This is a genomic window from Mucilaginibacter sp. (assembly GCF_965201005.1).
Taxonomy (GTDB): Bacteria; Bacteroidota; Bacteroidia; order Sphingobacteriales; family Sphingobacteriaceae; genus Mucilaginibacter_A.
Genome location: NZ_OZ241747.1, coordinates 519,043 through 634,385 on the forward strand (window position 1 = coordinate 519,043; position 115,343 = coordinate 634,385).

General features: G+C 41.7%; 105 protein-coding genes and 1 pseudogene (1 of these 106 running past the window's edge). 52 read left to right on the forward strand and 54 right to left on the reverse strand.

Features of this window, described 5'->3' with window-relative positions; translation table 11 throughout:
* A protein-coding gene (locus tag ACOFKR_RS02260) for a glycosyltransferase family 2 protein (protein WP_419802411.1) crosses the window boundary here: on the forward strand, positions 1 to 819 show its 3' portion. Its footprint begins 105 nt before the window's first position; the window shows 819 of its 924 coding nt (coding positions 106-924); the start codon falls outside the window, past its left edge; it ends in the stop codon at positions 817 to 819.
* 107 nt (positions 820 to 926) lie between these two features.
* Here ACOFKR_RS02260 and ACOFKR_RS02265 read toward each other — a convergent pair whose 3' ends face one another.
* The 3 genes from ACOFKR_RS02265 to ACOFKR_RS02275 all read right to left on the reverse strand — a co-directional run bounded on the left by ACOFKR_RS02265 (position 927) and on the right by ACOFKR_RS02275 (position 4,304).
* On the reverse strand, positions 927 to 2,048 hold the full coding sequence (locus tag ACOFKR_RS02265) for a glycosyltransferase family 2 protein (protein ID WP_419802412.1): 1,122 nt from the start codon (positions 2,046 to 2,048) through the stop codon (positions 927 to 929).
* Positions 2,049 to 2,210: 162 nt separating this feature from the next.
* The gene (locus ACOFKR_RS02270) at positions 2,211 to 3,008 is read right to left on the reverse strand and encodes a glycosyltransferase family 2 protein (RefSeq protein WP_419802413.1); all 798 of its coding nucleotides are present in this window, start codon (positions 3,006 to 3,008) and stop codon (positions 2,211 to 2,213) included.
* A 207-nt stretch (positions 3,009 to 3,215) separates the two neighbouring features.
* The gene (locus ACOFKR_RS02275) at positions 3,216 to 4,304 is read right to left on the reverse strand and encodes an acyltransferase family protein (RefSeq protein WP_419802414.1); all 1,089 of its coding nucleotides are present in this window, start codon (positions 4,302 to 4,304) and stop codon (positions 3,216 to 3,218) included.
* Between the two features lie 143 nt (positions 4,305 to 4,447).
* Here ACOFKR_RS02275 and ACOFKR_RS02280 point away from each other — a divergent pair, with 143 nt between their 5' ends.
* Positions 4,448 to 5,701, forward strand: a complete 1,254-nt coding sequence (locus ACOFKR_RS02280; RefSeq protein ID WP_419802415.1) for a pyridoxal phosphate-dependent aminotransferase — start codon at positions 4,448 to 4,450, stop codon at positions 5,699 to 5,701.
* Between the two features lie 142 nt (positions 5,702 to 5,843).
* Here the strand turns inward: ACOFKR_RS02280 and ACOFKR_RS02285 are convergent, their stop codons facing one another.
* The gene (locus tag ACOFKR_RS02285) at positions 5,844 to 6,560 is read right to left on the reverse strand and encodes a hypothetical protein (RefSeq protein WP_419802416.1); all 717 of its coding nucleotides are present in this window, start codon (positions 6,558 to 6,560) and stop codon (positions 5,844 to 5,846) included.
* Between the two features lie 52 nt (positions 6,561 to 6,612).
* Between ACOFKR_RS02285 and ACOFKR_RS02290 the strand changes: the two genes are divergently transcribed.
* Both ACOFKR_RS02290 and ACOFKR_RS02295 read left to right on the forward strand, forming a co-directional pair.
* Entirely contained in the window at positions 6,613 to 7,323 is a 711-nt protein-coding gene (locus ACOFKR_RS02290; protein ID WP_419803605.1) for an SAM-dependent methyltransferase, read from the forward strand.
* A 3-nt stretch (positions 7,324 to 7,326) separates the two neighbouring features.
* Positions 7,327 to 8,952, forward strand: coding sequence for an FAD-dependent oxidoreductase (locus tag ACOFKR_RS02295; protein ID WP_419802417.1), 1,626 nt, complete (start codon positions 7,327 to 7,329; stop codon positions 8,950 to 8,952).
* Here the strand turns inward: ACOFKR_RS02295 and ACOFKR_RS02300 are convergent.
* From ACOFKR_RS02300 to ACOFKR_RS02335, 8 genes are all read right to left on the reverse strand, one after another.
* Complete coding sequence (locus ACOFKR_RS02300; RefSeq protein ID WP_419802418.1) at positions 8,949 to 9,548, reverse strand: tRNA-(ms[2]io[6]A)-hydroxylase; 600 nt, start codon at positions 9,546 to 9,548, stop codon at positions 8,949 to 8,951. The two genes, ACOFKR_RS02295 and ACOFKR_RS02300, sit on opposite strands and share 4 nt — an antisense overlap.
* Before the next feature lie 91 nt (positions 9,549 to 9,639).
* Complete coding sequence (locus tag ACOFKR_RS02305; RefSeq protein ID WP_419802419.1) at positions 9,640 to 9,957, reverse strand: type II toxin-antitoxin system RelE/ParE family toxin; 318 nt, start codon at positions 9,955 to 9,957, stop codon at positions 9,640 to 9,642.
* Positions 9,942 to 10,127: a hypothetical protein gene (locus ACOFKR_RS02310; RefSeq protein WP_419802420.1), complete on the reverse strand. Its 186-nt coding sequence runs from the start codon at positions 10,125 to 10,127 to the stop codon at positions 9,942 to 9,944. The genes ACOFKR_RS02305 and ACOFKR_RS02310 overlap by 16 nt, the downstream gene beginning before the upstream one ends.
* 70 nt (positions 10,128 to 10,197) lie before the next feature.
* Positions 10,198 to 10,497, reverse strand: coding sequence for a type II toxin-antitoxin system RelE/ParE family toxin (locus ACOFKR_RS02315; RefSeq protein ID WP_419802421.1), 300 nt, complete (start codon positions 10,495 to 10,497; stop codon positions 10,198 to 10,200).
* Complete coding sequence (locus ACOFKR_RS02320; protein WP_419802422.1) at positions 10,479 to 10,676, reverse strand: hypothetical protein; 198 nt, start codon at positions 10,674 to 10,676, stop codon at positions 10,479 to 10,481. The genes ACOFKR_RS02315 and ACOFKR_RS02320 overlap by 19 nt, the downstream gene beginning before the upstream one ends.
* Positions 10,677 to 10,690: 14 nt before the next feature.
* Positions 10,691 to 11,263 carry a nicotinate (nicotinamide) nucleotide adenylyltransferase gene (gene nadD / locus ACOFKR_RS02325; protein ID WP_419802423.1) on the reverse strand — a complete coding sequence of 191 codons (573 nt, stop codon included), beginning with the start codon at positions 11,261 to 11,263 and terminating at the stop codon, positions 10,691 to 10,693.
* Between the two features lie 20 nt (positions 11,264 to 11,283).
* On the reverse strand, positions 11,284 to 11,862 hold the full coding sequence (gene gmk, locus ACOFKR_RS02330; RefSeq protein ID WP_419802424.1) for a guanylate kinase: 579 nt from the start codon (positions 11,860 to 11,862) through the stop codon (positions 11,284 to 11,286).
* Between the two features lie 37 nt (positions 11,863 to 11,899).
* Positions 11,900 to 12,775 (reverse strand): YicC/YloC family endoribonuclease, encoded by an 876-nt coding sequence (locus ACOFKR_RS02335; protein ID WP_419802425.1) that lies wholly within the window; start codon positions 12,773 to 12,775, stop codon positions 11,900 to 11,902.
* 139 nt (positions 12,776 to 12,914) lie between these two features.
* Here ACOFKR_RS02335 and ACOFKR_RS02340 point away from each other — a divergent pair, with 139 nt between their 5' ends.
* Positions 12,915 to 13,649 (forward strand): hypothetical protein, encoded by a 735-nt coding sequence (locus ACOFKR_RS02340; RefSeq protein ID WP_419802426.1) that lies wholly within the window; start codon positions 12,915 to 12,917, stop codon positions 13,647 to 13,649.
* A 117-nt stretch (positions 13,650 to 13,766) separates the two neighbouring features.
* Here the strand turns inward: ACOFKR_RS02340 and rnc are convergent, their stop codons facing one another.
* The 3 genes from rnc to ACOFKR_RS02355 are packed head-to-tail and all read right to left on the reverse strand — an operon-like array spanning position 13,767 to position 16,007.
* Positions 13,767 to 14,492, reverse strand: a complete 726-nt coding sequence (gene rnc / locus ACOFKR_RS02345) for a ribonuclease III (RefSeq protein WP_419802427.1) — start codon at positions 14,490 to 14,492, stop codon at positions 13,767 to 13,769.
* 6 nt (positions 14,493 to 14,498) lie between these two features.
* Positions 14,499 to 15,752 carry a beta-ketoacyl-ACP synthase II gene (fabF, locus tag ACOFKR_RS02350; protein WP_419802428.1) on the reverse strand — a complete coding sequence of 418 codons (1,254 nt, stop codon included), beginning with the start codon at positions 15,750 to 15,752 and terminating at the stop codon, positions 14,499 to 14,501.
* Between the two features lie 18 nt (positions 15,753 to 15,770).
* A complete protein-coding gene (locus ACOFKR_RS02355) occupies positions 15,771 to 16,007 on the reverse strand; it encodes an acyl carrier protein (RefSeq protein ID WP_157565430.1) in 237 nt (78 codons plus the stop codon).
* Positions 16,008 to 16,394: 387 nt separating this feature from the next.
* Between ACOFKR_RS02355 and ACOFKR_RS02360 the strand changes: the two genes are divergently transcribed.
* Together ACOFKR_RS02360 and pyk are read left to right on the forward strand one after the other, a co-directional pair.
* Complete coding sequence (locus ACOFKR_RS02360) at positions 16,395 to 16,814, forward strand: IPExxxVDY family protein (protein WP_419802429.1); 420 nt, start codon at positions 16,395 to 16,397, stop codon at positions 16,812 to 16,814.
* An 81-nt stretch (positions 16,815 to 16,895) separates the two neighbouring features.
* Positions 16,896 to 18,329, forward strand: a complete 1,434-nt coding sequence (gene pyk, locus ACOFKR_RS02365) for a pyruvate kinase (RefSeq protein ID WP_419802430.1) — start codon at positions 16,896 to 16,898, stop codon at positions 18,327 to 18,329.
* A gap of 131 nt (positions 18,330 to 18,460) precedes the next feature.
* On the opposite strand, the gene ACOFKR_RS02370 is transcribed toward pyk, so the two are convergent.
* From ACOFKR_RS02370 to ACOFKR_RS02390, 5 genes are all read right to left on the reverse strand, one after another.
* Positions 18,461 to 18,859, reverse strand: coding sequence for a response regulator (locus ACOFKR_RS02370; protein WP_419802431.1), 399 nt, complete (start codon positions 18,857 to 18,859; stop codon positions 18,461 to 18,463).
* Position 18,860: 1 nt separating this feature from the next.
* A complete protein-coding gene (locus ACOFKR_RS02375; RefSeq protein WP_419802432.1) occupies positions 18,861 to 19,952 on the reverse strand; it encodes a hybrid sensor histidine kinase/response regulator in 1,092 nt (363 codons plus the stop codon).
* Positions 19,942 to 22,131 carry a 7TM diverse intracellular signaling domain-containing protein gene (locus ACOFKR_RS02380; RefSeq protein WP_419802433.1) on the reverse strand — a complete coding sequence of 730 codons (2,190 nt, stop codon included), beginning with the start codon at positions 22,129 to 22,131 and terminating at the stop codon, positions 19,942 to 19,944. The genes ACOFKR_RS02375 and ACOFKR_RS02380 overlap by 11 nt, the downstream gene beginning before the upstream one ends.
* A 394-nt stretch (positions 22,132 to 22,525) precedes the next feature.
* A complete protein-coding gene (locus ACOFKR_RS02385) occupies positions 22,526 to 23,608 on the reverse strand; it encodes a ThiF family adenylyltransferase (RefSeq protein WP_419802434.1) in 1,083 nt (360 codons plus the stop codon).
* 37 nt (positions 23,609 to 23,645) lie between these two features.
* A complete protein-coding gene (locus tag ACOFKR_RS02390) occupies positions 23,646 to 24,419 on the reverse strand; it encodes a hypothetical protein (protein ID WP_419802435.1) in 774 nt (257 codons plus the stop codon).
* Positions 24,420 to 24,623: 204 nt separating this feature from the next.
* On the opposite strand from ACOFKR_RS02390, the gene ACOFKR_RS02395 reads away from it, so the two are divergent.
* Both ACOFKR_RS02395 and ACOFKR_RS02400 read left to right on the forward strand, forming a co-directional pair.
* Positions 24,624 to 25,088 carry a response regulator gene (locus tag ACOFKR_RS02395; protein ID WP_419802436.1) on the forward strand — a complete coding sequence of 155 codons (465 nt, stop codon included), beginning with the start codon at positions 24,624 to 24,626 and terminating at the stop codon, positions 25,086 to 25,088.
* Between the two features lie 159 nt (positions 25,089 to 25,247).
* On the forward strand, positions 25,248 to 27,425 hold the full coding sequence (locus ACOFKR_RS02400; protein ID WP_419802437.1) for a S9 family peptidase: 2,178 nt from the start codon (positions 25,248 to 25,250) through the stop codon (positions 27,423 to 27,425).
* 96 nt (positions 27,426 to 27,521) lie between these two features.
* On the opposite strand, the gene mutY is transcribed toward ACOFKR_RS02400, so the two are convergent.
* Complete coding sequence (mutY, locus tag ACOFKR_RS02405) at positions 27,522 to 28,598, reverse strand: A/G-specific adenine glycosylase (protein WP_419802438.1); 1,077 nt, start codon at positions 28,596 to 28,598, stop codon at positions 27,522 to 27,524.
* Positions 28,599 to 28,754: 156 nt separating this feature from the next.
* Here mutY and ACOFKR_RS02410 point away from each other — a divergent pair, with 156 nt between their 5' ends.
* From ACOFKR_RS02410 to ACOFKR_RS02435, 6 genes are all read left to right on the forward strand, one after another.
* Positions 28,755 to 29,054: an HU family DNA-binding protein gene (locus ACOFKR_RS02410; RefSeq protein ID WP_419802439.1), complete on the forward strand. Its 300-nt coding sequence runs from the start codon at positions 28,755 to 28,757 to the stop codon at positions 29,052 to 29,054.
* 8 nt (positions 29,055 to 29,062) lie between these two features.
* The gene (locus ACOFKR_RS02415) at positions 29,063 to 29,923 is read left to right on the forward strand and encodes a tetratricopeptide repeat protein (protein ID WP_419802440.1); all 861 of its coding nucleotides are present in this window, start codon (positions 29,063 to 29,065) and stop codon (positions 29,921 to 29,923) included.
* Between the two features lie 228 nt (positions 29,924 to 30,151).
* A complete protein-coding gene (locus ACOFKR_RS02420; protein ID WP_419802441.1) occupies positions 30,152 to 31,702 on the forward strand; it encodes an Rne/Rng family ribonuclease in 1,551 nt (516 codons plus the stop codon).
* A 351-nt stretch (positions 31,703 to 32,053) separates the two neighbouring features.
* Positions 32,054 to 33,463 carry a DNA repair protein RadA gene (gene radA / locus ACOFKR_RS02425; protein WP_419802442.1) on the forward strand — a complete coding sequence of 470 codons (1,410 nt, stop codon included), beginning with the start codon at positions 32,054 to 32,056 and terminating at the stop codon, positions 33,461 to 33,463.
* A gap of 32 nt (positions 33,464 to 33,495) precedes the next feature.
* Complete coding sequence (locus tag ACOFKR_RS02430; RefSeq protein ID WP_419802443.1) at positions 33,496 to 34,104, forward strand: Uma2 family endonuclease; 609 nt, start codon at positions 33,496 to 33,498, stop codon at positions 34,102 to 34,104.
* A gap of 75 nt (positions 34,105 to 34,179) precedes the next feature.
* Positions 34,180 to 34,641 carry a DUF4920 domain-containing protein gene (locus ACOFKR_RS02435; protein WP_419802444.1) on the forward strand — a complete coding sequence of 154 codons (462 nt, stop codon included), beginning with the start codon at positions 34,180 to 34,182 and terminating at the stop codon, positions 34,639 to 34,641.
* Between the two features lie 79 nt (positions 34,642 to 34,720).
* Here ACOFKR_RS02435 and carB read toward each other — a convergent pair whose 3' ends face one another.
* Positions 34,721 to 37,537 carry a carbamoyl-phosphate synthase large subunit gene (carB, locus tag ACOFKR_RS02440; protein WP_419802445.1) on the reverse strand — a complete coding sequence of 939 codons (2,817 nt, stop codon included), beginning with the start codon at positions 37,535 to 37,537 and terminating at the stop codon, positions 34,721 to 34,723.
* A gap of 141 nt (positions 37,538 to 37,678) precedes the next feature.
* The gene (locus ACOFKR_RS02445; RefSeq protein ID WP_419802446.1) at positions 37,679 to 38,644 is read right to left on the reverse strand and encodes an energy transducer TonB; all 966 of its coding nucleotides are present in this window, start codon (positions 38,642 to 38,644) and stop codon (positions 37,679 to 37,681) included.
* Positions 38,645 to 38,790: 146 nt separating this feature from the next.
* Between ACOFKR_RS02445 and ACOFKR_RS02450 the strand changes: the two genes are divergently transcribed.
* The 3 genes from ACOFKR_RS02450 (at position 38,791) to ACOFKR_RS02460 (ending at position 42,182) form a co-directional block, all read left to right on the forward strand.
* Positions 38,791 to 40,824, forward strand: a complete 2,034-nt coding sequence (locus tag ACOFKR_RS02450) for a M13 family metallopeptidase (protein WP_419802447.1) — start codon at positions 38,791 to 38,793, stop codon at positions 40,822 to 40,824.
* A 78-nt stretch (positions 40,825 to 40,902) separates the two neighbouring features.
* On the forward strand, positions 40,903 to 41,502 hold the full coding sequence (gene pnuC / locus ACOFKR_RS02455; protein WP_419802448.1) for a nicotinamide riboside transporter PnuC: 600 nt from the start codon (positions 40,903 to 40,905) through the stop codon (positions 41,500 to 41,502).
* A 149-nt stretch (positions 41,503 to 41,651) separates the two neighbouring features.
* A complete protein-coding gene (locus ACOFKR_RS02460; protein WP_419802449.1) occupies positions 41,652 to 42,182 on the forward strand; it encodes an AAA family ATPase in 531 nt (176 codons plus the stop codon).
* Here the strand turns inward: ACOFKR_RS02460 and ACOFKR_RS02465 are convergent.
* Positions 42,179 to 42,394: a hypothetical protein gene (locus tag ACOFKR_RS02465; protein ID WP_419802450.1), complete on the reverse strand. Its 216-nt coding sequence runs from the start codon at positions 42,392 to 42,394 to the stop codon at positions 42,179 to 42,181. The two genes, ACOFKR_RS02460 and ACOFKR_RS02465, sit on opposite strands and share 4 nt — an antisense overlap.
* Positions 42,395 to 42,417: 23 nt before the next feature.
* On the opposite strand from ACOFKR_RS02465, the gene ACOFKR_RS02470 reads away from it, so the two are divergent.
* Positions 42,418 to 42,609 (forward strand): hypothetical protein, encoded by a 192-nt coding sequence (locus ACOFKR_RS02470; protein ID WP_419802451.1) that lies wholly within the window; start codon positions 42,418 to 42,420, stop codon positions 42,607 to 42,609.
* A gap of 72 nt (positions 42,610 to 42,681) precedes the next feature.
* Here ACOFKR_RS02470 and ACOFKR_RS02475 read toward each other — a convergent pair whose 3' ends face one another.
* The 10 genes from ACOFKR_RS02475 to ACOFKR_RS02520 form a co-directional block, all read right to left on the reverse strand.
* Positions 42,682 to 44,127: a TolC family protein gene (locus ACOFKR_RS02475; RefSeq protein WP_419802452.1), complete on the reverse strand. Its 1,446-nt coding sequence runs from the start codon at positions 44,125 to 44,127 to the stop codon at positions 42,682 to 42,684.
* Positions 44,128 to 44,131: 4 nt separating this feature from the next.
* Complete coding sequence (locus ACOFKR_RS02480; RefSeq protein ID WP_419802453.1) at positions 44,132 to 47,287, reverse strand: efflux RND transporter permease subunit; 3,156 nt, start codon at positions 47,285 to 47,287, stop codon at positions 44,132 to 44,134.
* A 73-nt stretch (positions 47,288 to 47,360) separates the two neighbouring features.
* On the reverse strand, positions 47,361 to 48,494 hold the full coding sequence (locus tag ACOFKR_RS02485; RefSeq protein ID WP_419802454.1) for an efflux RND transporter periplasmic adaptor subunit: 1,134 nt from the start codon (positions 48,492 to 48,494) through the stop codon (positions 47,361 to 47,363).
* 119 nt (positions 48,495 to 48,613) lie between these two features.
* Positions 48,614 to 48,997, reverse strand: coding sequence for a hypothetical protein (locus tag ACOFKR_RS02490; RefSeq protein ID WP_419802455.1), 384 nt, complete (start codon positions 48,995 to 48,997; stop codon positions 48,614 to 48,616).
* Between the two features lie 123 nt (positions 48,998 to 49,120).
* The gene (locus tag ACOFKR_RS02495; RefSeq protein ID WP_419802456.1) at positions 49,121 to 49,615 is read right to left on the reverse strand and encodes a TlpA family protein disulfide reductase; all 495 of its coding nucleotides are present in this window, start codon (positions 49,613 to 49,615) and stop codon (positions 49,121 to 49,123) included.
* A 34-nt stretch (positions 49,616 to 49,649) separates the two neighbouring features.
* Complete coding sequence (locus tag ACOFKR_RS02500; protein WP_419802457.1) at positions 49,650 to 50,669, reverse strand: Gfo/Idh/MocA family protein; 1,020 nt, start codon at positions 50,667 to 50,669, stop codon at positions 49,650 to 49,652.
* A gap of 16 nt (positions 50,670 to 50,685) precedes the next feature.
* Positions 50,686 to 51,477 carry an SDR family oxidoreductase gene (locus tag ACOFKR_RS02505; RefSeq protein ID WP_419802458.1) on the reverse strand — a complete coding sequence of 264 codons (792 nt, stop codon included), beginning with the start codon at positions 51,475 to 51,477 and terminating at the stop codon, positions 50,686 to 50,688.
* A 49-nt stretch (positions 51,478 to 51,526) separates the two neighbouring features.
* Entirely contained in the window at positions 51,527 to 52,213 is a 687-nt protein-coding gene (locus ACOFKR_RS02510; protein WP_419802459.1) for a DUF1345 domain-containing protein, read from the reverse strand.
* Between the two features lie 47 nt (positions 52,214 to 52,260).
* A complete protein-coding gene (locus ACOFKR_RS02515; RefSeq protein ID WP_419802460.1) occupies positions 52,261 to 53,448 on the reverse strand; it encodes an AI-2E family transporter in 1,188 nt (395 codons plus the stop codon).
* A 52-nt stretch (positions 53,449 to 53,500) separates the two neighbouring features.
* The gene (locus tag ACOFKR_RS02520; protein WP_419802461.1) at positions 53,501 to 53,782 is read right to left on the reverse strand and encodes an ATP-dependent Clp protease adaptor ClpS; all 282 of its coding nucleotides are present in this window, start codon (positions 53,780 to 53,782) and stop codon (positions 53,501 to 53,503) included.
* A 103-nt stretch (positions 53,783 to 53,885) separates the two neighbouring features.
* On the opposite strand from ACOFKR_RS02520, the gene ACOFKR_RS02525 reads away from it, so the two are divergent.
* Complete coding sequence (locus tag ACOFKR_RS02525) at positions 53,886 to 54,710, forward strand: hypothetical protein (RefSeq protein WP_419802462.1); 825 nt, start codon at positions 53,886 to 53,888, stop codon at positions 54,708 to 54,710.
* A gap of 15 nt (positions 54,711 to 54,725) precedes the next feature.
* Positions 54,726 to 54,875, forward strand: a pseudogene (locus tag ACOFKR_RS02530) (low affinity iron permease family protein); the annotation flags it as partial.
* An 87-nt stretch (positions 54,876 to 54,962) separates the two neighbouring features.
* Here the strand turns inward: ACOFKR_RS02530 and ACOFKR_RS02535 are convergent.
* Together ACOFKR_RS02535 and dcd are read right to left on the reverse strand one after the other, a co-directional pair.
* Positions 54,963 to 57,677, reverse strand: a complete 2,715-nt coding sequence (locus ACOFKR_RS02535; RefSeq protein ID WP_419802463.1) for a TonB-dependent receptor plug domain-containing protein — start codon at positions 57,675 to 57,677, stop codon at positions 54,963 to 54,965.
* Positions 57,678 to 57,758: 81 nt separating this feature from the next.
* On the reverse strand, positions 57,759 to 58,295 hold the full coding sequence (dcd, locus tag ACOFKR_RS02540) for a dCTP deaminase (RefSeq protein WP_419802464.1): 537 nt from the start codon (positions 58,293 to 58,295) through the stop codon (positions 57,759 to 57,761).
* 71 nt (positions 58,296 to 58,366) lie between these two features.
* Here dcd and ACOFKR_RS02545 point away from each other — a divergent pair, with 71 nt between their 5' ends.
* The 10 genes from ACOFKR_RS02545 to ACOFKR_RS02590 all read left to right on the forward strand — a co-directional run bounded on the left by ACOFKR_RS02545 (position 58,367) and on the right by ACOFKR_RS02590 (position 70,244).
* A complete protein-coding gene (locus ACOFKR_RS02545; RefSeq protein ID WP_419802465.1) occupies positions 58,367 to 59,008 on the forward strand; it encodes a 4'-phosphopantetheinyl transferase family protein in 642 nt (213 codons plus the stop codon).
* Between the two features lie 114 nt (positions 59,009 to 59,122).
* Positions 59,123 to 59,845, forward strand: coding sequence for a lipoyl(octanoyl) transferase LipB (lipB, locus tag ACOFKR_RS02550; protein ID WP_419802466.1), 723 nt, complete (start codon positions 59,123 to 59,125; stop codon positions 59,843 to 59,845).
* Between the two features lie 106 nt (positions 59,846 to 59,951).
* Positions 59,952 to 61,301 carry a sigma-54-dependent transcriptional regulator gene (locus ACOFKR_RS02555; RefSeq protein WP_419802467.1) on the forward strand — a complete coding sequence of 450 codons (1,350 nt, stop codon included), beginning with the start codon at positions 59,952 to 59,954 and terminating at the stop codon, positions 61,299 to 61,301.
* Between the two features lie 247 nt (positions 61,302 to 61,548).
* Positions 61,549 to 61,626: a potassium-transporting ATPase subunit F gene (locus ACOFKR_RS02560; RefSeq protein ID WP_419803606.1), complete on the forward strand. Its 78-nt coding sequence runs from the start codon at positions 61,549 to 61,551 to the stop codon at positions 61,624 to 61,626.
* 10 nt (positions 61,627 to 61,636) lie between these two features.
* Positions 61,637 to 63,355, forward strand: a complete 1,719-nt coding sequence (gene kdpA / locus ACOFKR_RS02565; protein ID WP_419802468.1) for a potassium-transporting ATPase subunit KdpA — start codon at positions 61,637 to 61,639, stop codon at positions 63,353 to 63,355.
* A gap of 30 nt (positions 63,356 to 63,385) precedes the next feature.
* Complete coding sequence (gene kdpB / locus ACOFKR_RS02570) at positions 63,386 to 65,419, forward strand: potassium-transporting ATPase subunit KdpB (protein ID WP_419802469.1); 2,034 nt, start codon at positions 63,386 to 63,388, stop codon at positions 65,417 to 65,419.
* A 37-nt stretch (positions 65,420 to 65,456) separates the two neighbouring features.
* Positions 65,457 to 66,023 carry a K(+)-transporting ATPase subunit C gene (locus tag ACOFKR_RS02575; RefSeq protein ID WP_419802470.1) on the forward strand — a complete coding sequence of 189 codons (567 nt, stop codon included), beginning with the start codon at positions 65,457 to 65,459 and terminating at the stop codon, positions 66,021 to 66,023.
* Positions 66,024 to 66,078: 55 nt separating this feature from the next.
* On the forward strand, positions 66,079 to 67,164 hold the full coding sequence (locus ACOFKR_RS02580) for a porin (RefSeq protein WP_419802471.1): 1,086 nt from the start codon (positions 66,079 to 66,081) through the stop codon (positions 67,162 to 67,164).
* A 183-nt stretch (positions 67,165 to 67,347) separates the two neighbouring features.
* Positions 67,348 to 68,490: a sensor protein KdpD gene (locus tag ACOFKR_RS02585; protein WP_419802472.1), complete on the forward strand. Its 1,143-nt coding sequence runs from the start codon at positions 67,348 to 67,350 to the stop codon at positions 68,488 to 68,490.
* Positions 68,487 to 70,244 (forward strand): ATP-binding protein, encoded by a 1,758-nt coding sequence (locus ACOFKR_RS02590; RefSeq protein ID WP_419802473.1) that lies wholly within the window; start codon positions 68,487 to 68,489, stop codon positions 70,242 to 70,244. The genes ACOFKR_RS02585 and ACOFKR_RS02590 overlap by 4 nt, the downstream gene beginning before the upstream one ends.
* Positions 70,245 to 70,303: 59 nt before the next feature.
* Here ACOFKR_RS02590 and ACOFKR_RS02595 read toward each other — a convergent pair whose 3' ends face one another.
* Positions 70,304 to 71,731, reverse strand: a complete 1,428-nt coding sequence (locus tag ACOFKR_RS02595) for an L-serine ammonia-lyase (RefSeq protein WP_419802474.1) — start codon at positions 71,729 to 71,731, stop codon at positions 70,304 to 70,306.
* Here ACOFKR_RS02595 and ACOFKR_RS02600 point away from each other — a divergent pair.
* Positions 71,730 to 71,858, forward strand: coding sequence for a hypothetical protein (locus ACOFKR_RS02600; RefSeq protein WP_419802475.1), 129 nt, complete (start codon positions 71,730 to 71,732; stop codon positions 71,856 to 71,858). The genes ACOFKR_RS02595 and ACOFKR_RS02600 overlap by 2 nt on opposite strands.
* 582 nt (positions 71,859 to 72,440) lie before the next feature.
* Here the strand turns inward: ACOFKR_RS02600 and groL are convergent.
* The 7 genes from groL to miaB form a co-directional block, all read right to left on the reverse strand.
* Complete coding sequence (gene groL, locus ACOFKR_RS02605; RefSeq protein ID WP_419802476.1) at positions 72,441 to 74,081, reverse strand: chaperonin GroEL; 1,641 nt, start codon at positions 74,079 to 74,081, stop codon at positions 72,441 to 72,443.
* A 62-nt stretch (positions 74,082 to 74,143) separates the two neighbouring features.
* Positions 74,144 to 74,419 carry a co-chaperone GroES gene (locus ACOFKR_RS02610; protein WP_419802477.1) on the reverse strand — a complete coding sequence of 92 codons (276 nt, stop codon included), beginning with the start codon at positions 74,417 to 74,419 and terminating at the stop codon, positions 74,144 to 74,146.
* Between the two features lie 236 nt (positions 74,420 to 74,655).
* On the reverse strand, positions 74,656 to 75,000 hold the full coding sequence (gene secG, locus ACOFKR_RS02615; RefSeq protein ID WP_419802478.1) for a preprotein translocase subunit SecG: 345 nt from the start codon (positions 74,998 to 75,000) through the stop codon (positions 74,656 to 74,658).
* Positions 75,001 to 75,006: 6 nt separating this feature from the next.
* Positions 75,007 to 76,782 (reverse strand): hypothetical protein, encoded by a 1,776-nt coding sequence (locus ACOFKR_RS02620; protein ID WP_419802479.1) that lies wholly within the window; start codon positions 76,780 to 76,782, stop codon positions 75,007 to 75,009.
* Positions 76,783 to 76,802: 20 nt separating this feature from the next.
* The gene (locus ACOFKR_RS02625; protein WP_419802480.1) at positions 76,803 to 77,330 is read right to left on the reverse strand and encodes an LptE family protein; all 528 of its coding nucleotides are present in this window, start codon (positions 77,328 to 77,330) and stop codon (positions 76,803 to 76,805) included.
* A gap of 10 nt (positions 77,331 to 77,340) precedes the next feature.
* Positions 77,341 to 78,597 (reverse strand): sigma 54-interacting transcriptional regulator, encoded by a 1,257-nt coding sequence (locus tag ACOFKR_RS02630; RefSeq protein WP_419802481.1) that lies wholly within the window; start codon positions 78,595 to 78,597, stop codon positions 77,341 to 77,343.
* A 7-nt stretch (positions 78,598 to 78,604) separates the two neighbouring features.
* Positions 78,605 to 80,023, reverse strand: a complete 1,419-nt coding sequence (miaB, locus tag ACOFKR_RS02635; RefSeq protein ID WP_419802482.1) for a tRNA (N6-isopentenyl adenosine(37)-C2)-methylthiotransferase MiaB — start codon at positions 80,021 to 80,023, stop codon at positions 78,605 to 78,607.
* A 151-nt stretch (positions 80,024 to 80,174) separates the two neighbouring features.
* Between miaB and ACOFKR_RS02640 the strand changes: the two genes are divergently transcribed.
* Positions 80,175 to 82,061, forward strand: coding sequence for a hypothetical protein (locus ACOFKR_RS02640; protein ID WP_419802483.1), 1,887 nt, complete (start codon positions 80,175 to 80,177; stop codon positions 82,059 to 82,061).
* Between the two features lie 172 nt (positions 82,062 to 82,233).
* Here the strand turns inward: ACOFKR_RS02640 and ACOFKR_RS02645 are convergent, their stop codons facing one another.
* Positions 82,234 to 83,301, reverse strand: coding sequence for a branched-chain amino acid aminotransferase (locus ACOFKR_RS02645; protein ID WP_419802484.1), 1,068 nt, complete (start codon positions 83,299 to 83,301; stop codon positions 82,234 to 82,236).
* Between the two features lie 241 nt (positions 83,302 to 83,542).
* Between ACOFKR_RS02645 and ACOFKR_RS02650 the strand changes: the two genes are divergently transcribed.
* Complete coding sequence (locus ACOFKR_RS02650; RefSeq protein WP_419802485.1) at positions 83,543 to 85,921, forward strand: ABC transporter permease; 2,379 nt, start codon at positions 83,543 to 83,545, stop codon at positions 85,919 to 85,921.
* 239 nt (positions 85,922 to 86,160) lie between these two features.
* Positions 86,161 to 86,634: a universal stress protein gene (locus ACOFKR_RS02655; protein WP_419802486.1), complete on the forward strand. Its 474-nt coding sequence runs from the start codon at positions 86,161 to 86,163 to the stop codon at positions 86,632 to 86,634.
* A 393-nt stretch (positions 86,635 to 87,027) separates the two neighbouring features.
* On the opposite strand, the gene ACOFKR_RS02660 is transcribed toward ACOFKR_RS02655, so the two are convergent.
* Together ACOFKR_RS02660 and ACOFKR_RS02665 are read right to left on the reverse strand one after the other, a co-directional pair.
* Positions 87,028 to 88,317 carry an HAD-IB family phosphatase gene (locus ACOFKR_RS02660; RefSeq protein ID WP_419802487.1) on the reverse strand — a complete coding sequence of 430 codons (1,290 nt, stop codon included), beginning with the start codon at positions 88,315 to 88,317 and terminating at the stop codon, positions 87,028 to 87,030.
* An 86-nt stretch (positions 88,318 to 88,403) separates the two neighbouring features.
* Complete coding sequence (locus ACOFKR_RS02665; protein ID WP_419802488.1) at positions 88,404 to 88,787, reverse strand: acyl-CoA thioesterase; 384 nt, start codon at positions 88,785 to 88,787, stop codon at positions 88,404 to 88,406.
* A gap of 639 nt (positions 88,788 to 89,426) precedes the next feature.
* On the opposite strand from ACOFKR_RS02665, the gene ACOFKR_RS02670 reads away from it, so the two are divergent.
* The 8 genes from ACOFKR_RS02670 (at position 89,427) to ACOFKR_RS02705 (ending at position 97,318) form a co-directional block, all read left to right on the forward strand.
* On the forward strand, positions 89,427 to 90,449 hold the full coding sequence (locus ACOFKR_RS02670) for a glycosyltransferase family 2 protein (protein WP_419802489.1): 1,023 nt from the start codon (positions 89,427 to 89,429) through the stop codon (positions 90,447 to 90,449).
* Positions 90,443 to 91,450: a glycosyltransferase family 2 protein gene (locus ACOFKR_RS02675; protein ID WP_419802490.1), complete on the forward strand. Its 1,008-nt coding sequence runs from the start codon at positions 90,443 to 90,445 to the stop codon at positions 91,448 to 91,450. The genes ACOFKR_RS02670 and ACOFKR_RS02675 overlap by 7 nt, the downstream gene beginning before the upstream one ends.
* A gap of 6 nt (positions 91,451 to 91,456) precedes the next feature.
* Positions 91,457 to 92,740 carry an ABC transporter ATP-binding protein gene (locus ACOFKR_RS02680; RefSeq protein WP_419802491.1) on the forward strand — a complete coding sequence of 428 codons (1,284 nt, stop codon included), beginning with the start codon at positions 91,457 to 91,459 and terminating at the stop codon, positions 92,738 to 92,740.
* A 42-nt stretch (positions 92,741 to 92,782) separates the two neighbouring features.
* The gene (locus tag ACOFKR_RS02685; protein ID WP_419802492.1) at positions 92,783 to 93,805 is read left to right on the forward strand and encodes a glycosyltransferase family 2 protein; all 1,023 of its coding nucleotides are present in this window, start codon (positions 92,783 to 92,785) and stop codon (positions 93,803 to 93,805) included.
* Positions 93,806 to 93,919: 114 nt separating this feature from the next.
* On the forward strand, positions 93,920 to 94,093 hold the full coding sequence (locus ACOFKR_RS02690) for a hypothetical protein (protein ID WP_419802493.1): 174 nt from the start codon (positions 93,920 to 93,922) through the stop codon (positions 94,091 to 94,093).
* A gap of 23 nt (positions 94,094 to 94,116) precedes the next feature.
* Positions 94,117 to 95,163, forward strand: coding sequence for a glycosyltransferase family 2 protein (locus tag ACOFKR_RS02695; protein WP_419802494.1), 1,047 nt, complete (start codon positions 94,117 to 94,119; stop codon positions 95,161 to 95,163).
* Complete coding sequence (locus ACOFKR_RS02700) at positions 95,135 to 96,409, forward strand: glycosyltransferase family 2 protein (RefSeq protein ID WP_419802495.1); 1,275 nt, start codon at positions 95,135 to 95,137, stop codon at positions 96,407 to 96,409. Before ACOFKR_RS02695 ends, ACOFKR_RS02700 begins: the two co-directional genes overlap by 29 nt.
* 9 nt (positions 96,410 to 96,418) lie before the next feature.
* A complete protein-coding gene (locus ACOFKR_RS02705) occupies positions 96,419 to 97,318 on the forward strand; it encodes a glycosyltransferase family 2 protein (protein WP_419802496.1) in 900 nt (299 codons plus the stop codon).
* A 193-nt stretch (positions 97,319 to 97,511) separates the two neighbouring features.
* Here the strand turns inward: ACOFKR_RS02705 and ACOFKR_RS02710 are convergent, their stop codons facing one another.
* Positions 97,512 to 98,474: an NAD-dependent epimerase/dehydratase family protein gene (locus ACOFKR_RS02710; protein WP_419802497.1), complete on the reverse strand. Its 963-nt coding sequence runs from the start codon at positions 98,472 to 98,474 to the stop codon at positions 97,512 to 97,514.
* A gap of 188 nt (positions 98,475 to 98,662) precedes the next feature.
* On the opposite strand from ACOFKR_RS02710, the gene ACOFKR_RS02715 reads away from it, so the two are divergent.
* The 5 genes from ACOFKR_RS02715 (at position 98,663) to ACOFKR_RS02735 (ending at position 103,635) form a co-directional block, all read left to right on the forward strand.
* Entirely contained in the window at positions 98,663 to 98,962 is a 300-nt protein-coding gene (locus ACOFKR_RS02715) for a hypothetical protein (RefSeq protein WP_419802498.1), read from the forward strand.
* Positions 98,963 to 99,190: 228 nt separating this feature from the next.
* The gene (locus ACOFKR_RS02720; RefSeq protein WP_419802499.1) at positions 99,191 to 99,559 is read left to right on the forward strand and encodes a BlaI/MecI/CopY family transcriptional regulator; all 369 of its coding nucleotides are present in this window, start codon (positions 99,191 to 99,193) and stop codon (positions 99,557 to 99,559) included.
* The gene (locus ACOFKR_RS02725; RefSeq protein WP_419802500.1) at positions 99,556 to 101,208 is read left to right on the forward strand and encodes a M56 family metallopeptidase; all 1,653 of its coding nucleotides are present in this window, start codon (positions 99,556 to 99,558) and stop codon (positions 101,206 to 101,208) included. Before ACOFKR_RS02720 ends, ACOFKR_RS02725 begins: the two co-directional genes overlap by 4 nt.
* Positions 101,209 to 101,291: 83 nt before the next feature.
* The gene (locus ACOFKR_RS02730; protein ID WP_419802501.1) at positions 101,292 to 102,476 is read left to right on the forward strand and encodes a formimidoylglutamase; all 1,185 of its coding nucleotides are present in this window, start codon (positions 101,292 to 101,294) and stop codon (positions 102,474 to 102,476) included.
* Between the two features lie 43 nt (positions 102,477 to 102,519).
* On the forward strand, positions 102,520 to 103,635 hold the full coding sequence (locus tag ACOFKR_RS02735) for a redoxin domain-containing protein (RefSeq protein WP_419802502.1): 1,116 nt from the start codon (positions 102,520 to 102,522) through the stop codon (positions 103,633 to 103,635).
* A 61-nt stretch (positions 103,636 to 103,696) separates the two neighbouring features.
* On the opposite strand, the gene ACOFKR_RS02740 is transcribed toward ACOFKR_RS02735, so the two are convergent.
* Positions 103,697 to 104,191 (reverse strand): DinB family protein, encoded by a 495-nt coding sequence (locus ACOFKR_RS02740; RefSeq protein WP_419802503.1) that lies wholly within the window; start codon positions 104,189 to 104,191, stop codon positions 103,697 to 103,699.
* A gap of 72 nt (positions 104,192 to 104,263) precedes the next feature.
* Complete coding sequence (purD, locus tag ACOFKR_RS02745; RefSeq protein ID WP_419802504.1) at positions 104,264 to 105,538, reverse strand: phosphoribosylamine--glycine ligase; 1,275 nt, start codon at positions 105,536 to 105,538, stop codon at positions 104,264 to 104,266.
* 145 nt (positions 105,539 to 105,683) lie between these two features.
* Between purD and secA the strand changes: the two genes are divergently transcribed.
* Genes secA through ACOFKR_RS02760 form a run of 3 tightly spaced genes read left to right on the forward strand, consistent with a single transcriptional unit; the run spans position 105,684 to position 110,647 of the window.
* Positions 105,684 to 108,992, forward strand: coding sequence for a preprotein translocase subunit SecA (gene secA, locus ACOFKR_RS02750; RefSeq protein ID WP_419803607.1), 3,309 nt, complete (start codon positions 105,684 to 105,686; stop codon positions 108,990 to 108,992).
* A 10-nt stretch (positions 108,993 to 109,002) separates the two neighbouring features.
* On the forward strand, positions 109,003 to 109,476 hold the full coding sequence (locus ACOFKR_RS02755) for an SPOR domain-containing protein (protein ID WP_419802505.1): 474 nt from the start codon (positions 109,003 to 109,005) through the stop codon (positions 109,474 to 109,476).
* Complete coding sequence (locus ACOFKR_RS02760; RefSeq protein ID WP_419802506.1) at positions 109,463 to 110,647, forward strand: M20 metallopeptidase family protein; 1,185 nt, start codon at positions 109,463 to 109,465, stop codon at positions 110,645 to 110,647. The genes ACOFKR_RS02755 and ACOFKR_RS02760 overlap by 14 nt, the downstream gene beginning before the upstream one ends.
* A 129-nt stretch (positions 110,648 to 110,776) precedes the next feature.
* Here the strand turns inward: ACOFKR_RS02760 and ACOFKR_RS02765 are convergent, their stop codons facing one another.
* Entirely contained in the window at positions 110,777 to 111,205 is a 429-nt protein-coding gene (locus ACOFKR_RS02765; protein ID WP_419802507.1) for a hypothetical protein, read from the reverse strand.
* Between the two features lie 268 nt (positions 111,206 to 111,473).
* Positions 111,474 to 111,761, reverse strand: coding sequence for a hypothetical protein (locus ACOFKR_RS02770; RefSeq protein WP_419802508.1), 288 nt, complete (start codon positions 111,759 to 111,761; stop codon positions 111,474 to 111,476).
* Between the two features lie 234 nt (positions 111,762 to 111,995).
* Between ACOFKR_RS02770 and ACOFKR_RS02775 the strand changes: the two genes are divergently transcribed.
* Positions 111,996 to 112,940 carry a hypothetical protein gene (locus tag ACOFKR_RS02775; RefSeq protein ID WP_419802509.1) on the forward strand — a complete coding sequence of 315 codons (945 nt, stop codon included), beginning with the start codon at positions 111,996 to 111,998 and terminating at the stop codon, positions 112,938 to 112,940.
* 4 nt (positions 112,941 to 112,944) lie between these two features.
* Here the strand turns inward: ACOFKR_RS02775 and ACOFKR_RS02780 are convergent, their stop codons facing one another.
* Positions 112,945 to 113,463 (reverse strand): GNAT family N-acetyltransferase, encoded by a 519-nt coding sequence (locus ACOFKR_RS02780; protein ID WP_419802510.1) that lies wholly within the window; start codon positions 113,461 to 113,463, stop codon positions 112,945 to 112,947.
* A gap of 139 nt (positions 113,464 to 113,602) precedes the next feature.
* On the reverse strand, positions 113,603 to 115,051 hold the full coding sequence (gene asnS, locus ACOFKR_RS02785) for an asparagine--tRNA ligase (protein WP_419802511.1): 1,449 nt from the start codon (positions 115,049 to 115,051) through the stop codon (positions 113,603 to 113,605).
* Positions 115,052 to 115,343: the final 292 nt, after the last annotated feature.

Here is a 115,343-nt window from a genome sequence, read left to right on the forward strand (position 1 = left end):
ATTTTAGATGATTGTTCTGCAGACAACAGCAAAGAGGTAATAGAACAATACGCCGAAAATCCAAAGATCAGTCATATTATATTTAATAGTGCAAATAGCGGAAGCCCTTTTTTGCAGTGGAAAAAAGGCATTGCCCTTGCCAAAGGAAAGTATGTTTGGATTGCCGAAAGTGATGATTGGTGCGAACCGTCGCTTTTAGAAACCCTTGTTGAAGGTATCAAAAAGGACGATCAATCTGTGATCAGTTATTGCCAGATGTCCTGTATCAACGAGCACAATGATATTATATGGCAGTCTAACCATCGTTGTTTGTCTGAAGTGATAGAAAGTAAAGCCTTTATCCAAGATTACCTGGCTGTAAAGGTGTCTATCTACAATGCAAGTATGGCTATTTTTAAAAGAGAAAAATTCAAGTATGTATCACCAGAATTTACAACATACAAATTTTCCGGCGATCGTCTTTTTTGGATTCAAATTGCAAGGCAAGGCAAAACTCATATCAGTGGAAAAGTGTTGAACTATTTCAGGAAACATGACAAAGATGTAAGTGGTAAGGCGTATAAAAGCGGGTTAAATTTTATAGAAGAACTGCAAATTATCAATTGGATGTACAGGGAAGAATTAATTGATGATGATATCTATAAAAGGGCATTTAAAAAGCAATATAAAGAATATTGGCTGGTAAGAAATTCTATTGACCGTAATAATAAAAATACAATCATTCCTCTGTTTGATCGCCCTCTTTCAAAACAAGCCAATACTATAAATTTTCTGCCTTCGGCAATTTGGAACGCCTACAAAAAGAAAGATAAACAGTAAAAAAACTTGTTATCATTTGTACCATAGTTAAACTCAAAAAAAGAAAAAATAATTGGGAATATACAGACACACCATCAACAACAGGTCTGTAATGTATCTCAATGGTTTTAATCAGGTTTAAACCTGATTAAAAGATAGATAAGTACTGGGTATAAAACCCATTTAACAATTTTATAACTGTTGGCACGATAGAACCGCGTTTTTTTGAAGCTGCCATCATCATTAAAACGCAGACCAATAGCGGTTATTCTAATGTAGGACAGGTTTTGAAATAACAGCCCAAATTGGTAAGATAACCGCAACAGCATTAAATAAAACACGATCAATAAATTTAAACCTGATTTTCTTTTTAACGATTGTATGATATTCGCTATAAATTCTATTATTAATAAACCGACGGTAAATAATAAAACTGACGCAACAGAAATTTTAGGTATTATAGCACTGATCAATAAAACTGTCAGTATTATAAATAAGATTTCGGCCGTATTTAAAAAGTCATAATAAGTATATGCCGGTTTTTTTTTGTAAAGCACACCGCTTCCCCTTCCATACCTAAATGATCTTTTAAAATCTGGCTTGCCCAAACCCCACCATGGATGTGTAACAGCTGCTTGCGGTAAACTAAGGTAGTTTTTAAACTGGTTTTGCTGCCGCACGGTTAAAAAGAAATCTATATCCTCAGCACCTCCATTTTTAGGAAAAATTTTGTCGAAGCGGATAAGGCCCATGGCGGCCCGGTTTACAATCATATTTGCAGTTGCCCCCCATGCAAAGGACGGTCTACGGGCAGCAACGCTAAAAATATCTATCGAACCACTGGCCTGAACCGCCTTATCAAAACTGTTTTCAGGCTCATTAAAGTTTACCAAACCTATAAAACCAATTTCAGTTGAGTGTTTAAGTATTGCATCGCGATAAACACTGAGCAGGTTAGGTTCAATTACAATGTCATCGTCTAAAAATAATATCCAGTCGCTTTTACCTGCGTTGATACCCGCATTACGAGTTGATGCTGCGCCAATGTTTTGTTCATTAACGATCAAAAAGATAACTTCATTATCAACTACGGATAGAATATTCGGAGGGATTGTAACATTTGGATTATCAATTACTAAATAAAACTTTACGACAGCGTTGTCGGGCACATTTAATTGAAGTATCGGCAATAAATATTGCTCATCAACACGATAAGAAGGAATAACAACATCAATACTTACAGAGATCAACAGTAATAAATTTTAAAAGATGAATTTGTATTATTTTATAACGATCACGGAAACTAAATAATATTTTTGGATAATGAAGCTAAATCTAAGTTTTTCTGGCTTAACAGGTATAAAACCATAAGCTGCTACTTTATACCGCCATAATCATATCGCGGCTGTTTTTTAAACTTCTTGATAACCGCTGCTACAGTAAGTAAGCTTCTCTGCTATTGTCCGGCGATAGATCAACTCGTTAGGTAAAAAGTTTTCGCGATGATGTATTGGATGAAAGATATGGTAACTGATGGCGGCCATTTTTAAGCGTTTTTTCAGGATACCAGCGTTTATTAGTCGGGCGGCAAACTCGTAATCTTCCCAGCCCCAGCCTTCAAAATCATTATAATAACCATTCACCCGGATATAATCATCACGCCAGAAAGCCAGGTTACATGCTTTTATATTCCATGAACTTTGCGGATCAGGATTGAAGAATACAGACAATAAAGGTAATCGGATAGCATTAAACCTGCCTGATAAGCCTTTAGACAGCGAATGAAAGTTGATTTGTCCGGTTTTTAATATCTCTTGGGTTTTGGCCTCGGTAAGCATCGCACGGCTGCCTTGTACAAAATATCCATTGCGTGCCGCTTGTTCATGATCAGAAATAAATTTACGATTTACAATAATATCACCATCAATCTCAATGATATAATCTGCTTCTGCTAATTTAACAGCTTTGTTCAATATCAGGCATTTTCTAAACCCTTTGTCCTCCTGCCAGGCATGTTTTAACGGAACAGGAAACAAACTTCGATAATGATCTATCAATGCTTTGGTGTCTGCCCCGGAGCCATCGTCGGCAATTAGTATTTCATCAGGCAAACGGGTTTGTTTTAATAAACTCTGCAGTACCAACCCTAAGGCTTCGGGCCAGTTGTAGGTAGAAATCAGTATTGCTATCGTTAACTTGTCCACGTTCATCTAAATAGGGCCTGTTTAAATTTTGTCCAATTTATTTCCATGCTTCTTTTATCACACAAAAAATAGCAACATGTGGTTTTTGGTTTATTTAAATTGATGCAAACACCAATTTTTGTACGATAAAAGAAGCATTGCCAGTTTTACTTGTATAAATTTGAACAGGCTACTAAAATGCCATTCTATATATTTCCAAACATCCAATAACCACTACTGGCCTACAACCCATTTCATCTTAGTTTTACCGATACCTACCGTCAAAAAGAAGCTTAGTAAATAAACTATTACAAATCGTACAAGTGTTAAAATAATATTGCTGCTTGCATTAAGCAGGGTTGGGTTTATTTTTAAAGGTGTAAAAATTAACGGCAGTACATTGACAATCAATACCTGGTGAATTAAGTATATCCCAAAAGTTGTGTGCCTTGGGTTTAATTTGTTTTGGATAAAATCTATACCTCCTATTTTTAACAAAGCAGCAAACATGCTTAAAGAATAAAGAATATTTGTAAACTTTAATGTATCAAATGAATCTCCTGAACCTAACCGATTTAAGTAAATTCCTTCTACTACGCTTAGAATAAAAAATATTATGTTTATCAGGATCAGCTTGTTCCAAGTTGTTTTATTGATAAAGGCTATTGCTTTTTGAAAATGTTTATTCAGCATTACACCCAACCATAGATAAAATACAAATCCGAACAAAGCAGTAGAATGCTCTGTAGGAACCCAATTTCCATATAAATTTACACTATAAAAAACAGACAACATTCCTAAAAATATGCCAAACCAAATATTGTACAGATACTTCCTAAAAATCAGGAGCAATGCAATGCAAATCAAAAAGTTGGGTATAAACCAATAAGATGTATAAAATAAAATGTGCCCTGTTTCCTCAATCAGATACTTGGGCAAATTATCAGAAGCATCACTGCTGCCAAAGCGTAAAGAAATAATTACCTGGCCAATTATATCTAAAACAAAAAACACACCAACCCAAAATAACCAGGGTTTAACGGTGTTTTTAAACCTGTTTTTTAAATATTGTACGGCAGTGTATTCATTAAATTTATGATTGATCAAAAACCCGCCGATTAAAAAAAACGCAATAGTGGAAAATTTTAAAACCTGCATTACCGCTGTTTCAATTATCGTTTCCGAAAAGCTTGTATATTTTACGCCCCAAAAAACAGAACAGTGTAAAAACACAATGCCAATCATTGAAATACAACGGATCGTATCAACAAAACTATAGTTTATACTCCCGGAAGGCTTTTTAGCATGAACAGATTGATCCATATTTTTTAACTAAACCATTTACAATGCTATAATATATATTCTAACTATGAGAGCCTGTTCAAATTTCATTCAATTTTTTTATATGCTTCTTTTATCACCTGAAAACCCAAACCCTTATCTTTGCCGGTGCTAAAATAATAAAAATGCAGGTTTCCAAACTCGCTCAAAGCCTTCACGGTTCTGAGATTATCAAAATTGCCGGCGAAATCAATGAACTGAAAAAGAAAGGCGAGCAGATTGCCAACTTGACTATTGGCGATTTTGACCCCAATATTTTCCCAATCCCGGATGGTTTGAAGGAACTCATCGTTTCGGCTTATCATCAAAACCAAACCAATTATCCGCCTGCCGATGGTGTTTTGGCTTTGCGGGAAAGTGTTTCCGGTTTTCTGAAATCACGCTTAGGTTTAGATTACGGCACAAACGAAATCATTATTTCCGGCGGTTCGCGGCCACTCATTTACGCTATTTTTCTAACGTTGGTTGATGAAGGTGATAAAGTTATTTTCCCAGCCCCGTCCTGGAACAATAACCATTATTGCGATTTGCTGGAAGCTGATGCCATCATCGTTCCAACCAAACCCGAAAATAATTTTATGCCAACGGCAAAGGAGATTCGTCCGCACGTAAAAGGTGCCGCGATGTTATCGCTTTGTTCTCCCTTAAACCCAACCGGAACCATGTTTTCCAAGGAAGCTTTGGAACAAATCTGCGATTTAGTGATTGAGGAAAACAAAACCCGCGGCGAAGATGAAAAACCGTTGTACATTTTGTACGATCAGATTTATTCGCAGTTGACCTTTGGCGGCCATGAACATTTTAACCCGGTTTCTTTGCGCCCGGAACTGAAAGATTACGTGGTTTTTGTGGATGGTGGTTCCAAATGTTTTGCGGCAACCGGTGTGCGTGTTGGCTGGGGGTTTGGCCCGGCAGCCATCATCAATTACATGAAAGCCGTGATTGGCCACATGGGTGCGTGGTCTCCCAAAGCAGAGCAGGTGGCCATGGCACAATACTTAAAAACGGATGATGTAAACGTTTACCTCGGCAATTTTAAACAGCGCATGAAAACTTCGCTGGATACGTTGTACAAAGGTTTTATCAGCCTGAAAGAAAAAGGTTTTGCCGTAGATGCGATTGAACCGATGGGTGCCATTTACCTCACCTTAAAGGTAGATTATGCCGGTAAAACCACGCCCGAAGGCAAATTATTAGAAACTTCCGCGGACATCAATTTTTACCTCATAAAAGAAGCAAAGGTTGCTTTGGTGCCGTTTTCCGCTTTTGGTACAGATGATAAAGTAAACTGGTTCCGGGCTTCGCTGGGCGCAAGTACGGCACAGGAAATTGAGGGCATGATCCCTAAAATTGAAGCGGCACTTGTTAAATTAAAATAGTCTTCAATTTCTTTTTGTCATCTCGACCAAAGGGAAAAATCCCGCAGCATTCGATGAAGATTTCTCCATTCGGCCGAAATGATGGTACACCAAAATTTACCCGATAAAAGAAGCATTTAGCTCCGCCCAAACCAGCAACCGGTCAAGCCGCTTTACTAATATGTTTTACCAAACTGCGCTTGGCAACCGGCAGCAGTGTTTGTTCCAGCGGGAAATTAATATCGCAGGCAACTTGGTAAACGGCAGGGTTTGGCAGCTGTTTCCGGCTGCTGATCAGGTCTGTTTTGATAGATTCCGGTGTGTGCACAAAACTCAGGCTGTAATTGGCAATATAAGAAGTGTTGATGCCACGGAATTTATCATCTTTTCCCTCAAAAACCGTGATGCCATATTCGTAAACATGCAGGGCTTTTTCATCGCCGTTGCGGATGAACAAATAACCAAAATCCGGCACAAGCGGCAAAACGCCAATAGGGTCAATCAGCAAACGCGTTTCCACAAAATCATAAATTTCTTTGCCTTGCTGCAACGCCGGGTTCATTTTTTCCAACGAAAACGTGATAATCTGCTCAATTTCCTGCATCACGCAATCATCTTTCACTATTTTTTCATACGTTAATTTCAGCGCATCAAAATCAGCTTTTGTCAGCCGCTGCGGAAAATTTTGCTGCATCAGCACTTTGGTGTTTTTAAAATGGAGCAGGTTGTTGTAATGAAAAATCAGGTCGCCCAGGTCCGGATATAGCTGGCTGCTGCGGAAATGTTTGTTGATGTTTTGCAGATAAGCCAGCAATACATACTTTTTATGTTCAAAATCGATCGAACCTTCTATAAACCAATTGATACCTAACGCTTTCATTTGTTGCCCCTTTCAAAATTGAATTTAAATAAAAAATCACACTTTTGTAATGATGACCAAAGGAACCTTGTTTTTAATTCCCGTGCCGCTTGCCGAGGAAACCGGCCTGAAAGCTTTTACGCCTTTTTTGCGCGAAAAGATTAACCAGATCAGCGAATATATTGTGGAGAACGAAAAAACCGCCCGAAAATTTTTAAAAGAAGCCGGTTTAAAAACATCGCAGGCAGATTTAACACTGCACGATTATGGCAAACACCAGCGCGGCGGCAGTTTATCGTATTTTTTTGGCGGGCTGGAAGCCGGAAAAGATGTTGGTTTGATGAGCGAAGCCGGCTGCCCCGGTGTTGCCGATCCCGGTGCGGATTTGGTGGCCGAAGCACATCGCCGCGGCATAAAAGTAGTGCCGCTGGTTGGGCCGAGTGCTATTTTGCTGGCATTGATGGCTTCAGGTTTTGATGGGCAGCGGTTTGCTTTCCACGGTTATCTGCCGATCGATAAAGCCGAACGTTCGCGCAAAATCAAAGAATTGGAATCGCTTTCAGAACGCTATCAGCAAACGCAGATTTTTATGGAAACGCCTTTCCGCAACAATCAGCTTTTGGAAGAAGTGCTGAAAAGCGGACATTTAAAAACGATGTTGTGCATCGCCTGCAACATTACCGCTGAAGATGAAATGATCGCCACCAAAACCATTGCCGATTGGAAAAAGCAGGAACCTGATCTGCACAAAAAGCCAACAATTTTTCTGCTGTACCGTTCCTGATAAATGCTTGCTCCAGAAGGCCATTTTCCGGTTTTGATTGTTGGCGCCGGGCCTTCCGGGCTGATGATGGCCGCGCAACTGTTGCGTTATGGCGTGCAGCCGCTGATCATCGACCGTAAAAAAGGGCCAACAGATCAATCCCGTGCGCTGGCCGTGCAGGCCCGATCTATGGAGATTTACCGGCAAATGGGTTTGGCCGACAGGGCTTTGCAGGAAGGTATCCAGGCAGAAAGTGTTTCTATCCAAAACGATGAAAAAGAACTTGTAAAACTTTCCTTAAAAAACCTCGGTAAAAACAGTACGCTTTTTCCGTTTGTGCATCTTTTAGAGCAAAGCAAAAACGAGCGTTTGCTGCTGGGTTTCCTCACCCAAAAATGTTGCCCGGTTTACTGGGACACTGCTTTGGAGGAAGTAATCCAGGAAGAAAATCAAATCAAAGCACACCTAAAAAGTACCGGTAAAAACAGCATCGTTTCTGCCAATTGGCTGATTGGGGCAGATGGCGCGCACAGTGCGGTAAGGCAGTTTTTGCAAATTGATTTTAAAGGAGATGCGTATGCCAATAAGTTTATGCTGGCCGATGTGGAATTTGAACAGGTTTTTGCAGAGCATCAAATAGTGTTAAAACTGGGCAATGCTTCTTTTACCGGTATTTTTCCGATGAAAGGAAACCGTTTTCGGGTGATTGCCACGTTGCCATCTGATTTAAAAAATCGACAGAATATTGATTTTGAGGAAGTTGAAGCTGATTTTGCGAAAATGCTCCCGCAAAACCTCTGTATAAAAAATTGCAATGCGTTTTCGGTTTACAAGCTGCACCATCGCATGGCCGAAAAATTCAGGTATAAAAACAGCTTTTTAATTGGTGATGCGGCGCATATCCACTCGCCGGCCGGAGGGCAGGGCATGAACACCGGTTTGCAGGATGCGTATAACCTGGCCTGGAAGCTGGCAGGCGTGATCAATCAAAATTATCAGCCTCAGATTTTAGAAAGTTATGCGGAAGAACGGATGCCTGTTGCTCGGAAACTGCTGCGGACGACTGATCGGGCTTTTAATTTTATCAACTCCAAAAACCTGGTCAGCCGGGTTCTTAAACAGCTGATTTTACCGCCCTTTTTGCGTTTTTTCCGGAAGCAGGAAAACTTGCGGGAATTTGGTTTTGAAACGATTTCAGAGATCGGGATCAGTTATCGCGATAGCAAACTCAACCTCAACTTTAGCCAAACCAAAACTGTTAAAGCGGGCGACCGGCTGCCTTATGTAAAAGTTTTTGATGAAAAAAAGCAGCAGGAAACCGATTTGCACGCTTGGTGCTTTAAACCGGGTTTTACGTTTATGGCTTTGGGGAAATTGGGCGGACATGATTTGTTTGCTCTGGCGAGGTGGATCAGCCTGAACTATCCGCAGCTGAACTTTTTTTACCTACCGTTTTCTGCCAGGAACAAGGCCGTTTTTGATTGTTTTGAAATGAGCGAAAATCAGCGGAAAGCCATTATTGTGCGGCCGGACATGTACATTGGCTACTTAAACGATGCGGTACATGTGGAGTTAATTGCAGATTATCTGGAAAAAATTGCAGGTTTTGCCGGCACAACAAAAAAGCAGGGTAAAAGAAGCATTGGTTAGCCGTGTATCGTTTCGCTTCTGCCATAATTTTGCACCACCTGCGCTTCGTATTCCAGGAAAGTTTTCCAGCGGTTTTCTACATCTATGGTAACCGCGTATTTTTTGGCCAAGCGGATGAACATCGAATAATGCATGGCTTCGCTCACCATTAATTTGTGATAAAAAGCAGCAAGTTCCGGATCGTTGATATGATCTGACATTACTTTAAAACGCTCACAACTGCGCGCTTCAATCATCGCCGAAAACAACAAACGGTCAATCAGTTGCGCTTCGCGGCCGCCGCCTTTGATAATGAATCTGGCCAGTTCGTTTACATAATTATCTTTTCGTTCGCGGCCTAAAACAAAACCGCGCTGCAAAATCAAATCGTGCACACGCTTAAAATGATCGAGTTCTTCCTGCGCCAGCATCACCATTTCCTGCACCAAATCTGATAAGTTTGGGTTTTGCACGATCAGTGTAATCGCGTTGCTTGCCGCTTTCTGCTCACAAAACGCATGATCGGTCAAAATTTCTTCGATATTGCTTTGCACTACGTTGGTAACCCATTGCGGGTCGGTAGGAAGTTGTAGCTTTAAGATGGTTTTTTCGCTCACAAAGCAAAGATAGTGAAATAGAAGAAGGGTTTATGGTTCATAGTGAAGCTACCTATGAACTATCAACCATTATCTATTAACTCTCGGCTCCTTAATCCTCATCGTTTAAAGCCGGGTTATTGGCCAAAAGCCGGGCTTGATGATGGATGGTCAGGATTTCAATTTGTTTATGGTCTGACGAAATATTGTAAATTATCCGGTAATTCTTATAAACTAATTCTCTTGTTAATTCATCCTCTTTTTCATAAAACCGATGTCCTAAATACAAGTTTAATTTGAGAACTTTAATTTTCTGCCGTATTTCGTTTACTTCCTTTTGGGCAAAGCGTAAGGAATTTTTGCCAATGAAATCAAATATTTCCTGTAAATCAATTCTGGCTATTTTTGAATAAATTATTGTTGTAGCCATGAATCTATTTCTCTGTCTATTTCTTCTTCTGTGTAAAACTCGCCGTTTTTAATCTGTTGCTGTGCCTGTTCAATTTTTTGCAGCAAAATCACTTTTTCTACCAAATCATCAATAGAAAACGTTTCTGGCATGTGGTTTACCAGTTCCTGTACTTTTTCTTTAGTCAGCATAAATTCTTCTTTTGATAAAGATAACGAAATTAGCGGTACAAGTTTTTGCTGTCAATAAAACCTTAACAATTTAAGTTGTAGGAAGCGATCTGGAATGGTGATGAATAGTAAGCACTTCTATCAAATGCTCGGTTTTAAAACGATAAATAATCAAGTAATTTCTGAAACTTAATTTTTTAACTTCTATATATTTATAAGTAAAAGAAGTACCCAAATCAGGATAATTATACAGATTTTCAATAGCTTGAATAATCAACTGCTGTTCAATCCGAGCATATTTAACAGAATCTTTTGCAATGTATTGGTAAATATCTTTCAGATCAGCTTTTGCAGTCGGAAGAATTTGAATAGTTAACTTTCGCTTAGCCATTCTTTTTTAAAGTCTTCCCAATTCTGGCCTAAATTATTTTCAGATTCATTTAGTGCCTGATCGATTTTAGCAGTAAGCTTTATTTGATCAACTATTTCATCAACCTCAATCTCATTAGGCATTTGATGTAACAAATCAAGTATTTTTTCTTTTGCAATCAGCATGAAATTTTCTTTCAATAAAGATAACGAAATTAGCGGTACAAGTTTTTGCTGTCGATAAATTCAAGCACCTTATCCGGCAAAAAATACTGCACGTTTTTATTTTGGGCGATAGATTTTCGGATAAAAGTAGAAGAAATCTCGATCAGCGGCGTATCCGTAACCGTTACCGAAAAATGTGTGCTAAAAACAGTATCTTCAAATCCCGGCCGCGGATAAACGTAAATGTGATAATCGCGCAGCAAAATTTCATGGTTTTTCCATTTATGCAGCGAGTTCAGGTTGTCCGAACCCATAATCAGCACAAACTGATGCTGCGGAAAAATTTCGTGCAAATGCGTTAACGTATCAATGGTATAAGAAGGGCGCGGCAATTTGAGTTCGATATCGCTCACTTCAATTTTGTCGGAAGTTTCGGTGGCGAGCTTGGCCATTTCCAGCCGGTCATAAGTATTAATTAAGTCTGAAGCTTTTTTGAGCGGATTATGCGGCGAAACCACCAGCCATATTTTATCCAGATCGGTATAGTGCGCCATATAGCTTGCAATGAGCAGGTGGCCGGTATGGATAGGGTTGAACGAACCAAAAAACAAACCGATTTTCATGCAGATGCTGTTTTTATCACCTAAAATTTGGGATTGATAAACCCGGAAACCAGTGTTTTTGCTTCTTCACAGGCAACATCCAGATCATAATTTTTTAAAATTACGTCAAACTGCGGTGCATAAGCCAATTCCTTTTCTGCTTTGGCATAGCGTTCCTGCAGCTTTGCTTCACTATCGGTCCCGCGGCCACTCAAACGGTCAATCAAAACTTCCAAAGATGGCGGCTGCACAAAAATAGCCAGTGCTTTTCCGTCATATTTTCTTTTTAAATGCAAACCACCAACCACATCAATATCAAAAATTACGTGTTTGCCATCAGCCCAGATCCGATCGATTTCTGCCCGTAACGTGCCGTAAAATGTGCCCGAATAAACTTCCTCAAACTCTACAAATTCTTTTTGGGCAATGCGGTGCAAAAACTCTTTCTGGGAGATAAAATAGTAATCTTTGCCATCCTGTTCATCGCCGCGCGGTTCGCGGGTTGTGGCCGAAATAGAAAACGCCAGATCCGGAAATTTACTCAGTAAATGATGCACAATTGTGGTTTTGCCAGCTCCCGAAGGTGCAGAAAATATGATGAGTTTGCCCGATTGGTCCATAATTGTAAGCTGATGGCTAATGGCTGATAGCTTTCAGCTACAGCACATTCAGCAGTTGTTCTTTAATTTTTTCCAGTTCTTCTTTCATACCAACCACAAATTTCTGGATAGCGGCATTATTGGCTTTAGAACCCAGCGTGTTTACCTCGCGGCCAATTTCCTGTGCAATAAAACCCAGCTTTTTACCATTGGCATCGGCACTTTTTAAGGTTTCCAAAAAGTAATCACAATGCGTTTTTAAGCGGATTTTTTCTTCCGTAATATCCAGTTTATCAATGTAATAGATCAATTCCTGTTCAAAACGGTTTTGGTCGATGTTATCTTTGCCAACTGCTTCGGCCAAAAAATTATTCAAGCGGTCTTTTATGGTAATGATCCTGGCCGGTTCTTCTGCAACTACTTTTTCCAGGTTTTGCAGGATGATGCCGATGCGCAGTTTCAAATCGTTTTCCAGTACGTTCCCTTCATCCAACCGAAACTGCTGGAAAGCTTCAATGGTTTTTTTAACCAGTTGCGACACGGTTTTCCACTCATCTTCGGATGCTTTTTCTTCCTGATATTTCATCACATCGGGCAAACCCAAAGCCAGCTGCAAAAGGTTATTTGTAGATTGATTGGTTTTTTCTGATACTTCTTTTAGCTGCTCTAAATATTGCTGCAACAAATCAATATCAATGCCCAAAGCGGCGGTTTTGGCTTCATTTTGTTCGATGTTAATGCTGAGGTTTACCTTGCCGCGCTCGATGGTCCGGCTGCATTCGTTGCGCAGTTCAAACTCTTTATCAGCAAAAACACGCGGGATTTTTACAGACAGCTCCAGGAATTTGCTGTTGAGGGATTTGATTTCAACGGTGTATTTTACGTTGCCCAGATCCTGGCTGATCAAGCCAAAACCAGTCATGGATTTAATCATCTGCAAAGATAAAAATTTAAAAGTACCGCTAAAGTTTTAAACAGCTTTGCATAAGGCCGATGCTGTTTTTACCTGCCTAAAATCGGCAATTAACAAATTTTAACTTTATAGTGATTTTGCTTTTTGTAGGTTTGTGTTGATGCCAAAACCGATTTTTTATGCTTTTTTGCTGATGCTTGCTTTTCAAACCTGGAACCCGCTTTCCGTATTTGCACAGCAAGGTTTTATGCTGAAAGGTGTTGTTTTTTTAAGGCAAAGCGATTTCCGTATTTCCAGCGCACTCATCCTCAACCTGAAAAACAAACAAACGGTTGGCACGGATTATACAGGTGCATTTGCGGTAAAAGCCAATTTGGGCGATACTTTAAAAATTACTAAAAAAGATTATGCGGATAACTATTATGTAGTTGAAAGCCAGAAAGATGCCGTGATCCAGCTTTCGCAAAATATCCAGCTAAACGAAGTACGGATTGTTGGCCAAAGCAAAAAGCAGGAACTGGACGATGCAATGCGGCAATACCGCGGCCAGGGAAGTTTTTACAATGGAAAACCACCGCTTTTGGCCGCAATAGCTTCACCGATAACGGGTTTGTATGAACTGTTTGGTAAAACGCCCGGACAGGCAAGGCGTTTTCAGGCGTTTACCAAAGCAGAAACCGAACAGATCAACATTGATAAACGGTTTAACAAAGACGTAGTAAAGCAGAATACGGATTTGACGGATGCACAAATTGATGTGTTTATGGATACTTTCCGCCCATCGTATGATCAGCTTATACGTTGGAACGATTATGATCTGATCAATTATGTTAAAACTTCTGCCAAGCAATTAAAAGACGGAAAAGCACCGCCGCCACTCAAAAAACTGTATTAAAAGAAGTATATGCTTTGCCAGGCTGGGTTTATCGGCACCTTTATCAAACAACCCAATTTTATACCGATAAAAGAAGCATTTGAGTTTAAATGAAGGTTTCTCCCGTTGGCCGAAAAGTTAAATGCCCAAAGCTTCACAGGCTTTTTCTGCGGCTAATTTTTCGGCAGTTTTTTTGTTGAATTCTTTTCCGCTGCCCAAAACTTCGCCATCAATATTGGCTTGTACGGTAAACAATTTAGAATTTTCGCCCTGCTGGTTGGTCGTGAGTTCAAAAGTAACATCTTTGCCATGCCGCTGGCACCATTCAATTAGTTTACTTTTAAAATTGGTTTCCGTTTTTTCCAGCGTATGGATATCAATATGCGATTTGATGATGCGGTTGACCAGAAAATTTTTGGTAAAATCATAGCCTTTGTCCAGATATATAGCTCCAACCAAAGCTTCAAAAGCATCGCCCAGCAAAGAACTTTGACGACTGGTATTGATTACGCGGGTATCAAACTCTACCAATTGTTCAAAACCTAATTTCCGGCCTAAAGCGTTCAGATTGAGGCGGCTTACCATTTTAGACCTGAGTTCTGTTAAAAAACCTTCATCTTCGTAAGGGTACATTTTGAAAAGTACATCGGCCACTACCGAACCAAGTACGGCATCTCCCAAAAACTCCAGTCTTTCGTTGCTGTTTTTAATGCCCTTTTTTACAACTTGTGCTACAGATTTGTGCCTGAAAGCCAAACGGTAGAGCATTAAATTGCCCGGTACAAAGCCTAACAAGTTTTTTAATAGTTTTACGTAATTTCTGTCGGGAGATAGATAAAGCTTATAAAACTTTAAAACCTGCATGCAGTGTTATTCTTCGTATTTTTTGAAAATAACAGAAGCGTTATGACCACCAAAACCAAAGGTGTTGCTTTGCGCAGTACGTACCAAGCGTTTTTGGGCTTGATTGAAAGTGAAGTTTAACTGCGGGTCAAACTCCGGATCATCCGTAAAATGGTTGATGGTTGGCGGGACAATATCATTTTTTACGGCCAGCACAGAAGCAATAGCTTCAATAGCACCGGCAGCGCCAAGTAAATGGCCCGTCATGGATTTGGTAGAACTGATGTTCAATTTATAAGCATCGTCCCCAAATAAACTTACGATAGCTTTGGTTTCACTAATGTCACCTAACTGTGTAGAAGTACCGTGAACGTTGATATAATCGATGTCGCCGGTGTTTAGATTGGCATCACGAAGTGCATTTGTCATTACCAAACGTGCGCCTAAACCTTCCGGGTGCGGTGCAGTTATGTGGTTGGCATCGGCACTCATGCCGCCGCCGATCATTTCGGCATAAATTTTTGCACCACGTGCTTTGGCGTGTTCCAGGCTTTCTAAAATAAGGGCACCAGAACCTTCCCCGGCAACAAAACCGTCACGATCTTTGTCAAACGGCCGGGATGCTGTTTTTGGGTCATCGTTTCTGGTAGAAAGCGCGTGCATGGCATTAAACCCACCTATTCCGGCTTCATTGATAATGGCTTCGGAACCACCGGAAATCAAAACATCTGCTGTGCCCAAACGGATGTAATTGAAAGAATCGATCAGCGCGTTTGTGCCGGAAGCACAAGCAGAAACCGTAGAAAAATTTGGGCCTCGCAAACCATATTTGATAGAGATATGGCCCGGGGCAATGTCCAAAATCATTTTCGGGATAAAATAAGGATTGTAACGCGGTGTCCCGTCGCCTCTGGCAAAGCTGGAAACTTCATCTAAAAAAGTTTTTAAACCACCGATTCCTGCACCCCAGATCACCCCGATACGGTTGGTGTCCAGATTCGGAAAATCCAAATTTGCATCGCGTACGGCTTCATCCACTGCAAACATGGCGAAGTGCACAAAAGGATCCATTTTGCGTGCTTCTTTTTTACCGAAAATTTCTTCGGCAGAAAAGTTTTTTACCTCGCAGGCAAACTTGGTCTTGAATTTGGTGGTGTCGAAACTTTTAATGAAATCGGCACCGCTTACCCCGGCAAGCAAAGCGTTCCAATAATCCGGAACGTTATTGCCAATCGGAGTAAGTGCGCCAAGCCCGGTTACAACTACTCTTTTTAACTCCATTTAAATGTAAAAGCGCTACTATTTAACGTTTTTTTCCAGGTAAGCGATAGCCTGGCCTACCGTGCCGATGTTTTCTGCCTGATCATCAGGGATGGCCACATTAAATTCTTTTTCAAATTCCATGATCAGTTCTACAGTATCCAAAGAATCTGCACCTAAATCATTGGTGAAACTTGCTTCTGGTGTAACTTCGTTCTCGTCAACACCTAATTTTTCTACGATAATTGCTTTTACTCTGGAAGCGATATCAGACATAGTCTTAATTTTTATGGGTTAAATAAATCTGTGCAAAGAAAAATAAATTAAATCAATTATCAAATCTAACAAAAACTTTTACCGTGCTTAAATAAGCAACCGTAAAAATGCTGTTTTTACCAGTGTTTTTTTGTACCAAAAATTAAAATTATTAGTAAAAGTGTAATACCGTAAAGCTATTTATAGTTTCATTTGCAGTATAACGCCTGTTTAAATTTATGTAGAAAAAATCACCATGCTTCTTTTATACCTATAAAACTTGTTTTTTTAATTTTAGGCCGATAAAAGAAGCATGTAAATTTCCGTTTTTTATAGGATAAAAGAAGCATTGAAAACAAATCGGATAAAATTTAAACAGGCTTATAAACTATTTCATAAATTAAAGTATTGAACAGAAGAATATTAAGTTTTGAGTTGGATCTGGATTTTATTTTAATTGCCATCACCTCGCAGTTAAAAGATTACCGGCTTTGCTATTACATCAACAAAGAATTTAATATTGATTTCAGGAAAGTTGGTGATTACGAACTGAACCTGTTTGTAGGCAACGAGCCAATGCAGTTTTCCCAGTATTTTTATCAGATTATCGCATCCGAAACAGCGTTTTACATTATTGCCAACCGTGGCGCGGCCGGTTTTTTGATCCCGGAAATGGCCAATGTTGATTATTTTATGCTGATCAAAAACCACTTTGACGACGAAGATCTGCACAACATGGTTTGCCGTTTGAAACGCATCGAAAACATTAAAAAAATCAGTAAAGTTGATCCGGGAAAAATCAAATCCAACGAAAACCTCTTATTTTAAACAAATTCATCCTTAGTATAGAAATTACACTAATTTTACCCACATAAAAGAAGCACGATAAATTTAACTTTATTTAGATACATGAAAATTTCGCATAAAAGAACTAAAATAGTTGCCACGCTTGGGCCGGTTTCCTCGCAAAAAGAGATGCTGTTGTCTTTGATCCGGGCTGGCGTAAATGTTTGCCGGCTTAATTTTTCGCACGGAAAACAGGCAGACCATCAGGTGGCAATTGATAATATCCGCGAAATTAACGAACAATATAAGCTGAACGTTGGCATTCTGGCAGATTTGCAAGGGCCGAAAATCAGGATTGGCATGGTAAAAGAAGGCGGTGTCCAGCTGATTAACGGAACCACCATCAACATAACGACCAAGGAATGTGTAGGGGACGAAAAACAAATTTACATTACTTATGAAAGCTTCCCGAAGGATGTGACCGAAGGCGAAATTATTTTACTGGACGACGGCAAGCTGCAAATGAAAGTAAAAGAAACCAACAACCGTGATACCGTGGTTTGCGAAGTGGTTCATGGTGGTATTTTAACTTCCCGCAAAGGTGTCAACCTGCCAAACACCAAAGTTTCTATCCCAAGTTTAACAGAAGAAGATTTGTTTAACCTGGATTTTGCTTTAAAAAACGACGTAGAGTGGATTGGTTTGTCTTTTGTGCGGAACGAGGAAGATATTGTTGACTTAAAACGCATCATCAGCCGGAGCGGAAAAGTTGCCAGGGTAATTGCCAAAATTGAAAAACCGGAAGCAATTGATCATATCGATGCTATTATTGAAGCAACAGATGGCGTGATGGTTGCCCGCGGTGATTTAGGCGTGGAAATGCCGATGGAGCAGGTTCCGCTGCTGCAAAAAATGATCGCGCGTAAATGCCGTGCGGCTTCAAAACCGGTGATTGTGGCCACACAAATGCTGGAAAGTATGATTACCACGCCGCGCCCAACCCGTGCAGAAGTTAACGATGTGGCCAATTCTGTTTTAGATGGTGCCGATGCGGTGATGCTGAGCGGAGAAACTTCTGTAGGTGAATTTCCGGTAATTGTGATTGAGACCATGCAGAAGATCATCAAAAATGTAGAGGAATTTGGTTATCCATTTTATACACCAAAGCCGGTAAATGAGCAATCGCTGACCAAATTATCAGATGCGGTCTGCAGTTCGGCTGTTTATCTGTCAGAGCACACCAACGCTGCCGGTATCGTAACCATGACATCTTCCGGATATACTGCTTTTGAAATTTCAAGCCATCGGCCAAAAGCCAACACTTTTATTTTTACCAGGAACCGCCATTTGCTCAGAACGTTGAGTTTACTTTGGGGCGTAAGGGGTTTTTATTACGATAAATTCGATACCAATTCTACCGATGGCAGCATTGGGGAAATCAACGCCATCTTAAAAGCCCAGAATCTGGTTGAAGATGGTGATGTAGTGATCAATACCGCTGCCATCCCAATGGAGAAAAAAGGAAGGACCAACATGATTAAAGTCAGCACCATTTAAAACCTGGTTTTACATTGATAAAAGAAGCATCTTTAAGTTTTTAACAATGCTTCTTTTATCAATGTTTTTTATAACTGGTGCTTCTTTTACCACACCAAATTTATAGTGCTAAAAGAAGCATCAAGGTTGTTTTAACTTTCGATAAGTTGCAGCAGGCTTTCAGTTTTTATCGGTTTTTCTAAAAATGATTTTACGGATTTATAGCTGATGATCCTTTCCATGTTATTTTTGCTGATGGAAGAAGTTAAAGCGCAAATGGTAAAGCATTCCTGCACGTTGGCTGGCAGGTTTTCAAACTCTTCAACAAATTCAAAACCATTCATCAAAGGCATATAAATATCAAGGATAATAATGTTTTTTGCTACGTCAAGTTTATTTAAACTGATGTCTTTGATAAAGTTGTAAGCTTCCTTGGCACCTAAAAAAGAAAAAACCTTTACTTCCGGGTTAAGTGCTTTCAATCTTTTCTCGATCAAATAACAATCTTCTTTGCTATCATCTATAATCAGCACATTGATTGGTTGCGGCATATTATCTTGTAGGTATTTTAATGTAAAAAGTTGTACCCTCATCAAAAACAGAAGTTACTTTTATTTCTCCGGCCAATTTTGCTACCGCATCCTTAACGTTGTACAATCCAATCCCGGAGCCAACTTCTTCTGCAGTTGCCCTGAAAAACATGTTAAATATATCATCTAAGTGTTTTTCTGAAATACCTATGCCATTATCGGACAGCGTGATGGTTGCCAGCCCTTTTTTTACATTGATGTCTAAATCTACCCGTTTGTCGGGATTGTTTTTCCGCTGATATTTAAACGCATTGGACAGCAGGTTATTAAGTATAATTTTAAGTGTTACTACGTCCGTCCGGAAAGGCTCGCTATGCGTTATAGTTGTAGTAAAAGTAATGTTTTTTATGTTTGTGGTCACCTTGTAAGCGTCCGCCAAATCCTTAACAAGGGGTTCAAATTTAATTTCAGAAATTTGAAGTTCGCCTTGTTTTAAACTATAGTAATCATGGATGTTGAGTATAAAGGCATCTAATTTTTTAACAGATTTCTCCATCAGCCGCAGCATTTCCTTTATTTCTTCAATATCATCAATGTATTGGGCTACATCTGTTGCGCCTAAAATGCTTAACAACGGGCCCCGGATATCGTGCGTTACGCTATAAGCAAATTTTTCCAGCTCATTATAAGCTTTTTGTAACTCAACGTTTTTTAATGAAAGCATTGAGTTGACCGTGTAGTATTTATTGGCCTGATCAATGCTGGAAATAACTTCTTCGGTAATCCAGGGTTTTTTTATATATCTGAAAATGTTGCCCCGGTTGATCGATTCAATTACCGATTCAACATCTGCATATCCGGTCAGCAAAATACGGATCGGCAGCGGATAGATATTTCTGATCTCTTCAAAAAATTCAACGCCTGTTTTATCTGGCATTCGCTGATCACAAAAAATAACGCGTATATCTTCATGTTTGTCCAACTGCTGATAGGCTTCGGCACAATTATTAGCTATCAGGACGTTATAATCTAATCTAAACGATGCTTTAAAACCAACAAGATTGTTCATCTCATCGTCTAAATATAAAATTTTGATCCTATCCTTATTGTCCACTTTGATGATCTTCTATTGGTGCTGTAAATACCAAATTTAATTGCATAATAAACTCTGTACCAACCCCTTCTGTAGAGTTTAAATAAATTTCGGCATTATGTTTTTTGATTGTGTTGTAAACGATAGACATCCCGAGGCCGGTGCCTACACCAACATTTTTTGTAGTAAAAAAGGGTTCAAATATTTTATTTTTGGTGGCTTCGCTCATACCTGTACCGTTGTCTTCAATTTTAATAAACAGGTACGTTTCATCATAAGTGGTAGTTATTTTTAAAATTCCACCGGGCTGATTGTCAAACTTTTCCTGAATTGCGAACACGGCGTTAGAAATAATATTTAAAAATACCTGGTTCAGCTTTCCGGGATAACACTCAATTACCGGGATATTCCCTAAATCTCTGATCACCTGGATTTTATTGCCGATCAAGTTATTGGCAATTGTTAAGGTTGAAATTATCCCTTCATTAATATCCGCTTTTTTCAGATCATCTTCATCTAATCGCGAAAAAATCTTTAACCCTTTTACAATATCAGCAGTTCTGGTAGCACCTTCATGTATGCCGTTTAGCAAATGGTTAATTTCTATTTTTACATAATCCAGGTCTATTTCTTCTTTATAATCTTCAATTTGCTGCTGCTTTTCAGCATCAGCAGCATCGGATAAACCTAACGATTCTATGTTAAAAATAGCATCAACCAAAATATCAACATCACGCCTTAATGGGGCCACATTAGAAGTAACAAAATTGATCGGGTTATTAATTTCGTGCGCAATACCGGCGGTGAGCTGCCCTAAAGAAGCCATTTTTTCTGCTTCCACTAATTGTGTTTGCGCTTCTTTCAAGTCGGTTAGGGTTTTGTTTAGGTTTTTATTTGTGGCTACGAGTTCACTGGTTCGTTCTTTTACATTACGTTCTAAAGTAACATTTTGTTCGCTAATAATTCGCTTATTTTCTTGTAAAACAAATAATTCGGTTGCTTGAGAGATTTCTTTTTCTTGTTTGTAGATGTTTATTTTATCTGCGAGGGCGAAGGAGAGAAGGAGAGCTTCCATTGCAGATCCAAACTGCAAAGAATGGATGGTTAGATTATTGTATGGTAAAATACCGTAATCTTTCATCACATATAAAAATATAGCAATTATAAAAATAGTCCAACCTACAAGAAAAAACTTTGCTTGCTTGTTTCCTTTTAATACGAGTAATAAACCAGTTAGTAAAATTATTATTGCACCAATTCCAGCATTTAAATCTATAATATGATAACTTAAAATCTTATATCCCAATACCAAAATAAAAAGAGCAATAATGTCAATTATAATTAGTATATATAGTGCTGTGTGAAATTTCGGTAGATTTTTTTTAGTATTTAAAAATTTAACTGTAAATAAACAAGTAACTATTCCTGAAATGCCACCTACTAATGTTACAGCATTTGTAGTTAACCAAATTATATTAGGCCAAATAAATTTGTTTGAATAACCTAATATTGTTAGTTGTGTTATTGTAACACCTGCAATATAAATAACATAGAAAAAATAATCATTATCTTTTGTTGTAAAAGAAATAAATAGATTATATAAAAGCATTGCACACATTATTCCAATATAGATACCAGAAATTAGATCTATAGTAATAATTTTTTGTACCGTACTTTCTATACTATCAATAGTTATTGGAACCAATATTGGCTTATAGCTAAACAATCTCATGTAACAAGTAACTTGTTCGTTTTGCTTAAGCCTTAATGGAAATATATAAAATTGATTGTTAAATAATCTTTTTGATTTTTTGAAACTTTCGTAAAGTTTTATACTGTCTATGCTATTATCTTGATGTACAATGTATAGTATAACTTCGTCTATAATCGGGTATTCAACTTTTAAAAGTACATTTCTTTCTTTTGCATTATTATAAATTTTAAAGTTTAACCAATTATAATAATTATTCAGACCTAAATTAATAACGTTTGAATTACATTTTTGAAATAAATTCTTACTTTTTTGTATATCACTAAAAGTTAATTTTTTAGATGTGTCTTGAAAAATACTAACTTGCTTTCCTATGAAATCTGTTGAAATGTTTTTATTGATAACAATTATATTTTCAGCAGAACTATTGTTAATGCTAACTATAAATATTAATAGAAGATTATAGAAATAATTAATAGAGAAGTTCATTTATTATATAAACTTAATTAAATCTTAGATTCTGTTATTTTTATTTCCATTAGTTACACTTTTTTGTTATACAAAACCAGTTATTCTTAGAAGTAATTTAGATTTTATCTAAGGACATTCAGGGCTTCTTTTATCATCTGGTATCAAATAATTTTTAATAGTACAAATACAATAACAAATTTTTAGGCACAAGAATGATTATAAACAAAAACTTGAAAAAAGTCCCTTATATACTTTTGTTTTAATACTGCAATAATCTTTAATTATATCTTAAATTAATTAATATGAATTTACCTTAAATAAATCTAAGTCTATTATTGTTATACTACTTTTACATTTAAAAGGTTACTACTTACAAATTATTTACTTTAACGAAAAACGTTTTAAATGAGTGTTAAGTTGAGAGTATCTCATCAAAATCAACATAGTAACGACCGGAAGCAGTATGATTACCTAACAATATTTTTCTAGAAATATCAGTTGTTACTGCTCCACCTAAAAATGTTGATGATGCCAATTGTGGCCAAGTATTTATAGATTTACCAATTTCAGGAATTGAAAATTTCAATTTACTGGAAATCTTATCGACATCAATAATTTTATAGATTAAATCTAATTTTTCATTTGGAGCCATATTTTGTGTGTTAATAATAGAATTTCCGAGTCGTCCATGCAATATTGCTCGGTTTGGTTCAAGATCAAATCTTTCAACATCTAACATTCCTCTGTCATTGGTATCCATTACTACAGGAATTTTTAATTCTCTGGCCTTATAACGACTTTGTATTTTAATATCAAGCCCATCACACACTTCAACAAATAAGTCTAAATTACCTCCTTCAGTAAAAAAAGTATCTATATTGTCACTGTTCAAACCGTCATTATAAACTTTAACACTAATAAAAGGATCTATTTCTAAAATTTCTCTAGCAGCAATGACTGTTTTTTTTAATCCTAAACTATGTAAAGGTGCACGCAACCGGTTTAGATTGCTTAATTCTACAGTATCAAAATCAGCTAATCTCAGTTCTCCGCAGGTTCGCTCAATTGCCATTGTTAGTGCTATCGACTGGCCAACTGATAAACCAACAATTCCAATCTTTTTAGTATTTAATAATTGTTGCTCATTATTAGTGATTTTATATTGATTTCTATTTGTTCTAACTTTGATAAATTCTTCTTTGTCTAAAAGATGTATTAGTTTATTATTCCAAGGGTAATATACCCAAACGCCGTAATTGTTAATATTTTGTTCTTGTAAATGTTTAGAGATATATTCTGCATATTCTTCTGATTGTATATTAACTGATGGGTTTTGACATTTTATCAATTCTTGTAGTTGATTATAAATACAATCATAGACAAGAACACTATTATTTTTAATTAGATCATTATATAAGCTTATATCTAAAGAATTATTTAATCTTAAAATTTTTGGCAAATATATTTCATTTGCTTGTGTAAAATTAATGTCCATTTTTTTTATATTTTTGTACTATAATTAGATGCGAAGTTTATCGGAAAATAGCATTATTTGCATTACTAATACTTTCCATTAAATCCCATTTTTCTAAATGTGGTATCTCTAAATCATAATGTATTGCTATTTTTTTCATTCTTAATTCCTCAATTCTATTGACCTTTGGCTTTTTTCTTATACTTATGATTGCGGCTTTATCTTCTTCGGATGCTTTGCTTAAAGTAGGTACGTCTTTAAGTATCATAGCTGTTGCAATAAGATCTAATTTTGGATAATAAAAAGTTCCGTTATTACCAACACTCGTTTCAAATTCCATTCCCACACTTTCTCCAGGTTTAATTGTATAAGGAGCGCATAATGCAAACAAAGATTGTATGCCTATAGTATTTGATATAGCAACTGCTGCACGAATTAAAAATATACTACCAATGCCATAACTCATTATCTCTCTCGAGTGCCACAATCCGCATAGTTCCCCAGTCCCACTTTTATTATATTCCAAAACAAGTTTATATATCTTTGAATCTAACATTCCTACAGCTTGTTCAATTGGTAAAGGTTGTGTGCCACCTGCAACATGAACACGTGCACCGCCGTACACAATCTTACCATTAAGAGATTCTACAGTTAAAACAAACACGGATGGATTTATTGTCCATTCATTTTTTGATGAGCTTACTTTAGTTACACCAATACTTGTTAAAACATATTCATGTCCTTTTACAAACAATTCACAAGTTTTAGGTTCATCTATAGCTCTAAACGCTCTTAGTTTTACTGCTGGATTTTCTTTACTTACTTCTTCCATTGTAAATAATAAAACTTGAAAATATAATCAATACAGCGTTTGTTATAATTAAAATGATAATAAAAGTAAAGTAAGAAATATGTATTAAAAATATATGTTCATAAATAAATTTATTTAAATAATAAAACTTTAGAAAACAATAATATCTTTTCCATTTCTATTTTCTACCTTGTAACTTCTTACAAGGTATCAATCTTTTCAGTCATGCAAGAAAAAAAAATTAATATTCTTTTCATCGATGATGAAGAAAATAATTTGATCTCTTTCAGAGCGGTTTTTCGGTTAAAATATGAGGTGCTGACCGCCATAAATGCTGCCGATGCACTGCATATTTTAGAGACGCAGCCTGTCGAGATCATCGTCACTGATCAGCGTATGCCAAACATGACGGGAAGTGAGTTTCTGGAAATTGTACTCGAAAAATATCCTGATCCGATGCGTATTTTATTAACCGGTTACTCGGACATAAGTGCTGTAATTGAAGCAGTTAACAAAGGAAAAGTTTTTCATTATTTAACCAAACCCTGGAACGAAGAAGAGCTGGACAATACCATCAAAAAGGCTTTTGACAAGTACCAGGAAGATCAAAATGTTAAGGAAATGAATGATAAACTGGCTGTTTCAAATGGGCAGTTGGAGTTCCTGCTCCGGCAAAAATTATTGTCCTGAAACAAAACAGAAATAAAATCATTTTTTAACTTTTAATTAAAATAATTTCCTATTCTTTTGCTCTAAAATTGTAATTTACATTTGCACAAACGTCTTTACTTTAAAAATTCTTCTTATTTGTCTTACTTTTTGAAAATAAAATTCTTAAATACTTCTTTTATGCCACAAAATTTGCGCGCTTTTACCTTCCTGCTCTTTTCAGTTTTAAACGTTTTTTTTGTTTCAGAATCAAAAGCACAATTTGGTTCGGGCACCAAATGGACGAAAGACGGCAACAATTACATGCAGGTGCAAAACGGTTCGATTGTACAAACCGCCATTAATGATCCTTCTAAACAAATCACTTTAGTAAACGCGCAATTCCTCACCCCAAAAGGTAAAACAGAACCGATTGCGGTCAGAAGTTTTAGTTTTTCTGAAGATGGCAAAAAAGTATTGATCTATACAAACACTAAAAAAGTTTGGCGTTATGATACGCGCGGCGATTACTGGGTGGCAGATTTATCGGCCAAAACCTTAAAACAAATTGGTGTTGCACGTCCGGTTTCTTCGCTGATGTTTGCCAAGTTTTCCCCGGATGGTACAAAAGTGGCTTACGTGAGCGAACATAATCTGTTTTTGGAGGACTTGGCTTCCGGAAAAGTTTCTAAGCTTACTTCGGACGGAACCAGAAAGCTGATCAACGGCACTTTTGATTGGGTTTACGAAGAAGAACTGGAGTGCAGGGACGGTTTCCGCTGGTCGCCGGACGGAAAGTCCATCGCTTACTGGCAGTTGGACGCCAGTAAAATCCCGAATTATTTAATGCTGAACACCACCGATTCACTTTATCCATTTACTGTTTCGGTAGAATATCCGGTGGTTGGCGAAAACCCGAGCCGCTGCCGTATCGGTGTGATCAACCTGAATACCGGTAAAAATAGTTGGATGAAAGTGCCGGGCGATGACGTGCAGCATTATATCCCGCGGATGGAATGGGCCGCCAACTCATCAGAACTGATCATCCAGCAGTTAAACCGCCGCCAAAACGAAAGCAAAATTATGCTTTGTGATGCCAAAAATGGTATGGTAAAAACAGTATCAGCAGAAACAGACAAAGCCTGGATTGATGCCAAGCCGGAAGCCATCGGCTGGGACTGGATCAATCAGGGCAAAAGTTTTTTGTGGCTGAGTGAGAAAGATGGCTGGCGGCATATTTACAACATCAACAGAAACGGTGCGGAAAAACTGCTGACCAAAGGTGATTTTGATGTCATCAGCCTGGAAAAAATAGATGAAAAAGATGGTTTGATTTACTTTATGGCTTCGCCCGAAAACGCCACGCAGCAATATCTGTATAAAGTTAATTTAAACGGAAGCGGAAAAGCCGAACGCGTAACACCAAATGATGAGCCGGGCACGCATAGTTATGATATTTCGCCAAACGGAAAAGTGGCTTTGCATTATTTTTCCAATAGTACAACGTATCCAACTTCGGATGTGGTTTCTTTGCCCGATCATCAAAAAATTGGTAGCAATACCGTGCCCCGCCGAAGTACAACACCTATCAATAAGCCCGAATTTTTCAGGGTAAAAACAGTAGATGGCGTAACGATGGACGGCTGGATGGTAAAACCGCTCAACTTTGATTCGACTAAAAAATACCCGATTGTGTTTTATGTTTACGGCGAACCGGCCAGCCAAACCGTAAAAGATACGTACGGCACGGGCATGAACCGTTTATACCTCGGCAGCATGGCCGGTGATGGCTACATTTATGCGTCGGTAGAAAACCGTGGTTCGCCGGCACCAAAAGGCCGCGAGTGGCGCAAATCCATCTACCATAATATAGGTGTGATCAACATCCGCGATCAGGCGATGGCGGCCAAAGAAATTTTAAAACGGCCTTATATCGATACCAGCCGCGTTGCCGTTTGGGGCTGGAGCGGCGGCGGGTCATCAACCTTAAACCTGATGTTCCAGTATCCGGAGATTTATAAAACCGGGATTTCTATCGCCGCGGTGGATAATCAGCTTAATTATGACAACATTTATCAGGAGCGCTACATGGGTTTGCTGCCCGAAGACAGGCATTATTTTGTAGATGGATCGCCATTGGCACATGCCAAAAACCTGCGTGGCCATTTGCTGCTTATCCACGGAACAGGCGATGATAATGTGCATTATAATAACGCCGAGCAGATGATTAACGAGCTGATCAAAAACGATAAAGTTTTCCAGTTGATGAGCTATCCAAACCGTACGCATGCTATTTCTGAAGGTGCAGGCACAAGCCGACATTTGGCCAGCACGTACACTCAGTTTTTAAAGGAAAACTGTCCGCCTGGAGCACGCTGATTTTTAGGTGGTAAAAGAAGCATTGCCTTTACTCCCTCTCCTTCGGAGAGGGTTGGAGTGAGGCTAACAATGCTTCTTTTATCGCCTAAAAATTCATCAAAACAATAGTTCGGTCTGCACTTGTTTCAGGTGGAAAAAATCGTGCAGAAACTGATCGATGATTTTGGGCAAAGCCAGTTTTTCCAGTTCTTCCAATTCTGCAAAAAACCAGTTCGGTTGCATGTTGATTTCCTGCGGATCAACTTGCAGATGAATAAAATGGGCAAAAACACGTTGATGCGTGAGGATATGCTTGCGGATTGGTGAAGCAGAAATAATGGTTGCTTGTTTAAAATAAGCTGCAAATTCCGGTAAAAAAGTCAAGGTTTCTGTCGGCGTGTAAACCGGCGTTTCAATCAGCGGCAAATCATACATGTTTGCCCAGATATCGTTCATGCTTCTTTTACATAGTAAAATTTGGTTTTGGTGCGAAATCAGGAAATAATTAAAATATCGTTCGCGGATTTTTACGGTTTTCAATTTCACCGGTAAGCTATTGATCCGGTTGGTTTGATAAGCGTTGCAGGCTTCGCGAACGGGGCAAATCCGGCAATCCGGATTTTTGGGTCTGCACAGCATCGCCCCAAATTCCATCATGGCCTGGTTGTGCCGGCCGGGATGTTTTCGGTCTAAAACTTCATCTGCCAAAACCTGAAAAAGTTTTTTACCAGCCGGGGAATTGATCGGTTCTTCCGCGCCAAACCATCGCGCCAAAACGCGGTAAACATTGCCGTCAACCACAGCTTTTACTTCATCAGCAGCAAAAGATGAAATTGCGGCTGCCGTATATTCGCCAATTCCTTTTAGTTTAATCAGTTCTTCATAAGCTGTCGGGAAGATTCCGTTGTTGTTGTCTGAAATCTGTCGTGCTGTAAAAAGCATATTCCTCCCGCGCGAATAATAGCCCAAACCCTGCCAGAGCTTTAAAATTTCATCTTCGGAAGCACCGGCAAAAGCGGTTACCGTTGGATATTTTTCCAGGAAACGATAAAAATACGGCATACCTTGTTCTACGCGTGTTTGCTGCAATATCACTTCCGAAAGCCAGATGGTATAAGCGTCGGTGGTGTTGCGCCAGGGCAGGCTGCGTTTATGTTGCAGGTACCAGTTTTGTATTTCTTCGCTCCAATTCATGCTGCAAAAATAGGCAGTCAAAACCTTAACCAAATCATTGTTAGGCAGATGTGTAAATAAAAAAAACTGTTTTTTTTTCGCTGTTTCGTTTTAAAGCAATACTTTTGCAACCCCAAAACAACTAAAGTATTACAATAAAATTAGAACAGAGAGCAGATGACTAAAGCAGAGATTATATCTGAAATTTCTACCAAAACCGGGATAGAAAAAGTAGATGTACAAGAAACAGTTGAGGCCTTTTTTAAGGTGGTAAAAGGAGCAATGGTTGGCGGAGAGAACGTTTACGTGCGTGGCTTTGGTAGTTTTGTGGTGAAAAAAAGGGCTAAAAAAACTGCCCGCAACATTTCTAAAAATACAGCGATCATCATCCCGGAACATTTTATCCCCAGCTTTAAACCTGCAAAAACTTTTGTAGAAAAAGTGCGCACCGGCAACAAAACCAAAACAGGTAAATAATTTCCGGCATGAAAAAGAAGCAAATAGGTGTAGTTGTAATTGTTGTTGCAATGATGGCCTATTTAATTTCTTTACCTGTTAAAGGTTTGATCAGGCCAAAAGAAGCACGTACCAAACCCGGTACTTCGTCTTCTGCCGAGCCCGTGCAGGAAGCTTCTTCTGCTATTAACGAGGAATATGTTTCTACCGCGGCAAAAAAGTTGCTGACTTCACAAATGCAGGCCGAGATTGCGGCCAAAGAAGCACAGTTGCAAAAATCGACGGTTGATGCGGAAAGGCTTCCTTTAGAAAAAGACCTGGCCAAAACCTGGGATGATTTGAACGTGCCTGCCCCGGCAGCTTTCTATTATCTGTCTGCAGCCCGAAAAGACAATAACCTGCAGAATTGGTTAAACGCCGGTGATCGTTTTAACGATGCTTACAAGCTTACGCAGGATACGTTTGCTAAGCCTGCTTTTTTGGTCAATGCGGTAGAATCATTTAAAAAAGCGATGCAAATTGCCCCTGATAACCTGGATGCACAAACCGGTTTGGGCATTGCAGATGTAAACGGCGGCGCACCAAGTCCGATGACAGGGATTTCCCTGCTTTTGGGTGTGGTTGCCAAAGACCCGAAAAATGTAAAAGCTAATTTAAACCTGGGTTTATTTTCGATGAAATCCGGTCAGTTTGAAAAAGCCGTTACACGGTTTAAAACGGTGGTAGAGCAAAAACCGGAGTTAGAACCGTATTTCTATCTGGCAGAAAGCTACAAACAATTAGGAATGAAACCGGAAGCAATCACAGCTTACCAAAAGTGTAAAGAAATGGCAGGCGACCCGGCTTTCAACCAAAAAATGGACGAGTACATTAAAGAGTTAAAAAATTAAATAATCTAATTAAAAGAAGTTATGCCAAGCGGTAAAAAAAGAAAACGTCATAAAATGGCCACCCATAAACGCAAAAAACGTTTGAGAAAAAACAGACATAAAAAGAAGTAAGCTACTCCTTTTTTTAAGATTGGGGCACTTTGTACAAGCAAAGCGCCTTTTCTTATTTTTATGATAATTCACCTGAAATTTTAATACAACGGTTTTCCGTTGATAAGGAGCAAGTCGTTGATAAAAGAATTAGTTATCGATGCTTCCCCGGCTGGTGCAACTATTGCCTTACTGCAAAACAAGCAGCTGGTAGAGCTTCATAAAGATCAGATCAACAATAATTATACGGTCGGCGATATTTACCTTGGGCGGATCAAGAAGATCATGCCCAGTTTAAATGCGGCCTTTGTTGATGTAGGCTATGAAAAAGATGCTTTCCTGCATTACCTTGATCTGGGTTCGCAGGTACAGTCTTTACTAAAACTGGCAAAAACAGTTCGCGGCGGAAGCTATAAATCAAAATTGCTGGATCATTTTACGTTGGAACAGGATATTGCCAAATCCGGTAAAATCTCTGATATCCTGAGTAAAAACCAGTTGATCCCGGTTCAAATTGCAAAAGAACCGATTTCTACCAAAGGGCCACGGCTTAGTTCTGATCTGTCTATCGCAGGCCGGTATGTAGTCCTGGTGCCTTTTTCGGATGTTATTTCCATCTCCAAAAAAATAAAAAGCAATACCGAACGTACACGGTTGCGCAAAATTGTAGAAAGCATCAAACCCAAAAACTTTGGGGTAATTATCCGTACGGTTTCTGAAGATAAAGGTGTAGAAGAACTGCAAAAAGACCTGCTGGATTTAATTGCCAAATGGGAAAACTTTATGACGCGCCTGCCGGCCACCGAACCGGCCAAAAAGATTTTAGGGGAAATTGACCGTACATCAACGCTTTTGCGCGATTTGCTGAACAACGATTTTCAAAGCATCACCGTTAATGATCAATCGATTTTTGAAGAAATCCGTTCTTACGTCCAGGATATTTCCCCTGAGCTGGAAAAAATTGTAAAACTGCATAAAAACAGCGTTCCGATTTTTGAGCATTTCGGTATCGAAAAGCAAATTAAATCCGCTTTTGGCAAAACAGTCAACCTTCCGGGCGGTGCTTATCTGGTGATCGAACATACCGAAGCTTTACATGTAATCGATGTAAACAGCGGCAACCGTACGGCCAACAAAGAAAACCAGGAAGAAAACGCTTTTATGGTGAACAAAGAAGCGGCAAAGGAAATTGCGCGGCAGCTGCGTTTGCGCGATATGGGCGGCATTGTGGTGATCGATTTTATCGACATGCACAATCCGGCCAACCGTAAAGATTTGTTTGAGTTTATGCGCGATGAAATGCGGCTGGATCGGGCAAAACACACGGTGTTGCCGCCATCCAAGTTTGGTTTGATCCAACTGACCAGGCAGCGTGTGCGGCCGGAAATGAACATTGTTACTTCCGAAATTTGCCCAACCTGCCACGGCACCGGCACTGTCCGGCCAAGTGTTTTATTGCTGGACGATATCGAAAACAACCTCAACTACGTGTTGCAGGAACAAAATGAAAAAGGTATTACCCTTTGCGTGCATCCGTTTATTGAGGCTTACATCAAAAGAGGCATTTACAACCGGCAAATGAAATGGTATTTCCATTATCATCAGTGGATCAAGGTGAAAAGTATGCTTAATTACACCATGAACGAGTTTCATTTTTTATCTTCCAAAGAAGAAGAAATAAAGCTTTAGAGCTGCAAATTTCTATTTTCAGGCTTAGCAGTTTCGCTGTGTTAACGCAGTGTAAAATGCTAAGCCTGAACTTTTACATGCTGTTTTTACCGGTGTTTTTTTGGTGGGAAAACCGTAAATTGTAAACTGATTTTAGGGTTAAATTAAGACCATGTTTACATTTTTGCCGCTAATTTCTGTAATGCTTCTTTTACCACCTAAATTTTACTTTTACACTTATTGCTGATAGAAAAATCAAAAACCACCAAATTTTAGGTGATAAAAGAAGTACAGAAAAACTTAGGGCGAAGTTTAAACGGATTAAGTCTTTGATCCTGAAATCAATATAAAAATCCTTTAATCAACATCAAATTGGCTAAAACTAAAAGTGCCTATTTTTGCCAGAGTTGCGGTTTTGAAACACCGAAATGGCTGGGCAAATGTCCGGCCTGCGGGCAGTGGAACACGTTTGTGGAAGAAGTGATCGAAAAAGCAAACCTGGCCGTGCCCGAGTGGAAGCCGGCAACCAGCAGTTTGCAGCGGGCTAACAAACCGGTCCCTGTTTCAGAAATTGTTTTTTCTGAAGAAGACCGGTTAATTACGCCGGACAAAGAACTGAACCGTGTTCTGGGCGGAGGGATTGTTGGCGGATCTTTGGTATTGATCGGCGGCGAACCGGGCATTGGTAAATCAACTTTAATGCTGCAGCTGGCTTTGATCATGCCGGGCATCAAAGTGCTTTACGTTTCTGGCGAGGAAAGCGACCGCCAAATTAAAATGCGTTCGGAACGGATCAGTGCTTCTTTTACCGGTAAAATTAACAACCCGTATATTCTGGTAGAAACTTCAACCCAAAACATTTTTAAGCAAATAGAAATAGTACAGCCCGATCTGGTTATTATTGATTCCATCCAAACGCTGCATTCGGCACACATTGAATCTACGCCCGGAAGCGTTTCGCAAGTGCGCGAATGTACTGCCGAACTGATGCGTTTTGCCAAAGAAACGGCCACGCCGGTTTTCCTGATCGGCCATATTACAAAAGATGGGGCGATTGCCGGACCGAAAATTTTGGAGCACATGGTGGACACGGTTTTGCAGTTTGAGGGCGACCGGCATCACGTTTACCGGATTTTGCGCACCATTAAAAACCGTTTCGGATCTTCCTCAGAATTAGGGATTTACGAGATGCAGGGCGAAGGTTTACGGGAAGTTTCCAATCCTTCCGAAATATTATTATCACAGCGTGACGAAGCTTTAAGCGGAATCACCATTTCGGCAACTTTAGAAGGTTTGCGCCCGATGCTGATCGAAACGCAGGCTTTGGTAAGTGCATCGCCCTATGGAACGCCACAACGATCGGCCACCGGTTTTGATAATAAGCGGATGAATATGCTGCTGGCCGTGCTGGAAAAGCGTTGCGGTTTTAGATTGAGTGCCAAAGATGTTTTCCTGAATATTACCGGCGGGATCCGGGTTGAGGATCCGGCGATAGATTTGGGTTTGGCGGCCGCCATTATTTCTTCGCATGAAGATATTCCGGTTTCTTTTAAAACCTGTTTTGCCGGCGAACTGGGTTTGTCCGGGGAAATCCGCGCTGTAAACCGAATTGAACAGCGCATTACAGAAGCACAAAAGTTGGGTTTCGAGCAGATCATCATCTCGAAATACAACCTTCCCGCAGGCGGAAAAAACAAAAAAGGGCTGGATTTTTCGAGATATAATATTGAAGTTAAAGCCGTTAGCCGAATTGAAGAAGTTTTTCAGTTGCTTTTTGGCTAAGGAATGTCGAAATTTAGAGGGATAAAAACAGTATGTCTATGGAAACCCAGGAAATTATGCAGTTATCGGATCTCGATCTTTCAAAAACTTATACTTATGCTGATTACCTGCAATGGAAGTTTGCTGAGCGGATTGAACTGATCAAAGGCAAAATCTTTAGAATGAGCCCGGCACCGAGTTCTGCTCATCAACGTATATCCAGAAAAATTTTAGTTGCTATAGATGTTTTTTTATCCGGAAAGCCTTGTGAAGTATTCTGTGCTCCTTTTGATGTGCGGTTAACTAAAAGGTCAAAAGATAATCATGAAGTAAAAACCGTTGTACAACCCGATATTTGTGTGATTTGTGACCGCAGCAAAATTGATAAAGCAGGCTGTATCGGTGCACCGGATATTGTTGTTGAAATAATTTCCCCGGGCAACAATAAAACAGAGTTGCAGAATAAGTTTGAGATTTATGAGGAAAATGGCGTACAGGAATATTGGATTGTTTCTCCTCAAGATAAAACCTTTTTAAAATATACGCTAAACCAGGAAGGAATTTACATAGGTTCAAAATTATTACCATCCAACGCAGAAGTAACTACGCCAATTTTACCGGGTTTTGTGTTGAACCTGGAAGAGGTTTTTGCGGACGATTAAATCACCTGCTTTTTCTTAATCAAAACCATCTGTTTTTTTGGCGGTTATGCTTGCGTAAACTGATCTCAAAAACCCATGAAAAAAACAATCTTTTCCATAGCCGTTATTTTTAGCGCGTTAACTGTTTCTGCCCAAACCACCACAAAACCACAACCCGGTGCGCAAAGCATCGCCCCAAAAGGTAAAATTTATGGCGAAAAAGTAGATGTAAAAACAGCACATCCAATCGGCGATCTGGCCAGATACATGGCCACGCGGCCATCAATTACCACAACCATATCTGCAAAAGTAACGGATGTGATGAAAAACGGCGAATCACTGACCGTAAAAGACAATACCGGAAAAACCGTGCCCGTGCATTTTGCAAAAATCGGATATAAATTTCCGCAAAGTCTGGTTGGTAAAACTATTTTGATCGATGGCGTAATATCTAAACAAATGACCTCTACCGAAAGCACGCCGCAAGGCAACAATAAAGGCAGCAACACGGCCGGCGGTTATGCCATTGCCGCAAAAGGTGTACAGTTAATGAACTAAACTGATGCTTCTTTTATCAGGTAAAAATTCGCGTTTAAATTAATAAACGCGGATTTTTTATGTGCTAAAAACAGTATTGTTACCTGCTTAAATACATCGATTTTTCTTTATAAAGATGACGGAAATACGGGTCTTCCAGATCGCGGATAAAACGGATTGCCTCGCCGGTCGATTTCATTTCCGGGCCTAATTCTTTTTCTATTTCGGGAAATTTATCAAAAGAAAAAACCGGTTCTTTGATCGCGTAGCCTTTCAGCTTTCTTTCAATCGTAAAATCCTTTAACATATTTGCTTCAAGCATAATTTTCGCCGCAATATTGATGTAAGGCACATCATAAGCTTTGGCGATAAACGGAACTGTGCGTGATGCACGTGGATTGGCTTCGATCACATAAACTTCTTCATTTTTTATGGCGAACTGAATGTTTAGCAAACCAATCACATTCAATGCTTTAGAGATTTTTATGGTATGTTCTTCCATCTGTTTGATCACGTTTTCAGATAGGTTGAACGGCGGTAAAACCGCGCTCGAATCCCCGGAATGGATGCCCGCAGGTTCAATATGTTCCATCAAACCAATGATGTGCACCTCTTCGCCATCACCGATAGAATCAGATTCCGCTTCTTCTGCCCGATCCAGAAAATGGTCAATCAAAACACGGTTTCCGGGCAGGTTTTTAAGGAGATTAACCACCGCTTTTTCCAAGTCCTCATCATTGATCACAATGCTCATGCCTTGCCCGCCTAAAACATAACTCGGCCGAACCAACACTGGATAACCAACTTCGTGTGCCACAACCAACGCTTCTTCCGCACTTTCGGCAACACCGTATTTTGGATAAGGAATGCCCAATTCTTTCAGCAAATCCGAAAAACGGCCGCGGTCTTCCGCAATGTCCATGTTGTTATAACTGGTGCCGATGATTTTGATGCCCTGCTCGTGCAGTTTTTCGGCCATTTTTAAAGCCGTTTGTCCGCCCAACTGAACGATCACGCCCTCCGGTTTTTCTAAGTCGATGATCTCGCGGACATGTTCCCAGAAAACAGGTTCGAAGTATAATTTATCGGCCATGTTAAAATCTGTGGAAACCGTTTCCGGGTTGCAATTGATCATAATCGATTCAAAACCACATTCTTTTGCGGCCAGCAAACCGTGCACACAACTGTAATCAAACTCAATTCCCTGGCCAATCCGGTTTGGACCAGAACCTAAAACGATGATTTTTTTCTTATCAGAAACAATAGATTCGTTTTCGCCTTCGTAAGTTGAGTAATAATAAGGTGTTTTGGCCGGGAATTCTGCCGCGCAAGTATCTACCATTTTATAAACGCGGCGGATGCCCAATTCTTTGCGCCGCTGATAAACGTCTTCTTCCGTTACATGCTGCAAAACGTAGGCAATCTGTGCATCAGAAAAACCTTTTTGTTTTAGGGTGAAAAAGAAATCTTTCGGGATATTGTTAAGCGAATAACGGCGCAGTTCAACCTCCAAATTCACCACATCCTGTATCTGGTTTAAAAACCATCGGTCAATTTTGGTTACTTTACGTACGGATTCTATCGGCACGCCTAAGCTCAAAGCATCATAAACATGGAATAACCTGTCCCAGCTCGGGTGCTCCAAACTGTGCATAATTTCTTCCAGATTTCGGCTTTGACGGCCATCGGCACCCAAACCGGCGCGGCCAATTTCCAAACTCTGACATGCTTTTTGCAAGGCTTCAATAAAGCTGCGGCCAATGCCCATGACTTCGCCAACAGATTTCATTTGCAAACCCAACTCTTTGTTGGCACCTTTAAATTTATCAAAGTTCCAGCGCGGGATTTTAACAATGACATAATCCAACGTCGGCTCAAAATAAGCAGAAGTTGTTTTAGTGATCTGATTTTGGAGTTCGTCCAGGTTAAAACCAATCGCTAATTTGGCCGCAATCTTAGCAATCGGATAACCGGTTGCTTTAGATGCCAGGGCAGATGAACGCGAAACACGCGGGTTGATTTCAATTGCGATAATATCATCGTTTGCGGGATTTACCGAAAACTGCACGTTGCAACCGCCCGCAAAGTTGCCAATGGCGCGCATCATTTTGATTGCCTGGTCGCGCATGGATTGATAAGCGCGGTCGCTCAGCGTCATGGCCGGTGCAACCGTGATCGAATCGCCGGTATGGATTCCCATCGGGTCAAAGTTCTCAATCGAACAAATGATGATGACGTTATCGTTGTTATCGCGCAGCAATTCCAGTTCAAATTCTTTCCAGCCGATCACGGCCTGTTCCACCAAAACTTCATGTGTTGGCGAAGCTTGCAAACCACGGCTTAAAGCGGCATCAAAATCTTCTTTTTTATGTACGAAACCACCACCGCTTCCGCCTAAAGTATAACTTGGACGGATCACGAGCGGAAAGCCGATTTTTTGTGCCGCTTCTTTTCCTTCTAAAAACGAGTTGGCAATTTGCGAAGGTGCCACGCCGATACCGATCTCCACCATTAATTTCCGAAACTCTTCCCGGTTTTCGGTTTTTTCGATGGCGGCAATGTCAACACCAATTATTGCTACGCCATATTTTTGCCAGATGCCGCGTTCTTCGGCTTCTTTGCACAGGTTTAAAGCCGTTTGTCCGCCCATAGTTGGCAGTACGGCATCAATTTTTCGTTCCTGTAAAATCTGCTTTAAACTATCGCAATTCAGTGGCAGCAAATACACATGATCGGCAATAACCTTATCCGTCATGATCGTGGCCGGGTTGCTGTTGATAATGGAAACTTCGATACCTTCTTCTTTGAGGGAAAGTGAAGCTTGCGAACCGGCATAATCAAATTCGCAGGCCTGGCCGATCACAATTGGGCCGGAGCCGATAATCAATACCGAATTGAGGGAAGTGTTTTTAGGCATAGGGCTTTTCTACAGGTAAAAAATGTAAGCACTAAGCCAGAATTTTCCTTGCTGATGGATAGGAAAATCCCGACTTGTTTGTCGGGATGCAAAGGTAGGTTTTTTAAGGGTTTTTGAAGAAGAAAGATGTTATTAATAAGTTCATTTGGATACTATGTTTATGGGCATAGTATAATTTACCTTAACAGGGGTGCCATGCTGTGTGGCCGGATGAAACCTTGGCATACGCTTTAAAGTGCTTAATACTTTGCCGTCTAAAGACTGAGTAATTGATTTCAATATTTTTAAGTCCGAAAAACTTCCGTTGGTGTCAATAGTAAATTGGATGATCATTATTCCTTGCAAATCTTTTCCTAATCCGGGGTAACCTAATGTTCCCATTGAAGTGCTGCCTGACATAGAGAAAATACTAAATCTGGGTAAAGCTTCTTCTACCTTGTAGGTTTTGATGTCGCCACCTGGACTGTACCTTCGGCCACGGGCAAATTTTCCTTTAGCAAACTCTTCTTGATATAGTATCTTCCCATCGGCAGCGAAGCCTGTCCAAACACTGTCCCGTTTGCCATTTTTTACTTTCCCTTCCTCTAAAATTCGGGTAAAATCATCATCATAAACACGATAGTAACCATTGCCAGACAACGCGGTGGACACTCCAGCAGAATCATATATCGCAACAATTTTCTCTGAAGAAATGAAGTGAAACACCGAAGGTGCGGAAAATTTTTCGGCAAGACTGTAAAATCGGTATAGTTTTCCGTTGGGATAATAATCATAACAATCACCTGTTGGATTACCTTTGATATAATTGGCAATTTGTTTTCTAGTTTTGTTCGGATAAAAACTTAAAACCGTTCCTTCCAAAACTACAGGTTCAATGACTGCCGATTTGCCAATCATTTTCATGTTTCCATTAGGATAATATTCCATCACATTATACAAAACCGAACCCGAATCCGGTTCCCGAACGATACGGACAAAATCGGCACTGTCTTTCAGGTCAACATATCGCCCGTCATTCTTCAAAAAGTAAACGTTTTGTTTTTGTGCGAAACCGTTCAACACCAAAAAACAGGCGATAAAAGAAGCATAGTAAAACTTAGGTTTCATATTCAGGGTTTGGGTTAAAAATACATACTGTTTTTAGCCGGTCAAAATTTTCCTCCGATTATTAAAACATAAATTTTACATGCTAAAAACAGCATCGGCCTCCGCAAAAAAGCTTATGTTTGAAGGGACAGAACTCAGCAAAAACCATGAATTTTAAACTTTTTATTTGTTTTTCCTTCGGGATGACCGCGTTGGCGTGGCGGCCGGTTTCGGCACAAATTAAAATTGCCAATGATCCGGTTTACAAAAACCTCGACACAACGGTAAAACCCGGCGACAATTTTTTTATGTATGCCAACGGCGGCTGGATCAAAAAAAACCCGATCCCGGCGGCATATTCCAGTTGGGGGATCGGCAATGTGGTGAGCGAGGATTTGCGCGACCGGCTCAAAAAACTCAACGAAGATGCCGAAAAAGCAAATGCCGCAAAAGGCACAAGTACACAAAAAATTGGTGATTTTTATTACAGCGGATTGGACACGGTTACGATAGAAAAACTCGGCATCAATGCGATAAAAGTTCCGCTAAACCGCATCGACCAGATCAAAACCAAACAGGATGTGCTGGATGTTGCCGCTTATTTAAACACGGTTGGCGTACGCAGTTTCATTGGTTTGGGCGTTGGCCAGGATGCTAAAAACAGCGTTAAAATGATGCTGCACCTGCGCCAGGCGGGTTTGGGTTTGCCCAATCGCGATTATTATTTTAAAACAGATGCGCGCACCACCAAAGTCCGCAATGATTATGCGCAAACGCATCTGCCAGCCATGCTCAAGCTTTCCGGTTTGAGTGATCCTGCTTTGGCCGATGCTGTTTTTAGCATAGAAAAATCATTGGCCGATAGCAGCCGCACGCTGGTTGCCCTGCGCGATCAGTATAAAAACTATCATAAAATGCCGGTTGCGCAGCTGAACAAGTTAACGCCGCACATCAACTGGACAAACCTTTTCCAGAAAGCGGGTTTTGAAAAAGCCGATACCGTAATTGTTGGTCAGCCGGAGTATTATACAGAAGTGGACAAAGCTTTAACGCAATATCCGGTGGCCGATTGGAAAGCTTATCTCCGCTGGAAACTGGTTTCGGCTTACGCCCCTTACCTCAGCAAAGATTTTGAGCAGGAAAATTTCCGTTTTTCCGGAACGGTTTTATCGGGAAGAAAAGAACAATTGCCGCGCTGGAAACGGGTTTTAGATACCGAAAACGGTTTAATGGGCGAGTTGCTGGGGCAGCTTTTTGTGAAAGAATACTTCCCGCCGGCCAGCAAAAAACGCTATGTGGATATGGTGGAAGCCATCCGCACGGCTTACCGCGAACATATTGAAAAGCTGGATTGGATGAGCCCGGAAACGAAGCAAAAAGCCTTGTTAAAACTCAAAACCATTAACCCAAAAGTTGGTTTCCCGGACAAATGGCGCGATTTTTCAAACCTGCAGATCAGCCGCGTTTCTTATGCGCAAAACGTGATGAACGGCCGCAACTGGCAATACCTGGAAAACATCCACAAACTGGGCATGCCGGTAGATCATACGGAATGGAACATGACGCCGCAAACGTATAACGCCAATTACAGTCCGTCTAACAACGAAATCACGTTGCCCGCTGCGCAGTTCATGATTCCCGGGATTAAGGATGCCAATGTGGACGATGCCGTGGCTTATGGTTATGTGGCCGCTTCTACCATCGGGCACGAAATTACGCACGGTTTTGACGATCAGGGCCGCCAGTATGATGCCAAAGGAAACCTGAAAGCCTGGTGGACGCCACAAGATTCGGCCAGGTTTACGCGGCGCGCGCAAAAATTGGTAGATCAATTTAACGGCTACAAAGTTTTGGATAGTTTACACGTAAACGGAAAAGCTACATTAGGCGAAAACATTGCCGATCTGGGCGGGATTGTGCTGGGTTTGGATGCTTTCAAAAAAACGGCTCAATATAAAGCAGGCAAGACCATCAACGGTTTAACGCCCGTGCAGCGCTTCTTTTTAGGCTATTCTTTGGGATGGCTGGGCCACGAACGCGACGAAGCCCTGGCGAATCAGGTAATGACCGACGTGCATTCGCCCGGTTATCTGCGTGTAAATGCCCCGTTTTCTGATGTGGACGAATTTTACACCGCTTTTGGCATTAAAAAAGGTGACCCGATGTGGATCGACCCGGACAAAAGGGTGCGGATTTGGTAATACTTCTTTTATAGGGTAAAATTTAAAGCGGTGTTAGTTCATCGCTTTTTTTATGCCTATAAATTTATCTTTGATGCGATGCTACTAAATGCTTTTACCGAATGGGTTCGCGCGCAAAACCCGCTGGAAGTTACCGGCGTAATTACCGGCATTTTGTGCGTTTACCTCGCCGCTAAAAATATCATCTGGAACTGGCCTTTTGCCATCATTAGCGTTAGCATCTACATTATAATCTTTTTTGAAGCAAAGCTGTATGCCGATATGGGCTTGCAGTTTTACTTTCTGGCGATGAACAGTTACGGCTGGTATTTTTGGGGCAGGAAACCGAAAACGGAAGGAAAAGTGCCGGTCATCCGTATTACTTCCAAAGAAATCATCCTTTCCATCATCGGCATAATTGCTTTTACAACCATTTTAGGGTTTTTGCTAAAACAGAAAACAGATGCCGCTTTCCCGTTTATTGATAGTTTTTGTACGGCATGCAGTTTAATTGCGCAGATTTTTTTAGCCCGAAAAGTGTTGGAAAACTGGCTGATCTGGGTTTTTGTTGATGTGATTTATGTGGTTGTTTACACGGCCAAACATTTGCATTTAACCGCGGGCATGTATGCTTTGTATTTGCTTATTGCGGCTTTAGGCTACCGCGATTGGCGGCGAGATTACCAGTTGCAGGCATAGAAACGAAGTTTGGAAAGACTGAATGTCAGGAAGATGGTTATTCCAACTATAGGGAAAATCTTCACCAAATTTAGGTCTGTAAAAGAAGCATCAAACTTGCACTTTAATGAAGATTCCCTACGGACGAGTGTACAGGACAAATCAAAAAAATGAACTCAAACATTATCAAAATAGCCATCGTCGGGCCGGAATCTACCGGAAAATCTACCATGGCCAAGTGGCTGGCCAAGCATTACCACACGATTTGGGTGCCCGAATTTGCGCGCGGTTACTGCGAAAATTTAACGGCTGACTGTACTTGGCAGGATGAAATCAACATGTTTCACGGGCAATTGGCACTGGAAAAAGAACTTGCGCCCCAAGCCAACAAACTGCTGATTTGCGATACTACTTTTATCACCGTAAAAATTTGGAGCGAAGCACTTTTTGGCAGTGCGCCGCAGGAAGTGCTGGACGAGTTGCCCAAGCAGCAGTACGATTTGTATCTGTTGCTGAATATCGATATGCCCTGGCAGGATGATCCGTTGCGCAATTTTCCAACCCGACGCGCGCATTTTATGCAGGTTTGGCATCAGGAATTACAGACTTTAAACGCAAATTATGTAGTTGTTTCCGGGATGGGCGAGGAGCGTTATCAAAATGCGGTAAAAGCGATTGATGCTTTTACCGCATCGGTTTAGTGGCCGGTTGTGCTGGTATCGCTGCCGGATGAAGGCATTGTCCCGCTGGCACTGGTGCCCATCGGGCTGCCTTTTGCGGCCGTATCAATAGCACCGGAACTGCCGTGCGAACCGGAATCTGCAACGGCGTTGCCTGTTTTTGCAGTATTACTGTTGCAGGCTGATAATGCCAAACCGGCAATCATCAGGGCTGCCAAACTTAATTTTTTCATGATGGGGTTTTTTATTTAGAAGCGTGTTTCAAGCGGTTTTGTTTAGGGCGAATATTGCCAATGCTTCTTTTACCGGTGTTTTTTTGGTGTGTTTCCGTTTGCAGATAGTTTACGTTTTGCCGCGTGAGGGATTGCAGTGGAAAGCCCGCAGCGCAGCGAGGACTTGGAACGGAAAGCCCGACCCGAAGGGGCACGCCCAAAACCTAAATCTTTGATGCTTCTTTTACCACCTAAAAATGGGTATTGTTCAGCAGTTAAGGGTTGGATGGACAGAAGCAGGTTTGGGCTTATCGCCAGCCACCGCCAACGGCCCGGTATAGATTAATGGCGTTGATAAAAATATTTTTTTTGGTGTTGGCCAGTTCCAGTTTGGCATCCAGCACGTTGCGTTGTGCGGTAATCACTTCCAGGTAATTTGCCCTGCCTACCAAATACAGATCATTGGCCACGCTTACGGCATTGTTCAAAGCCTGTACTTCATCCTGCTTTTGTTTATAAAACTGGGTGTAGTTTTCTATCCCTTTCAGGCTGTTGGAAACTTCCTGGAAACTGGTCAAAATTACCCTTTGATAATTGTAAACCGCTGTACGGCTTTGTGCCAATGCCAGGTTAAAGGCCCTGTTTACCAATCTTTTGTTAAAAAGGGGCGAAGTTAAGCCACCCAAAACACCATAGGTAAGCGAAGCCGGATCAAACAAAACCGAAGGTTTAAATGCGTTGTAACCAATGTATGGCGATAACATTAACGACGGGAAAAAGGCCGCACGGGCAGCTTTAATATCGGCTTTTAAGGCGGTTAGTTCAAATTCTGCTTCTTTGATGTCCGGCCGGTTAAGCAGCAATTGCGAAGGCACACCGGCAGCAAGCAAACGCGGCAGTTTAAGTGTGTTGATAGAAGTGTCCCGCGGGATGCTTTGCGCAAACTTGCCGGTTAAAAAGTTAAGCTGGTTTTCGGTTTCGGTAATTTGCTGCAAAACCTGGTATTCCAAACCTTTTGTCCGTTTCAACTGCGCCAGAAACTGCTGCACGGCCAGCTCGGTTGCGCGGCCGCCCAGCTTTTGGATTTTAACTATTTCGAGCGCGTTGCTTTGCAGTACAAGGTTTTCGCGGATGGTTTTCAGTTCGTTGTCTAAAGCCAGCAACTGATAATAAGCCGTGGCAATTTGCGCAGTAAGCGAAGTGATCACCATTTTATAACCGCTTTGCGAAGCTAAAAAACGGTTGAAAGCTGCTTTTTTACGATTGCGGAGTTTGCCCCATAAATCCACTTCCCAGGAACTTTTGAAACCCAGAAAATAATCGGGCGTTGGGTTAGGGATGCGTTGTTTATCATTGATATTTGGTGATAAATTGGTATCGTAATTACCAACACCGTTTTGGGTATAATCGCCGTATTTATCCAAACCAGCGCGTGCTTCCGCATCAACAGCAGGCAAAAGCTGCAAACGGTTGTATCTTAAATTGGCGTTTGCAATTTCTACACGCTGCAAGGCAGAAAGCACATCCGGATTGGCGGTAACAGCAGTATCAATCAGCCTTAACAAATTCGGATCTGTAAAAAAAGAAGAAACAGGCAGATCGGCGATCGTGGTAGAATCTGTGTTGCCATCGTAGGATGACGGCAAACGGTTTTCTGCGTTGATGCTAACGTTCTTAAAATTACGGCAACCGGCAACTGACAGAAAAAACAGGGCTAAAAGAAGCTTATATAGATGGTTTTGTGGTTTATACATGAGGTTATACTATTGTAGATTCCTGAAGTTCAGGAGTAGTTTTGACAGAGGTTTTTTGCTTCTTTTTGGATAATCCAGAAAAAATAACGTACAAACCGGGGATAACAATCAAGCCCAAAATGGTGCCCAAAAGCATGCCGCCGGCGGCTGCCGTACCGATAGAGCGGTTGCCCATGGCACCGGCACCGCTGGCAATGCATAGCGGGATCAATCCGGCAATAAAAGCAAAGGAGGTCATCAGGATTGGCCGTAAACGTGAAACCGCACCTTCAACTGCCGCATTTAAGGTAGAAATCCCTTCTTTTTCGCGCTGTACGGCAAATTCTACAATCAAAATGGCGTTTTTACCCAGCAGGCCGATCAGCATAACCAAAGCTACCTGCGCATAAATGTTGTTTTCGAGCCCGGTGATTTTCAGGAACAAAAACGCGCCCAGAATTCCGGTAGGCAGCGATAAAATAACGGCCAGCGGCAGCAGCAAACTTTCATATTGTGCGGCCAGCAGCAGGTAAACAAACACCAAACAAATGATAAAAATATAAATGGCCTGGTTGCCGGAAAGGATTTGTTCGCGCGTCATCCCAGACCATTCAAAAGAGTAACCTTTCGGCAGTTTTTCGGCAGCAATTTTATTGATTGCGTTGATGGCATCACCGCTGCTGTAACCTGCCGAGGCATCACCGTTGATCATGGCCGATGTGTACATGTTGTAACGCGTTAACTGTTCGGGGCCGTAAACCCGCTGCATTTTGATAAAGGTGGAAAACGGTACCATTTCGCCCTGCCCGTTTTTTACGTATAAACGAAGCACGTCTTCCGGTTTGGTGCGATATTCCGGCGAAGCCTGAACCATTACTTTATACATCTGCCCGAAACGGATAAAGTTGGAAGCATAATAACTGCCCATCAGCGTTTGCAGCGTAGTCATGGCCTTATCGATGGTAATGCCTTTTTTAGCGGCCATTTGCTGATCTACCGTGATGAGATATTGCGGGAAGTTTGGGTCGAAGCTGGAAAACGCGTTGGAAATTTCGGGCGAATTGTTCAGCGCGTTGATAAAGGTTTTAGAAATATCGCCGGTTTTTTGCAGATCGCCTTTTCCGGTGCGGTCTAATAACCGGATTTCAAAACCGCTGGAATTACCAAAACCCGGCACCGTTGGCGGCGGGAAATACTGGATAGAAGCATCACCAATATTTTTGGTTTTTTGCTGAAGTTGGGCGATCACATCATCCAGCGATTCTTTGCGGTCGTCCCAGCCTTTCAGGTTAATCATGGCCATACCGTAAGATGCACCAGCGATCTCATTGACCAAACTATAGCCAGACAAGGTAGAAACAGATTCTATCGCATCAATCGTTTTGGCTTTCTGCTCAATTTCGGTCAAAACTTCTTCCGTCCGTTCCACCGTTGCACCGGCCGGCGTGGTTACGTTTACATAAAGCATTCCCTGATCTTCCGTTGGGATAAAACCTGTCGGTAAAATGGCACTAAAGCCCCAGGTAGCCACAAAAAACACCACTAAAAGAAGTATTGTGATTAATCGCTTGCCTGCAAAATAGGTGATAAAAGAAGCATATCTGCCCGAAAAAGCGTTGTACCTGCGGTTAAACCCTCCAAAGAAACGGTTTAATAAACCGGTTTTCTTTTCGGGCGAATGTTTCAACAAAATCGCACACAAAGCAGGCGTTAAGGTTACGGCATTGATGCCGGAAATAACAATAGATATGGCCATTGTAAGGGAAAACTGCCTGTAAAAAACACCAACCGGGCCAGACATGAACGCCACTGGCACAAACACAGCCGACATAACCAGCGTAATGGCCACAATTGCACTGCTGATTTCTTTCATGGCACTAATGGTGGCATCCATCGGGTTTAAATGTTCTTCGGCCATTTTTACGTGCACGGCCTCAACCACTACAATGGCGTTATCTACCACAATACCAATGGAAAGTACCAGCGCAAAAAGGGTCAAAAGATTGATGGAGAAACCCATCTGCTGCATAAAAAACAGTGCGCCGATCAATGCGACCGGTACGGCCAGAGCAGGGATTAAGGTTGACCTGAAATCCTGCAAAAAGATAAACACCACAATAAAAACCAGGATAAAAGCTTCAACCAATGTGCGTAAAACTTCGTGGATTGAGGCATCCAGAAAGCGCGATACATCATAATTGACGTTAAAAGTCATCCCCGAAGGAAAAGATTCGTCTTTTAGTTCGGCCATACGTTTTTTAATATTGGCGATCACCTCGCGCGCATTAGAGCCCGGCCGCTGTTTAATCATGATGGAAGCAGAAGGCTGGCCGTCGGTTTTAGAAACCATGCCGTAAGTTAAAGAGCCAAACTCTACATCGGCAACTTCCTTTAGCTTGAGTACGGTGCCGGTTTCATTTGCCCGGATCACAATATTTTCGTATTGCTTCGGCTCAAAAAACTTGCCCGGATAGCGTAACACATATTGCAGCATTTGGGGCGATCTATCAGAGCTTTGTCCGGTTTTTCCCGGTGCAGCTTCTACATTTTGATTGCGGATGGCATTGATCACATCATCAGAAGAAACTTTGTAAGCTTCCATCCGGTCGGGTTTCAGCCAAACACGCATAGAATATTCTTTGGCGCCCATAATTTCTGCACGGCCTACGCCATCAATCCGTTTGAGTTCCTGCAATACATTGATGTCTGTAAAATTGTAGATGAACTTCTCGTCCAGCGTACTGTCCTGGCTCATAATATTCAGGTACATCAGCATACTGTTGACCTCTTTTTCTGTGGTCACACCGGCTTTGATTACTTCTTCCGGCAGCTCATCTATAATAGTTGCCACGCGGTTTTGCACGTTAACTGCCGCTTGGTCCGGGTTGATGCCCACGTTAAAATAAATCTGGATAACGGTAAGCCCGTCATTACTGCACACGGTGGACATATAGGTCATCCCCGGTACGCCGTTGATGGCTCTTTCCAGCGGTGTGGCTACGGCTTTTGCGCAAACTTCTGCGTTGGCGCCTGTGTAATTTGCGGTAACCGTAACAGAAGGCGGCACAATGTCCGGAAACTGCGTAACCGGTAAAGTTACCAGCGACAAAACACCCAACAAGGTAATAATCAAAGAGATAACGAGCGATAAAATCGGCCGCCTGATAAATATATTAAACATAAAGTTTTGAACAAGAGTAAACAGGTGTAATACTGATTGTTATAAAACAGCATTATCAACCTTAGCTAAACTATTATTTTTTGAGGGCCAGGGTTTGGGCCTGCGTAACGGTTTCCGGTTTGATTGTCATACCATCGCGGGCGTTTTGCGCACCTTCAAACAGTATTTTATCGCCTCTTTTCAAGCCGCTTTTAACAATATAATAATCAGAAAAACGCGTTAAAGGGGTAAAGCTTTTCATGTGCAGTTTGTTTTGCCCGTCAACCAGATACACATAGCTTTTATCTTGGATCTCGAAAACCGACTTTTGAGGGACCATTACCGCATGGTCTATTTTGGTTGGGATATAAACCTTGCCGCTTGCTCCGTGGCGCAATAATTTATGCGGATTAGGGAATTTTGCGCGTAAATCGATAGAGCCGGTTGCCTGCTCTATCTCGCCTTCAATGGTTTCAATATTTCCGCTGTAGGCATAATGGCTGCCATCAGAAAGGACTAATTTAACCTCGTTATTGCCTTCCTGGTTCAACTTGTTTTTTGCGCGCTGATATTGTAAATATTCATTTTCCGGGAAGCTGAAATAAGCATAAACCGAACTGTTATCAGATATGCTGGTCAGCAAGGTCCCTTCATCAACCAAACTGCCGGCTTTAAGCGGGATCCGGTCAATAATCCCATCAAAAGGTGCCCTGATGCTGGTATAGGCGATATGGTGTTGGGCACTTTGTACGTTTGCAATGGCCTCGTCTATTGTTGCTTGGTCTGCACTTAGTTTGGATTTGGCCACTTCCAGTTCCGAAGCAGAAATCACATTTTTATTGATCAGCATCTGCACACGGCCAACTTCCAGATGTGTGGCCACAGCATCGGCCTTGGCATTGCTTAATGCTGCTTTTGCCCTGGATAAGGCAACCTGGTATTCTTCATCGTTCACTTTAAACAAAAGCTGGCCTTTTTTAACGGGCATACCTTCATCCACATAAATTTTCTCCAGGAAACCTTTTAAGCGCACCCTTATCTCTACGTTTCGTAAGGCCTGGATATCAGCAACATACGGTGTTTGCAGTACAGTGTCTTTTTCACTTAAGGTCAATACGGGGAGTTGCAAAATTTCTTCTGCTTTTTTAGTGCCGTTGGAAGTACAGCCTGCTATTAATAAAGCAACAGCTAAACACAACGTATAAATTATACGGTTTTTTTTGATCATGTTTTTTCAGGAAATATTCTTTTTTGAAATCCGACTTTGGCAATACAAATTGCAAAGAAGGTTTACACACGATAAGGTTTTATCGCCCGTAAATAAATTATTGCAGGTAAGAATATTTGCTAAAAAGGGCTTAGCCGGAAAAGGAAATTGTAATAAGACGGCAGCAACGCTATACCGATCAGATAGGGGCTGATGCTTTTTTTAACTATCTTTTTTGAGTAATTATATGGCTGATAAAAAAAATGCCTGACAGCCAGATAGTTGTTTAGCCTGTGGGCATTGGCGTTTACATAACGGTGGTGGTATTTGGTATGGTTTTGTTTGTCCGGAGAAAGATCATCGTCGGCAATACTTTGCAGGAAAAAATCTGTCCAGCTGTCTGCTTCTAATTCAGTACTGTTTGTACATTGACGGCCGGTTTGCGGGATACTATTGATCTGCGGATAGGTGATCGAGTTGATCAACAAAACCGACAAGAAAATATATAGCCACTGTTTAACCATAACTTGTTGCAAAAGTACAAAACCAGTTGGTTTAGAAAAACCGGGTTTTAAAAAAACTCCCGCAAATTAATTTACGGGAGTTTTTTCAGAAGCTATTGTGATGCTTCTTTTATCGTACTAAATTTACTCTTTAACGGCTTTAATCAACTCTTTTACATCAGGGATTTTGGCAAAAGTTTCTACCAGTTTATGGGTTTTATCGTAAATGGCTTCGTAAGGCGTGGTGCTTACCTGGTAAAAACGCTGCACTAAATACGTGTAACCTTCTGTGCCTACTTTAATGTTCGGGTATTTTTTAAGCCCGTAATCCTGTACAAATTTGGTCATCGCTTTAAACTGACGGTTCGGATCAACAAACGTGATCATCACAATTTGCGTGTTGCCAAACTCTTTTATGTGCTTGGTCAGTTCCATCGTTAAGTGCTGGCAGTGCGGGCAATCCGGTGCAAAATAAACAATCATCACCGGCACGTTTTTTTTGAGGTTGGCCGGCGTTTCATACGCACTGTCTGAAGTTAAAATGCGGTACGGCGGAATATCTTTGTTCGGCGGTGCGTTTTGCGAACAGGCCGTTAACGTGGTCCCGAGAAAGAAAAGCAAAAAATACATTGATTTCATTTGAAATAATTTAAGCTGATGCTGTTTTTAGCACCTATTTTTCTTCAATAATTGATAACTGCAGCAACACGTCCTCTTCCAAAACCGGGAAAGGTTTGCGCTCGCGGATGCTATGGTAAACGGCATCAAAAATATCCATAAAATCCCCTTTTAACGAAGGCACAAATGTGGTTTCCATTTTTTCGGTTTCCGGGTTGATGCAAGTCAATTCGCCCTGCATCCCGTCTTCCTCCACCCCAAAACCAACGGCTAAAGGAGACATGCCCTGATCCAGTTGCGCTTCCTGCGTATCAGATCGTTTTTTAATAAACGTGCCGCGCGAACCATTTACCACAAAACCCGGCAGCGGATTGGCCACCAACATGCTGGCATATAAAAACACGTTCAAATCTTCGGGATATTTTAAGTGGATGAAAAAATAATCAGGCACTTCGGTTTTATGCCGAAATCTGCCCAGCGTTTTGGTGTACGAAAGCGGTTTCCCAAATAAAACAATTGCCTGGTCCAGCAAATGCGGGCCTAAATCATACAGTAACCCGCTGGCCGGCATCGGCGTTTCTTTAAAAATCTTCGGCCCGATTTCCGGCCGCCATCGGTCATACCGAAAATGCGCTTCTACTATTTTGCCCAGTTCGCCGGTATCCAAAACCTGTTTTACGGCTTTCACATCACTGTCCCAGCGGCGGTTCTGGTAAATTAAAACTTCGCGGTTTACCTGTCTGCCCAAATCAAATAATTCTTTGGCTTCTGCGGAAGTTGCGGCAATCGGCTTTTCGATCAGCACGTGTTTGCCGGCCAGCAATGCTGCTTTTGCCAGGTCAAAATGGGTGAAATTTGGCGTGTTCACCACAATCAGTTCCAAATCCGGGTGGTTGATCACTTCCTCCAAAGTATCATAACTTTTTAGGTTTGGGTAGATTTTTGCCGCTTTTTTGGTATTGCGCTCGGCTATGGCATCTAGACTAAAACCTGGGTTTGCATTTAAAAACGGGGCGTGAAATATGCGGCCAGACATGCCGAAAGCCAGTAAACCGGTTTTGATAGGTTGGTTCATGTTGATAAAATTATTGCTAAAAAATGCTCCTCGTTACGCCGCCATCAACCTGGATGGTGGTGCCGGTAATGTACGAAGCTTTTTCGGAAGCTAAAAAAGTGATCATTGCGGCCAGTTCTTCCGGCTGGCCAATACGGCGCATCGGGATGTTTTTGGCTTTTTCTGCCTCAGCTTGTTCCTCCGTCATTCCGGCAGCAAGTTCTTTTTTGATGGCCGAACCGCGGACACGATCGGTTAAAAACAAACCCGGACACACATTATTGACCGTAATTTGATCCGGGCCAACTTCATCTGCCAGCAGTTTAGAAAAACCGATAACGCCCATGCGGATGCTGGTAGAAAGCACCGAACCTTCAAGCACCGACTTAACCGAGGTTCCTACAATATTAATGATTCGGCCGCTGCCGTTTTTTTTAAGATGCGGCAAAACCAACCTCGTTAGCCGCACGGTGCTCAGCAAATTCAGTTCAAAAGCGGCTTGCCAGTCGGTTTCGGTAAAACTTTCTACTGCGCCAAAAGGTGGCCCGCCGGCATTGTTCACCAAAATATCAATCCGCCCGAAAGCAGATGCTGTTTTTAGCACAAAATTTTCCACCTGCGCGGCATCGGTCACATCAACCGGAATGGCAATTACCTGATTGCCGGTTTTCAGGCTGATTTCCTGCGCGGTTTTTTCCAGTTCCTGCAGGTTTCTGGAGCCGATAATCACCCGGGCACCTTCCGCAGAAAGTGCTTCTGCCGTGGCCCGGCCCAAGCCTTTACTTGCGGCCAAAACAACGGCTACTTTATTTTCAATCCTCAGGTCCATGAAATTTATATCGATAAAAGAAGCATAACCAATGGTAACAAGGCTTGTTTTAGTTTGAGAAAAGTCCCGAAATGATATTGATGCTCAGTGCCACGATCACGGTGTTAAAAACGAAAGATAAAATGCTGTGGACCCAGGCCAGTCTGCGGATTTTGCGCGAACTGATCTCTACATCGGAAACCTGGAAAGTCATCCCGATCACGAAAGAAAAATACACAAAATCCAAATAATCAGGTTCCGGTTCACTCGGGAAATCCAAACCTGCGCCGTATTTTTCTTTTCCGTTTTTGGTTGAGTAAAAAAGATGCGCATACCTCAGCGTAAAAACCGTATGTGTAAGCCACCAGGAAACGCCCACCGAACCGATGGAAAGCAAAACGTGTTTGGTGGTTTCTGCAGGAGGCAGGTTTTTGATGGAGTGCAGTAAAACAAACACGGCAAACAGGCTGGCAAACGCAGAAGCCACGATGAAAAGAAAGATAAACGTAACGCTCGAATCTTCCAGTTTGGCCAGTTTGGCCACATCTTTTGGGTGAAGGGAAAGAATGGAAATCCAGCTGATGGTTAAAATACTGAACGCGTAGCCCAGCCAGGTAAGCATAATGTTTACCGGCAGCGAGAACCTGCGGGTAAAAAAATAGGTAATTAGCGCAACACCGAGCGCAATAAACTGGCGGTGATGGGCATCTAAATAAGTGGAAGTTTTTTCGGACAGGGAATTATTTTTTTCTGACATGACAATGCTGTTTTTAGCAGGTAAATTTTAGGCAGGTAAAAGAAGCATCAGGACGTTAAAGTTTTTTTTCTGCGGCGGCGCAGCCAAATTTGCGGCATCATTTGGGTTGGGATCTCATCGCCCAAAAGTTTGCCCCAGGGTTTTAAATCATCAATCCGATCAAAAATAATTTTTAAAACCGCTACCATCGGGATGGAAAGGAACATGCCCGAAACGCCCCACAAAGCCGCGCCCAGCAATACAATCACGATAGAAACCAGCGCATTAATCTGTACTTTGGAGGATACGATCCTGGGCACCAAAATATTATTGTCAATAAACTGGATGACGGCATAAGCCACTATAATCCCCAATTGCGTGCTGTAACCGTCTTTGGTAACGGTGGCCATCAAAACCGGCAGCGCAATGGCGATAATGCCGCCGATGTAAGGCAGCATGTTCAGCAGCGCACCAATCACGCCGATCAGCAGCGCATACTTCAGCCCTAAAATAAACAAAGCGGTAGAATTTAAAATGGCCACAATCAGGGCTTCAATCAGCAAACCAACAATATAACTTTGAATGGCGGCTTTGGTCTGCGTTAAAATTTCGGCAACGTTTTGAGTGTTTTCTTCGGAGAAAATTTCATACAAAAAATTGAGGATCAGTTCTTTATAAAACAAAAGCAAAAAAATATAAACCGGCAGCAAAAACAGCACACTGAACAGGCCAAACAAACTGCCGATGGTTTGGCCCACTAAAGCTTTATTATTGTTGGCGGCATCGTTCAGCAGTTCCATTTGTTTTTCAACGGTCAGGCCAAAGGTTTTATCTACCCATAGTTCGGCCTCGGTCAAAATCTGTCCGCCTTTGGCTTTAAGGGCCGGCAAAGTATCACCAAACTGGATAATCTGGGAAGATAAAAAATACAAAACCGCCGCTACAAAAACGATGAGGGTAAGCAACGTGAGCACAATGGCCAGCACTTTTGGGATTTTAAAAGTTTTGAGTTTGCTGTAAAACGGATTGAGCAAAATGGCCAGCAAAATGGCAAACGCCAGCGGCACCAATAAATCCGCGAGCAGATAAAGCATCATCACCAGCAGCGAAATGCCAAAAAGGATAGTGGTGGCTTTAAGGTAAAACGGATATTGTTTGATGAGCATCCAGGCAGGTTTTTTGTATAAAAATGCTTCTTTTACGGTATAAAATCGGGCAGGTTCAAGCAGGGGCAGGTTCAAGCAGTCGGAAAGCATAACCGTTTATCCGGCACAAGGTTTATTTTATGCCGATAAAAGAAGCACCACTTTAATCCACAGAAACGGTCAGTCCTTCCTGCTGCAAAATTTTGCGGTAAACTTCCACCTCGGTAAAAGAACCTTCCAAAATGGCGCATTTGCCTTTGGTGTGCACTTCCCAGGCAATTTTTTCGGCCTGGGCATCGTTGTAGTCCAAATATTTAACCAGGCAATAAATCACATGCTCAAAAGAGTTGACCTCGTCGTTCCACAAAATCAGGCGGTGGCTTTCTTTCAAACCGGCCAGCAACTCCTCCAGCGTGAAGCTTTCCTCTTTAACCTCTGTTGACATAGCGCAAATTTAATAAAAATTAAAACCTGATATTTAGCAAAAATCAGATAAACCCCGGTTGTTTAAAATTGTCTCTAAACTGAAAAATTATATTTAACAAAAAATGAAAACTGCTTCTGTTTTATGGTTGATGGCCGGCTGTTTCGGCAGTGTTTTTACGGCCGGTGCACAATCAAAATCCATTAAAAACCTCAAAAAGTCAAACCAAAATATTGTGGTTGACGGCCAGTTGAAAGATTGGGGCGATAGTCTGGATTATTATAACCCGGGAAAAAAGCTGCATTACGGGCTGGCCGAAAACCAGGAGAACCTGTATTTTGCGATCCGGATAGAAGACCGCGGGCAGCAGGAGCAGGCCATGCGCAACGGCATTACGCTGGCTTTTAACCCCGAAGGAAAAAAGAAGGAAACGTACAGTTTAACTTTTCCTTCGCCCGATCAGGACGAGAACAGCCTGTTTATCATGCCAAAAGCCGATCATGCCATTACCGAACAGCAATTAAAGCAGGAAGACCTGGAAGAGCACCGCAAAGCCGATTTGCTGAAACTGCGCGATATCCGGGTTAAAGGTTTCCCCGATGTGGAAACAGACCACATCACCACCGCCAATACTTATGGCATAAAAACAGTATTGCAGTTTGATGATGGCGGCGCACTGGTGTATGAAGCGGCGATTCCGGTAAAAATGCTGCACTCGGATCTTACCAGCAAACCCTGGGTTTTTGATATCAGGATCAACAGTTTTAATCCCAATAGTAACAAAGACGGCTTAAAACCACCCGGTGAAAATGGCGGCATGAACGGCGGCGGAATGCGTGGCGGCGGTATGCGCGGCGGCCGGGGCGGGATAGGCAATATCGGAAACCCTTCCGATGGGCAGGGCAATGCCGGTAAAGCAGTGGAGATCAGGGATAAATTTGTGTGGTAAAAGAAGCATCAGCTTAAACTTGACGAAATTATTTTTGCGCTCGAAAAAGGCAATAATAAAAGGCTTGGAATAGAAAAATTAACTGAAGAAGAGCTTGATGTGCTAAAAGAAGAATATAATCTGGAGGAAGAATTTGAAAATACTTGTAGTAAGCAAGTTACATGAACTGATCGTATTGAACCAAGCAGCAAAAAGCCGTTTCATCATCACTTGAAACGGCTTTTTGCTGATGCTTCTTTTACCACCTAAAAATCACTCTACTTTATAGTGATAAACCTCCCGCGCCAAATTTCCTTCATCATCAATGCCTTCAATTACAACGCGGTACGTGGCTTTGCTGTCCGCATTAAAAAAGCTGAAACTGGCTTTTCCGGCTGCATCGGTAATTAAATTTGGTTTCCAATAAATTGTGGTGCGCAAATCGGCCACCACTTTATTGGTTTTCGGATCGTCGTACTGCGGCGAATAAAATTCTTTGGTATTGGTAAACCCTTTTGGGCTATACGTTACAATTCCGGGCGTGTAAATCTGGCTGACATAACTCGGGTCGTTGCCGCGCCGGGTAGTAATCAGCAAAACGCCGCCGCCGCCGCGGCCACCATAAATAGCCGTATAACCGCCGGAGCGCAACACTTCAATCGTGGCTACATCTGTCGGCGGGATAGATTGCAGGTAATTAGAATCTACATAAACGCCGTCTAAAATTATCTGCATCGGCTGGTTAAAACTGCGGGTAGAATAAGGGATTCCTCCCCGGAAAATCACGCCCAGCAATCGGCCTTGCAAGCACTGATCTATCGTGGCACAACCCATTTGCCTGAAAATATCGCCGTTCACAATCTGATCGGCATTGCCCGAACCGTTTAAGTTTGCTGAGTTTTTTACCGGTTCTTTTTTCTCCGAAATCGTTACTTCTTTCAAAATGATCGTCCGGTTTACCAAGCCGTATTTGCGCAAATCATCGTATTGTATTTTGCTGTTGCGCAGGTAACCGGCCAGTTCTGTATCCAGGTTAACGGAAACATCCGGTGCATTTTTGTTTTTGGTGACAAATTGTGGCGGAACATTGTCCAGCGTTACTTCCACATTTTTTCGTCCGCTGGCACCGCGCGCCTGGATCACAAAGCGGATGCTGTCGGGGAAAATCAGATTATCAAACTTAAACCGGCCATTGGCATCGGTTACCGTATCCAGCAAAAACGCACCTTTTGTGGTGGTAAACAGGGTAACCTTGCTTTTGGCCAGTGGTTTGCCGCCTAAAGTTTTTACAAAACCCGAAATCTCCATTGATTTTTCAGGCTGAAAAGTAATTGGCGGGAAACTATTGCCCATCAGCAGCGACCAGGCAAAACGACGATAACCCTGCGTCAGCATCAGCACATCCAGATCGGCCTGGGTTTTTTCGGTTGGATGAGCAAAATAATAATTTGGCTGCTCAATGTACCCTTTGATATCCGAAGTTAAAAGCAAATCAGACAAGATCGTGTTTTCCTTGTTTTCATCCACCGGCATCTTCGTTTCATCCGTAACCGCTACCGAAAAACTGCCCACAACCGGTGCTTTTGCTTTGTTTAGCACGGTAAAATTAAGGTCAACTTTTTGCCGGGGCGACGTGGTTTCGGGTGAGGAAACGGCCACATTTAACTGATCAGGATTTTGTATGAAGATGATGCGTTCGTTCATCGGCTGGCCTTCCTGCGTAAACAGCGTAAACTGTGCAATCCCCGAAGGAAACCTGTTTTTTGGGATTTTGGCCGAAAACGACTGACTTAGTAACTGACTTTTGGCCGTATAATAAACATCGCCGCCGGATTGGCCGATCACCATAATTTCTGTGCCTTGTTTTTGTTTGAAGGTTTCGTTGCTCACATTGATGCGGATGTTGATAAACTCCGGATCGCTGTTTAAAGCCAGCACAAAACCCTGATCGGAAGCTTTTGGCAGTTCCAGTGTTTTTGCAGAACCATCCGGAAAAGTGATTTTGGCCGAATAACTTTTGCCGCTTTCCGGGAAAAGCGAAAACGCGCCCATGCCCAAATGCTGCGTACTGATTTTGGCAACTTTAACATTAGCATTGCTAACAACGCTGCCTGTAATATCCACGCCCAAACCATCGGCACCAACCGCTTTAAACGCCACTTTGCTGCGGATACCGTTGACCAGATTACCGCTTTCCGGAAAAAACTGCACATCCACATCGCTGGAAGTGGCCTTGATCGGTACTGTTTTTACCACTGTTTTTTTAGGATCGGTGGTTAATGTGGTGATGATTTGCCCGGATTTTAAATTTCCCGGCTGCGGGTTACTAAAATTTAAACTGAGGTTTCCGCTGGCATCTGTGGTCCCTTTTCCTTTTAAAACCGTTTTAAAATCCAGCTGCACGCGGTAAGTTACCGGTTTATCTGCATAAGGTTTATTTTCGAGATCGGCATAATGGATCACCGCGTTGATCCTCTGCAAACCGTTTTCTGCAATAAATTTGTAATTTACCGTGGTAAAAACAGTATTGGAAATAGAATTGCCAACGCTAATGGTTTTATCAAAAAAATAATCTTCGCTGAAATTACGCATCCATTGCGTGTATGCACGGATGCGGTAATTGCCTTCCTGCAACGTATCGGTAAGCGGGAAACTGCCCCAGCTGATGCCGGCCGTAAGCGGCAAACGCAGCGATTGTTTAATAGAATCTTTATCATTGATCAGTTCGACATACAGAATCTTGCTTAAACCCGAAGGCCGGTGTTTGCCGCCAATGGTGGTGTAAGCTTTAAAATAAATCTGATCACCGATGGCATAATAAGGTTTATCCAACTGGATATGAACCTTTTCTATCGGATAATTATCGGTAAATTTTTGCAGCTGCGTCAGTATTTTTTTTAGCGGGTCATCATCCTGCCGAACCGCAAAACCGGCAAATAGGATTGCAAAGAGCAGCAGCGCAACTGTTAAAAATTTCTTTGATTTCATGGTTTCAACAAAAAGAAAATCGGGATAAAATAGTAAACATGTTTTTCCTGTAAATGTTGCTGCACGCCAATCAGATCAGCGTTAAAAAATATTTTTCCACATCATGCTTTCTACCGGCCTGGTGGTTGGTTTACTGTATTTTGCGTTGGCTTTTGTGTTGTACATCGTTTCAATTTCGCCTTCTACCACAAAGTAAATCAGCTGTCCGATCGGCATCCCCGGATAAATTTTCACCGGCTGCGTTACCGAAATTTCCAGCGTCCAGGTATTGCAAAAACCCACATCGCCTTTGCCCGCCGTGGCGTGGATATCAATGCCCAAACGGCCGGTACTGCTTTTACCCTCTAAAAAAGGCACATGGCGGTGGGTTTCGGTATATTCCACTGTTACGCCGAGATATAAAGTGTTGGGCTGAAGCAAAAAACCTTCTTTCGGGATTTCAAAATGATCGATTTCGTTATGTTGTTTGGCATCCAGCACACGGTTGCGGTACGTGGCCAGGTATTTTCCCAAATGCACATCATAAGAATTTGTGCCGAGGCAGGCCGAGTCAAAAGGTTCAATAATAATCGTCCCTTTTTCTATTTCCTGTAAAATAAGTTTGTCTGATAAGATCATAGCTGCAAAAATGCGGAACCGAAATTAAAGTATTTTAAAGGATATTGCCATCCTTTTCGCAACTTTACTTTATGGGGATTGCATACCGGAAAAAGGTGGACGACAACACCGAATTTGCCCTTTGGAAAATTGAAGAAAATGCCGAAGAACTTTACAAACAATTACAGCTGGACGCGGCCGAAAAAGCATTTGCCCAGCAACTGAGCAGCAGCAAACGCTATCTGCACTGGCTGGGCACGCGCGTGCTGCTGCGCAAACTGCTAAACACCGAAGAATATATTGATTGCCAGGTTGATGCACACGGAAAACCTTATTTAACCTCGCTGCCGTATCATATTTCGCTGAGCCATTCTTATGATTATGCGGCGGTGATGATCAGCAAAAACAAAGCGGTTGGCATCGATATAGAAAAAATCGAACAGAAAGTGGAGCGCATCGCCCGCAAATTTATACGTCCCGAAGAAATGGCTTTTATCAGCCCGGACGATAAAATCAACCAGTTGTATGCCTGCTGGTGCGCCAAAGAAGCAGTTTACAAATGTTATGGCCGCAAAGAAATTTCGTTTTTAAACCATATTATTTTAACGGATTTTGTTTGCTGCGATGCCGGAACGATTGCTGCGGAAATAAAAACTGACACCATTGATTTGAATTTTAAGGTAGAATATTTGCAGTTTAACGGTTATATGATCGGTTATGCGAAGGAGGTTTGAAGCGGTGCGGAGGTTTGGGGCAAGAGGTATCAGCAATCAGCCGACCTTGTTTATTTTTGACCTTCACTTTTTCATGCCTCTAACCCCGTACCTCATACCTCTCACCTCTAACCTATGAAAAACAAGCAAGTATTCTTCGAGGATTGGGGCTTAATCGATTACAAAGAAGCCTGGGACAGGCAGGAAGCGATTTTTGCCGCCACCGTAAAACTGAAAACCGAACTGCGCAACCGCGGCGAAAACGATGCTTCTTTTACAGGCATAAAAACAGTAACGCACAATTATCTGATTTTTTGCGAACACCCGCACGTTTATACGCTGGGCAAAAGCGGCAAAAAAGAACATCTTCTATTGACCGAAGACCAACTTGCCGAAAAACATGCAGTTTTTTACCCGATCAACCGTGGCGGCGATATTACGTACCACGGGCCGGGGCAGTTGGTGGTTTATCCGATTTTAGATTTGGACAACTTTTTTACCGATATCCATTTATATCTGCGCACTTTGGAGGAAGCCGTGATTTTGACTTTGGCTGATTTTGGCATCCCAGGCGGGCGTTATCCGGGTTATACCGGCGTTTGGCTTGATGCCGATGATCCGCAGAAAGCCCGTAAAATCTGTGCCCTTGGCGTGCGCTGCAGTCGCTGGGTTACCATGCACGGTTTGGCTTTCAACATCAACCCAAACCTCGGTTATTTTAAAAATATCATCCCCTGCGGGATTGAAGACAAAGCCGTAACCTCAATGGAGCAGGAACTGGGCAAAAAAGTACCGGTAAAAGAAGCATCAGAAGTTTTGAAACGGCATTTGTACATTTTATTTGGGATGCTGGCATGAATTTAAAAACAGTTTATCAGCGGTGGATATTAACAATTAGCTACCCTTGTTTAATTTATGGCTTATCCGATCGAAATGCTTTTCTCTAAAATAACCCCTTCTGTTAGTGGAAACTAAAAAAACAACGTTCGCCAATGTGCTGGTAATAGATGACGAACAGAAGCTGGCCGCCCTGATTTCAAGAATACTGGAACTGGAAGGTTATCAGGTATTTAAAGCTTTTACAGCAAAAGAAGGTTTAAAGATATTGGTGCTGGAGGAAATCCATGTGGTTATCAGCGATGTAAAATTACCTGATATCAACGGCGTTGAACTGGTAAAATCAATCAAAGAAAAAAAGCCTTATGTAGAAGTCATCAACTTGACTGCTTATGGCACGATAGCAGATGGCGTGAAAGCTATCCAAAATGGCAGTTTTGATTATATCACCAAAGGGGACGATAACGATAAAATTATCCCGCTGGTTTTTAAGGCCGCCGAAAAGGCCCTGTTTCAGTTACGGAGGTTTAATATGGAAAAGCGGTTGCACAACACCCGTGATTTTAAAGATATATTGGGCAAATCCAAAGCTATTTCAGCAGCAATTGATACCGCAAAAAAAGTATCGCCAACGGATACCACGGTATTGCTGCTTGGGGAAACCGGAACAGGTAAAGAAGTATTTGCAGAAGCCATCCATTATAACAGTAACCGCCGGGCGCACGCTTTTGTGGCCGTAAATTGCAGTAGTTTTGCGCCCGAATTGCTGGAAAGCGAATTGTTTGGCTACAAAGCAGGTGCTTTTACCGGTGCCCAAAAAGATAAAAAAGGACTGTTTGAGGAAGCGCATAACGGAACCATATTTTTGGATGAGATAGGGGAGATGGGCCTTCAGCTTCAGGCAAAGCTGTTGCGGGTGCTGGAAAGCCGGACGTTTATCAAAATCGGGGATACGCAAACAACAAAAGTAAATATCCGCATACTGGCCGCCACTAACCGCGATTTGCAAAAAGAAGCAGATGAGGGCAATTTTCGCTTGGATTTATATTACCGCTTATCTGTTTTCACCATTTTATTGCCTTCTTTAAATGAACGGGGAAGTGATATCGAATTGTTTGCCAGATATTTTCTTGAAGAATTTTCTGCTAAGGTTGGCAAACGTATCGACAGGATGAGTGAAGGGTTTTTGCTCGCCCTTAAACAGCATAAATGGAAAGGGAACGTGCGCGAGTTAAAAAATGTGATAGAACGAGTGGCCATTCTGGCTGATGATGCGGTTATCGATACAGATTTATTACCGGTTGAATTCAGGATGGCAAATTTTGAAAAAGAAGCATTAGACCTGGAATCTACCGAAAAACAGCATATTTTAAAAGTTTTAAATCACGCGCATGGTAACAAAACTGAAGCTGCACGTTTACTAAACATCGGCCTTACCACCCTCTACCGCAAACTGGACCATTACAAGCTTTCCTGATAAACCCTTTCTTTATGAAAAAAAACCCTTCCATTTTGGAAGGGTTTTTTTGTTAAAAATAATTAAGGTATAAATTATTTTACTGATAATAAGGGAGTTAAGAAACAGTTTTCGATCTGGTTCTGGTTTTGGACAAGGCTTTTCCAAAATCATCAAACTATGCTCACAATCTTGTTGTTCCTGGCACTGCTTATTAGCTGCTATTTTATTTTTAAAGCAATCGACTGGTTCGAAAAAATCTGAAATTATGTTACTACTATTCATCATCTCTATCGCAGTATTTATCTACATGATCTATGTACTGCTTAAACCTGAAAAATTTTAACTGAAGTACAATGAACACTGAATTACTTGGAATCATTGCATCCTTTCTCATCACACTGATTATTGCCGTTCCGTTGGGCAAATACCTGGCAAAAATGTTTGCCGGTGAAAAGGTTTGGACTGATTTTATGAAACCACTCGAAAATGGTTTGTTCAAAATTTCCGGCATCAACCCGGGCGAGCCAATGAACTGGAAACAGTTTCTGAAAGCCATGATGACCATCAATATTTTATGGCTGGTTTACGGCTTTTTTGTGTTGATGAACCAGGATAAACTACCGCTAAACCCGGACGGCAATCCCGGCATGTCGGCAGATTTGGCTTTTAACACCATTATCAGCTTCGTGGTAAACTGCAACCTGCAGCATTACTCCGGCGAAAGCGGCGCAACTTATCTCACACAGCATTTCATTTTTATGTTCCTGCATTTTACCAGTGCAGCTACCGGTATTGCTGCGGCCGTAGCAGTTTTTAAAGCTTTCCGCGATAAAACTACCACGGATTTGGGCAACTTTTGGAGCTATTTTGTAAAAACCATTACCCGTTTACTATTGCCGCTTTCTATTGTTATTGCGCTGATTTTGACGTTTAACGGAACGCCCTCAAGTTATGCGGGCAAAGACCGGTTTATATCGATGCAAGGCGATACCGTAAATGTTTCCCGCGGACCGGCAGCGCAAATGATCGCTATAAAACATCTTGGCACAAACGGCGGCGGCTGGTTTGGTGCCAACTCTGCACATCCGCTCGAAAACCCAAATTACCTGACAAATATGGTCGAAATCGTTTCGCAAATGATTATTCCGATGGCAATGGTTCTGGCTTTTGGCTATTTTATCCGCAGGAAAAAATTAAGCCGGATCATTTTTGGCGTAATGATGGCCGGTTTGCTGATGCTTCTTTTACCCGCTATTTTTAGTGAATTGGGTGGAAATCCATCGATTGCGAAAATGGGCATCAGCCAGAACACCGGCGCAATGGAAGGTAAAGAAGTACGTTTCGGGCCAACCGCAACCGCTTATTGGAGCACGTTAACTACCATCACGTCAACTGGTTCTGTCAACGGAATGCACGACAGCACCATGCCGCTAACCGGTGCCTGGGAATTATTGGCGATGATGATTAACGCTTTTTTTGGCGGCTGCGGCGTAGGTATTTTAAATTACCTGATCTACCTGATTATCGCTGTTTTTATTGCCGGATTAATGGTAGGCCGCACACCAGAATTTTTAGGCCACAAAGTGGAAGCCCGCGAAGTAAAAATTGCCGCTCTGATTACGTTGCTGAGCCCGTTTTTAATTATGGCCGGAACTGCTTTGGCCAGTTATGTTTTTGTGGCGCACGGCAATGCCAACTGGGCAGTAAAGCCAACGTCCTGGCTCAATAATCCCGGCTTTCATGGCTTTTCGGAAATGCTGTATGAGTTTACTTCGGCCAATGCCAACAACGGTTCTGGTTTTGAAGGGCTGGGCGATAACAATATCTTCTGGAACGTTTCAACAGGTTTTGTGCTTATCCTCGGCCGCTTCCTGCCAATCATCGGCCCGGTGGCCATTGCAGGTTTACTGGCACAAAAGAAGTATGTGCCCGAATCTGCCGGAACGCTTAAAATTGATACCGTAACCTTCGGCGTTATAACGTTTGCCGTTATTATGGTTTTAAATGCCTTGTCGTATTTCCCTGCACTGGCTTTAGGCCCGCTGGCAGAGTATTTCTCTATGCCTAAATAAGCAGCCTTATCCGGCTTTATAAAAATCAAAATGACAACAAAATCCAATAAATTATTTGAACCGGCTTTGGTACAAACTGCCTTAAAAGAGTCGTTTATTAAACTAAACCCGCAGGTAATGCTGCGTAATCCGGTGATGTTTACGGTAGAGATCGGAACCGCGGTAATGCTGTTCGTAAGTATTTATAGCTTCGGCCACCGCGATCAGGGTACTTTCGGTTACAACTTTGCTATTTTTATCATCCTTTTTTTGACTGTGTTATTTGCCAATTTTGCCGAAGCCATTGCCGAAGCACGCGGTAAAGCTCAGGCAGATAGTTTGCGTAAAACACGTGAAGAAACACCTGCAAATTTGGTTTCTGCGGATGGTGGCATCACTTCCATTTCATCAAACCAGCTAAAAAAAGGCGATGTTTTTGTATGTGAAAGTGGCGACACGATACCAACCGACGGCGAAATTATCGAAGGTTTGGCAACGATTGACGAATCGGCCATTACAGGCGAATCTGCGCCCGTGATCCGAGAATCCGGTGGCGATAAATCTTCCGTGACCGGCGGCACAAAAGTACTTTCAGACAAAATCAAAGTAATCGTGACCACCGAACCAGGCGAAAGCTTTTTGGACAAAATGATTGCTTTGGTAGAAGGCGCGTCCAGGCAAAAAACGCCAAACGAAATTGCGCTGACCATTTTGCTGGCCAGTTTTACGCTGATTTTTATCATCGTTTGTGTAACCTTAAAACCCTTTGCAGATTATGCGCATACGCCAATAACTATCGCCGCTTTGATTTCGCTTTTTGTTTGTTTGATCCCAACCACAATTGGCGGTTTGTTATCTGCAATTGGTATCGCCGGGATGGACCGCGCATTGCGTGCCAACGTGATCACCAAATCGGGCAAAGCTGTGGAAACTGCTGGCGATATTGATGTTTTATTGTTGGACAAAACAGGCACTATCACCATCGGTAACCGCAAGGCCACCAACTTTTGGCCGGTAAAAACAGTATCGCCTGACGAGCTGATCCAGGCTGCCGTGCTTTCTTCGCTGGCAGATGAAACGCCTGAAGGGAAATCTATTATCGAGCTGGCGCAGCAAAGCGGTGTCCGTTTTTTGCAAACTGCGCCTCAAGGTGCCAATTTTATAAAATTTACTGCCGAAACCCGTTCGAGCGGTATTGATTTGTTAGACGGTTTGCGCATCCGTAAGGGGGCTTTTGATTCGATCCGAAACCTTTCTGTAAACGCCGGGAACGCTTTTCCGGCGGATGTTGCAGAACGTGTAAAAACGATTTCTTCCAACGGTGGCACGCCGCTCGTAGTGTCGCAAAACGAAGTGGTTTTAGGTACGATAGAATTGCAGGACATTATCAAAACCGGTATTTCAGAACGTTTTGAACGCCTGCGGAAAATGGGCATAAAAACAGTAATGGTTACGGGCGATAATCCGCTGACGGCCAAATTTATTGCCGAAAAAGCTGGCGTTGACGATTTTATCGCGGAAGCAAAACCCGAGGATAAAATGAATTACATCAAACACGAACAGCAAAACGGAAGATTGGTTGCGATGATGGGCGACGGCACTAACGATGCGCCCGCTTTGGCGCAGGCCGATGTTGGTGTGGCCATGAACAGCGGTACGCAGGCCGCAAAAGAAGCCGGAAATATGGTGGATTTGGACAACGACCCGACCAAACTGATCGAGATTGTGGAAATTGGCAAGCAGCTGCTCATCACGCGCGGTACGCTCACTACTTTTTCCATCGCCAACGATGTGGCCAAATACTTTGCCATCGTTCCTGCTTTGTTTATTGCCTCAATCCCTGCCTTGCAAAGTATTAATATCATGCATTTGCACAGTCCGGAATCAGCCATTTTATCGGCTGTAATTTTCAACGCGATCATTATCCCACTTTTGATCCCGCTGGCCTTAAAAGGTGTGGAGTACAAACCGATTGGTGCCAGTGCCCTGCTTCGCCGTAACTTGTTGATTTATGGTTTTGGCGGAGTGGTTGCCCCTTTTATCGGCATAAAATTAATAGACCTTTTGATTGGTACAATGGTGTAAAGCGCAATGCTTCTTTTATCCCTATAAAATTATTATAATGAAAAAATATATTCTTCAATCCATCCGGTTAACCTTGGTGCTTACCGTTTTGCTTTGTGTGATCTATCCCGTGTTTATTGCTTACGTTGGCAAACTATCAAAAGGCCAGGGCAACGGCGAAACCATTACCGTAAACGGAAAAGTGGTTGGCTATGCCAATATCGGCCAAAAGTTTGACAAAGACGGCTATTTCTGGTCGCGCCCATCGGCTGTTGCTTATAATGCGGCCGGTTCTGGCGGTTCTAACAAAGGCCCTTCCAACCCGGATTATTTGAAAGATGTAGAAGGCCGTATCCAAAACTTTTTGAAACACGATCCCGGTGTTAAGCGTGCGCAAATCCCTGCTGATCTGGTTACCGCTTCTGGCAGTGGTTTAGACCCTGATCTTTCTCCGGAAGCAGTGCAGGTTCAAACGGCACGTATCGCTAAAGCACGAAATTTATCTGTGCAGCAAGTAAGCGAATTGGTCAATCAGCACATCGAAAAACCTTTATTGGGTTTTTTCGGACCGGCAAAAGTGAATGTTTTAAAGTTAAACGTAGCTTTAGATGCGCTTAAAAAATAAAAATATAACGGCCACAAATGCTTTATTAAACACATGTGGTTTTGATCTGCAAAAAATGAAAAAAATATTGTTAGCTGTTTTTACCGGTCTTTTTTTGTCGGCCGCTGTAAAAGCTCAGGATTCAACACAATCTTCCGGCAAATTAACCATAAGTGGCTATGCCGAATTGTATTACGGGTACGATTTTAACCGGCCAAAAGATAATAACCGGCCAAATTTTGTTTACTCGCACAACCGCCACAATGAAGTAAACCTAAACCTGGGTTTTATCAAAGCAAATTATGATAACGGCACGGTTAGGGCAAACCTGGCATTAATGGCCGGAACGTATGCCAATGCTAATTTAGCCGCAGAGCCCGGCGTTTTAAAAAATGTTTTTGAAGCAAATGCAGGTTACAAACTTTCTAAAACAAGCAACCTTTGGGTTGATGCCGGTATTTTTTCTTCGCACATTGGTTTTGAAAGCGCGATCTCTAAAGATTGCTGGGTTTTAACCCGTAACATCTCTTCAGAAAACACACCATATTATGAATCCGGAGCTAAATTAAGCTATACCACGGCCAATAATAAACTTACTTTAGTGGGTTTGTATTTGAATGGCTGGCAACGCATTTACCGTCAGGCTGGCAACAGTCAGCCTGCCGGTGGCTTGCAGGTTTTTTATAAACCAGATGATAAAATAACGCTGAATTATAGTAACTATTTAGGAACAGAAGGTGCCGATTCTATCCGCGTACGTCGTTTTTATAATAATTTTTATGCTATATTTCAGGTAAACAAAGCTTTTGGCTTAACTGCTGGTTTTGATTACGGCATCCAGCAGCAGGCTAAAGGCAGCAGCAGTTATAACCATGTAATTTCGCCGGTGGCCATTGCTCGTTATCAGTTTACCGATAAATGGGCAATGGCCGGGCGGGTAGAATATTATGAAGACAAAACGGGTATTTTTATTGCAACCAATACACCTAACGGTTTTAAAACCACGGGCTATTCTTTAAACCTGGATTATGCACCGGCCACAAATGCCATTATCCGTTTAGAAGGAAAAGTTTATAACAGTAAAGATGCCATTTTTACAACGCCTGCCGGAACAGCAAACACAAGCCCTTTGCTTACCGCAAGTTTCGCGGTTTCATTTTAAGATAAATGTTATGGCCTGTTTAAATGTCGTCTGGTTTTTTGCAAATGCTTCTTTTATCGCCTAAAATTTGGTGTTTTTGTGTGAATTTTCAATCAGCAACAAATATAAAAAACCAAATTTACAGGCATAAAAGAAGCATTGCAGTTTCTTCAACAGCAGTTTAAACAGGCTTTAAATATACCAATGCTTCTTTTAGCACCTAAAAACAGTATGGATACTTCGGTTAGGGATTTTATTGAACTGGTAAAAAAATCAAGGCGCGGCAAATTTAAAATTTACATCGGCATGAGTGCCGGTGTGGGCAAAACTTACCGTATGCTGCAGGAGGCGCACACGCTTTTGCGCAACGGCATTGATATCCAGATCGGTTATATCGAAACCCACAACCGCGCCGAAACACATGCCCTGCTGGCCGGTTTGCCCATGATTGTGAAACGCAAGGTTTTTTACAAAGGCAAAGAACTGGAGGAAATGGATTTGCAGGCCATCCTGAACCGGCACCCGGAAGTGGTGATTGTGGACGAGCTGGCGCATACCAACATTGAAGGCAGCAAAAACAGCAAGCGCTGGCAGGATGTACTGGACATTTTGGAAGCAGGCATCAGTGTGATTTCCGCAGTGAACATTCAGCATCTGGAAAGCATCAACGAAGAAGTGGAAACCATTACCGGGATTGCCATTACCGAACGGATCCCGGACAAAGTGCTGGAACTGACAGACGAAATTGTTAACATTGACTTAACGGCCGATGAACTGATTGACCGGCTGAAAGAAGGCAAAATTTATGACAAAAGTAAAGTAAACCTGGCACTGCAAAATTTTTTTCAGGCTGATAAGATTTTGCAATTGCGGGAAATGGCTTTAAAAGAAGTGGCGCACCATTTAGAGCGGAAAATTTCGATCGAAGTCCCGAAACAAATCAAGCTGCGTTCTGAGAAATTTCTGGCCTGCATTTCTTCCAACTCAGAAACGGCAAAAATCGTGATCCGGAAAACCGCGCGGCTGGCCTCATATTATCGCTCGCAGTGGATTGTGCTGTACGTGCAAAGCAGTAACGAAAGTTTAGACAAGATCAAACTTGATAAGCAAAGATATCTCATCAACAACTTAAAATTGGCCACAGAACTGGGCGCAGAACTGCTGAAAATCAAAAGCGATGAAATTATGCAAACCATTATGCAGGTGGCCGAAGAACGGGAAATTACAACCATTTGCATTGGCAAACCACATTTAAAATTGTTTCAGGTAATATTAAGGACGGGCGCATTTAACGTGCTGCTTAATAAGCTGGCAGCTACAGAAACTGATTTAGTTATACTATCATGAAAGTAAAAAATAAACTCCGCTTAGGGTTCGGCTTTTTGTTTATCGTTGTGCTCTTTTTTGGCACCGTTTCCATCTTCTACATCAACGAAATCTCAAACAGTGCAAAAGTTATTTTAAAAGACAACTACGAAACTTTAAACTTTGCACGGGAAATGCGTATGGTTTTAGATGAAAATACTTTGCCGCTCAATACCGCTTCGCAGGCATCTTTTGACCGGCAGCTGGCAAAGGAGGAAAATAACATTACCGAAACCGGCGAGCAGGCCGCAGTAAAAAGTTTGCGTACTGCTTTTACCGTTTTACAAAATACGGCTTTGCCCATGGAACAGCAGCTGCAGGCCGAAAAAAATGCCCGAAGGAATTTGCGCAAAATTGAAATCCTGAACATGCAGGCAATTGTCCGCAAAAACGATCAGGCACAGGCTTCTGTTAAAAAAGCCACGTTGTTTTTAGGTTTGGCCGGCACCTTTACGTTTTTGGTGCTGTTCAGTTTCAGCGTTAACTTTCCCGGATTTATCTCCAACCCTTTAAATACTTTGCTGGAAGGCATCAGGGAAATTGGCCGGAAAAACTACAGCCAGCGTGTTCATTTTGAAAAGCAGGACGAGTTTGCGGAAGTAGGCCGTGCTTTTAATGATATGGCAGCCCGGCTGAACGAATGGGAAAACAGCAATTTGTCCAAAATTATGTCGGAAAAGCTGCGGATAGAAACCATTATAGAGCAAATGCACGATGCAATTATCGGGATTAACGAAAAACAGGAAGTGCTGTTTATTAACTCCGCAGCAAAAATTTTATTAAACCTGAATGAGCAAAGTTTGGCAGGAAAATCTGTTGATGCCATTACAAAAAGTAACGATCTGTTCAGTTCGATCATCAAAGAGACTAAAGCAGGAAAGCCGTTTAAAATTGTGGAGAATGGGAAAGATGCTTATTTTCAGCTGGAAGTGAGGGAGATTTCGGTCCCGAATATCGAACCTAACAGGAGTGAAACGATATCTATCTCACATCATTCGGCCGGAAAAGTATATGTTTTGCGCAACATCACAGAGTTTAAAGAAAGGGACGAGGCAAAAACCAATTTTATCGCCACTATTTCGCACGAACTGAAAACGCCTATCTCTTCCATGAAATTAAGCCTGAAGCTTTTGGCAGACAGCAGGATTGGCGGATTGAACCCGGAGCAGGAACAATTGGTGCTTCACCTTAACGAAGATGCAGAACGCCTGCTCAAAATCACGTACGAACTTTTAGACCTTTCGCAGGTGGAAACTGGTAATATCCAATTAAATTTTGTACCAACGCGGCCAGAACAGATCATAGAATATGCAGTCAAAGCGATCAGTTTTGAAGCTGAACAAAAAAAGGTAACGATTGAACAATCTGTTGATTTAAAGCTGCCCAATGTGCAGGTTGATGTTGAAAAAACAGCCTGGGTGATGATCAATTTTCTTTCCAATGCTTTACGCTACAGCCCGTCGGGGTCTAAAATCATCGTTCAGGTTTCACAGAAAATGCAAATGGTCGAATTTGCTGTAAAAGACTTTGGAAAAGGGATTGACACGCAGTATTTAGAACGTTTGTTTGACCGCTATTTCCAGGTGCCAACGGACGGGCAAAATAAATCTGGCTCGGGGCTGGGGCTGGCAATTTCTAAAGAGTTTATTGCCGCACAGGATGGCCGGATTGGTGTAGAAAGTGAAATTGGCGCAGGCAGCCGGTTTTATTTTCAGCTGCCGGTAATGGTTGCTTAAATGGAAAGATTTTGCGTGTCGGGTTTATATGGTGCGATGCTTCTTTTATCACCTAAAAATCAGCAATCAGGAATTGAAATCGGGATTTGTATCGCCAGGCCGCCATCCGCAGTTTCCTTGTATTTCGAGTTCATGTCCTGCGCGGTTTCCCACATCGTTTTTACCACGGCATCCAAGCTCACGCGTGCATTGTCCGGGTTGGATTGCAAGGCTAATTGCGATGCTGTGATCGCTTTGATCGCGCCCATCGTATTGCGCTCGATACAAGGCACTTGTACCAATCCGCCAATTGGGTCGCAGGTCATGCCCAGATGATGTTCCATGGCAATTTCCGCAGCCATTAAAACCTGGCGTTGCGATCCGCCCAAAACTTCGGTTAAACCTGCCGCGGCCATGGCGGAGGAAACACCGATTTCTGCCTGGCAGCCGCCCATCGCTGCCGAAATGGTAGAACCTTTTTTAAAAATACTGCCGATCTCCGAAGCCGTCAGCAAAAACCTGATAATCTGATCGATACTGTTTTTATCACAGAAAATCAGGGCATAATGCAACACAGCCGGGATTACGCCTGCCGCGCCGTTGGTTGGTGCCGTAACCACCCGGCCAAACGAAGCGTTCTCTTCATTTACGGCCAAAGCAAAGCAGCTCACCCAATCCAAAATATACTGAAAACTGCTGCTTTTTTGTTTGATGGCCGCAACCCAGCTTTCGTAATCCCGGTATTCTGCATCGCCCAAAAGCCTTTTGTTGCTGCGTGCCGCCCGCCGTGCCACGTTCAATCCGCCGGGCAAATAGCCGGAAGTGTGGCAGCCACGGTACAAACATGTTTTCATCACTTCAAAAATCTGTAAAATACCGGTTTGGGTGGCTTCTTCGGATCGCCAGGCCAGTTCGTTTTCCATCACCACGTCGGAAATTTTCAGGCCGGTTTTCAAACACCAGTGCAGCAAATCATTGGCGGTATCAACCGGGAAGGGCAAATCAACTTCTGTTTTTGCTGCGGATTGTCCGTTTTCTTTCACTACAAAACCACCGCCGATAGAATAATACGTTTCTGAAATTGCTTTTCCATCTGCCAGAAAAGCCTGAAACGTAACCGCATTCGGGTGAAAAGGCAAACTGTTGTTCATCAAAAAAAGCAAATCATGGCCGATACTGAAACCAATGCTGTTTTTACCACCTAAATTTAGTTGTTGGTTGATGGCAATGCTTTCGATTTTTGGCTCGATCTGATCCACCGGAAACGTAACGGGATCATCTCCGCTTAAACCTAATAAAACGGCAATGTCCGTTCCGTGGCCTTTCCCGGTTTTGGCCAGCGAACCATACAGCAGGATTTTGATCTGTATAACTGATTCCATCAAATTGGCATCCTCCAGCAAAACCACAAACTGCTGCGCCGCCCGCCACGGCCCCAAAGTATGCGAACTGGACGGCCCGATACCGATTTTAAACATATCAAAAACAGAAATCTGCTCTTTTTGCATGATTAAAAATAGTGTTTTTAATTTGATGTTGGTTTATACGGAAAATATTGTTGAACAAACCACGATTGTGGTTGTAAAAACGGTGCGGGAAATTGGCCTAAAAGTTACCGAAAAGCAATATATGTAAATTGTTAACGGTAAACCTTCAAATATTGTATGTGTAAATTTAATTAAGGTTTTTGAATCGAAAGCCAATTGCTGTTTGGGTTTTTTGCGGATTTATTTCTATGCTTCTTTTATCGCCTAAAAAACTGTGAAGACAGGTTTGCTGCTTTAGATAAATACAAACCACCAAATTTATAGTGCTAAAAGAAGCATCAGGGTTTTAAAACAAAGCTAAACCAGCTATATAATGAGTAAAGTTTTTCCTATATATTTTAATTGGGGTTTACAATAAAGAAAACAACAGGATTGGACCTTCTATAACCAACCATTCAAAAATCTTAGTTTTCAACTGGTTCTTTTTTTCGCATTTAATGTTCATATCAAGCATGGAACAAAAGTAGTGCCTGCATTTTTCTAAATTGTCATATCTATATAAGTTTAAACATTTAATCGTTTGATTAACATAAAAATAATAATTTTTTAACAATTACATTCAGCAGATGCTTCTTTTATCATACATTTTTTGGCAGAAACAAAAAAGCTTGTCTGGTTTCCCAAACAAGCTTTCAGTATATATTAAAATTTATAATGGTTGCACAGCTGATTACATCATGCCGCCCATACCGCCGCCGCCCATTGGAGGCATACCACCACCACCTTTTTCATCTTCAGGATCATCGGCCAAAACACATTCTGTTGTTAACAACATTGCAGCGATAGAAGCAGCATTTTCCAAAGCCACACGGCCTACTTTAGTTGGATCGATCACACCGGCACCGATCAAATTTTCGTATTTATCGGTACGTGCATTGTAACCAAAATCAGCAGTGCCTTCTTTTACTTTTTGCACCACGATAGAACCTTCAATACCTGCATTTTCGCAGATTTGACGTAATGGCTCTTCAATAGCACGACGAATGATCTGGATACCTGTGTTTTCATCTTCGTTAACGCCTTTAACCTCGGTCAAAGATTCTACCGCACGGATGAAAGCTACACCGCCACCGGCAACAATACCTTCTTCAACCGCAGCACGTGTTGCATGTAAAGCATCATCAACACGGTCTTTTTTCTCTTTCATTTCCACTTCTGTGGCAGCACCAACATACAATACAGCAACACCGCCGGACAGTTTGGCTAAACGCTCCTGTAGTTTTTCTTTATCGTAATCAGAAGTAGTAGTTTCAATCTGAGATTTGATCTGGTTAACACGGGCTTTAATCTCTTCGGTTTGGCCGGCACCGTTGATTACGGTTGTGTTGTCTTTATCAACAACAATTTTCTCGGCAGTACCTAAATAAGAAAGATCAGCATTTTCCAATTTGTAACCTCTTTCTTCAGAAATTACTGTTCCGCCAGTCAAAATTGCAATATCTTCTAACATCGCTTTACGACGATCGCCAAAACCGGGAGCTTTAACAGCAACCACTTTCAGCGAACCACGGATTTTATTTACAACCAAAGTAGCCAAAGCTTCCCCGTCCAAATCTTCCGCAATAATTAACAATGGTTTACCGGTTTGTACTTGTTTTTCCAAAACCGGCAACAATTCCTTCATAGAAGAAATCTTTTTGTCGTAAATTAAAATGTAAGGGTTTTCTAATTCCGCTTCCATTTTATCGGCATTAGTTACAAAGTATGGAGATAAATAACCTCTGTCAAACTGCATACCTTCAACCGTTCTTACTTCAGTTTCGGTGCCTTTTGCTTCTTCAACTGTGATAACGCCATCTTTTCCAACTTTTTCCATTGCTTCTGCAATTAGCGAACCGATGATTTCGTCGTTGTTTGCAGAGATAGAAGCAACTTGTTTGATTTTGTTATTGTCTTCGCCAACTGTTTGAGATTGCTCTTTCAGGTTAGCCACAACAGCCGCAACCGCTTTGTCAATACCACGTTTCAAATCCATCGGGTTTGCACCGGCGGCAACGTTTTTAATACCAGCGGTTACAATTGCCTGCGCCAAAACGGTAGCCGTAGTTGTTCCGTCACCTGCAATATCAGCAGTTTTGGAGGCCACTTCTTTCACCATTTGCGCACCCATGTTTTCCAAAGAATCTTTTAATTCGATTTCTTTGGCAACAGTAACACCATCTTTAGTGATAATCGGGGAACCAAATTTTTTGTCGATAATTACGTTCCTGCCTTTTGGGCCTAAAGTAACTTTAACCGCATTGGCCAAAATATCAACACCGCGTTTTAAAGCGTCGCGCGCTTCTACATTATATTTAACTTGTTTTGCCATTGTATTGGTTTTTAAGAATGAATAGAATAGTTTAGGCTGAAAATATCAAACCCGGATATGATTTACAGAACTGCGTAAACGTCTGATTCACGCATGATTAAGTACTCTTTGCCTTCATAAGTAATTTCAGTACCGGCATATTTGCCATATAAAACCTGATCGCCAACTTTAACGGTCAGCGGCTCGTCAACTTTGCCTTCGCCAACGGCAACGATTGTTCCGCGTTGTGGTTTTTCTTTTGCAGTGTCAGGGATAAAAAGTCCGGATGCCGTTTTTTCTTCAGCAGCGGCAGCTTCTACTACTACTCTGTCTCCAATCGGTTTGATGTTTAATGACATTTTTGTATTTAGTTTTTGAATGAAAAATAAAATTACTACTGCTTATCGTCAAACAGCAACTGTGCCAAAGCCCTGTTTCTGTACATATTGACTTATTGGCTTGCGAAACTTGTCAAAATTACTTTCCCTTAAATATTTTAATTGATTTTAGTTGATGGAAATGTGCCATCCTGACAGCCCAACAAAAAAGGCTTTCGTATCATCCGAAAGCCTTTTATTAATGCTGTTTTTACCACCTATTTTTTAGGCAGCGGCTGTTGTACCGGAGGCAAATTCAGCGGTGCGCTCACCGGAGCGGTTGGTTTTGAAGCTTTGTCAATCTGTTCCTGGTTTTGCACACGGTTTGCAGATGATGGACCGTTTTTAGAAACCACATTTACAGCCAGCGAAAGCACCATCAGCGCAATAGCCAAAAACCAGGTCCCTTTTTCCAGAAAATCACCGGTTTTTTGTACGCCCATCATTTGAGACGAACTCGAAAAATTAGAATTCAGGCCGCCGCCTTTCGGGTTCTGGATCAGCACGATCAAACCAAGCAGCACGCAGATAATCACAATCAAAACAACAAGCACTAAATACATTTTATATCAGTTTATTTTTTTCTCTATTTCTGTTAGTTGGGCTGCAAAGTAAACGCTTTTTTCCGGAAATTTCAACAGCAGCTTTTTATAAGTATCTAAGGCTTTGTGGTAAAGCATTTGGTCCAAGTAAACTTTTGCCAGCGTTTCCGTCACCAAAATATCTGCATCTTCCGAACTCTTTTTAGCCTTGTTTTCTGTGTCCAACTTATCCATACTTGGCGGGTGGATGTGCGGTTCTTCAATAATAAAACGTTCAATCAGCTGCTTCTCCTTCTTTTTAACTGGCAATTCTTCTATCGGCGGCAACACGTTTTCGGGCACTTTCAGCGGTGCTTTGGTATGAAAAATACTTTCTATATATTGCTGGTGCAGCTCCGGGCCAACGCTTAAATCAGTGTTGTTTTGTACATTTTTAGTGTAAGGCTGATAGTTCCCATCATGTTCTTTGCGCGTTCTGTCCAGCCACCACATAAACGTGTACGGCATTTTATCATCATGATATTTGGAAACCGTATCTGCTTCATTTTCAGTTTGATAATCCGTTTTTATAGGTTCAGCCAAAGCTTTTTCTAATGGATCATCACCTTTTTCTATCAATTGTTTTTCAGTTTCAGGCGTTTGGTTTTGCCCGAATTTCTGGTTAAAAGAAAAATAATCGATCGAAGCAATGTTGCTCAGCATTGCTTTTTCCGCCTCATCGCGGGCATTTAAAGGTGTTTCTTCCGAAGTAATTTCGGGTGTAACTGCAACTTCCGGTGCTAATGATTCAGGTTCGGATCCGGGAACAATTTGGGGCGATGCTTCTTTTACCACCTCAAATTTGATGTCCTCAATCGCCATGATTTCCTCAAAAACCTCTTCGTCAATTTCCTGGCCGGCGGGTTTTTGATTAAAGTTTTCTTCGAATGCTAAAATCGTTGGTTCAGGGAAAACAAGTTTTTCATCGTCCTCATTTACAAATGTTTGGCTTATGTCTTCTGCCCGGAAATCATTTTCGGCAGCCATTGCTTCCTCCAAATTTTCACCTGTAAAAGAAGCATCAACGTTTTCTGCGGAAGGGATATCTTCTGTAAAAACCGCTTCCTCGTCCTCAATTTCCGCAGGTTTTGGTTCGATAAAAGCCGCGTCGGTAGTTTCCTGCGGATCAGTTTCTTCCGATTTTTCCTGACTATCGGTTCCGGTCAAATTTCCCTCAATAAAAACAGCATCGTTTTCTGCGGAAGGAGCAGCCCCGGCCACATCTGAATCCGCAGTAACCACTTCCAGTTCCAAATCAATAAACGCGGCATTGTTGATTTCGTCAGCAGGTATTTCATCCGAAAAGTCCGCTTCCGTTTCAGGTTTTGGGTTGATAAAAACAGTATTGGTTTCTTCTTTCGCAGCAACTTCCACCGGATAATTTGCTGCAAAAGCTGCCGGTGCGTCCACCAAATTTTCCTCTGTAAAAACAGTATCAGTTGTTGTTTTATGATCGGTTTTACTTCCATCAAAACCAACAAAACGATCTGGTTTTGGCGCAACCAGCAATTCCGGCCGGTGGATCAGCCGGAACAAAACTTCCCGGTTTGCCGCATAAACTGCCGCCGAACGAAGTGCTTTTTCTGCAATTTCGGCATCTGGCTTTTGCACTGCTTTGGCCAGCAACATCCGGAAAATACCGCAGGCCGGATAATTTTGCACCAACGCTTCCAACTGCTGCCGGTGCATTGCGTTTGCCGCCGCCGGATTGGCCAATAGTTGCTGCAAAAATTCGGGGTTTAACCCGTTTTGTATCTGATCCACGGTTTGAAACTACGATTTGCTTACCAATTGGCAAAAGCCTTGTTAAAAATATCTTCAGTCAGTTGCGTATTGATGGCTGCAATCAGCCCTTGTTCGCGCGTGCCAATATCGCCCTGATAATCCTGATAACGCGAAAACGATTGCTCAAAATTTTGTTTTGGGTCTAAATTATTGGTGTATTTCACGTTCACCGTAATGGTTAAACGGTTGGTGTTGGATATTGGTGCGATGCTGCTGTTGGCCGCCGGCAAAACCGTTGGCGCAATGGTGTAGCCCGTAATGCGGCCTTCCAAAGTGCAATCTGCATCGCCCCGAACCGTGCTTAAACGGGTTTGCGTGCGGATACGGTCCTGCAAAGCGGTGGTAAAAGTCTGGCTTAAATTGTTGATCACCAGCGGTGCCACGTTTTCAAAAATCGGAATGTTGATGGTTTTTAACGCGCCAACCGAACCGCCGTTTAATTTGTAGGAGCAAGCCTGAAAGCAAAAAAATATCGGCAGTAAAAAAAACAAGCCCGATTTTTTGCCGATAAAAGAAGTATTGGCCATTAATGTATGTTTATAAATTCAGTTCTTTAATTTTTCGGTACAAAGTGCGCTCGGAAATGCCCAGTTCCTGAGCGGCAAATTTGCGTTTGCCTTTGTGTTTTTTCAACGCTTTTTTTATCAGGTCTGATTCTTTTTCCAGCAATGAAAGTGATTCTTCCACTTCTTCAGCTTCGTGTGCAATGCTAAAATCTTTGTTGTTTTGCGTTGGTTGCTGGATAGTTAATTTGGGTTCCTGCGGATGATTGTTCTGGTGATGAAACTGATGGTCGCCTTCAATCTCAATATCGCGGTAAAGCTGGTTCAAAACCTGCGGATTGCCGGTATAATTTGCCGTAACGCCGCCATTTTCAATAATATCGACCACTAATTTTTTAAGGTCCGTCACGTCGCGCTTCATGTCAAAAAGCACTTTGTACAAAATATCACGTTCCGAAAAATCGTCTTTTTTCTGTTGATTGATGCGCATCGGCAAATTGCTGCCGCTGTTTTCCTGCGGGATGTATTGCAGCAAACTTTGCGCAGAAATGGTATGATCGCGCTCTAAAACGGCTAATTGCTCGGCAATATTTTTCAGCTGACGAACATTTCCCGGCCAGCTGTAATTCACCAGCATTTGCTGCGCTTCTTCATTCATTTGTATGGGCGGAGAACGATATTTCGCCGTAAAATCTGCCGTAAATTTTCTAAAAAGCAGATAAATATCTTCTTTCCGGTCGCGCAACGGCGGGATGCGCAACGGAACGGTATTCAGCCGATAATACAAATCTTCCCGGAAACGGCCTGATTTTACCGCATCATAAACATCCACGTTGGTGGCCGCAATTACACGTACATTGGTTTTTTCTACTTTGGATGAACCAACTTTAATATATTGCCCGGATTCCAAAACCCGCAGCAAACGCGCCTGAGTCCCCAAAGGCATTTCGGCAATTTCATCCAGAAAAATCGTTCCGCCGTTTACCGTTTCAAAATAACCTTTACGCTCGCCAATGGCACCCGTATAAGCACCTTTTTCATGTCCAAAAAGTTCCGAATCAATGGTTCCTTCGGGGATGGCACCGCAATTTACCGCGATAAACGGACCATGTTTCCTGGGGCTCATCTGGTGGATGATGTGCGAAAAAACCTCTTTACCGCTGCCGCTTTCGCCTGTAATCAGCACCGAAATATCTGTTGGTGCCACCTGGTTGGCAATATCTATCGCCCGGTTAAGCAAAGGCGAATTACCAATAATCCCGAAGCGCTGTTTAATTTCCTGAATCTCCATACTGTTTTTAGCCTACAATTTTACCAATTAAGGTTGCGGTTGTACATTTTTCGATCAAAACATTGGCATAATCGCCCGGCTGGTAGCGTTTATCTGCCGGAAAAACCACCGTTGCATTCAAATCATTCCGTCCGCTATAATCTAAAGCTGATTTTTTAGAACGTTTCTCGATCAAAACCTGCTGCACCTGGCCGATTTGTTCTAACAATCTGAAATGCGAATGCTGTTGTTGTTTAGCCACAATTTCGCGCAACCGGCGGCTTTTGGTTTCCTCCGGAATATCGTCCGCATAACGCTTTGCCGCCAGCGTTCCCGGCCGTTCCGAATACATAAACATGTAGGCGAAATCGTACTGCACATAATCCATCATGCTCAGCGTTTCCTGGTGTTCTTCTTCCGTTTCCGAACAAAAACCGGTAATCACATCGGTAGAAATGGCACAACCGGGAAGAATGCGACGAATGGCATCAATCCGGTTCATGTACCAGGCACGGTCGTAAGTACGGTTCATCAGTTCCAAAATCCGGCTGTTGCCCGATTGTACCGGCAAATGGATGTATTTGCAGATGTTGTCGTACTTTTTCATCGTGTAAAGCACTTCATCCGTAATATCTTTTGGGTGAGATGTTGAAAAACGTACGCGCAACTTTGGGTTGATTAACGCCACAAATTCCAGCAACCCGGCGAAATTTAGGATGATGCCGTCTTCATTCGTCCATTTGTACGAATCCACATTTTGCCCAAGCAGCGTAACTTCTTTATAACCGGCATTAAATAAATCCGCACATTCTTTGACGATAGAAAAAGCATCACGGCTACGTTCGCGGCCGCGTGTAAACGGAACCACGCAAAATGAACACATGTTGTCGCAGCCGCGCATAATCGACACAAAAGCGTTGATGCCGTTGCTGTTTAAACGCACCGGACTAATATCAGCGTAAGTTTCTTCGCGGGAAAGCAGCACGTTTACCGCTTTTTGTCCGCTGTCCACCTGTTCAATCAAATTTGGCAGGTCGCGGTAAGCATCCGGGCCAACCACTACGTCAACCAATTTTTCTTCTTCCAAAAACTTGGCTTTTAAACGTTCGGCCATGCAGCCCAAAACGCCAACCACCATTCCCGGGTTCCGCTGTTTGGAAACTTTAAATTCTTTCAAACGATTACGTACACGTTGTTCCGCATTTTCGCGGATTGAGCAAGTGTTGATAAAAACCACGTCCGCTTCCTTAAAATCCGAAGTGGTTTCAAAACCCTGATCCGCCAGAATGGAAGCAACAATCTCACTGTCCGAAAAATTCATCGCGCAGCCATAACTTTCAATATACAGTTTGCGGCCATTGTTTTTCAATATCGTTTTATCCAGCACCAACGCTTCGCCTTGCCGGCTTTCATCGTGTTTGCTGGTTGGAAAATCCAAATTCATCATAAAAAATTGAACTGCAAAAGTAAGAAAATGTTATTTAATTGCGTGACAGATTGGCAGTATTAAACACAAATCGGCTTAAATAATGATTTTATACCGATAAAAGAAGCATTGCCTGTTTCCAAACGTATCATTTTAAATACTATTCTATATCTTGTACAAATTTGCTGCTGCCCAACGTATAAAAGCAGGAAGGATTTGGGAAATGAAATTTAGAAGGTTACGCCGCAGATTTAAAAAATTACGCCGTAAAAAATGGTTCAAAAGGCTGGTTTTGCCTTTGTTTGTGCTGCTGTTTTTTACGCTGATAATTGCGCTGGCCATCAATATTTACTTCTCGCCGGTTTTGTCCAATCAGCTAAAAAAAACGGTTTTTAAGTGGGGAAACGGTTTGTATCAGATTGATTTTGAGAGAAGTAGCCTGCATGTGTTGGCCGGCCGCATTGTGATCGATCACCTCAGCCTGAAACCCGACACGGCTGTTTTTGACCGGCTAAAAAAAGCAGGCAAAGCACCAAATAATCTGTACACGCTTTCGGTTGACAGGATAGTTTTTAAACATATCCATCCGTTTAAACTGTATTTTAAAAAGGAGTTTGAGGTAGATGAAATTTCCGTCAGCAAACCAAATGTGCAGGTTTTTTACCAAGATCTGCACCAGCCGGAACGCATCAAAAACGATCCGAAAACGATTTACCAGGAAATTGCAGGCACGCTGAAATCGATCCATGTTGGCCGGATTTTGGCGGATAACATCAGTTTGCGTTATCAGGAAAAAACCGCTGGCGGGACACGCATCCGGCATCTGCAGAAAATCAACCTGAAAGCAAGCGATTTTCTGATTGATCAAAGCAGCCAGTTGGATCAAAAACGTTTTAATTTTTGCCGGGACATTACCGCTTCCATCAGCGATTATGCACTGCAGACTGAAAACCATCAGCATGAATTTACGGCCAAATCAGTCACGTTTTCCAGTTCAAAAGCAAGCGTGAAACTAATTGATGCTGTTTTTATGCCGGTAAAAACAGCATCGCCAACGCCAGATCAGCGGCGGCGCGAACTGCAGATGGAAAGTGATTCGGTGTGTATCAATCACTTTGATTATCAGCAATTTATTTCAAACAGAAAAATAAAAGCTTCGGATGTAACCGTTTTTGGCCGAAAAATAAGCTTCTTTTATAACCGAAATTTGCCCCGCCCTGAAAAACCTGCGGGTGCGGCCAAAACCGGTTTGTACAAACTATTGAAAAGCGTGCATCGGGACATCAACATCCAAACCATCAATTTTAAAAACGTGGAAGTGGTTTATGCAGAGATCAGTGCCAAAACCAAGCTGCTCGGCGTGATAACTTTTGAAAACTTGAACGGTTCCATCAGCAATTTCCTTACCGGAAACGATCCGCTGCAGGCCAACCGCAACATAACGGCCAGTTTAACGGCCAACTTGATGGGTTACGGCAAACTGAACGCCAATTTGCAGTTTGATGCGGCCAGCCCGGCCAATATTTTATATTATAAAGGCAGTTTGGGCGTGATGAACTTAGTGAACCTGAACAACGCCACCAAGCCGCTTGGCCTGATCCAGTTTACCAATGGGATTGTGACCAGTTTGGATTTTGATATGCAGGCCGATGCACAAAAAGCCATCGGAAAAGTTACCTTTTTGTATAATGATCTGAATGTAATTTTGCTTAAGCAGGACGAGAAAAATGGCTTGCACCGCATGTCGTTTATGTCGATTTTGGCCAATGCTTTTGTGCTGATCCGCGATAACCCACGCCAGAATGCTGCCGCAAGGGTTGCAGATGTGGTTTATTTGCGGCCGGAAAACACATCTTATCTGGGTTTGATCTGGCGTTCGGTTTATGCCGGGATCAAAGAATCGATTGGTTTATCCGCGGAAGTTGAGCAAAAACTGCGGCAAAAAGTGGTTGATTACAAGCAGAACAAAGAAATACGCAATCAAAAAAAAGCCGGCCGGCAGGAGCGGAGGCGGTTGCGCCGCTTAAAAAGAAACCTAAAAGAAGCACAGGATGATTAACCGATGCTTCTTTTAGGTATGCTTTTTTGTTGCCATGCCGAAATTTATTTGGCATCCCACGAGCAAATCCGCTACTTTTTACGAGATCCTGAAACAAGTTCAGGATGACAATCTAAGTTCAGGATAACAAAATTTTGTCGGTAAAAACAGTATCCGAAATCAAGACAAAACTTTACACGATATAATTCCAGCCGTTTGTGTCTTCTGTTCGGCCGTATTTTATATCATCCAGCGTGCGGCGCAATTTGGCGGCAATTGCCGCTTTTGCCGGATCAGGAAGTGTATAGATTTTCCCTTCAAAACCAATTTCTGCAATAGGCGTGATGGTTGCTGCCGTGCCTACGCCAAAAGCTTCGGTCAGTTTTCCGGTTTTGATACCGTCCAAAACTTCGGCAACGGCCACGCGGCGTTCTTCTACCGGCATGTTCCAGCTTCGGGCAAGTTCTAAAATACTATCGCGCGTAACGCCTTTTAAAATCGTATCGCGTGTGGATGGCGTAACCAATTTCCCATCTAAAACAAAAATAATATTTGCCGCGCCGAGTTCTTCCACATAAGCATGTTCGCGGGAATCGGTCCAGATGATCTGATCAAAACCTTCTTCGGCCGCTTTTTTGGCCGGCAAAAGCGAACCGCCATAATTTCCGGCAGCTTTTGCAAAACCGAAACCGCCATCGCTGGCACGCGAATATCCGGTTTCCACTTTCACTTTTAAATACTTGGAAAAATAAGGGCCAACCGGGCAAGTCATCACGCAAAATTTGTAACTTGATGACGGGTGCACGCCCAGTGCCGCTTCGGTGGCAAACATAAACGGACGGATGTACAGCGCGTGGTTTTCCTGCTCCGGGATCCATTGACGGTCAGCTTCCACCAGCGCGGCAATGCTTTGGATGAACAAATCTTCGGGAAGTTGCGGCATACACAAACGCTCGGCGGATTTGTTAAAACGCTCGGCATTTTTGTTTGGTCGGAAGATGGAAACCTGTCCGTTTTGAAGTTTATAAGCTTTTAAGCCTTCAAAAAAAGCCTGGCCGTAATGCAGTGCAGAAATTGCAGGGCTTAATTTCAGTTCGCCATAAGGTAAAATCTCAAAATTCTGCCATTGTCCGTTTTTGTAATCGGCCACCAGCATGTGGTCGCTAAAAGTTTGTCCGAAAACCAAATTGCCATAATCTGTTTCTGCCAGGCGGGAATTTTCTATTTTGCTGATTTTAATGTCGAGCGTATCTGTAACCATGATGCTGTTTTTATAGATATAAATGTGGTGCAATTTACTATTTTTGTTTATCTTCTTTAAAAGTCATCCTAATGAGTTTTATGTACTATCGAGCAAAAAACTGTAACAAAATCGAACGCTTTTGTTCATAATCGAACATAATCAGATTTGCAAATTATTGATTATAAACTCATTAGCTGTTGGCTTAAAATGTGCCATTGACAAGTCATACATCATTAATAAAGTTTTTAAAAGCCTTGTCATGACTAAATTAGATTTCAAAATCGCATTGCGCACTTTTTTAAAAAGCAAATGGTATAATTTTTTAAATCTAACCGGATTAGCAGTTGGTTTGGCCGCATTCATTTTAGTTACCTTGTACGTTGATCATGAAACCAGTTATGACCAGTGGAACAAAAACATCGACCGTATTTTTTTAGTTGAGAGGGAAATGCCAACCGGCCCATCACCTTACACACCAGGAAAACTTGCAGCTGCCATAAAAAGCCAGTGTCCGGAAGTTGAAGAAACAGGAAGGACAAACACAGCCTTGTTTCAAATTCCATTTTATACTGCATCAGGAAGATTTCTGATCAAAAAATGGGTTGGCGCAGACTATTCAATTGCTAAAATATTAGGTGTTAAACCTAAAAGGTTCAATTTGAATCCGAACAGCACAACACCAACTATTTTACTGTCAAAGCAAACCGCTAACGTACTCTTTCCTGCTGGGAAATCTGTTCAGAATCAGACCGTAAACATGCTTTCAAAGTCTGGGATGCCGATGATGATTGCTGGAGTAGCTGAAGATGCGCCTGGAAATACGAACCTAAACTTTGATTGTATTGGGTTTGCTGAAGATATTACTTCAGGGAAAGACCAAAGTTATGCAAACCAGGTTTATCAAACTTATTTATTGGTAAAACCTAACACGGATATCAAGCTGCTTTCCAAAAAAATCGATCAGATTTACAAAGAAGGCGTGATGGCAGATACGAGCCAGGTTGCTAAGGAAGCATTAAGCCGATCCGGAGCAGCTATCTATTTGGACCCTTTAAAAAACCTGCATTTAAAACCTCATTATGGTTCTTCTGTAAATAATCAGCTGGTAGATGGCCTGATCGTTCTGGCGATGATTATATTGATTGTAACTGGCGTTAATTTTACAAACTTGTATATTTCTCAGGCTAATAAACGTTCAAAAGAAGTGGGGATTAAAAAAGTTAACGGCATTATCAAACGGCAAATTGCTTTTCAGTTTCTGTCCGAAATATTTATTCAATGTTTGATTGCTTTAGTTGTTTCTTTTGGAATCGTTGTCATTGGTTTACCTTATTTTAATCATTTGTTACAAGTCAACCTATTTATTTCAGGCATCAGCTTCCACATTATATTCCAGCTGTTCCTTACCTTAATCACACTTACTTTACTGGCCGGAATTTACCCGTCGTTAGTGATGACAGGATTTAAACCGGTTGAGGTTTTTAGAGGAAACCAGCTTTTGGAAGGTGGTAAGTTTTCCTGGATACGAAGTTCAATCACCATATTTCAGTTCACCTTTGCTATTGTTTTTGTGATAACCTTGATTGTTATCAATCAGCAGATCACGTATATGAAAACTGAAAATCCTGGTTTTACAGCCAAACAGGTTATTTACATAGATAACCTCGCCCTGTTTAATCATCCAAGCAAATTTGAACCCGTACGAAACCGCATAAAAGCTATACCTGGTGTAAAAAATGTTACTATTGCTTCTAATATTCCCGGCGGCAACCTCCCAACTACTTACGAATATGCTGTTCAGGGCAAAGCATTTGCCATGAATACGATTAGTGTGGATTATGGATATTTTGAAACCTTAAATATCGGATTAAAAGAAGGACATGTTTTTTCCTCGTCTTTTCCGGGAGACTCTGCAAATGCAATCATTAATGAGGCCGCAGCAAAGGCAATGGATTTGAAGCAACCTATTGGTAAGAACGTAAACGGAAAGGGAGGAAATTATAGCATAGTAGGTGTAGTTAAAGATGTGAAAGCCTACGGATTTGAGCAGAACATTCAGCCAACGATTTATTTGATGAACGATCCGGGCGGATTTTCTAAACTACAAATTATGTTTAGTGCCGAAGGTAAAGCTATACCATCAATTCTCAGTACTTTAAGCCATCAGTGGCATGACATCAATAAACTTGATGGCGATAGTTTCAGCTATCATTTTCTGGATGAATTGTATGGACAGCTTTTTGTAAAACAGGAACAATTGCAAACGATACTGACCTGTTTTTCGGTGCTGGCCATATTTATTGCTTCGCTTGGCCTTTTTTCTACGGCAGCACACACTATTGCACTGCGTATGAAAGAAATTGCCATCCGAAAAGTGCTGGGTGCAAATGGAGAACAGTTGATGATAACGTTTAGCAAATCGTTTTTTTATACGGTTTTTATTGCCAATGTTATTGCATGGCCGGTTTCTTTTTTGGTTGCACAAAAGTGGCTCGAAACTTTTGCTTACCGAATTCATTTTTCTGTAATGCTTTTTGTAACAGCGATGACAATTTCTGTTGCAATTGTTATTTTAACGGTGTGTTTACAGGTGCTCAGGGCTGTGCGGTTTAATCCGGCCACTAAATTAAATGTATAAACTATATCAGCTTGTTCAAATTAGTTTCTATGCTTCTTTTATCACCTAAAAAACAAAATTTATTATCTTTTGAGATAATCATTAACCTGAAAGAACAAAAATACTGGCATAAAAGAAGCATTACAACTCTATCTAGTATAAACTTAAACAGGCCATCAGTATAGTTGCAAGTGTTTGTGGTTAAGCGGTAAAACTTTTCAGGCTAAAAAACCTTAATTTGCAGCATCAACATAAATTTTATGGAATTTAAAAAGATTTTGATCGGGATTGATGACAGCCACCAATCAGAAAAAGCCGCGGCTTACGGTTTTGCGCTGGCCAAATTGCTTGGGGCAGAAGTAGGTTTGGTGGAAGTGATCGAGCCGATGATTGTGCCGCCTTTAAGCACCGGGATCGTGGGCGGCGAAATGGACATGCTGAACAACCTGCCGCCGGTACAGGTGATGAACGCACAGGATGCTTCGGCCAAAAACGTAATGCAGCATTATGTGATGCAATACCGTGCAGAACACAACATTACGCAGTTTTTGGAAACCGGTGATGCGGCAACTGTAGTGGTAGATACGGCCCTGAAATTTCAGGCGGATTTGATTGTGGTCGGCTCACACGCGCGTACGGGTTTTAGCCGGTTTTTTACGGGGAGCGTGTCCGAAGATGTAGCGCGCCACACCGAAATCCCGGTGCTGGTAGTGCCGATGAAGGACAAAGATTAGGCGGTAAAAACAGCATTCCGTCATTTCGGGCAGAGGGAAAAATTTTATTAAAGCAGCCTGATTTTAGGTGGATAAAAGAAGTATTGTTTTGCGGAAAATCTTTTGACAGGCCGAGGATGACAAAGGGTAAACTTTAGACAGAACGCTAAACAGGTACAACGGTGGTGCAGCTCTCGCGTGAGGGATTGCAGTGGAAAGCCCGCAGCGCAGCGAGGACTTGGAACGTAAAGCCCGACCGGCCCAAGCCGGGCACGCCCAAATTATTTTATTGAAAAGAGCAGGGAAGTTTAAAAAATAATAGTTTGAAAAAGGAGCGAGGGAACGGTTTACGGATATTAAAATCAGATGCTTCTTTTAGCAGGTAAATTTTAAGGCGATAAAAGAAGCATCTAATCAATACAATAACCTGAACCTGATGGTGTGCTCAATCTGTTTCAATTCTGTTAAAACCTGCTGGCCGTAACCGGCGTTTACATCTGTGATCACGTAGCCGATTTGGGCGTTGGTCACCAAAAATTCGCCTACGATATTAATCTGATGGCGGGCAAAAACGTCGTTGATTTTGGCCAGGATGCCGGGCACGTTTTTGTGGATATGGATCAACCGGTGTGCATTGTTGATGCGTGGCGGCTGCAGATCGGGGAAGTTGGTGCTGGTATGCGTTTTGCCTTCGTTCATAAAATCCATCACGCGTTTCGGGATAAAATCAATGTTGTGCGGGTTGTGCTTTACGTCATCAAATATAATAATGCCTTTTCCGCAGGCAAATTCGGCTGTTTTGCGGTTTATTTTTCCAAAACAACCAATTACTTTTAAGCGTCCGGCGTTTTCCATTTGCGCTTCGGTTGGCTGGGTTTCTTCATCGCAAAACAAAATCCCGGCTTCTTCCAGATACTTTTTTTCGATTTTTGGCCGGATGCGGATGTTGTAACCTTCTTTGGCCAGTTGCACCACGGCTTCATCGGCCACATCGCCGGTAACCAAACATTTGATGCGGTTTTTGGGGTAAGAAATGGCACGCGGAAACTTGTTGATGTACAAAAACTCGTCAAAACTCGGCGTTACGTAATCTGCTTTTTCGATGATGGTTTTGCGTTCGATGTTCTCCGTATAAGCAAAAAACTTTTTGATCAGGCCGTATTCTTTCAGCTGGAAATCAGAATGGCCGTCGCCGATACCAAAAATTTCGCCCTGTAAATTTAGTCCGCGCAGCAGTTTTACTTTGCCGCCTTCCTGCGAAAGCGGGTTGGTTTGATCGTAACCTGTGATGTTTCCCTGCTCATCAAACACAAAAGTATTGGCATAAATATTTTCTGTTTTGATGTAATATTTAGAAACCACGGGAATGATAAATTCTTTAAAACCACCGGAAACGATCAAAACTTCATCGCTGTGTTCTTTAAAAAACTGGCGGTTGCGGGAAAAAGAGGCCGACACTTTTTTGCGCAGATGTTTCACTAATAAATCCAGATGACCGCGGTTGGCCTGCAGCAATTTTACGCGCTGTGATAAACTTTCGGTGAACGACAGGCGGCCTTCCATGGCGGCGTTGGTTAAATCTTCAATCTGTTTATAAACTTTTTCGCGTTCGGGATGATTTTTTAAAGAAATGCGCACCAGTTCGTCCAATGCTTCAACTTGGGTGAATGTGCTGTCAAAATCTATGATAAAGTATTGGGGCATGAGTTTGGGAGGTTTGAGCAATCAGCTTTCGGCAATGAACTATGAACTATTAACACTGAGCCATCAACCAAATGCTTCTTTTAGCACTATAAAACTGGTGTCGGTTTTTTGTTTTCATCGATGGCAACAAAAGTAAATTCGCCATGGATGGCGCGATAGCGTTCTTCGGCATATAGCTGCTCTACATAAATTTCCACCATTACTTTAAGGCTGGTGCGGCCGATATAAATGATGCGGCCAACCAGTTCAATAATCGTCCCGGCCGGGATGGGCACTGTAAAATTGATCTTATCTGAAGAAACCGTGACCAGTTTTTTGCGGCAGAACCGCGTGGCAGCCATAAACGCAACTTCGTCCATCAGCGCCATCGCCGTGCCGCCAAAAAGCGTATCGTAATGGTTGGTAGTGTTGGGGAATACGGTTTTGAAAACGCGTGTTACCGAGTTTTCGATGCGTTCTTCTATGGTCATCTGCAAAAGTAGCTTTTATGTTGAAAAATTTGTAAAGATGCACTTGGCAGAATTTGCATCGGTAAAAACAGTATCATGTTTATCAACCACTTGAATTTCATTAAAATAATCATGGTGCTTCTTTTAGCACCAAGAAATTAGTGTTTGCGGCTTGCCCCTTTATCTAAGCAAACAATGCCGGGCCATTTTTTTAGGTGCTAAAAGAAGCATCATAAGTTTAATAAAATATGGACAGGTGCCTGTAAAAAAAGTGTTTATTATTATAAATATTATTAAATAAACTGTGGTTTAAGGGCCGGGTTAAATTTCTAACGATCAATTTACAATGCTTCTTTTATATCCATAAATTTTGCTTTTGTATTTGTTGCAGATTGAAAAATCCCTAAAAACCACCAAAAGTTAGGTGATAAAAGAAGCATATAAAAACTTTAAAACGGAATTTGAACACGCCCAAAATATATATGATTTTCAAAAAAATGCTTATTTATAGTATTTGATAAATCAATATAATCACTATTTTTAACATTTTAAAAACCTGAATAATATTTAATTTGCAGCAGATTTTTTACGTAACCTAAAAATGACTTTTTTAATATTTTTTCCCGGCTTAGGTTTTAAATTTGATTTAATAAGCTGTTAATGTTTGAAAGAACGCCGGTTGCCCCGCCAAAAATAGTCCCGTTAACAAAAAGTGATCTTAAAAGGCCGCTTTGGTCTGTAATGATCCCGGTTTTTAACTGTATCGGTTTTTTAGCCCAAACTCTGCATTGTGTACTTATACAGGATCCTGGAGAAAAACTGATGCAGATTGAAGTAATTGACGATTTTAGCACGGATGGCAACGTACAGGCACTGGTTGAGCAGATTGGGCAAGGCCGTATAAAATATTTCCGGCAAGAAACAAATGTAGGCAGCTTGCGCAATTTTGAAACCTGTATCAATCGTTCTTGCGGTGCGCGCGTACACCTTTTGCATGGCGATGATTTGGTGTTGCCGGGTTTTTATCAGGAAATCGACCGGTTATTTAATCAAAACCCCGAAGCTGGTGCTGCTTTTACCAGCAATAGTTTGATCGATGCAAAAAATGCGGTGTTTTATAAGCGGGAAAGTATTCTCCGGTTTCCCGGTATTGTAAAAGATTTTTTAATTAAAAGTGCACAATGGCCCAAATTAGAACCCGCGGCAATTGTGGTCAAAAGAAGTGTTTATGAAAATTTAGGAGGTTTTTATGCCGTACATTATGGTGAAGACTGGGAAATGTGGACCAGGATTGCAGCCAATTATCCGGTTGCCTACTCGCCGAAGCACCTGGCCGCTTACCGGGTTTTAAGGGAAGGAAACATCACGCAGCAATCGTATTTAAACGGACAAAATGTGCGTGATATGATTAAAGTGATCGATATCATCCAAAACTATTTGCCGGCAGATAAACGTAAAAAAATTAAAGCAGCAGCCTTAAAATATTATGCTGTTCATTGTGCAAAAACCGCAATCAAACTGCAGCCAACACAAAAAGCAGCAGCTGTTTTGCAGGCAAAAGCAGCATGGGTATTAGATAAAAATTTTAAATCAGTTTGTTTTTTAGGTATTTTTTGGATGAAGCATACTTTCAAAACCATAATCTCAGCACTTGCAAAATTTAAAACTGCATCAGCATGGTAAATAATAAATTGGTTTTTGATCGGATACCCGCTTCTCCACCCAAAATTCAGCCGCTTGAAAATAGCTCCCGAAGGCCATTATGGTCGGTAATGATATCGGCTTATAACTGCATTGCGTATCTGGAAAGAGCTATCCGGAGTGTGCTTGTTCAGGATCCGGGCGCAGCTGATATGCAGATTGAAGTGGTGGATGATTGCAGTACAGATGGTGATTTGGCTGCATTGGTGCAGCAGGTTGGGCAGGGGCGGGTCGGTTATTACAGGCAGGAAATAAACTGTGGCAGCTTGCGGAATTTTGAAACCTGCATCAACCGTTCCAAAGGGATATACGTGCATATTTTGCATGGTGATGATTTGGTAAAACCAGGTTATTATCAGGAAATAAAAATGTTGTTTGATACTTATCCGCAAGCCGGTGCTTCTTTTACCAACAATAATTTTATAAATAAAACGGATGTAAACCTTTTTATCAAAGAAACGCTTGCCCACAAACCACAGATTTTAGAAAACTTTTTGCTTAAAATCGCTAAATGGCAATTACTTGAACCTGCTGCAATTACTGTCAAAAGAAGTGTTTACGAGCATTTAGGGGGATTTTACGCCGTACATTACGGTGAAGACTGGGAAATGTGGACCAGGATAGCAGCCAATTATCCGGTTGCCTACTCGCCAAAATGTTTGGCTTCTTACCGGGTTTTAGATGAGGCTAATATTACTCAAAAATCGTATTTAACCAGCCAGAATGTACGGGACATGAGCAAGGTGATCGATATCATCCAGACTTATCTTCCTCCAAATCAAAGAAAAAAACTGAAACAGACCGCACTGAAACGGTATTCAGTTTATTTTGCACAGGTTGCCAACACCTTATATCCTGCCCAAAAAGCCGCAGCATTTATGCAGGCAAAAGAAGCATGGCACATGCATAAAAATGTAAAAGCCTTATATTATATAGTTAAATTATATTTTAAAAAGTTTATTGGTTATAAAGGTAAATTATAAAACATTTTGGATACAGTTATTAAAGTTGAAAACATTTCAAAAGTTTACCGTTTGGGTGAGGTTGGAACCGGGACCATATCACGCGATCTGGAACGATGGCTTGCAAAAGTACGGGGCAAAGAAGACCCGTTTTTAACTGTAGGGGAAATAAACGATAGGACAAAAAAAGGGGGCAGCGATGTAGTTTGGAGTTTAAAAGATGTAAGTTTTGAGATAAAACATGGTGAAGCAGTTGGGATTATCGGTGGTAACGGTGCCGGAAAAAGCACGCTTTTAAAACTATTGAGCCGGGTTACAGGCCCAACTTCGGGCACCATAAAAGTTAAAGGCAAAATTGCAAGCCTGCTTGAAGTAGGTACAGGTTTTAACCCGGAACTCACCGGCAGGGAAAACATCTATTTAAACGGTGCGATCCTTGGTATGCGTAAAAAAGACATCACCAGGCATTTTGACGAAATTGTAGATTTTTCGGGTGTAGAACGTTATATAGATACTCCGGTAAAACGCTATTCATCAGGCATGTACGTGCGTTTGGCATTTGCTGTTGCGGCACATTTAGAAACAGACATCATGATCATTGACGAAGTCTTGGCCGTAGGCGATGCCGAGTTCCAAAAAAAATGTATGGGCAAAATGAGCCAGGTATCATCCGAGCAGGGCCGCACGATTTTATTTGTCAGCCATAATATCAACGCTATCAGAAACCTTTGCTCTAAAGCGATCTGGCTGGATAAAGGCAGGGTGTATGCAAACGGAAATGTAAACACGGTAGCCAATCAATACATGGGCGCCATCCAGCAAAAAGCACCGAAGCAAAAATTTTATACGATAAAAGAAGCACCGGGGAATGATTTGATCAAAGTCTTTTCTGTAGAACTGATATCTGATTTACCTGATCCGTCTGCCGCTATTGATATCCGTACGCCTGTTACGGTAAAGTTCAGCTTTTACAGTTTTAGCGACCAGGTTAATTTATCAACCGATCTGATGCTTTACACTTTATTGGGCGAATGTATCTTTAGCGTCCCGTCTCAGCCCGTTTTATTTAATAAAGGAATGATAGAAGGGGAATGTACAATCCCCGGAAATTTGCTTAACGATGGCTCTTATTTTATAACCATTCTTTTTGTAAAAGATACCTCTGTTTATTTATACAAGCATGAGGCCTGCGTTTTTTTTGATGTGGCAGATTACCGCGAAAATGAAAACAGGTATGATAAATGGCCGGGTTTTGTGCGGCCTGCTTTGCCTGTATTGTTAAAACCGTCTGACACAAAGATGGAGCTTTAAAAACATCATTTTTATATCAGCATAAATTATTAAAAAAACGTTTTGCAAAGGATACCATCTACCCCGCCAGAAATCGCGCCGCTCGGCAAATCGGATGAACGCCCTTTTTGGTCTGTGATGATCCCTGCCTACAATTGTTCTGTTTTTTTGCCCGATGCGATACAAAGTGTGTTAAGTCAGGACCCGGGCGAAGCCATGATGCAGATAGAGGTTGTGGACGATTGCAGCACGGACGCCGATGTAGGGGCATTGGTAAAAAGGCTTGGAAAAGGAAGGGTTTCATATTACAGGCAGGAAAAGAATATGGGCAGCCTGCGTAATTTTGAAACTTGTATCAACCGCGCCCAGGGCTATCACATTCATTTATTGCATGGGGATGATCGTGTAAAGCCGGGATATTATCAACATATCCAATCACTTTTTAAAAAGTATCCCGAAGCCGGTGCTGCGTTTTGCGCCTGGAATAATATAGATGAAGAAAATAATATTTTGCGGCGTTCTGCCATTGAAGTCGGAAAGCCGGATATTTTGGTTAATTGGTTGCCAAAATTAGCGGAACACACCAGGATTCAATACGTTGCCATTGTTGTAAAGCGGGAAGTTTACGAGAAGTTAGGCAGCTTTTACGGTGTTACCTACGGCGAAGATTGGGAAATGTGGGCACGTGTGGCCAGGGATTATCCGATAGCTTACACGCCGGAAATTCTTGCCGAATACCGCGAACATAAAAGTTCAATTTCGAGCAACAGTTTTCTTACGGGCAAAAATATTCAGGATATTTCTAAAGTAATCCACACCATTAGTGGGTATCTGCCGCAAAAAGACCAAAAAAAAATCAATCGGCTGGCGCATAAAAACTTTGTTCACTGGTCATTTCAATATACAAAGTATTTATGGAAACAAACCCGGAATGCACGGCTTGCTTATAATCAGGTAAAAGAAATGCTCAGGGTTTACATCGATTTAAGGCTGTTGATATTGCTGTTCATGTTCGGATTGATGGTTTTGGCAGATTTTATTTTTAAATTGTTAAAAAAGTTATACTACAGGATGCGGCTCGTTTGAACCTGTTTTTTTAAAAGGGATTACATGCTTCTTTTATCCGGTTAAAATTAGTGGTTATACTTAGTATTTTTGAAAAGGGCAAAAGTTCACTGTTTTTTGTACAATAAAAGAAGCATGAAAATATTGAAAGTAAGGTTGATGGCCTGTTTAAATTTTATCAAATGGCTTTCATGCTTCTTTTATCACCTAAAATTTGGTGGTTTGCCGATAGTATTAATTACCAAAACAAAATTTACAGGCATAAAAGAAGCATATAAACATCCGGATGAGATTAAAAAAAACGCTTAACTAAAAATTAAACAATAGCAGTTTTGCAAAGGATACCCGCCACCCCGCCAGAAATCGCGCCGCTCGGCAGCTTGGATGAACGTCCGTTTTGGTCTGTGATGATCCCGGCCTACAACTGTTCTGTTTTTTTGCCCGATGCGATTGAAAGTGTGCTGGCGCAAGACCCGGGCGAAGCCATGATGCAGATAGAAGTTGTGGATGACTGCAGCATGGACGAAGATGTGGAGGCATTGGTAAAAAGGCTTGGAAAAGGAAGGGTTTTATATTACAGGCAGGAAAAAAACGTGGGCAGCCTGCGTAATTTTGAAACTTGTATCAACCGAGCTAAGGGTTATCACATCCACTTACTGCATGGCGACGACCGCGTAAAATCGGGCTTTTACAGCAGTTTGAAAAGGTTGTTTGACAATTTCCCCGATGCCGGAGCTGCTTACTGCGCCTGGAATTATATTGATGATCAGGGAAATATTTTGCGGCCATCAAGGATAGAAGCAGAGGCAGAATGTGTTATAGATAATTGCTTATCATTACTGGCCGAGCAACAACTGCTTCAATACGTTTGTATTGCTGTTAAGCGGGAAGTTTATGAAAAGTTAGGCAGCTTTTATGGTGTTACTTATGGCGAAGATTGGATTATGTGGGCAAGGATTGCAAAAGAATATCCGATAGCTTACTTACCTAAAATACTTGCCGAGTATCGGGAGCACGAAAGCTCTATCTCGAACACCAGTTTTATTTCTGGTAAAAATATACGAGACATCAGCAAAGTTTTCAGTATAATCAACAGCTATCTCCCAAAAGAAAAACAAAAAAAAGCAAGTTTGGCAGCCAGAAAAACATACTGTTACTGGGCGTTAGGTGTAACATGTGATATTTGGCACACCACCAGAAACAAGGAGATTGTTTACAACCAGTTAAGAGAAATCGTTAAGCTGTACAAGGATCCGAAAGTCCTTAAGATAACGGCCGGTTTGCTCTTTTTAATGCAGGTGGAACCTTTTTCCAAATACCTGAAGCGTATTATAAATTTCAATCCTAAAAATGAACAAAACAATACCGGCCAAAATTGAGCATGTACAGCTTGAGGGTTTGGCTTTTAAGCCAGCACAAAAAGGTTATTATTATTTAGTGTTCTGGTGGTATAATATCCCGTTGGGGGATTTATATATTGAATTTGACGGGCAGGAAACCGACGATAGTAAACTGAACAAAGCCATTATTAATGCTATTGCGCCTGCAATTGATTTTTATATTTCAAAATACAAATCTCAAGGAAAAGATAATTACCAAAAGGAATTTACACAAGGTAATTTCGATGGTTTTAAAAAAACCATGGGCGAAATTTTTTCTGCCTGTCTGCCGGTTGATATTCCGCGTAAAGTGGACGTTTCTGTTGTTATTTGCACCAGAAACAGAAGCCGTGATTTAAAATTGTGTATAGAGAGCCTGCTTAAGCAAACCTGTCTTCCGATAGAAATTATTGTGGTTGATAACGCACCGACAGACGACAGTACAAAACTTGTTGCACAACAACACCCGGAAGTTACGTATTACCTGGAAGAACGGCCCGGACTCGATATTGCGCGCAACACGGGGGCTTTAAAGGCTAAATATCACATAATTGCTTATACAGATGACGATGTTCAGGTACATCCTTTATGGACATACCGGGTTTGGGAAACGTTTTTAAAAGAAGATGTTCATGCCATGACAGGTTTGGTGCTTGCTTCATCACTTGATACGGAAAGTCAGCAAATTTTTGAAAAGCATTGGGCCTTTAACAAAGGTTATATTTATAAAATATATGATAATTATTTTATAAAGTCAAATTTAAAAGTTGGGCCAAAAGTTTGGGACATTGGTGCTGGCGCAAACATGGCTTTCAGAAAAGCTGTATTGGCAAAAGTAAACTGGTTTGATGAAAGGTTGGATGTTGGGGCGGCCGGTTGCAGCGGCGACTCTGAAATTTGGTTCAGGGTTTTAGAAAATAACTTTAACATCCAGTATAACCCTCAGGCTGTCGTTTACCACGAACACCGTAATGAATTGAGCAAACTGCATAAACAGCTTTTTAATTATATGCGTGGTTTTGCTGCTGCCGCTTTGATCCAACATGATCAAAATAAGCACGCAGGCTACCGCAAACATTTGTTTTACACACTTCCGCGATACTATTTCTTTTCCATGGTCCGCGGTTTTCCGTTTTACAAATTCAATCACCAAACTGTTTTTAGTGAGGTACATGGTTTACTTTCGGGTATAAAATTTTATTATCAGAACAAAAAAAAACCACCTTTCCGCTCTGGTATTAGTTAAAATTAAGCAATGGAACAACCGCTTGTTTCTGTAATTATACCATGCTATAATCAGGGTATTTATCTTGAAAAAGCCATCGAAAGTGTTTTTTCACAATCTTACCTGCATTTTGAAATTATTGTTGTGGATGACGGTTCGGCTGACCAGACAAAAGAAGTTGTACAAAAATATAGTTCCGTAAAATACATTTATCAAACCAATCAAGGGGTTTCTGCTGCCCGAAACAATGGCATCAAAAACAGTAACGGAAAATTGCTGGTATTTCTGGATGCTGACGACTGGCTTTTGCCGGATGCTTTTTTTATCAATATAAATTACTTGGCACAAAATCCTGACGCTGTTTTTGTATCTGGTGCGCATGAATTGTATTATCAGCCCGAAAACAAAAACTGGCTGATCCGGAAAGAAGTGAAAGAAAATCATTATTGCCGGTTGCTGGAAGGAAATTACATAGGTATGCCTGCCGTGGCAATGTACCAAAGATGGGTTTTTGATGAATTTCAGTTTGATACCAACTTGGATTATTGCGAAGATTATGATTTATGCCTGCAAATTGCACGCAAATATCCGGTTATCCATCATACCGAGTTGATTGCGATTTATAATTTTCGTGAAGACAGCGTTTCTTCAAACATTTTAAAAATGCTAAAATATGCTTTATTGGTATTGAACAAACAAAAAAGCTTTATTTTAAATAACCGGGAAGAAGCATGTTTGCAGCACGGTTTAAGCAATTGGAAAACTTATTATTCTGAAAAAATTTATAACCGTTTGCATTTTCAGTTGTACGGGCCAGAATTGCAGGTTGACCAACAAGAGCTTGAAGCTTTGAAGGAAAATTCCCCGGAGTTGTACGCTAAATTTATTACTGAAAACGGTTTCAACGATGATGCAAACTTGGCGGTATAAACAAGTGGTTTGAGTGTTTTTTAAATTTCTGTTCCTGCCGAAACTTCATTGAAAAACGCTTCACATGCTTCTTTTATCACCCTAAATTTGGTCTTTTATATAGATTTTTCAGTAAAATTTATGGCATAAAAGAAGCATGGTAAACTTGCCGACAAAGCTTTAAACAGGCTCTTGTTTTCGGAAATGTTGGATGCTAATTTTCGCAAATTTCCCAGATCGATTGCTTCACCGGTTTAAACTCAAAACCGATTGCCGCTTTTATCTTTCGGTTATCGTAATCCTGCACGCGGCTGGCCGCTTGTGCCGAAATTTTATCAACGCCCATTTTTTTGCCGGTAAAAACAGTACCGGTTGCCGATGCGCGCCAGGCAATTTCCAGCATCCAGGGTTTGGCTTCGGTTTGCGGCGGTTTTAGGTTAAAGTTTTTGGCAATTTCTGCAAAGAGGTTTTTATAGTTCCAGTTTTCAGCATTCAAAATAAAGCGTTCGTTGCTGATACCGCTTTCCATCAGCAAAATCATTGTTTTGGCCACATCTTCAACGTCCACCAAACCGCAACTGCCGGAAGTATAAAATTTTAAACCGTTGCGCACCGTTTCAAAAATCTGTCCGGTGCCTTCTTTGCCCGCATTTTTACCGATGATTAAGGATGGGTTAACAATCACGGCATCCAAACCTTCGGCCATGCCGCGCCAAACTTCCATCTCACTTTCGTATTTTGAAATGGCGTAGGCATTGTCTTTCGGCGTTTCTTCCAGGTGGTGGTTTTCGTTGATCAGCTCGCCGGGTTTTCCTTCGCCAATGGCCGCAATGGAACTTACATGGAGCAAACGGATGCCATTCTCCGTACAAAGATTGACCAAGTTTGCCGTGCCTTCCACATTATTTTGGATCAGTTTTTTTTTGAGCGACGGATCAAACGAAACCAAAGCCGCGCAATGATAAACCTGCGTAACGCCCGGCAATGCTTCTTTTAAGGCATTAATTTCGAGCAAATCAGCCTCAACCCAAACAATTTTATGCTGAAAAGGAAGCAGCATTTCCGGGATTTTGGAAGATGCGCGTTTGGTGCAATGGATGCTGTTTTTACCACCTAAAATTAGTTGCCGGCAAACTTCGGAACCGAGAAAACCTGTTGCACCTGTTACTAAAATCATAAAAAATTTAATATCTCCATGCTGAATTTACACAATCGGCACAGCGGTAAAATTAACGTTAAATCAAATCAATGCTGATTTAAAAAGGCTGATTTAACTGATGATTATGTTAAAATAAAAATTTATGCCCGGGAAATAATCAAACAACGTTGCTAAGTAATTGGTTTTCTGTTTTATAACCCTTAAACATGAAAACGATCTTAAAATCAGCAGCTTTATTGATGTTCTTTTTTGCGGCAGCCTTATCGGTAAATGCACAAACTATTGTCCGTAAAAAACCGGTTGCGCCGCAAACAACTGCTGTGCGGCCACCGGCACCATCGCCAAAACATACCTGGGTAAGTGATGAATGGAAGCACGACCCGAAAGGTTACGTTTGGAAAGGCGGCCACTGGGAAACGCCGCCCAAAGACAAGGCTTTTTATGTTAAAGGCCATTGGCGCCACGTGCCAAAAGGTTATGTATGGATGCCGGGCCACTGGAAATAATCCGATGCTGTTTTTACCGGGTAAAAAACTTGCTGCCAAAGCCCAAACCTAAAAATCGGTTGCAGCTGTGCCCCGGGGCAAAAGTGGGCTGTCGATCTTCTGCAAAAAAACCGGCTTTTGCTTTTTGTTGATTACTGCTTTTTAATGATCCATATAATTAAACTGAAATATAAGTTAAATAACGTAAAAAACAGTTGTATAACTGAAATATAAGTTTTAGTTTTGGGCATGGAAGAATTGACCAAAACAGAAGAACGCGTGATGCAGGTTTTATGGCGATTGAAAAAGTGTTTTATAAAAGACCTTATCGATGCCCTGCCAGATGATCCCAAACCGCCATATAATACCATTTCCTCTGTGGTGCGGCTGCTGGAGAAAAAAGGCTATGTAGCTTTTAAAGCTTATGGCAAAACGCACGAATATTTCCCGGCAATTTCAAAATCTGATTATCGGAAAGCTTCTTTTAAGAAGGTTTTTTCGGGATATTTTGACAATTCTGCCGAATCACTTTTTTCTTTTATGCTGAAAGAAGAAAAACTGAGCGAAGAAGATCTGGACAAAATCAAAGCCATCATCAACAAAAACGAAGAAAAATGAAAGCGGTGGTTTACCTGTTGCAGGTTTCGGCCTGCAGCGCAATTTTCTATCTGTTTTATTTCCTGCTGCTGCGGAAACTTACTTTTTTCACGCTCAACAGATGGTTTTTGCTGACAACGGTTTTGCTAAGTTTTCTGATCCCGGCCATTTCGCTGCCGGTTGACCGCGGGCAGCCGCATATCGTTATCGTGCAGCAGGCGGTCAATGTGAACACTTTGCAATTCTCATCGGCAGAAAAAACAATTGTCCGGGTAAAAACAGCACCGAAAACTTTTGATTACCTACTGTTTTTAAGGGTAATTTATTGGATTGTGGTAATTGGTTTGTCCGTTAAGCTGATTGTTACTTTGATCCGGTTTTTTAGAAAACTCAAAGGCAAGCAAACGGTCAAATCCGGTCGTATAAATATCATCCAAAGTCAAAGTGAATTCCCAAACGGTTCATTTTTAAATTACATTTTTCTCAACGGTCAGGATTTGTCTGCGGATGAATTGCAGCAGATCATTACCCACGAAATGCTGCACGTACAATTGGCACATTCCGTTGATCGGGTCCTGATCAAAATCGCGCAGATTTTGCTTTGGTTCAATCCTTTTATTTATTTCTATGCAAAATCCGCAGAAGAAAACCACGAATTTGAGGTGGACCGCGCGCTCACAAATGCTACCGACAAACGAAGCTATGCCAACCTGCTGCTGCATCTTTCGGTGGCTGGCGGTGGCACGCTTTACCACAGTTTTAGTAAAGTACCACTTAAAAAACGTATCGCCATGTTATTTAACCAACCCTCAGCAAAAATGAAAAAAGTGATTTATGTATTGATCTTACCGGTGGTATTGATCAGTTGCCTGGCTTTTGCCAAATTGAAAAGCAATAAAACAGACAATAAGTATCTTAAAAAGACAGAAAAAGCAGACAAAAGCCCAATGGTTTTAAAAGATCAGTTTTATACACGTTTAAGATTAAAAGATGGAAAAGGGCGGGATTATGATAAAGTGATTGTTCAAACGAAGGAAAATAATGGGCGGAGTACCTACTCAAATATAAAAGTTGACGGTAAAGCTGTTTTTTTAATTGATAAAAAGCCTTATACCGAAGAGCAGATCAAAAATATGCCAGGTTCGGTTATTGCAAAATTATTTTTAGATGGTTCTTTTTTTGGTAAAAAACAGGCAGCTTTTCCGGCTGATATAGCAAGATACAACGCTATATTTATTTTGCACACCAAAAAAAGTGCTGATACCACAAAATATCGCCAGAAACTTAAACGTACACCGGAACAAATAAAAGGCAAAGCAGATAAGATACCCAACCATCCTTTCTTATTCGAAGTAAAAAAAGGCCATCGGTTCCCTGAACCTTTTAAACTTAAAGATCAGGACAAAAAATCGACCTTCAAAGTTACTAAACTATCCTATCTTGCTCCAAAGAATATACTTACACAGTTAAAGAACGATCAAAATAACTCTTATGTATCTGTAGGTAAAATAATCAACATGAATACTTTTCAAAAGGAACAGGATAGGGTTTTTAAATTTCTTTCTGCGATGTTCCCTAATGTTGAAAAAAAGCATATTATTTTTAAGGTTGATACTACACAACAAAAAAATGCTTGCACTGTAATTATGGACGTGTGGTTTGGCAAGTGATCGCAGCAATCTTCTTTTATCACCATAAAATTCAATACTTGATAAGAAATACCAGATATTTGGGCCAGAACTAAGCTGCTTAAATGTCTTTAATTGATTTTTTTTCGCCTGTGGATGCCGGGCGTTTGCTGCCCGAAAACGGCTTTAACAATGGCCGTTTGGGCACTTGTATTACTGTTTTTACCGATACTTTCCCGGATTTGGAAAACCAAAAACCTGATCTGGCCATCATCGGCGTGCTCGAAGACCGCAATGCAGACGGAAATTCCGGCTGCGCTTTGGGCCCGGATTATATCCGCGAAAAATTATATCAATTGTTTGAAGGAAGTTACAAAACCAAAATTAACGATCTGGGCAACATCCGCCGCGGCGAAACGGTGGTTGACACTTTTATCGCCCTAAAAACAGTAGTGGCCGAACTGATCAAAAAAGATATTTTACCGGTCATCATCGGCGGCAGTCAGGATTTGACCTATGCCCAATACCTGGCTTACGAAGTGCTGGGGCAAAAGGTCGATCTGGTGGTTGTGGATGCCAAACTGGACATGGACGATGACCATTTCCCGGGAACGATTGAAACCACTTCTGCAGCTTACCTCAACAAGATATTTATGCACGAGCCGGATATGCTGTTCAACTTCAGCAACCTCGGTTATCAAACGTATTTTGTAAACCAGGAGCGGCTGCAAATGATGGAAAAGCTGTTTTTTGATGTGCACCGTTTGGGCAGTTTAAGCGGGAAAATCCAGCTGACAGAACCTGTAATCCGCAACGCCAGCATGATTAGTTTTGATGTCGGGGCGGTTCGTTCTTCGGATGCGCAGGCTAATTTTAACGCCGTGCCGAATGGTTTTTATGGCGAAGAAGCCTGCCAGGTTTGCCGTTATGCCGGATTTAACGATAAACTCACGTCGATCGGTTTTTATGAATTTAACCCCGCTTATGACAGCAACGGGCAAACGGCGATGTTGCTGGCGCAGATGATCTGGTATTTTATTGACGGTTTTTATAATCGGAAAAAAGACTTTCCGGTTCACCCGAAATCACAATATCTGATCTATAAAACGAGTTTAAAGCATAAAGAACACGAACTGGTTTTTGTAAAAAGCAAAAAATCCGAACGCTGGTGGATGCAGATACCTTATCCAACGGGCGGCTCTAAAAACGAGCGTTATCATTGGGTTCCCTGCCATTATGATGATTATTTGCTGGCAGTTTCCGGCGAAATGCCCGATCTTTGGTGGCGCACTTATCAAAAATTAATCTGATATTTATATTACGTTATACTTCTTTTATCACCTAAAAAACAACATGAAAAAAATACTTTTTATAATGCTGTCGGCCTCGCCGTTTCTGGCTACTGCACAAACTGCTAATTATGATATAAAAGGGAAAATAGGAAACCTTAACCAGCCTGCTAGGGCTTATTTGATCCATCGCGATCAGGGGAAAAACATCACTGATTCTGTTGTTTTGACAGCCGGAAATTTTGAGTTTAAAGGAAATATTGCATCGCCAACACAAGCATTGTTACTGCTTGACCATGCTGGGGCTGGGCTTCAAAGTTTGGGCAGAGGAGCAGATGTGCTGAATATTTATATCGAAAACGGAACGATTGCAATCAACGGAAAAGACTCGGTAAAAACAGCAAAAATCATCGGTTCTAAATTAAACGATGACAACGCAAAACTGGCCGCGGCCATTAAGCCGGTGCTGGATAAAGCGCAGGTTTTGAACAACGATTATCAGAAAGCCACAGAAGCAGACCGCCCGAAACTGGCCGAAAAATTTACCGCACTGCAAACCGAGCAAAAGGCGGTTTTGAAAACTTTTATCCAGCAAAACCCGCAATCGCTGGTTAGTTTGGATGCCTTGCGCGCTTTTGGTGGCCCATCGCCAAGTTACAGCGAAGTGATGCCGCTTTATGGCACTTTGTCCCCGGCGATACAAAACAGCAATAATGGCAAAGATTACAAAGCCTCTATTGAAAAACTGAAAGCAACGGCAGTAGGCTCTGTTGCGCCGGATTTTACACAGAATGACCCAGCCGGAAAACCCATCAGCCTGTCATCATTTAAAGGAAAATACGTGCTGCTGGATTTCTGGGCTTCCTGGTGCGGCCCTTGTCGGCAAGAAAACCCGAACGTGGTAAAAGCTTACAATGAGTATAAAAATAAAAACTTTACGATTTTGAGCGTTTCCTTAGATCGGCCAAACGGTAAAAATGCCTGGTTGCAAGCTATTAAAGATGATGGTTTGGCCTGGAACCACGTTTCTGACCTTCAATTTTGGAACAATGAGGTTGCAAAATTATACAGTGTCCAATCAATCCCCGGCAACTTTCTGATTGACCCAACCGGAAAAATTGTAGCCAAAGATTTGCGTGGTGAAGAACTGGAGCAAAAGCTGGCACAAGTGCTGAAATAACAAATTTAGGTTGATAAAAGAAGCATTGGATATATAATTGATACGATGCTTCTTTTATCAACTATTTTTCGTCTGCCGATGGCCCGTATAATCCCGGAACCGGCAGATCATTCAGCCTTAAATAAACGGTTAACTGGCCACGATGATGAATAAAGTGGTTCATCACGATAAAACGCAAAACGTTAATACGCGGCATATCAAAAATAATATGGTTGCCGTGCTGTAGTTTCCAGTTGGCCAATAACGTTTCATCCGAAGCACTTTCCAGCGCGGCCAAAGCATTGGCCACGTGCTTTTTGTGGTTTTGCAGAAGTTCTGCCTGTGTTGCCGCAGGTATCGGCCGATTGTCAGGAACGGAAAAATCCATATTTTCTTGTTGGATAATCGGTGTAATCCAGGAGGTTAGCTGTGCAACATGATTGGCCAGGGCACCAATGCTCATGCTTTTTTCGTGCGGTTTCCAGCCAAATTTTTCATCAGGGATACGTTCAAAAATCCGTTCGGTTAAAGCGGATTCGCGTTTTAATTCTTGTATAAATGCTTCGTTTAAGGCCATTTTTATTGTTTTAAGTTGGATTTTTGTTTGATGGAAATTAGCAAGGTGATACTTCTTTTATCGGGTAAAATTTCAGATCAGGTCAAAACCAATGTCTTTCCTAAATTGCATACCGTCAAAATAAATCCGGGCAGCATCCAAAGTAGCTTGTTGCAAAGCGTTAAACATCGTATCCTGTAAGCTGGTTATGGCCAAAACACGGCCGCCGACTGTTTTAATTTCGCCGTTTTCCAGCTTGGTCCCGGCCTGAAAAACCATGGACCCGCGCACATTTTCAATCCCTGTTATGGTTCTGTTCTTAAGATATTCGCCGGGATAGCCGCCAGCCACCATCATTACGGTTGCCGCAATTTGATCGGAAATTTTAAGGTTGATCTGATCCAGATTGCCTGATGCTGTGGCTTGTAAAATTTCTACCAGATCATTCTCAATCCGCGGTAAAACCGATTCCGTTTCCGGGTCGCCCATGCGGCAATTATACTCGATTACGTAAGGTTCGCCGCCGCAGTTCATCAAGCCGATAAAAATAAAACCGACATACGGAATATTTGCATTTTGCAAACCCTGCATGGTTGGTTTTACAATGCGCTCCTCAACTTTGGCCATAAAAGTAGCATCCGCAAATGGCACCGGCGAAACAGAACCCATGCCGCCAGTATTTAAACCGGTATCGCCCTCGCCAATGCGTTTGTAGTCTTTAGCTTCGGGCAAAATTTTGTAGTTTTTGCCGTCCGTAAGCACAAAAACAGACAATTCTATGCCTTGCAAAAACTCCTCAACAACAACTTTTTTACTGGCGGCACCAAATTTGGCATCACGCAGCATGGCCGTTAATTCCTGTTGTGCTTCTTCCCAACCGGTGCAGATCAAAACGCCTTTTCCCGCGGCCAAACCATCGGCTTTTAACACAATAGGCAAACCATGTGTGGCCAGGTAAGCCAAACCTTCGTCCAGCGTTTCGGGTGTAAATGTTTTGGAAGCAGCCGTTGGGATGCTGTTTTTAAACATAAATTCTTTGGAAAAATCCTTGCTGCCTTCCAATTGTGCGGCTTGCTTTTGCGGACCGATCACAGGAATGTTTTTGAGCGATCCATCCGCCAGGAAAAAATCATGGATGCCGTTTACCAGCGGTTCTTCCGGGCCAACCAAAACCAGATCAATGCTGTTTTTATGCACTAAATTTTTGATCCCTTCAAAATCATTTACGTTGAGATCAACGTTTTGGCCATAAATACCGGTTCCGGCGTTACCAGGCGCAATAAATAATTGATCGCATTTCGGGCTTTGCGATAATTTCCAGGCAAAAGCACTTTCTCTTCCGCCGGACCCGAGAAGCAGGATGTTCATTCGGTAAAGATAGAATTTGCAGGAGTGTTTTGTAGCCAAGCTACAATAAATCTGTTATTAATCCGTAATTTTACCTGCCATTTTGGCCTCGGCCAGCGGTGGCGTAATTGTTGCAAACGAAGAATTTTATCTTAAGATCAAATACATGTTGGGATTTATCAGTAAGCTTTTCGGTAATAAATCGGAGCGGGACGTTAAAGGCGTGCAGCCTTTGGTAGAAAAAATAAAGGCAGAATTTGCCAAGCTGGAGCAGATCAGTAATGATGAGTTGCGCGCAAAAACCATCGATTTCAAAGCCCGGATCAGTGCAGGCTTAGAAAAAACCGATGCCGAAATCAAAGCCGCAAAAGAGGAAGCAGAAAACGATTCTTCTATCGAAGTAAACCGCAAAGTGGAACTTTACGGTGAAATTGATAAGCTGGAAAAAGACCGCAACAAAGAGCTTGAAGTTATTTTGATGGAGATTTTGCCGGAAGCTTTTGCCGTGGTAAAAGAAACAGCGCGCCGCCTGGCCAATAATAAAACGCTGGAAGTTACGGCCACAGATTTCGATCGGGAACTGGCAGCTCATAAAAAGAACGTTTTGATTTCGGGCGATAAAGCCATTCACCACAACTCCTGGCTGGCTGCCGGAAACGAAGTAACGTGGAACATGGTACATTATGATGTGCAGCTGATTGGCGGTATCGTTTTGCACGAAGGAAAAATTGCCGAAATGGCAACAGGTGAAGGTAAAACGCTGGTGGCAACATTACCTGCTTACCTGAATGCCCTGGCCGGGCAAGGCGTGCACATCGTTACCGTGAATGATTATCTGGCCCGTCGGGACAGTGAATGGATGGGCCCATTGTATGAGTTTCATGGCTTGTCGGTAGATTGTATAGATCGCCATGAGCCAAACTCCGAAGAACGCAGAAATGCTTATTTAGCAGATATTACCTTTGGCACCAACAACGAATTTGGTTTTGATTACCTGCGTGACAACATGACACGCAGCCCTGAAGAACTGGTACAGCGCAAACTGCATTACGCGATGGTGGATGAGGTGGATTCGGTTTTAATTGATGACGCCCGTACGCCGCTGATAATTTCTGGGCCGGTTCCGCGTGGTGATGAGCATGAGTTTTATGATTTGAAACCACGTATTGAACGTTTGGTAAACGTACAGAAAGCGTACATAACCACCAAGCTGAATGAAGCCAAAAAGCAAATTGCGGAAGGAAAATCCGGTGTGGATGAAGGCGGTTTGGCATTGTTGCGGGCACATCGCGGTTTACCAAAAAACAAAGCTTTGATCAAGTTTTTGAGCGAGCAGAACATCAAACCGGTGCTCAACAAAACCGAAAACTATTACATGCAGGATCAGAATAAAGAAATGCCCAAAGTGGATGAGGAGCTTTATTTTGTAATTGATGAAAAAAACAACTCGGTAGAACTGACCGAAAAAGGGATTGAACTGATCACCACTTCCGGTGAAGATCCGCACTTTTTTGTAATGCCGGACGTGGGTACGGAAGTTGCCGAAATTGAAAAATCAAGTTTTTCTGCAGAAGAAAAAGTAGCTAAAAAAGATGAGTTGATGCGCGATTTTTCCATCAAATCAGAACGTATCCATTCTGTAAACCAGTTGCTTAAAGCTTATACTTTGTTTGAGCGCGATACCGAATACATTTTGGATGATGGAAAAGTAAAGATCGTGGATGAGCAAACCGGCCGTGTTTTAGATGGCCGTCGTTATTCTGATGGTTTGCACCAGGCTATTGAAGCCAAAGAAAATGTGAAGGTGGAAGATGCCTCGCAAACTTTTGCAACAGTTACGCTGCAAAACTATTTTAGAATGTATCACAAATTGTGCGGTATGACGGGTACAGCAGTTACCGAAGCCGGTGAATTCTGGGAAATATACAAGCTGGACGTGGTAGAAATACCGACCAATACACCTGCAAGCCGTGCTGATCGTCAGGATTTGGTTTACCGGACCATGCGCGAAAAATACAATGCCGTTGCCGATGAAATTGTAACGTTAACGCAAGCTGGCCGACCGGTTTTGGTGGGTACAACTTCCGTAGAAATATCTGAATTATTAAGCCGGATGTTGAAATTGCGTGGCATTAAACATAACGTTTTGAACGCCAAAATGCACCAGAAAGAAGCGGATATTGTTGCTGAAGCCGGTAAAACCGGAACCGTAACCATTGCCACCAATATGGCTGGCCGTGGTACAGATATTAAGCTGGGCGAAGGAGTAAAAGATGCCGGTGGTTTGGCCATTGTGGGCACAGAACGCCATGAATCCCGCCGGGTTGACCGGCAGTTGCGCGGTCGTTCCGGTCGTCAGGGTGATCCGGGTTCTTCGCAGTTTTTCGTTTCGCTGGAAGATGATCTGATGCGTTTGTTCGGTTCCGAACGGATTTCGGGACTGATGGTAAAAATGGGCATTGAGGATGGTGAAGTAATCCAGCATTCCATGATCACCAAATCTATCGAACGCGCACAGAAAAAAGTAGAAGAGAACAACTTTGGCATCCGTAAACGTTTGCTGGAGTATGATGACGTGATGAACTCGCAGCGTACCGTTATCTACACGCGCCGTAAAAATGCGTTGTTTGGCGAACGGCTGGATGTTGATTTGAACAATACCATTTTTGATGTAACAGAAGATGTGGTAACCGAGTTTAAAGACGCCAACAACTATGAAGGTTTTCAGTTGGAGATGATCCGTTTGTTTTCAGTTGATACAGCAATTACAGCCGAAGATTTTACCGCTAAAAACAGTATGGCATTGGTTGAAACGGCTTTCCACGAGATTACGGATTTTTATAAACGCAAATCAGAGGCGATTGCCAAACAGGCTTATCCAGTTTTGAAAGATGTTTATGATACGCGCGGCAACATGATCGAAAACATTATTGTGCCTTTTACAGATGGTGTTCATGGCATTCAAGTTGCTGTCCCGTTGCAAAAAGCAGTGGAAAACAATGGTCAGGAAGTATTGAAATCCTTCGAGAAAAACGTGGTTTTGACCTTTATTGATGATGCCTGGAAAGAACATTTGCGCGAAATGGACGAGCTGAAGCAATCAGTACAAAACGCCGTTTACGAGCAGAAAGACCCGTTGCTGGTTTACAAGTTTGAAGCTTTTGAATTGTTCCGCCAGATGCTGGCCAGTGTAAACAAGGAAATTGTAAGTTTCCTGTTTAAAGGAGGCATTCCGGTACAGCAGCAACCGGAAGAAATCCGTGAAGCAAGGCCGGAGCCAAAGCTGGATATGCGGCAGATGCGCGTTTCTAAACCGCAATTGGTACACGAAACCAACGGCGTGCCGGATGAAGACACACGCGAACTGCAAAAACCAACGCCTGTAAAAGTGGAGCAGAAAATTGGCAGAAATGATCCCTGCCCTTGCGGAAGCGGTAAAAAATACAAAAACTGCCACGGTGTAGGTTCAGCATAAATTATTCTGGATGACACACCAAAATTTATACCCTAAAAGAAGCATCCGGGCAACACCAGTCTGGATGCTTCTTTTATCAATGTTTTTTCTGACTGTAAAATCCTCCGCACAAATACGCGGGGAAGTTGAGGTAATCAAAGACCCGCGGATTGATTCGATCATTGCACACCGTTTAATCGATATAAAATCCCCGTTAGGAAAAATCGGAAACAGTTCTGGTTATGGCTATCGTGTACAGTTTTTCATCAGCCCAAAACGCAATGAAATTTATGCAAAACAGGCTGCTTTTAATGAGCTTTATCCTGATTTGCGCACCTATATTATTTATCGCGAACCTAATTACAAGCTCAAAGCCGGTGATTTCAGGACTCGGTTGGAAGCACAAAAACTGATGCGCGATATCCGGCCGCAGTTTCCAACGTTGTTTTTGCTTTCCGAAAAAATCAATCTACCTAAACCCGACGCTGCTGATGCTAAAAACTAAAATAAAAGAACTTGCCAAAAATATACATCAGGAAGTAATCGCCAGCCGCAGGCATCTGCACCAAAACCCCGAACTTTCTTTTGAAGAAGAAAATACGCGGGTTTACGTGGCAGGCAAGCTGGATGAACTTGGGATTTCGTATGAACGCATGGCCGGAAATGGTTTGGTTGCTTTGCTGCAGGGCGAAAAACCATCAAACCAAGTGGTAGCTTTGCGAGGCGATATGGACGCGCTGCCGATTTTAGAAACCAATGATGTGCCTTATAAATCGCAAAACCCGGGTGTGATGCACGCTTGCGGCCATGATGTGCACACGTCGTCTTTGCTGGGCACGGCGCATATCTTAAATCAGTTGAAAGCTAAATTTGGCGGAACGGTAAAATTTATTTTTCAGCCTGCGGAAGAGAAACTGCCCGGCGGCGCAAGTTTGATGATTGCAGAAGGCGTACTGGAAAACCCGAAGCCGCAAGCCGTAATCGGCCAGCACGTAATGCCGCTGATTGATGCCGGAAAAGTTGGTTTTCGTGCCGGAAAATACATGGCTTCTACCGATGAACTGTATGTTACCGTAAAAGGAAAAGGCGGCCACGGCGCGCAGCCACAGCAAAATATTGACCCGGTAATTATTACGGCGCATATTTTAACGGCTCTGCAACAGGTAGTTAGCCGTTTTGCTGATCCGAAATCGCCCTCTGTTTTATCTTTTGGGAAAGTAATTGCTAATGGTGCAACGAACGTAATCCCAAATGAAGTTTACTTGGAAGGAACATTCCGGACGATGGATGAAAACTGGCGGCAGGAAGCACACGTCCGCATGAAACAAATGGCGGAAGGCATGGCCGAAAGTATGGGTGCCACATGTGATTTTGAGATCAGAAAGGGCTATCCGTTTTTGATCAATGAAGAAAAACTAACCGCTAATGTCCGGGCTTTTGCAGAAGATTATTTAGGAAAAGAAAACGTTTTGGATCTGGATTTGTGGATGGCCGCTGAAGATTTTGCCTATTATTCGCAAGTGGCCGATGCCTGTTTTTACCGATTGGGAACGCGCAATGAAGCACGCGGAATCGTATCTTCTGTACATACACCAACTTTTGATGTGGACGAAAGTTCGCTGGAAGTAAGTACCGGTTTAATGGCTTATCTTGCTTTAAAACAGTTGGGCAATTAAGCCGATACTGTTTTTATCGGTATAAATTTGTCCCGTCGTTTTATCTTTTTTATGGAAGGAAGAAACCCTCATTAAATTTCAACATCTAAATAAAATTTCCCCCTTTGCATAAAGATCAAAAATTAAAATTTACTTGGTAAAAACACTTGTGACATTTGTGATTTTCCAGCCATCGCTGCATTCGTTCATCGTTACATAATTAACGCGAACAAAAGTTGGATATTTCATTTCTACTTTTATCAAAACATAACTGCCGCGGGTTTCTAAAATATCAAATTTTGTAGTGCAATTTTGCTGTACGCCACGCAAAGTTTCCATTTGGTTTAGCAATTGTTTTTTGTTTATGCTGATGATCTGGTTGCCGCGCATTAGGTCAAACCTGGCGTTATCGGCAATAATATCCGCCAAACCATCACATAAACCGCGTGCATCGGCATCAATAAATGCGGTGATAGAAAAAGTTATGCTAAAAGAAGCATGTGTTTTTGGCTTATCTGCCTTGGCAGTTCCGAACAAAAGCAAGAAGCCGATAAAAATGGTTGATTTTAATGTTTTCATAATTGTTATTTTTAAAAAGTTTGAATAGTTACTTGTAAAATTGGGTACAACGATCATTCAATTATATTGCTGACTTGGAACTTCTCAACTGCTGGTTTGGGTTTTATTATTCTAAACTTCATGCGGCAAATCCTCCGCAGAAAGTTTAAAAAATACACACTCAAAATAATATCAATATAATCTTCCAATAAGTTGATAAAGTAAAACAGAAGAACTAAGCTAATAGGATCAATCAGCATGATAAATTACTTTATATTAGATAGTTAAGTTAATGTTTGTGACTGATTAAGTTTGCAAGTGCAGTATTTCCCAACGCATGGTTATTGCTTAAAACAGTGGTCAAAACGCCATCAAGCATCTTACGTATCCGTTTTCTGGAACTGTTTAATACTTTGCTGTTGTAATCTTCCTGGTAAAGCAATTGCTGGTTTGTGTTGTAAAATTTTACCGTTTGTTTTTTTGGGGAAGCGGTATTACTTTCAATCACCCAGCAACCCTGGGTTAGTTCTGTTTTTTGCTGAGCCTGTGCAGCCAATCCTGTACTTAACAGAATCATAATGAGTAATCTTTTCATTTTTACCTGTACAATCCTTGTGGATCATGAATGTAAAGTTCTGATGAAAAGCAGCCGGATTTAACCGTTGTAAAACGGTATTTGCATACGTGCTGATACGCATTTTTTTAAAGTAACCACGCAGGGAAAAACAATTGGTTTATTTTGATTTGTTGGGATTAGCTGCCTTTTTAGGATTGCTTATCCTTACTTTTACAAGTATTATTTTAATTATTGATGAAGTATATCGGCCTTTCCATACTGTTTTTATGTTGCTTAAATAATGCTTTCAGCCAGCAGATCAACCGTTTCAATCCGGATACGGTCAAAACCATTGTAATTGATTCTGCCGTGGCAACTATCCGTGGCCGAAGCGGCTTAAATGCACAGGATTTTATTGACCAAATTTTGCGCGACACCAGCTTTTATGAAGCCTTCCGCAACATGAAAAAGTATGCTTTTACAGCCGAAAACCGGATTTATACATATGATAAAAATGATCGGGTGAATGGTAAAATCTATCGGAAATTAAAGCACAGCAATGTGGCCGGCGCGCACAAAATTCAGTATTTGGCCAAGCGCGACAGCGGACAGGTTTTTAAACGCAACGGCAAATACGAGCTTTATACCACCGAAATGTTTGATTACATTTTTATGAACGCTTACAATTCTGATTTTGTAAAAGGCGGCGATTCCCCAAATTCAGGAGGCAAAAATGAATCTTATAAAGACAAGTTAAAAACCCTCATTTTCAGTCCGGGACGGCCGGTCAGCGGTATTCCTTTTATCAGTAAAAAAACAGAAATTTTCTCGCCGCAAATGCGTAATTATTATCGTTATGATTTTGCAAAAGGTACTTATTTAGATTCGATCCCGGTTTATCGTTTTAAAGTAACCCAGCGCCCAAGTTTAAATTCAGATCAAAAAGACGAAGTGATGATCAAAGAGTTGACAACCATTTTTGATCAGCGTGATTTTCAGATACTTGGCCGTTATGTTGATATGAAATTTAAAAATTTTGTGATGGATTTTAACGTGCAGATGAACATTGAACTAAACCGTTTTGACGGCGAACTGCTCCCGACTAAAATTACTTATCAGGGCAATTGGGACGTGCCTTTTCATAAAGAAGAACGTGCAAGTTTCTTGGTTTTGCACAAAGATTATCATTTAGAAAAGTAAAATTTCAGGTTAAAGTTTTTTCCATCAGCCAATCACATTGCTTATCATTCCCAAGTTTAAAATCCATTTCCCCGGTTTTTACAAATCCCCAATCCAAATAAAAGTTGATTGCTTTTTGGTTGTGTTCCCAAACGCCCAGCCATAGTTTTTCAGCTTGATTTTTTCGGGAGAAATCAATGGCAAATTGCATCAAACCTGCACCAACTTTTTGATTATGATAAAGTTTGGAAACATACAATCTTGAAAGTTCTGCTGATTTTATGCCGGTAAAAGAAGCATCCGTCAATATCAGTTTCATACAACCAACGGGCATACTGTTTTTAGTGGCATAAAAACAGTATGTGTTTAGATCAGCTAATTCTTGTTGAATCTTTTCAATTGCAAAACTCTCTTCCAGATACAATTTCATATCTTCTGCAGAATTAGACTCAGCAAAAGTTTCTTTAAATAAAGCTGCACCAAACTTTGCAAATCCGACAGCTTCTTCGATAGTTACTTGGCGGATGGAAACTTCCGGATTCATAGGTTATTTATTAACACACCCCTAACCCCTCTCAAGAGGGGAAGCATAGTTTAATACCTTGTAGTTTATAGAGGTCTGCAAGCGATTTCCCCCTCTTGAGAGGGGTTAGGGGTGTGTTGTTTATGCGTTTCGATTCAACCTAAAACGCTGCATTTTTTGGAAAACGCGGGAAAGGGATCACGTCGCGGATGTTGCCCATTCCTGTTACAAATTGTACCAATCGCTCAAAACCTAAACCAAAACCTGCGTGTTCGCAGGCACCAAAACGGCGCGTGTCCAAATACCAATCCAGTTCTTCTTTCGGGATATTCATCTCATCCATGCGTTGTTCCAGCTTGTCCAAACGTTCTTCCCGCTGTGATCCGCCAACCATTTCGCCGATTCCGGGAAATAAAATATCCATTGCCCGAACGGTTTTTCGCCCTTCTGCGTCCGGTTCGTTCTGGCGCATATAAAAAGCTTTGATCGCGGCCGGATAATCCGTTAAAATCACTGGTTTTTTAAAGTGTTTTTCAACTAAATAACGCTCATGTTCTGATTGCAGATCCGCGCCCCAGCCTTCAATTAAATATGTAAATTTCTTCTTTTTGTTTTGAGAAGAATTTTTGAGGATTTCAATTGCTTCGGTATAAGTCAGCCGTTCAAAATCGTTGTCCAAACAAAATTGCAGCTTCTCCAGCAAAGTCATTTCCGAGCGTTCCTGCTGCGGTTTTTGCTTTTCTTCTTCGGCTAAACGTTGCGCTAAAAATTCCAGGTCGTCAGTATTTTTTTCCAATGCTTCTTTTATCACCTGTTTTAGCAATTCTTCGGCTAAATCAGCATTATCGTCCAAATTATAAAAAGCCATTTCCGGCTCGATCATCCAAAATTCTGCCAAATGTCGCGTGGTGTTAGAATTTTCTGCACGGAAAGTTGGACCGAAAGTATAAATATCACTCAAAGCCATTGCGCCCAATTCGCCTTCCAACTGACCGGAAACCGTTAAGTTAGTTGCTTTTCCGAAGAAATCTGCTGTGAAATCAATTTCTCCTTCTGCTGTTTTCGGCACATTATTTAAGTCGAAATTAGTCACGTGGAACGTCTCGCCTGCGCCTTCTGCATCCGAAGCGGTAATAATTGGCGTGTTCAAATACACAAATCCGCGCTCCTGGAAAAACTGGTGCACAGCAAAAGCCAAGGTATTTCTCACCCTAAAAACAGCACCGAAAGTATTGGTACGAAAACGTAAATGCGCAATTTCACGCAGAAATTCCAAGCTGTGTTTTTTGGGCTGAAGCGGATATTTTTCCGGATCAGAATCGCCCAGAATTTCGATTGATGCTGCTTTTAGCTCTACTTTTTGGCCTTTTCCCAACGAAGCAACAACTTGTCCGGTTACGCTGATGGCCGCGCCGGTTGTTATGCTTTTTAAAATTGCCGGATCGGTATTTTCAAAATCAACAACAATTTGCAAATTTAGGTTGGTTGAGCCATCATTTAAAGCAATAAACTGGTTGTTGCGGAAAGTGCGCACCCAGCCTTTTACGGTAGTTTCAAATCCGGTTTCCGCGCTTTGCAAAAGCGATTTGATTTTTGTTCGCTGCCTCATATCAATAAAGTATTTTTTGGAGCCGCGAAAATACAATTATTTAAGCACTGCCGGATTTTAAGGATTGTATTTTGAAAAACTGCAAAACTTAATCCTGATAAACAGAAAGTTTTTGGCAGGTTCAGTCATTTGCAACCAGCTTTGGTTAAAGTTAATGTTTATTTAACTTTGATTTAAAGCGTATTTTAATGCTTCTTTTATCACCTAAAATTTAGTGGTTTTGCGTTTTTTAAATCGGGAATGATTGTAAAAAAGCAAAATTCAGGTGATAAAAGAAGCATTGCGTTTTTTG

Bases quoted from the DNA above. Each gene is read 5' to 3' on its own strand.
- ACOFKR_RS02270 (WP_419802413.1), bottom strand. From the start codon at position 3,008: ATGAACGTGGACAAGTTAACGATAGCAATACTGATTTCTACCTACAAC.
- ACOFKR_RS02275 (WP_419802414.1), bottom strand. From the start codon at position 4,304: ATGGATCAATCTGTTCATGCTAAAAAGCCTTCCGGGAGTATAAACTAT.
- ACOFKR_RS02280 (WP_419802415.1), top strand. From the start codon at position 4,448: ATGCAGGTTTCCAAACTCGCTCAAAGCCTTCACGGTTCTGAGATTATC.
- ACOFKR_RS02285 (WP_419802416.1), bottom strand. From the start codon at position 6,560: ATGAAAGCGTTAGGTATCAATTGGTTTATAGAAGGTTCGATCGATTTT.
- ACOFKR_RS02290 (WP_419803605.1), top strand. From the start codon at position 6,613: ATGACCAAAGGAACCTTGTTTTTAATTCCCGTGCCGCTTGCCGAGGAA.
- ACOFKR_RS02295 (WP_419802417.1), top strand. From the start codon at position 7,327: ATGCTTGCTCCAGAAGGCCATTTTCCGGTTTTGATTGTTGGCGCCGGG.
- ACOFKR_RS02305 (WP_419802419.1), bottom strand. From the start codon at position 9,957: ATGGCTACAACAATAATTTATTCAAAAATAGCCAGAATTGATTTACAG.
- ACOFKR_RS02310 (WP_419802420.1), bottom strand. From the start codon at position 10,127: ATGCTGACTAAAGAAAAAGTACAGGAACTGGTAAACCACATGCCAGAA.
- ACOFKR_RS02315 (WP_419802421.1), bottom strand. From the start codon at position 10,497: ATGGCTAAGCGAAAGTTAACTATTCAAATTCTTCCGACTGCAAAAGCT.
- nadD (WP_419802423.1), bottom strand. From the start codon at position 11,263: ATGAAAATCGGTTTGTTTTTTGGTTCGTTCAACCCTATCCATACCGGC.
- gmk (WP_419802424.1), bottom strand. From the start codon at position 11,862: ATGGACCAATCGGGCAAACTCATCATATTTTCTGCACCTTCGGGAGCT.
- ACOFKR_RS02335 (WP_419802425.1), bottom strand. From the start codon at position 12,775: ATGATTAAATCCATGACTGGTTTTGGCTTGATCAGCCAGGATCTGGGC.
- ACOFKR_RS02340 (WP_419802426.1), top strand. From the start codon at position 12,915: ATGCCAAAACCGATTTTTTATGCTTTTTTGCTGATGCTTGCTTTTCAA.
- rnc (WP_419802427.1), bottom strand. From the start codon at position 14,492: ATGCAGGTTTTAAAGTTTTATAAGCTTTATCTATCTCCCGACAGAAAT.
- fabF (WP_419802428.1), bottom strand. From the start codon at position 15,752: ATGGAGTTAAAAAGAGTAGTTGTAACCGGGCTTGGCGCACTTACTCCG.
- ACOFKR_RS02355 (WP_157565430.1), bottom strand. From the start codon at position 16,007: ATGTCTGATATCGCTTCCAGAGTAAAAGCAATTATCGTAGAAAAATTA.
- pyk (WP_419802430.1), top strand. From the start codon at position 16,896: ATGAAAATTTCGCATAAAAGAACTAAAATAGTTGCCACGCTTGGGCCG.
- ACOFKR_RS02370 (WP_419802431.1), bottom strand. From the start codon at position 18,859: ATGCCGCAACCAATCAATGTGCTGATTATAGATGATAGCAAAGAAGAT.
- ACOFKR_RS02380 (WP_419802433.1), bottom strand. From the start codon at position 22,131: ATGAACTTCTCTATTAATTATTTCTATAATCTTCTATTAATATTTATA.
- ACOFKR_RS02385 (WP_419802434.1), bottom strand. From the start codon at position 23,608: ATGGACATTAATTTTACACAAGCAAATGAAATATATTTGCCAAAAATT.
- ACOFKR_RS02390 (WP_419802435.1), bottom strand. From the start codon at position 24,419: ATGGAAGAAGTAAGTAAAGAAAATCCAGCAGTAAAACTAAGAGCGTTT.
- ACOFKR_RS02395 (WP_419802436.1), top strand. From the start codon at position 24,624: ATGCAAGAAAAAAAAATTAATATTCTTTTCATCGATGATGAAGAAAAT.
- ACOFKR_RS02400 (WP_419802437.1), top strand. From the start codon at position 25,248: ATGCCACAAAATTTGCGCGCTTTTACCTTCCTGCTCTTTTCAGTTTTA.
- mutY (WP_419802438.1), bottom strand. From the start codon at position 28,598: ATGAATTGGAGCGAAGAAATACAAAACTGGTACCTGCAACATAAACGC.
- ACOFKR_RS02410 (WP_419802439.1), top strand. From the start codon at position 28,755: ATGACTAAAGCAGAGATTATATCTGAAATTTCTACCAAAACCGGGATA.
- ACOFKR_RS02415 (WP_419802440.1), top strand. From the start codon at position 29,063: ATGAAAAAGAAGCAAATAGGTGTAGTTGTAATTGTTGTTGCAATGATG.
- ACOFKR_RS02430 (WP_419802443.1), top strand. From the start codon at position 33,496: ATGTCTATGGAAACCCAGGAAATTATGCAGTTATCGGATCTCGATCTT.
- ACOFKR_RS02435 (WP_419802444.1), top strand. From the start codon at position 34,180: ATGAAAAAAACAATCTTTTCCATAGCCGTTATTTTTAGCGCGTTAACT.
- carB (WP_419802445.1), bottom strand. From the start codon at position 37,537: ATGCCTAAAAACACTTCCCTCAATTCGGTATTGATTATCGGCTCCGGC.
- ACOFKR_RS02445 (WP_419802446.1), bottom strand. From the start codon at position 38,644: ATGAAACCTAAGTTTTACTATGCTTCTTTTATCGCCTGTTTTTTGGTG.
- ACOFKR_RS02450 (WP_419802447.1), top strand. From the start codon at position 38,791: ATGAATTTTAAACTTTTTATTTGTTTTTCCTTCGGGATGACCGCGTTG.
- pnuC (WP_419802448.1), top strand. From the start codon at position 40,903: ATGCTACTAAATGCTTTTACCGAATGGGTTCGCGCGCAAAACCCGCTG.
- ACOFKR_RS02460 (WP_419802449.1), top strand. From the start codon at position 41,652: ATGAACTCAAACATTATCAAAATAGCCATCGTCGGGCCGGAATCTACC.
- ACOFKR_RS02465 (WP_419802450.1), bottom strand. From the start codon at position 42,394: ATGAAAAAATTAAGTTTGGCAGCCCTGATGATTGCCGGTTTGGCATTA.
- ACOFKR_RS02475 (WP_419802452.1), bottom strand. From the start codon at position 44,127: ATGTATAAACCACAAAACCATCTATATAAGCTTCTTTTAGCCCTGTTT.
- ACOFKR_RS02480 (WP_419802453.1), bottom strand. From the start codon at position 47,287: ATGTTTAATATATTTATCAGGCGGCCGATTTTATCGCTCGTTATCTCT.
- ACOFKR_RS02485 (WP_419802454.1), bottom strand. From the start codon at position 48,494: ATGATCAAAAAAAACCGTATAATTTATACGTTGTGTTTAGCTGTTGCT.
- ACOFKR_RS02490 (WP_419802455.1), bottom strand. From the start codon at position 48,997: ATGGTTAAACAGTGGCTATATATTTTCTTGTCGGTTTTGTTGATCAAC.
- ACOFKR_RS02495 (WP_419802456.1), bottom strand. From the start codon at position 49,615: ATGAAATCAATGTATTTTTTGCTTTTCTTTCTCGGGACCACGTTAACG.
- ACOFKR_RS02500 (WP_419802457.1), bottom strand. From the start codon at position 50,669: ATGAACCAACCTATCAAAACCGGTTTACTGGCTTTCGGCATGTCTGGC.
- ACOFKR_RS02505 (WP_419802458.1), bottom strand. From the start codon at position 51,477: ATGGACCTGAGGATTGAAAATAAAGTAGCCGTTGTTTTGGCCGCAAGT.
- ACOFKR_RS02510 (WP_419802459.1), bottom strand. From the start codon at position 52,213: ATGTCAGAAAAAAATAATTCCCTGTCCGAAAAAACTTCCACTTATTTA.
- ACOFKR_RS02515 (WP_419802460.1), bottom strand. From the start codon at position 53,448: ATGCTTTCCGACTGCTTGAACCTGCCCCTGCTTGAACCTGCCCGATTT.
- ACOFKR_RS02520 (WP_419802461.1), bottom strand. From the start codon at position 53,782: ATGTCAACAGAGGTTAAAGAGGAAAGCTTCACGCTGGAGGAGTTGCTG.
- ACOFKR_RS02525 (WP_419802462.1), top strand. From the start codon at position 53,886: ATGAAAACTGCTTCTGTTTTATGGTTGATGGCCGGCTGTTTCGGCAGT.
- ACOFKR_RS02535 (WP_419802463.1), bottom strand. From the start codon at position 57,677: ATGAAATCAAAGAAATTTTTAACAGTTGCGCTGCTGCTCTTTGCAATC.
- dcd (WP_419802464.1), bottom strand. From the start codon at position 58,295: ATGATCTTATCAGACAAACTTATTTTACAGGAAATAGAAAAAGGGACG.
- ACOFKR_RS02545 (WP_419802465.1), top strand. From the start codon at position 58,367: ATGGGGATTGCATACCGGAAAAAGGTGGACGACAACACCGAATTTGCC.
- lipB (WP_419802466.1), top strand. From the start codon at position 59,123: ATGAAAAACAAGCAAGTATTCTTCGAGGATTGGGGCTTAATCGATTAC.
- ACOFKR_RS02560 (WP_419803606.1), top strand. From the start codon at position 61,549: ATGTTACTACTATTCATCATCTCTATCGCAGTATTTATCTACATGATC.
- kdpA (WP_419802468.1), top strand. From the start codon at position 61,637: ATGAACACTGAATTACTTGGAATCATTGCATCCTTTCTCATCACACTG.
- kdpB (WP_419802469.1), top strand. From the start codon at position 63,386: ATGACAACAAAATCCAATAAATTATTTGAACCGGCTTTGGTACAAACT.
- ACOFKR_RS02575 (WP_419802470.1), top strand. From the start codon at position 65,457: ATGAAAAAATATATTCTTCAATCCATCCGGTTAACCTTGGTGCTTACC.
- ACOFKR_RS02580 (WP_419802471.1), top strand. From the start codon at position 66,079: ATGAAAAAAATATTGTTAGCTGTTTTTACCGGTCTTTTTTTGTCGGCC.
- ACOFKR_RS02585 (WP_419802472.1), top strand. From the start codon at position 67,348: ATGCTTCTTTTAGCACCTAAAAACAGTATGGATACTTCGGTTAGGGAT.
- ACOFKR_RS02590 (WP_419802473.1), top strand. From the start codon at position 68,487: ATGAAAGTAAAAAATAAACTCCGCTTAGGGTTCGGCTTTTTGTTTATC.
- ACOFKR_RS02600 (WP_419802475.1), top strand. From the start codon at position 71,730: ATGATTAAAAATAGTGTTTTTAATTTGATGTTGGTTTATACGGAAAAT.
- ACOFKR_RS02595 (WP_419802474.1), bottom strand. From the start codon at position 71,731: ATGCAAAAAGAGCAGATTTCTGTTTTTGATATGTTTAAAATCGGTATC.
- groL (WP_419802476.1), bottom strand. From the start codon at position 74,081: ATGGCAAAACAAGTTAAATATAATGTAGAAGCGCGCGACGCTTTAAAA.
- ACOFKR_RS02610 (WP_419802477.1), bottom strand. From the start codon at position 74,419: ATGTCATTAAACATCAAACCGATTGGAGACAGAGTAGTAGTAGAAGCT.
- secG (WP_419802478.1), bottom strand. From the start codon at position 75,000: ATGTATTTAGTGCTTGTTGTTTTGATTGTGATTATCTGCGTGCTGCTT.
- ACOFKR_RS02625 (WP_419802480.1), bottom strand. From the start codon at position 77,330: ATGGCCAATACTTCTTTTATCGGCAAAAAATCGGGCTTGTTTTTTTTA.
- ACOFKR_RS02630 (WP_419802481.1), bottom strand. From the start codon at position 78,597: ATGGAGATTCAGGAAATTAAACAGCGCTTCGGGATTATTGGTAATTCG.
- miaB (WP_419802482.1), bottom strand. From the start codon at position 80,023: ATGATGAATTTGGATTTTCCAACCAGCAAACACGATGAAAGCCGGCAA.
- ACOFKR_RS02645 (WP_419802484.1), bottom strand. From the start codon at position 83,301: ATGGTTACAGATACGCTCGACATTAAAATCAGCAAAATAGAAAATTCC.
- ACOFKR_RS02650 (WP_419802485.1), top strand. From the start codon at position 83,543: ATGACTAAATTAGATTTCAAAATCGCATTGCGCACTTTTTTAAAAAGC.
- ACOFKR_RS02655 (WP_419802486.1), top strand. From the start codon at position 86,161: ATGGAATTTAAAAAGATTTTGATCGGGATTGATGACAGCCACCAATCA.
- ACOFKR_RS02660 (WP_419802487.1), bottom strand. From the start codon at position 88,317: ATGCCCCAATACTTTATCATAGATTTTGACAGCACATTCACCCAAGTT.
- ACOFKR_RS02665 (WP_419802488.1), bottom strand. From the start codon at position 88,787: ATGACCATAGAAGAACGCATCGAAAACTCGGTAACACGCGTTTTCAAA.
- ACOFKR_RS02670 (WP_419802489.1), top strand. From the start codon at position 89,427: ATGTTTGAAAGAACGCCGGTTGCCCCGCCAAAAATAGTCCCGTTAACA.
- ACOFKR_RS02675 (WP_419802490.1), top strand. From the start codon at position 90,443: ATGGTAAATAATAAATTGGTTTTTGATCGGATACCCGCTTCTCCACCC.
- ACOFKR_RS02690 (WP_419802493.1), top strand. From the start codon at position 93,920: ATGAAAATATTGAAAGTAAGGTTGATGGCCTGTTTAAATTTTATCAAA.
- ACOFKR_RS02700 (WP_419802495.1), top strand. From the start codon at position 95,135: ATGAACAAAACAATACCGGCCAAAATTGAGCATGTACAGCTTGAGGGT.
- ACOFKR_RS02705 (WP_419802496.1), top strand. From the start codon at position 96,419: ATGGAACAACCGCTTGTTTCTGTAATTATACCATGCTATAATCAGGGT.
- ACOFKR_RS02710 (WP_419802497.1), bottom strand. From the start codon at position 98,474: ATGATTTTAGTAACAGGTGCAACAGGTTTTCTCGGTTCCGAAGTTTGC.
- ACOFKR_RS02715 (WP_419802498.1), top strand. From the start codon at position 98,663: ATGAAAACGATCTTAAAATCAGCAGCTTTATTGATGTTCTTTTTTGCG.
- ACOFKR_RS02720 (WP_419802499.1), top strand. From the start codon at position 99,191: ATGGAAGAATTGACCAAAACAGAAGAACGCGTGATGCAGGTTTTATGG.
- ACOFKR_RS02725 (WP_419802500.1), top strand. From the start codon at position 99,556: ATGAAAGCGGTGGTTTACCTGTTGCAGGTTTCGGCCTGCAGCGCAATT.
- ACOFKR_RS02730 (WP_419802501.1), top strand. From the start codon at position 101,292: ATGTCTTTAATTGATTTTTTTTCGCCTGTGGATGCCGGGCGTTTGCTG.
- ACOFKR_RS02735 (WP_419802502.1), top strand. From the start codon at position 102,520: ATGAAAAAAATACTTTTTATAATGCTGTCGGCCTCGCCGTTTCTGGCT.
- ACOFKR_RS02740 (WP_419802503.1), bottom strand. From the start codon at position 104,191: ATGGCCTTAAACGAAGCATTTATACAAGAATTAAAACGCGAATCCGCT.
- purD (WP_419802504.1), bottom strand. From the start codon at position 105,538: ATGAACATCCTGCTTCTCGGGTCCGGCGGAAGAGAAAGTGCTTTTGCC.
- secA (WP_419803607.1), top strand. From the start codon at position 105,684: ATGTTGGGATTTATCAGTAAGCTTTTCGGTAATAAATCGGAGCGGGAC.
- ACOFKR_RS02755 (WP_419802505.1), top strand. From the start codon at position 109,003: ATGACACACCAAAATTTATACCCTAAAAGAAGCATCCGGGCAACACCA.
- ACOFKR_RS02760 (WP_419802506.1), top strand. From the start codon at position 109,463: ATGCTAAAAACTAAAATAAAAGAACTTGCCAAAAATATACATCAGGAA.
- ACOFKR_RS02765 (WP_419802507.1), bottom strand. From the start codon at position 111,205: ATGAAAACATTAAAATCAACCATTTTTATCGGCTTCTTGCTTTTGTTC.
- ACOFKR_RS02770 (WP_419802508.1), bottom strand. From the start codon at position 111,761: ATGATTCTGTTAAGTACAGGATTGGCTGCACAGGCTCAGCAAAAAACA.
- ACOFKR_RS02775 (WP_419802509.1), top strand. From the start codon at position 111,996: ATGAAGTATATCGGCCTTTCCATACTGTTTTTATGTTGCTTAAATAAT.
- ACOFKR_RS02780 (WP_419802510.1), bottom strand. From the start codon at position 113,463: ATGAATCCGGAAGTTTCCATCCGCCAAGTAACTATCGAAGAAGCTGTC.
- asnS (WP_419802511.1), bottom strand. From the start codon at position 115,051: ATGAGGCAGCGAACAAAAATCAAATCGCTTTTGCAAAGCGCGGAAACC.